General features: G+C 69.8%; 97 protein-coding genes, 2 pseudogenes and 1 riboswitch (2 of these 100 running past the window's edge). Of the genes and pseudogenes, 46 read left to right on the top strand and 53 right to left on the bottom strand.

The annotated features are described in order from the left end of the window. The 3 genes from OG700_RS29875 to OG700_RS29865 all read right to left on the bottom strand — a co-directional run. Positions 1-793, bottom strand: the 5' portion of a protein-coding gene (locus tag OG700_RS29875) for an NlpC/P60 family protein (protein ID WP_405618949.1). It extends 236 nt beyond the left edge of the window; the window shows 793 of its 1029 coding nt (coding positions 1-793); the start codon lies at positions 791-793; its stop codon lies beyond the left edge, outside the window. A gap of 354 nt (positions 794-1147) precedes the next feature. Next, positions 1148-2509: an NYN domain-containing protein gene (locus OG700_RS29870; RefSeq protein ID WP_405618947.1), complete on the bottom strand. Its 1362-nt coding sequence runs from the start codon at positions 2507-2509 to the stop codon at positions 1148-1150. 35 nt (positions 2510-2544) lie between these two features. Beyond that, positions 2545-2787, bottom strand: coding sequence for a hypothetical protein (locus tag OG700_RS29865; RefSeq protein WP_078077743.1), 243 nt, complete (start codon positions 2785-2787; stop codon positions 2545-2547). A gap of 174 nt (positions 2788-2961) precedes the next feature. Here OG700_RS29865 and OG700_RS29860 point away from each other — a divergent pair, with 174 nt between their 5' ends. Continuing rightward, a complete protein-coding gene (locus tag OG700_RS29860; protein ID WP_405618945.1) occupies positions 2962-3690 on the top strand; it encodes a rhomboid family intramembrane serine protease in 729 nt (242 codons plus the stop codon). After that, positions 3687-3968: an Lrp/AsnC family transcriptional regulator gene (locus OG700_RS29855; RefSeq protein WP_405618943.1), complete on the top strand. Its 282-nt coding sequence runs from the start codon at positions 3687-3689 to the stop codon at positions 3966-3968. The genes OG700_RS29860 and OG700_RS29855 overlap by 4 nt, the downstream gene beginning before the upstream one ends. Before the next feature lie 40 nt (positions 3969-4008). Here the strand turns inward: OG700_RS29855 and OG700_RS29850 are convergent, their stop codons facing one another. From OG700_RS29850 to OG700_RS29825, 6 genes are all read right to left on the bottom strand, one after another. Then, positions 4009-5379, bottom strand: a complete 1371-nt coding sequence (locus OG700_RS29850; RefSeq protein ID WP_405618941.1) for an aminotransferase class V-fold PLP-dependent enzyme — start codon at positions 5377-5379, stop codon at positions 4009-4011. Positions 5380-5634: 255 nt separating this feature from the next. Then, positions 5635-5752, bottom strand: a riboswitch (SAM riboswitch). A 120-nt stretch (positions 5753-5872) separates the two neighbouring features. Further along, positions 5873-6940: an anthranilate phosphoribosyltransferase gene (trpD, locus tag OG700_RS29845; protein WP_405618939.1), complete on the bottom strand. Its 1068-nt coding sequence runs from the start codon at positions 6938-6940 to the stop codon at positions 5873-5875. Positions 6941-7157: 217 nt separating this feature from the next. Next, positions 7158-8786, bottom strand: a complete 1629-nt coding sequence (locus OG700_RS29840; protein ID WP_405618937.1) for a cytochrome bc complex cytochrome b subunit — start codon at positions 8784-8786, stop codon at positions 7158-7160. Further along, complete coding sequence (locus OG700_RS29835; RefSeq protein WP_405618935.1) at positions 8783-9838, bottom strand: Rieske 2Fe-2S domain-containing protein; 1056 nt, start codon at positions 9836-9838, stop codon at positions 8783-8785. The genes OG700_RS29840 and OG700_RS29835 overlap by 4 nt, the downstream gene beginning before the upstream one ends. Then, entirely contained in the window at positions 9835-10644 is an 810-nt protein-coding gene (locus OG700_RS29830) for a c-type cytochrome (RefSeq protein WP_405618933.1), read from the bottom strand. The genes OG700_RS29835 and OG700_RS29830 overlap by 4 nt, the downstream gene beginning before the upstream one ends. A 75-nt stretch (positions 10645-10719) precedes the next feature. Further along, positions 10720-11340: a heme-copper oxidase subunit III gene (locus OG700_RS29825; protein WP_405618931.1), complete on the bottom strand. Its 621-nt coding sequence runs from the start codon at positions 11338-11340 to the stop codon at positions 10720-10722. Between the two features lie 182 nt (positions 11341-11522). Here OG700_RS29825 and OG700_RS29820 point away from each other — a divergent pair, with 182 nt between their 5' ends. Then, positions 11523-11924, top strand: a complete 402-nt coding sequence (locus OG700_RS29820; RefSeq protein WP_405618929.1) for a hypothetical protein — start codon at positions 11523-11525, stop codon at positions 11922-11924. A gap of 36 nt (positions 11925-11960) precedes the next feature. Here OG700_RS29820 and OG700_RS29815 read toward each other — a convergent pair whose 3' ends face one another. From OG700_RS29815 to coxB, 4 genes are all read right to left on the bottom strand, one after another. Then, entirely contained in the window at positions 11961-13214 is a 1254-nt protein-coding gene (locus OG700_RS29815) for an Ig-like domain-containing protein (protein WP_405618927.1), read from the bottom strand. A 137-nt stretch (positions 13215-13351) separates the two neighbouring features. Beyond that, positions 13352-13750, bottom strand: a complete 399-nt coding sequence (locus tag OG700_RS29810) for a cytochrome c oxidase subunit 4 (RefSeq protein ID WP_405618925.1) — start codon at positions 13748-13750, stop codon at positions 13352-13354. Continuing rightward, positions 13747-15486 carry a cytochrome c oxidase subunit I gene (ctaD, locus tag OG700_RS29805; protein WP_405618923.1) on the bottom strand — a complete coding sequence of 580 codons (1740 nt, stop codon included), beginning with the start codon at positions 15484-15486 and terminating at the stop codon, positions 13747-13749. Before ctaD ends, OG700_RS29810 begins: the two co-directional genes overlap by 4 nt. Beyond that, positions 15483-16445 (bottom strand): cytochrome c oxidase subunit II, encoded by a 963-nt coding sequence (gene coxB, locus OG700_RS29800; protein ID WP_405618921.1) that lies wholly within the window; start codon positions 16443-16445, stop codon positions 15483-15485. Before coxB ends, ctaD begins: the two co-directional genes overlap by 4 nt. Positions 16446-16723: 278 nt before the next feature. Between coxB and OG700_RS29795 the strand changes: the two genes are divergently transcribed. Continuing rightward, entirely contained in the window at positions 16724-18118 is a 1395-nt protein-coding gene (locus tag OG700_RS29795; RefSeq protein ID WP_405618919.1) for a cysteine desulfurase/sulfurtransferase TusA family protein, read from the top strand. A gap of 81 nt (positions 18119-18199) precedes the next feature. Here the strand turns inward: OG700_RS29795 and OG700_RS29790 are convergent, their stop codons facing one another. Continuing rightward, a complete protein-coding gene (locus OG700_RS29790) occupies positions 18200-19174 on the bottom strand; it encodes a carbohydrate kinase family protein (protein ID WP_405618917.1) in 975 nt (324 codons plus the stop codon). Between the two features lie 132 nt (positions 19175-19306). Here OG700_RS29790 and OG700_RS29785 point away from each other — a divergent pair, with 132 nt between their 5' ends. Both OG700_RS29785 and OG700_RS29780 read left to right on the top strand, forming a co-directional pair. Continuing rightward, entirely contained in the window at positions 19307-19519 is a 213-nt protein-coding gene (locus OG700_RS29785; protein ID WP_405618915.1) for a hypothetical protein, read from the top strand. Positions 19520-19596: 77 nt separating this feature from the next. Continuing rightward, a complete protein-coding gene (locus OG700_RS29780) occupies positions 19597-21093 on the top strand; it encodes a hypothetical protein (protein WP_405618913.1) in 1497 nt (498 codons plus the stop codon). A gap of 126 nt (positions 21094-21219) precedes the next feature. Here OG700_RS29780 and OG700_RS29775 read toward each other — a convergent pair whose 3' ends face one another. Then, entirely contained in the window at positions 21220-21576 is a 357-nt protein-coding gene (locus OG700_RS29775) for an iron-sulfur cluster assembly accessory protein (protein WP_078077727.1), read from the bottom strand. A gap of 312 nt (positions 21577-21888) precedes the next feature. Here OG700_RS29775 and nadA point away from each other — a divergent pair, with 312 nt between their 5' ends. Further along, positions 21889-23076, top strand: coding sequence for a quinolinate synthase NadA (gene nadA / locus OG700_RS29770; RefSeq protein WP_405618911.1), 1188 nt, complete (start codon positions 21889-21891; stop codon positions 23074-23076). 75 nt (positions 23077-23151) lie between these two features. On the opposite strand, the gene OG700_RS29765 is transcribed toward nadA, so the two are convergent. From OG700_RS29765 to OG700_RS29745, 5 genes are all read right to left on the bottom strand, one after another. Then, positions 23152-26334, bottom strand: a complete 3183-nt coding sequence (locus tag OG700_RS29765; protein ID WP_405618909.1) for an efflux RND transporter permease subunit — start codon at positions 26332-26334, stop codon at positions 23152-23154. Between the two features lie 145 nt (positions 26335-26479). Further along, positions 26480-27166: a response regulator gene (locus OG700_RS29760; protein WP_405618907.1), complete on the bottom strand. Its 687-nt coding sequence runs from the start codon at positions 27164-27166 to the stop codon at positions 26480-26482. Next, a complete protein-coding gene (locus OG700_RS29755; RefSeq protein WP_405618905.1) occupies positions 27163-28398 on the bottom strand; it encodes a sensor histidine kinase in 1236 nt (411 codons plus the stop codon). Before OG700_RS29755 ends, OG700_RS29760 begins: the two co-directional genes overlap by 4 nt. Before the next feature lie 100 nt (positions 28399-28498). Continuing rightward, on the bottom strand, positions 28499-28780 hold the full coding sequence (locus tag OG700_RS29750; protein ID WP_405618903.1) for a hypothetical protein: 282 nt from the start codon (positions 28778-28780) through the stop codon (positions 28499-28501). A gap of 9 nt (positions 28781-28789) precedes the next feature. Beyond that, positions 28790-29575 carry a PspA/IM30 family protein gene (locus tag OG700_RS29745; protein WP_405618901.1) on the bottom strand — a complete coding sequence of 262 codons (786 nt, stop codon included), beginning with the start codon at positions 29573-29575 and terminating at the stop codon, positions 28790-28792. A gap of 284 nt (positions 29576-29859) precedes the next feature. Here OG700_RS29745 and OG700_RS29740 point away from each other — a divergent pair, with 284 nt between their 5' ends. From OG700_RS29740 to OG700_RS29730, 3 genes are all read left to right on the top strand, one after another. Continuing rightward, positions 29860-30456, top strand: coding sequence for a DUF3043 domain-containing protein (locus OG700_RS29740; RefSeq protein ID WP_405618899.1), 597 nt, complete (start codon positions 29860-29862; stop codon positions 30454-30456). A gap of 59 nt (positions 30457-30515) precedes the next feature. After that, on the top strand, positions 30516-31250 hold the full coding sequence (locus OG700_RS29735) for a class I SAM-dependent methyltransferase (protein ID WP_405622071.1): 735 nt from the start codon (positions 30516-30518) through the stop codon (positions 31248-31250). Positions 31251-31424: 174 nt separating this feature from the next. Next, a complete protein-coding gene (locus tag OG700_RS29730; RefSeq protein WP_405622068.1) occupies positions 31425-33218 on the top strand; it encodes an ABC transporter ATP-binding protein in 1794 nt (597 codons plus the stop codon). A gap of 63 nt (positions 33219-33281) precedes the next feature. Here OG700_RS29730 and OG700_RS29725 read toward each other — a convergent pair whose 3' ends face one another. Continuing rightward, complete coding sequence (locus tag OG700_RS29725; protein WP_405618897.1) at positions 33282-33509, bottom strand: hypothetical protein; 228 nt, start codon at positions 33507-33509, stop codon at positions 33282-33284. Positions 33510-33602: 93 nt separating this feature from the next. Between OG700_RS29725 and OG700_RS29720 the strand changes: the two genes are divergently transcribed. The 3 genes and pseudogenes from OG700_RS29720 to OG700_RS29710 form a co-directional block, all read left to right on the top strand. Next, positions 33603-34871 (top strand): bifunctional adenosylcobinamide kinase/adenosylcobinamide-phosphate guanylyltransferase, encoded by a 1269-nt coding sequence (locus OG700_RS29720; protein WP_405618895.1) that lies wholly within the window; start codon positions 33603-33605, stop codon positions 34869-34871. Positions 34872-34920: 49 nt separating this feature from the next. Beyond that, on the top strand, positions 34921-36030 hold the full coding sequence (gene cobT, locus OG700_RS29715) for a nicotinate-nucleotide--dimethylbenzimidazole phosphoribosyltransferase (RefSeq protein ID WP_405618893.1): 1110 nt from the start codon (positions 34921-34923) through the stop codon (positions 36028-36030). A 216-nt stretch (positions 36031-36246) separates the two neighbouring features. Then, positions 36247-36981: pseudogene (locus OG700_RS29710) on the top strand (hypothetical protein); the annotation flags it as partial. On the opposite strand, the gene OG700_RS29705 reads toward OG700_RS29710, so the two are convergent. Beyond that, positions 36915-37688: a hypothetical protein gene (locus OG700_RS29705; RefSeq protein ID WP_405618891.1), complete on the bottom strand. Its 774-nt coding sequence runs from the start codon at positions 37686-37688 to the stop codon at positions 36915-36917. The pseudogene OG700_RS29710 and the gene OG700_RS29705 sit on opposite strands and share 67 nt — an antisense overlap. Positions 37689-37786: 98 nt before the next feature. On the opposite strand from OG700_RS29705, the gene OG700_RS29700 reads away from it, so the two are divergent. From OG700_RS29700 to OG700_RS29665, 8 genes are all read left to right on the top strand, one after another. Continuing rightward, on the top strand, positions 37787-38584 hold the full coding sequence (locus OG700_RS29700) for an adenosylcobinamide-GDP ribazoletransferase (protein ID WP_405618890.1): 798 nt from the start codon (positions 37787-37789) through the stop codon (positions 38582-38584). Positions 38585-38788: 204 nt separating this feature from the next. Further along, positions 38789-40336, top strand: a complete 1548-nt coding sequence (locus OG700_RS29695) for a leucyl aminopeptidase (RefSeq protein ID WP_405618889.1) — start codon at positions 38789-38791, stop codon at positions 40334-40336. 407 nt (positions 40337-40743) lie between these two features. Next, positions 40744-42132: a dihydrolipoyl dehydrogenase gene (lpdA, locus tag OG700_RS29690; protein WP_405618887.1), complete on the top strand. Its 1389-nt coding sequence runs from the start codon at positions 40744-40746 to the stop codon at positions 42130-42132. Positions 42133-42228: 96 nt separating this feature from the next. Further along, entirely contained in the window at positions 42229-44040 is a 1812-nt protein-coding gene (gene sucB / locus OG700_RS29685) for a 2-oxoglutarate dehydrogenase, E2 component, dihydrolipoamide succinyltransferase (RefSeq protein ID WP_405618885.1), read from the top strand. Between the two features lie 206 nt (positions 44041-44246). Then, on the top strand, positions 44247-44870 hold the full coding sequence (locus tag OG700_RS29680; protein ID WP_405618883.1) for a GntR family transcriptional regulator: 624 nt from the start codon (positions 44247-44249) through the stop codon (positions 44868-44870). 231 nt (positions 44871-45101) lie between these two features. Then, entirely contained in the window at positions 45102-47792 is a 2691-nt protein-coding gene (gene aceE / locus OG700_RS29675; protein ID WP_405618881.1) for a pyruvate dehydrogenase (acetyl-transferring), homodimeric type, read from the top strand. Between the two features lie 134 nt (positions 47793-47926). Beyond that, positions 47927-48745, top strand: a complete 819-nt coding sequence (locus OG700_RS29670) for a MerR family transcriptional regulator (protein ID WP_405618879.1) — start codon at positions 47927-47929, stop codon at positions 48743-48745. A gap of 43 nt (positions 48746-48788) precedes the next feature. Beyond that, entirely contained in the window at positions 48789-49754 is a 966-nt protein-coding gene (locus OG700_RS29665; RefSeq protein ID WP_405618877.1) for a helix-turn-helix transcriptional regulator, read from the top strand. On the opposite strand, the gene OG700_RS29660 is transcribed toward OG700_RS29665, so the two are convergent. Further along, positions 49745-50671 (bottom strand): SDR family oxidoreductase, encoded by a 927-nt coding sequence (locus OG700_RS29660; RefSeq protein WP_405618875.1) that lies wholly within the window; start codon positions 50669-50671, stop codon positions 49745-49747. The two genes, OG700_RS29665 and OG700_RS29660, sit on opposite strands and share 10 nt — an antisense overlap. 126 nt (positions 50672-50797) lie before the next feature. Here OG700_RS29660 and OG700_RS29655 point away from each other — a divergent pair, with 126 nt between their 5' ends. Continuing rightward, complete coding sequence (locus OG700_RS29655) at positions 50798-51322, top strand: DUF4240 domain-containing protein (RefSeq protein WP_405618873.1); 525 nt, start codon at positions 50798-50800, stop codon at positions 51320-51322. Positions 51323-51366: 44 nt separating this feature from the next. On the opposite strand, the gene OG700_RS29650 is transcribed toward OG700_RS29655, so the two are convergent. Beyond that, complete coding sequence (locus tag OG700_RS29650) at positions 51367-51861, bottom strand: GNAT family N-acetyltransferase (protein WP_405618871.1); 495 nt, start codon at positions 51859-51861, stop codon at positions 51367-51369. Between the two features lie 44 nt (positions 51862-51905). On the opposite strand from OG700_RS29650, the gene OG700_RS29645 reads away from it, so the two are divergent. Both OG700_RS29645 and OG700_RS29640 read left to right on the top strand, forming a co-directional pair. After that, complete coding sequence (locus OG700_RS29645; protein ID WP_405618869.1) at positions 51906-52799, top strand: TIGR01777 family oxidoreductase; 894 nt, start codon at positions 51906-51908, stop codon at positions 52797-52799. Between the two features lie 261 nt (positions 52800-53060). Then, positions 53061-54575, top strand: a complete 1515-nt coding sequence (locus tag OG700_RS29640) for an FAD-dependent oxidoreductase (protein ID WP_405618867.1) — start codon at positions 53061-53063, stop codon at positions 54573-54575. Between the two features lie 44 nt (positions 54576-54619). On the opposite strand, the gene OG700_RS29635 is transcribed toward OG700_RS29640, so the two are convergent. Then, positions 54620-56239: a regulator gene (locus OG700_RS29635; RefSeq protein WP_405618865.1), complete on the bottom strand. Its 1620-nt coding sequence runs from the start codon at positions 56237-56239 to the stop codon at positions 54620-54622. 301 nt (positions 56240-56540) lie between these two features. Here OG700_RS29635 and lipB point away from each other — a divergent pair, with 301 nt between their 5' ends. The 4 genes from lipB (at position 56541) to OG700_RS29615 (ending at position 59783) form a co-directional block, all read left to right on the top strand. Continuing rightward, positions 56541-57410, top strand: a complete 870-nt coding sequence (lipB, locus tag OG700_RS29630; protein ID WP_405618863.1) for a lipoyl(octanoyl) transferase LipB — start codon at positions 56541-56543, stop codon at positions 57408-57410. 183 nt (positions 57411-57593) lie between these two features. Then, complete coding sequence (gene lipA, locus OG700_RS29625) at positions 57594-58559, top strand: lipoyl synthase (protein WP_405618861.1); 966 nt, start codon at positions 57594-57596, stop codon at positions 58557-58559. Between the two features lie 272 nt (positions 58560-58831). Further along, positions 58832-59074 (top strand): hypothetical protein, encoded by a 243-nt coding sequence (locus tag OG700_RS29620; RefSeq protein WP_405618859.1) that lies wholly within the window; start codon positions 58832-58834, stop codon positions 59072-59074. Between the two features lie 10 nt (positions 59075-59084). Then, on the top strand, positions 59085-59783 hold the full coding sequence (locus OG700_RS29615; RefSeq protein ID WP_405618857.1) for a DUF4191 domain-containing protein: 699 nt from the start codon (positions 59085-59087) through the stop codon (positions 59781-59783). Positions 59784-59879: 96 nt separating this feature from the next. On the opposite strand, the gene OG700_RS29610 is transcribed toward OG700_RS29615, so the two are convergent. Continuing rightward, on the bottom strand, positions 59880-60344 hold the full coding sequence (locus OG700_RS29610) for an RDD family protein (protein WP_405618855.1): 465 nt from the start codon (positions 60342-60344) through the stop codon (positions 59880-59882). Between the two features lie 252 nt (positions 60345-60596). On the opposite strand from OG700_RS29610, the gene glnA reads away from it, so the two are divergent. Both glnA and OG700_RS29600 read left to right on the top strand, forming a co-directional pair. Then, positions 60597-62006 carry a type I glutamate--ammonia ligase gene (gene glnA, locus OG700_RS29605; RefSeq protein ID WP_405618853.1) on the top strand — a complete coding sequence of 470 codons (1410 nt, stop codon included), beginning with the start codon at positions 60597-60599 and terminating at the stop codon, positions 62004-62006. A gap of 580 nt (positions 62007-62586) precedes the next feature. Next, complete coding sequence (locus OG700_RS29600; protein ID WP_405618851.1) at positions 62587-63132, top strand: hypothetical protein; 546 nt, start codon at positions 62587-62589, stop codon at positions 63130-63132. Between the two features lie 269 nt (positions 63133-63401). Here the strand turns inward: OG700_RS29600 and OG700_RS29595 are convergent. Together OG700_RS29595 and OG700_RS29590 are read right to left on the bottom strand one after the other, a co-directional pair. After that, positions 63402-64822 (bottom strand): annotated as a pseudogene (locus tag OG700_RS29595) (IS1380 family transposase). A 612-nt stretch (positions 64823-65434) separates the two neighbouring features. Then, positions 65435-65899 carry a hypothetical protein gene (locus tag OG700_RS29590; RefSeq protein ID WP_405618849.1) on the bottom strand — a complete coding sequence of 155 codons (465 nt, stop codon included), beginning with the start codon at positions 65897-65899 and terminating at the stop codon, positions 65435-65437. 515 nt (positions 65900-66414) lie between these two features. On the opposite strand from OG700_RS29590, the gene OG700_RS29585 reads away from it, so the two are divergent. Both OG700_RS29585 and OG700_RS29580 read left to right on the top strand, forming a co-directional pair. After that, positions 66415-69630, top strand: coding sequence for a hypothetical protein (locus OG700_RS29585; protein ID WP_405618847.1), 3216 nt, complete (start codon positions 66415-66417; stop codon positions 69628-69630). Positions 69631-70030: 400 nt separating this feature from the next. Further along, entirely contained in the window at positions 70031-71452 is a 1422-nt protein-coding gene (locus OG700_RS29580; protein WP_405608350.1) for an IS1380 family transposase, read from the top strand. A 152-nt stretch (positions 71453-71604) separates the two neighbouring features. Here OG700_RS29580 and OG700_RS29575 read toward each other — a convergent pair whose 3' ends face one another. The 8 genes from OG700_RS29575 to OG700_RS29540 form a co-directional block, all read right to left on the bottom strand. Continuing rightward, positions 71605-72213, bottom strand: coding sequence for an AAA family ATPase (locus OG700_RS29575; protein WP_405618845.1), 609 nt, complete (start codon positions 72211-72213; stop codon positions 71605-71607). Further along, complete coding sequence (locus tag OG700_RS29570; RefSeq protein WP_405618843.1) at positions 72210-72812, bottom strand: exonuclease domain-containing protein; 603 nt, start codon at positions 72810-72812, stop codon at positions 72210-72212. Before OG700_RS29570 ends, OG700_RS29575 begins: the two co-directional genes overlap by 4 nt. Continuing rightward, positions 72809-73987: a radical SAM protein gene (locus OG700_RS29565; protein ID WP_405618841.1), complete on the bottom strand. Its 1179-nt coding sequence runs from the start codon at positions 73985-73987 to the stop codon at positions 72809-72811. Before OG700_RS29565 ends, OG700_RS29570 begins: the two co-directional genes overlap by 4 nt. Continuing rightward, positions 73984-74595, bottom strand: coding sequence for a nucleoside-diphosphate kinase (locus tag OG700_RS29560; RefSeq protein ID WP_405618839.1), 612 nt, complete (start codon positions 74593-74595; stop codon positions 73984-73986). The genes OG700_RS29565 and OG700_RS29560 overlap by 4 nt, the downstream gene beginning before the upstream one ends. After that, positions 74592-75614 (bottom strand): thymidylate synthase, encoded by a 1023-nt coding sequence (locus OG700_RS29555; RefSeq protein WP_405618837.1) that lies wholly within the window; start codon positions 75612-75614, stop codon positions 74592-74594. Before OG700_RS29555 ends, OG700_RS29560 begins: the two co-directional genes overlap by 4 nt. Positions 75615-75650: 36 nt before the next feature. After that, a complete protein-coding gene (locus OG700_RS29550) occupies positions 75651-76055 on the bottom strand; it encodes a hypothetical protein (protein ID WP_405618835.1) in 405 nt (134 codons plus the stop codon). A 258-nt stretch (positions 76056-76313) separates the two neighbouring features. Beyond that, positions 76314-76730 carry a DUF6415 family natural product biosynthesis protein gene (locus OG700_RS29545; RefSeq protein ID WP_405618833.1) on the bottom strand — a complete coding sequence of 139 codons (417 nt, stop codon included), beginning with the start codon at positions 76728-76730 and terminating at the stop codon, positions 76314-76316. 14 nt (positions 76731-76744) lie between these two features. Beyond that, positions 76745-77107: an ATP-binding protein gene (locus OG700_RS29540; RefSeq protein ID WP_405618831.1), complete on the bottom strand. Its 363-nt coding sequence runs from the start codon at positions 77105-77107 to the stop codon at positions 76745-76747. Between the two features lie 371 nt (positions 77108-77478). On the opposite strand from OG700_RS29540, the gene OG700_RS29535 reads away from it, so the two are divergent. Then, a complete protein-coding gene (locus OG700_RS29535) occupies positions 77479-78816 on the top strand; it encodes a tetratricopeptide repeat protein (protein ID WP_405618829.1) in 1338 nt (445 codons plus the stop codon). Between the two features lie 401 nt (positions 78817-79217). Here OG700_RS29535 and OG700_RS29530 read toward each other — a convergent pair whose 3' ends face one another. From OG700_RS29530 to OG700_RS29515, 4 genes are all read right to left on the bottom strand, one after another. Continuing rightward, positions 79218-80903, bottom strand: a complete 1686-nt coding sequence (locus tag OG700_RS29530; protein ID WP_405618827.1) for a relaxase/mobilization nuclease domain-containing protein — start codon at positions 80901-80903, stop codon at positions 79218-79220. Positions 80904-80907: 4 nt separating this feature from the next. Then, complete coding sequence (locus OG700_RS29525; protein ID WP_405618825.1) at positions 80908-81309, bottom strand: plasmid mobilization protein; 402 nt, start codon at positions 81307-81309, stop codon at positions 80908-80910. Between the two features lie 398 nt (positions 81310-81707). After that, on the bottom strand, positions 81708-82988 hold the full coding sequence (locus OG700_RS29520) for a DUF3631 domain-containing protein (RefSeq protein WP_405622066.1): 1281 nt from the start codon (positions 82986-82988) through the stop codon (positions 81708-81710). A 567-nt stretch (positions 82989-83555) separates the two neighbouring features. After that, the gene (locus tag OG700_RS29515; RefSeq protein ID WP_399295645.1) at positions 83556-83780 is read right to left on the bottom strand and encodes a helix-turn-helix transcriptional regulator; all 225 of its coding nucleotides are present in this window, start codon (positions 83778-83780) and stop codon (positions 83556-83558) included. Between the two features lie 721 nt (positions 83781-84501). On the opposite strand from OG700_RS29515, the gene OG700_RS29510 reads away from it, so the two are divergent. The 4 genes from OG700_RS29510 (at position 84502) to OG700_RS29495 (ending at position 90122) form a co-directional block, all read left to right on the top strand. Next, on the top strand, positions 84502-85779 hold the full coding sequence (locus tag OG700_RS29510) for a tyrosine-type recombinase/integrase (protein WP_405618823.1): 1278 nt from the start codon (positions 84502-84504) through the stop codon (positions 85777-85779). A 124-nt stretch (positions 85780-85903) separates the two neighbouring features. Further along, the gene (locus OG700_RS29505) at positions 85904-86269 is read left to right on the top strand and encodes a hypothetical protein (RefSeq protein ID WP_405618821.1); all 366 of its coding nucleotides are present in this window, start codon (positions 85904-85906) and stop codon (positions 86267-86269) included. A 2-nt stretch (positions 86270-86271) separates the two neighbouring features. Beyond that, a complete protein-coding gene (locus tag OG700_RS29500; RefSeq protein ID WP_405622064.1) occupies positions 86272-87423 on the top strand; it encodes a caspase domain-containing protein in 1152 nt (383 codons plus the stop codon). A 1532-nt stretch (positions 87424-88955) separates the two neighbouring features. After that, positions 88956-90122 carry an IS701 family transposase gene (locus tag OG700_RS29495; protein WP_405621376.1) on the top strand — a complete coding sequence of 389 codons (1167 nt, stop codon included), beginning with the start codon at positions 88956-88958 and terminating at the stop codon, positions 90120-90122. Positions 90123-91123: 1001 nt separating this feature from the next. Here the strand turns inward: OG700_RS29495 and OG700_RS29490 are convergent. The 6 genes from OG700_RS29490 to OG700_RS29465 all read right to left on the bottom strand — a co-directional run bounded on the left by OG700_RS29490 (position 91124) and on the right by OG700_RS29465 (position 96863). Further along, positions 91124-91813, bottom strand: coding sequence for a M24 family metallopeptidase (locus OG700_RS29490; protein WP_405618819.1), 690 nt, complete (start codon positions 91811-91813; stop codon positions 91124-91126). Positions 91814-91859: 46 nt separating this feature from the next. After that, on the bottom strand, positions 91860-92663 hold the full coding sequence (locus tag OG700_RS29485; RefSeq protein ID WP_405618817.1) for an ABC transporter ATP-binding protein: 804 nt from the start codon (positions 92661-92663) through the stop codon (positions 91860-91862). Then, a complete protein-coding gene (locus OG700_RS29480) occupies positions 92660-93724 on the bottom strand; it encodes a FecCD family ABC transporter permease (protein WP_405618815.1) in 1065 nt (354 codons plus the stop codon). The genes OG700_RS29485 and OG700_RS29480 overlap by 4 nt, the downstream gene beginning before the upstream one ends. Then, positions 93721-94656: a FecCD family ABC transporter permease gene (locus OG700_RS29475; protein WP_405622062.1), complete on the bottom strand. Its 936-nt coding sequence runs from the start codon at positions 94654-94656 to the stop codon at positions 93721-93723. Before OG700_RS29475 ends, OG700_RS29480 begins: the two co-directional genes overlap by 4 nt. Before the next feature lie 203 nt (positions 94657-94859). Continuing rightward, a complete protein-coding gene (locus OG700_RS29470; RefSeq protein WP_405618813.1) occupies positions 94860-95891 on the bottom strand; it encodes an iron-siderophore ABC transporter substrate-binding protein in 1032 nt (343 codons plus the stop codon). A 198-nt stretch (positions 95892-96089) separates the two neighbouring features. Continuing rightward, on the bottom strand, positions 96090-96863 hold the full coding sequence (locus OG700_RS29465; RefSeq protein ID WP_405618811.1) for an AraC family transcriptional regulator: 774 nt from the start codon (positions 96861-96863) through the stop codon (positions 96090-96092). A gap of 324 nt (positions 96864-97187) precedes the next feature. Between OG700_RS29465 and OG700_RS29460 the strand changes: the two genes are divergently transcribed. Then, complete coding sequence (locus OG700_RS29460) at positions 97188-98435, top strand: serine hydrolase domain-containing protein (protein ID WP_405618809.1); 1248 nt, start codon at positions 97188-97190, stop codon at positions 98433-98435. A 104-nt stretch (positions 98436-98539) separates the two neighbouring features. Continuing rightward, positions 98540-99880, top strand: coding sequence for a hypothetical protein (locus tag OG700_RS29455; RefSeq protein ID WP_405618807.1), 1341 nt, complete (start codon positions 98540-98542; stop codon positions 99878-99880). Here OG700_RS29455 and OG700_RS29450 read toward each other — a convergent pair. The 4 genes from OG700_RS29450 to OG700_RS29435 form a co-directional block, all read right to left on the bottom strand. Further along, the gene (locus OG700_RS29450; RefSeq protein WP_405618805.1) at positions 99842-100195 is read right to left on the bottom strand and encodes a hypothetical protein; all 354 of its coding nucleotides are present in this window, start codon (positions 100193-100195) and stop codon (positions 99842-99844) included. The genes OG700_RS29455 and OG700_RS29450 overlap by 39 nt on opposite strands. A 749-nt stretch (positions 100196-100944) precedes the next feature. Then, entirely contained in the window at positions 100945-102021 is a 1077-nt protein-coding gene (locus OG700_RS29445) for a hypothetical protein (RefSeq protein ID WP_405618803.1), read from the bottom strand. Then, entirely contained in the window at positions 102015-102431 is a 417-nt protein-coding gene (locus tag OG700_RS29440) for a ThuA domain-containing protein (RefSeq protein ID WP_405618802.1), read from the bottom strand. Before OG700_RS29440 ends, OG700_RS29445 begins: the two co-directional genes overlap by 7 nt. Positions 102432-102731: 300 nt before the next feature. Next, positions 102732-103553 (bottom strand): hypothetical protein, encoded by an 822-nt coding sequence (locus OG700_RS29435; RefSeq protein WP_405618800.1) that lies wholly within the window; start codon positions 103551-103553, stop codon positions 102732-102734. A 48-nt stretch (positions 103554-103601) separates the two neighbouring features. Here OG700_RS29435 and OG700_RS29430 point away from each other — a divergent pair, with 48 nt between their 5' ends. Genes OG700_RS29430 through OG700_RS29420 form a run of 3 tightly spaced genes read left to right on the top strand, consistent with a single transcriptional unit; the run spans position 103602 to position 107660 of the window. After that, positions 103602-105041 carry a CoA transferase gene (locus tag OG700_RS29430; protein ID WP_405618798.1) on the top strand — a complete coding sequence of 480 codons (1440 nt, stop codon included), beginning with the start codon at positions 103602-103604 and terminating at the stop codon, positions 105039-105041. 55 nt (positions 105042-105096) lie between these two features. Then, the gene (locus OG700_RS29425; protein WP_405618796.1) at positions 105097-107031 is read left to right on the top strand and encodes an SMI1/KNR4 family protein; all 1935 of its coding nucleotides are present in this window, start codon (positions 105097-105099) and stop codon (positions 107029-107031) included. After that, complete coding sequence (locus tag OG700_RS29420) at positions 107028-107660, top strand: GNAT family N-acetyltransferase (protein WP_405618794.1); 633 nt, start codon at positions 107028-107030, stop codon at positions 107658-107660. The genes OG700_RS29425 and OG700_RS29420 overlap by 4 nt, the downstream gene beginning before the upstream one ends. Here the strand turns inward: OG700_RS29420 and OG700_RS29415 are convergent. Both OG700_RS29415 and OG700_RS29410 read right to left on the bottom strand, forming a co-directional pair. After that, positions 107638-108561, bottom strand: coding sequence for an AEC family transporter (locus OG700_RS29415; RefSeq protein ID WP_405618792.1), 924 nt, complete (start codon positions 108559-108561; stop codon positions 107638-107640). The two genes, OG700_RS29420 and OG700_RS29415, sit on opposite strands and share 23 nt — an antisense overlap. Before the next feature lie 298 nt (positions 108562-108859). Beyond that, positions 108860-109147: a hypothetical protein gene (locus tag OG700_RS29410; RefSeq protein ID WP_405618790.1), complete on the bottom strand. Its 288-nt coding sequence runs from the start codon at positions 109145-109147 to the stop codon at positions 108860-108862. Between the two features lie 296 nt (positions 109148-109443). On the opposite strand from OG700_RS29410, the gene OG700_RS29405 reads away from it, so the two are divergent. Continuing rightward, positions 109444-110598, top strand: coding sequence for an epoxide hydrolase family protein (locus OG700_RS29405; RefSeq protein WP_405618788.1), 1155 nt, complete (start codon positions 109444-109446; stop codon positions 110596-110598). Positions 110599-110747: 149 nt separating this feature from the next. Here OG700_RS29405 and OG700_RS29400 read toward each other — a convergent pair whose 3' ends face one another. Then, complete coding sequence (locus OG700_RS29400; RefSeq protein WP_405618786.1) at positions 110748-111671, bottom strand: Gfo/Idh/MocA family protein; 924 nt, start codon at positions 111669-111671, stop codon at positions 110748-110750. Between the two features lie 239 nt (positions 111672-111910). Between OG700_RS29400 and OG700_RS29395 the strand changes: the two genes are divergently transcribed. The 3 genes in view from OG700_RS29395 to OG700_RS29385 are tightly spaced (at most 51 nt apart) and all read left to right on the top strand, a layout consistent with a single transcriptional unit that may run on beyond the window. Beyond that, positions 111911-113395, top strand: coding sequence for a hypothetical protein (locus tag OG700_RS29395; RefSeq protein WP_405618784.1), 1485 nt, complete (start codon positions 111911-111913; stop codon positions 113393-113395). Continuing rightward, a complete protein-coding gene (locus OG700_RS29390) occupies positions 113392-114528 on the top strand; it encodes an ARPP-2 domain-containing protein (RefSeq protein WP_405618782.1) in 1137 nt (378 codons plus the stop codon). Before OG700_RS29395 ends, OG700_RS29390 begins: the two co-directional genes overlap by 4 nt. A gap of 51 nt (positions 114529-114579) precedes the next feature. Beyond that, a protein-coding gene (locus OG700_RS29385; RefSeq protein ID WP_405618780.1) for a DUF6891 domain-containing protein crosses the window boundary here: on the top strand, positions 114580-115343 show its 5' portion. It continues 169 nt past the right edge of the window; 764 of the gene's 933 nt are visible here — the first part of the coding sequence; the start codon lies at positions 114580-114582; its stop codon lies off the right edge, out of view.

The following is a 115343-nucleotide window of genomic DNA, read 5'->3' as shown; positions in this document are numbered from 1 at the left end:
AGGCCCATTGGGTCAGCCCGGAGCAGTCGTAGGAGTTGGGGCCCTCGGCGCCGGAGATGTACGGCTTGCCCAGCTGGGTCTTGGCGGCGGCCAGCGCGGCGGCGGCCATTCCCGAAGAGGCCGCCTCGTTGCCGAGGTTGGCGCGCTCGTTGCCACGGGCCGCGCGCTCCTCGTCCTCGGCCGATATCTGCGCGCGCTCCTCGGCGGTCAGCGTGTTGAGGAGCTTGTTCGCCGCGTTGAGCTTGGTCTGGACGTCCTTCTTCTTCTTCGCCAGTTCCGTGCGCGTGTCGGCGAGGTCCTTCAGCTTGAGGGTCGCCTCCTTGCGCTGCTGCGCGAGGGTCCGCTGCTTGGCCTGGATCTTCTCCAGCGCGCCGACCTGCTTGGCGCCCATCTGGTCGAGCGTGGACGCCTTGTCCAGATAGTCGTCCGGGTCGGAGGAGAGAAAGAGCTGGAGCGCCGGGTCGATGCCACCGGAGCGGTACTGGGCGCTGGCCATCGAACCGAGGCCGCTACGCAGCTCGTTGAGCTCGTCCTGGCCGCGGGCGACCTTGTCCTGGATCGCCTCGACCTGCTTTTCGAGCTTCTCTTCCTTTTCGAGGGCACCACTGTGCTTCTCGGTCGAGGCCTCGGCCTCGTGGTAGAGCTTGTCGACCTTTTCCTTGACGTCTTCCTTGGTCGGCTTGGGATCGGCCTGCGCGGCCTGGGACGTCAGGGCGACAGCCGCAGCCGCTGTCGCGGTGAGCACGGTCACGCGGGCGCGGCTCGGCTGCTTGGGACGACGGTGGGACGCCACGAAGGCGAGCTCCTTCTTCCTCAGAGCCGCCTACCGGGTGTGGGGAGCGAATCCCCGGCTCCATGAGTCAGCTTTCCCGGCGGGCCGGGAATCCGGGACTACCGGACTGAACTACACGAATTCGGCGGTTCCTTCGCCGCCACCCCGGATGGGTGATCAACCGCGCGAAGGTTCGAGGCCTGACCCTAGTGACCTTCTTGTGATCAGTTCAAATCCTGAAGGGAAAAAATTTCGCCGCGCAGTGGTTTCTTCACATACTTCACACGGAAAGTGACGAACAATTGACGCTGCGACGTGACATCGGGTGACCAAATGCCGCATTGGCCACAGGAGTTACTAGTGCCGCGATCGACACTAGACGCGCGAAAGCCGCTTCAGCAGCAAGGCGGACGCGACAGGTCTCGCACCGGCCCGCGCCACCCCGTCGGCGACCTCACGGTCGGTGGAGACGACCACCACCGGACGCCCCGGCGGCTCCGCCCTGACGAGCTGCCGGATCAACTCGTCCGCCGTCACACCCGGCTTGGAGAACAGCACCCGGACCCCGCGCGGCGGCGCGAGCAGTACGGGAGCGGCCAGTTCGGCCCCGTCGAAGACACAGGTCATCTCGGCGCCCGACTGCGCCGCGAGCATCGCGAGCCCGCCGAGCAGCCGCAGCCGCTGCTTCTCCAACGGCATCGTCGGATAGCCGGTCTTGGTGACGTTGTAGCCGTCCACGACCAGATGCGCCTGGGGCAGCGCGAGCAACTGGTCCAGCAGCGCGGGATCCATGTCGGACAGCGCGCGGGCCGCGATGTCCTTGGGCGACATCCGGCCGGGCTCCACGGCGTCGACCAGATCGGCGGGGTGCGCGGCGGCCGGCGGCAGCGCCAGCTCCCGCCGCAGCCCCTGCGCCGACTCCAGGACGGTGTCCAGCAGCAGCCGCAGCCGCATGTCCCCCACCGAGCGCCCCTCGCGGGCGGCCCGGCGGCCGGCCTCCACCGCCGACTCCGCCTCCGTGAGGCGGGCCTTGAGGCGCCGGGTCTCACTCTCCGCCGCGGACACCTGGGCCGCGGCCTCCGCGCGTGCCGTCTCGACCTCGGCGGCCGTACGACGCAGGGCGGCCTCGCCGCGCTTCACATCGCTCAGGGCGCCGCGCAGCTTGCGGTGCGCGGACTCGGCCTCCCTGCGGGCGGCGTCCAGTTCCGTACGGAGCCGATCCGTCTCGGCCTTGGTCGAGGCGCGGGCCTGGGTCAGCTCCTCGCGCAGCCGCTCCAGCTCGCGGCGGTTCTCCTCCTCGACACGCTCTGCGTCGGCGCGCTGGACCTCCTCGCCCGCGGCGGCCACCAGCTTCACCCAGCCGACGGGGCGCAGGACGTAGGCGGCGGCGGCCACGTCGACGGGGTCGGCGGCCGGCGGCGGCGCCCCCGACTCCACGGCGGCGGCCAGTTCGGGGTCCGCCTGGGCGAACCGCTCCCCGATCCGCTGCCGGAACACCGGGTCGCTCTCCAGGGCCGCGGCCATCGCGTTGCCCGCGAACCGGGCGCGTCGGCTCGGCGTGAAGCGCGCGTACTGTCGTAGCTGGGCGGGCAGTTCGGTGACGGTCAGACCGCCGAAGGCGTCCGAGACCAGCGCCACGACCCGGCGCCGGACTCCCTCGGGCAGCGGCCGGTCGAGCGCCTCGGCGTCGCCGCCGGCCGCACCGGCCGGCTCAGCGCCGCTTGCGGGCTGCTCCACGATCCGTCACCCCACTACCCTTTCGGGCGGCTCCCTCAGGAACCGGCGCCCGGCCTGTCAACCAGTTCGATCTGATCCACCGCGTTGCACCAGCGGCAGCGGACGGACTCGATGGTCTCACTGACCACGTCGCGCTCCTCGACCTTCGACTCCCCGGCCAGGTCCAGATGGACGTACTCCACCACCTTGGAGGAGCGCGTCACGTCGAACCGGGTGAGATTGCCGCACAGCGTGCAGCGCCACCGGGTGGCATCGGTCGGCAAGGGAACCGTCGTCATCGTGCCGTCCTCTTTCGTCGAGCCCTGCTGTGGTGAGGTCGAGCCTGCCGCACCGTCGCCCCGGTGCGGCGCCGAACCGGGAAAGTGCGCGCCGTAACCCTACGGCCTCCCGCGTATCCCATGTCGCGGCGAGGCGGTCTGCGCCTGTCTGTCCATGTACGGGATGATCCGTGGATGTTCAATTGGCGCACGGCGGCCGGAGCTCCGGTCGTGACCTACGGTCTGATCGGCCTGTGCGCTCTGGCCTTCCTGACCGGTCCGCTGTCGGGGTTCAACCCCGCGTACGGGACGGGCGACACCCTGCTCGCCGCGCAGAGCGCGTACTTCGAACGCTGGGGGGTGATCCCCGACGAACTGATGAGCGGCGACTCCCACGCGCTCCTCACCCCTCTCACGGCGCTCTTCGTCCACGGCAGCTGGCTCCATCTGCTGGGCAACCTGCTCTTCCTCTACGTCTTCGGGGCGATGACCGAGGAGCGGATGGGACGGGTGCGGTTCACGCTCTTCTATCTCGTCTGCGGCTATCTCGCCCTGCTCGCCTACGCGGCGGCGAACGCGGACTCCGACCAGACCCTGGTGGGTGCGTCGGGCGCGATCTCCGGCGTGCTCGGCGCCTTCCTCTGTCTCTTTCCCCGCGCACGCGTCACCAGCCTCTTCCCGTTCCTCTTCTTCCTGCCGCTGCGCTTCCCCGCCTGGATCGTCCTGATCTTCTGGTTCGCCCTCCAGTGGCTGGCGGCCCGCGACGCCGAACCGGGCCCCGGCGTCGCGTATCTGGCGCATCTGGTGGGCTTCGCCCTCGGCTTCGCCACCGCGTGGGGGCTCTTCCGCCGTAGGGCGTTCACCGGGAGGGGCACTAGAGTGAAGTCCCGTTCCGCGGCCACCGAGGGAGAACGTCAACCGTGATCACCGCGATCGTGCTCATCAAGACCAGCGTCGACCGGATCCCCGAGATCGCCGAGTCGATCGCGGCGCTGGAGAGCGTCAGCGAGGTCTTCTCCGTCACCGGCACCTACGACCTGATCGCCATGGTCCGCGTCGCCAAGCACGACGATCTGGCGGACGTCATCCCCGGCAGCATCAGCAAGATCCAGGGCGTCGAGGCCACGGACACGCACGTGGCGTTCCGCACGTACTCCCAGCACGACCTGGAAGCCGCTTTCGCGATCGGCCTCGACGCGTAGGGCCTCTCGTTTGGATCTTGCCGGGCTCGCGGTCCCCGGATCAGCCGCGGTCCGGGACGCAACGGCCGTCCTCGGTGCGGTAGTTCCAGCGAGCGCCGTCCCGGACCAGTTCCCGCACCGCGCCGGTGAACCGCTCCACGTGCTCGTCCGGCGTGCCCGCCCCGAAGCTGACCCGGATCGCGTTGAGCGACCTCTCACCGGGGCCGGCGTCCGGCGCGCCGCACTCCCCCGGGTCCCCGGCGTCGCCGCCCAGCAGGGTCCGGACGAGCGGATGGGCACAGAAGAGGCCGTCCCGTACGCCGATGCCGTACTCCGCCGAGAGCGCGGCGGCGAAGTGCGAGCTGTTCCAGCCGTCGACGACGAAGGAGATCACGCCCACCCGGGGCGCCTCGTCGCCGAAGAGCGACAGCACCCGCACCCCGGGCACCTCGGCGAGACCCGCGCGCACCCGCGCCACCAGCTCCCGCTCACGCGCGACGAGCCGGTCGAACCCCGCCTCGGTCAGCGCCTCGCAGGCCGAGGCGATCGCGTACACACCGATGACGTTCGGGGATCCGGCCTCGTGCCGGGCCGCGGTCGTGTGCCACTCGACGTCCACACCACCGTCGGCGCGGCGCGCCACCTTGCGGCTGGCGCCACCACCGGCGAGGTACGGCTCCGCCTCCCGCAGCCAGTCGGCGCGGCCCGCGAGCACCCCGGAGCCGAACGGCGCGTACAGCTTGTGCCCGGAGAAGGCCACCCAGTCCACGTCCAGCTCCGCGATGTCCACGGGGTGGTGCGGGGCGAGCTGCGCGGCGTCCAGGACGACGCGCGCACCGTGGGCGTGCGCGGCGGCGGCCAGTTCGCGTACGGGCCACAGCTCCCCGGTGACATTCGAGGCGCCGGTGACGCACACCAGCGCGGGGCCGCCCTTCGGGTCGCGTCCCGCCAGGGCGCGCTCCAGGGTGGCGACGGCATCGGCGGGTGTGCGCGGCGCGTCGAGGTAGCTGACGCGGGCGTCGCGCCAGGGCAGCAGCGACGCGTGGTGCTCGGTCTCGAAGACGAACACCTCGCAGCCGGCGGGCAGCGCGGCGGCCAGCAGGTTGAGCGAGTCGGTGGTGGACCGGGTGAAGACGACCTGGTCGTCCGCGCGGCAGCCGAGGAAGCGGGCGACGGTGCGGCGGCTGTTCTCGAAGAGGTCGGTGGAGAGCTGCGAGAGGTAACCGGCGCCGCGGTGGACGCTGCCGTAGTACGGGGCGTAGGCGGCGACGTCGTCCCAGACACGGCGCAGGGCGGGGGCGCTGGCCGCGTAGTCGAGCGCGGCGTAGGTGACTTCGCCGCCGGTGACGAGGGGGACGGTGACATCGCTTCCGAGCACGGGCAGCGGCTGGTCGGTGCTGGTGCGGGTGAGGGCGTCGGTGGGTGCGGACATGGTGGTATCTCCCGGCAGGACGAGGCGGAAACGGCATCAGGACCCGGCAGGCGGACGCGTCGTCGTGACGGCGGATGCCGTGACGACGCGGAACGGACCGCGGGGGTGGCGCTCACTGAAGAGGGCTCGGGACCGTGTTCCCGGTGCGAGACGCGCCGGGGGCGGGCCGAAGGCCCTATCGCATTCGCTTGCTCACGAGACTGCTCCCTTGAGGACCAGGACCCCAGGGATGACGACATCCGAACGATGTCCAGGGGTCCGCGCTTGCCGCAGACCTCGCTGCCTGCGGCCTGGTCTTCACCCGGGGCACCCCGCCACGGACGGAGGGTTGCCGGACAGCGGGCCGGGGCCGTAGTCGCTGTCACTCATGACCTGGGGTGAGATTACCCCACGGCCGGGGCGGCGGCCCAGACGGCGTCCGCGATACGGGACACCGCGCGCCCGCCCGGCAGCCGGTTCGCCCTCAATCGCCGGGCGGGCTCGAAAAAGCGCGCTACTTGTTGCTCGCCGCCACCCAGCGCTCCAGCGTCCGCTTCGCCGCGCCCGAGTCGACCGCCTTCGCCGCCCGCGCGAACCCCGCCGCGAGCTGGTCGTTCAGTGTGCCGTCGGCGGGCTCCAGCGCCACCAGCGCCGCCGCCGCGTTCAGCAGGACCGCGTCCCGTACGGGGCCGGTCTCACCTGCCAGCAGACGGCGCGCGACGTCCGCGTTGTACGAGGCGTCCGCCCCGCGCAGCGCCTCGACCGGGACCAACTCCAGGCCGATGTCCCTGGGGTCGAAGCCCTGCTCGGTGACCCGGCCGTCGCGAACCACCCATACGTGTGAGGTCGCCGTCGTGGTCAGCTCGTCCAGGCCGTCGTCACCGCGGAAGACGAGCGAGGAGTTGCCCCGCTCCGCGAGCACCCCGGCCACGATCGGCGCCATCCGGATGTCCGCCACCCCGACCGCCTGGGCGCGGACCCGCGCCGGGTTGGTGAGCGGTCCCAGGATGTTGAACGTGGTCTGCGCGCCCAACTCCTTGCGGGCCTTGGCCGCGTGGCGCAGGGCCGGGTGGAACTTCACCGCGAAGCAGAAGGTGATGCCCGCCTCCTCGGCGACCTCCACGACCCGCTGCGGCGTCAGCTCCAGATTGACGCCGAGCTTCTCCAGTACGTCGGAGGCGCCGCTCGCGGACGAGGCCGCGCGGCTGCCGTGCTTGACGACCTTGCCACCCGCCCCGGCCACCACGATCGCCGCCATCGTGGAGATGTTGACGGTCTTGGCGAGGTCGCCGCCGGTGCCGACGACATCGACCGCGGCGCCGGGCACCTCGATGGTGTTGGCGTGCTCGTACATGGCGCGCACGAGGCCCGAGACCTCGTCCACGGTCTCGCCCTTGGCGCGCAGCGCGACGGCGAAGCCCGCGATCTGCGCGTCGGTGGCCTCGCCGCTCATGATGCGGTTCATGGCCCAGGCGGTGTCACCGGCGTCGAGATCCTGGCCGCGCAGCAGCGGGTTCAGTACACCCGGCCAGGAACGCGCCGCCAGGGTGTCGCCTCCGGCCGGTGCAACAGCGCTGCTCATGCTCGCTCCTGGGGTCTGTGGACGGGTGCACGGCCGTGTGGCCCGTGCTGCCAGGCGTCAGCCTATCGGCGCCGCCGGCGTTCCAAGACCCGCTGCCCGAACTGCGGACAGCGCGGTCGCCCGAGCCACGTGCCGTACGTCCGCCGTACGTACGAAGGCCCCGGCCCGGTCCCTCGAAGGGGACCGGGCCGGGGCCCTGACGCGTACGGAGCTTCGATCAGTGGTGGCCGTGGCCGCTCGTGATCTCCGTGTACTCCTCGGCCGTCGGCTTGGGGATCTGGTTCCCCTCGCCGTAGTAGCCCTTGCTCAGCTTGACCCGCAGCTTCTCCGCCGGCGAGGTCTTGCGCTCGACACCGTTCTCGTCGACCGTCGGCCCGATCTCGGCCGGCCGGTACTGCTCGTGAGCGGTGAGCGTGTGCAGGTCTCCCTGGTCGAGCGGCTGGTGGACCTCCACGAACTCACCGTGCGGCAGCCGCTTGATGATGCCGGACTCGCGTCCGTGCAGCACCTTCTCGGCGTCGCGGCGCTGAAGTCCCAGACAGATCCGCTTGGTGACCACGAACGCGATGACCGGTCCGACGAAGAACGCGATCCTGATGAACCAGGTGATCGTGTTGATCGACAGATGGAAGTGGGTGGCCCAGATGTCGTTCCCGCCGCCGATGAGCAGGATGAAGTACAGGGTCAGCCAGGCCACACCGAAGCCGGTCCGGGTCGGCACGTTGCGCGGCCGGTCCAGGATGTGGTGCTCGCGCTTGTCGCCGGTGACCCAGGACTCGATGAACGGGTAGACCGCGAGGGCCACCAGAACCAACGGGAAGATCATCAGCGGGATGAACACGCCCAGCACGAGCGTATGGCCCCAGAGGTTGATCTCCCAGCCAGGCATCACCCGGATCAGGCCCTCGGAGAAGCCCAGATACCAGTCCGGCTGTGCTCCGGTGGAGACCATGTCCGGGCGGTACGGGCCGATGGCCCACACCGGGTTGATCGTGGCGATCGCCGAGATGATCGTGATGACACCGAAGACCAGGAAGAAGAACCCGCCGGCCTTGGCCATGTAGATCGGCATGAACGGCGCGCCGACCACGTTCTTGTTGGTCTTGCCGGGACCCGCGAACTGCGTGTGCTTGTGGTAGAAGACCAGGATCAGGTGCGCCACCACGAGCCCGAGCATGATGCCCGGCAGAAGCAGGATGTGGATGGAGTAGAACCGCGCCACGATGTCGTGGCCGGGGAACTCCCCGCCGAACAGGAACATCGAGATGTACGTGCCCACGATCGGTGTGGACAGGATCGCGCCCTGCGCGAAGCGAACACCGGTGCCCGACAACAGGTCGTCCGGCAGCGAGTAACCGGTGAGTCCGGTGAACAGTGCCAGCACGAACAGCAGGAACCCGAACAGCCAGTTGATCTCACGCGGCTTGCGGAAGGCGCCCGTGAAGAAGACACGCATCATGTGCACGAACATCGCGGCCACGAAGATCAGCGCGGCCCAGTGGTGGATCTGCCGGATCAGCAGACCACCGCGGACGTCGAAGCTGATGTCCAGCGTCGAGGCGTACGCCTCGGTCATCCGGACACCCTGCATCGGTACGTAAACGCCGTCGTACACGACCTCGTTCATGCTCGGGTGGAAGAACAGCGTCAGATACACACCCGTGAGGATGATGACGACGAAGCTCCACAGGGCGACCTCGCCCAGCATGAACGACCAGTGGTCCGGGAAGACCTTGCGCAGCATGCCCTTGGCCGCGCCGTAGATCCCGAGACGGCCGTCCGCCCAGTCGGCGACCCGCTCGCCCGCGGGTGCCTGGCGGTTCTTTTCGTCAGACGACTTGCTCATCCGCGCTCCCAGAAGGACGGACCGACGGGCTCGTCGAAATCGCCGAGCGCGTAGAGGTAACCCTCACCGTTCACAGCGATCCGCAGTTGCGGAAGCGCGTGACCGGCCGGGCCGAAGATGACGCGGGCGCCGTCGGAAAGGTCGAAGGTGGACTGGTGGCACGGGCAGAGCACGTGGTGCGTCTGCTGCTCATACAAGCTGATGGGACAGCCGACATGGGTGCAGATCTTGGAGTACGCGACGATGCCCTCGTGCGACCACTCAAGCTCGCGCTTGTCCTTGATGTCCTCGGGCTGGATACGAACGATCATGAGAGCCGCCTTGGCGATCTCATTGTTGAAGTTGGGGTTGTGATCGTCCAGCCCTTCGGGCTGGGCGAAGGTCAGCGACCCCACCGTCACGTCCTCGGGACGCAGCGGCTCGCTCGTGTTCTGGTTGATGAGCATCAGGCCCTTCTTCCAGAACGTCTTGCGGAGCTTGTCCTCCGGCAGCGGGCCGAGGTCACGCAGCAGGACGACACCGGAGAGCGGCACCATGGCCAGCGCGCCGAACATCGTGTTGCGGATCAGCTTGCGCCTCCCGAAGCCGGACTCCGCCGAGCCGACCAGAAAGTCCTTCTTCGCCTGCGCGGCCACCTCGGGGGTGGCCTCGATCGCGTGGCGCTCCTGGACGATCTCCTCGTCGCTCATCAGCGTGCGGGCCCAGTGGACCGCTCCCGCGCCGATGGCGAAGAGGGCGACTCCGAGGGTGATCCCCAGCGAGAAGTTGAGCGCGCTCACATGGCCGAACGGCCAGATGTACACGATCTTGTCGACGGGGAAGGCGACGAACGACGCGATGAAGGCGACCGTGGCCAGCATCGACAGCGTGAAGAGGGAGGCCACCGCGCGCTCGGAGCGCTTGGCCGCCCGCTCGTCGATGTCCTGGATACGCGGCCGGTGGGCCGGCATTCCGGGGTCGGCGAAGGGATCCTCCGCACGCTCCACCTCGCCGCCGTGCGCGGACTCCTGCTCGGTTGGCAGGATCTCGTCTGAATTCCGGTTGCTACTCATGACTTCTTGGCCTTAGCGGTGTGCGCCGCGGTCCAGACGGCAACTGCGATCAGTGCGCCCAGACCGATGATCCAGGAGAACAGGCCCTCACTGACAGGCCCGATGCCACCGAGCTTGAGACCGCCGGGGTTCGCCGACTCGTCGCCGTTCACGGCGTCGAGGTACGCGATGATGTCCCGCTTCTCCTGCTCGGGCATCGTCGAGTCGGGGAACGAGGGCATGTTCTGCGGACCGGTCAGCATCGCCTCGTACAGGTGCTTGGGAGATACCCCCTCAAGCCCCGGGGCATACTTCCCGTTCGTCAACGCGCCTCCCTCACCACCGAAGTTGTGGCACTGGGCGCAGTTGTTGCGGAACAGGTCACCGCCGTTGGCGGAGTCCGCGCCGTCCGGGTTGTACTGCTTGGACGTCGGGACCGCGGGGCCGGGGCCGAGCGAGGCGATGTACGCCGCGAGTTGGTCGGTCTGCTTCTGGTCGTAGATGACCTTCTTCTTCGGTACCTGCGGGCCGGGCTGCTGCGCCGGCATCCGGCCGGTGCTGACCTGGAAGTCCACTGCGGCGGCGCCGACGCCGGTCAGCAGCGGGCCGTCGGACGTACCCTGACCGCCGACGCCGTGGCAGCTCGCGCAGCCCACGGCGTACAGCTTCTTGCCCTCGTCGATGGCGAGGGACTGGGAGGTTTCGTCTGCCTGTGCCTTGCCCGCGGGCGCGAACGCGGCGTACAGCCCCCCGGTGGCCGCCAGCGCGAGGAGTAGGACGACGACAGCAGCCAGCGGATGGCGTCGTCGTGCGGAGAGCTTTTTCACGGATTACCCCGGTGTCAGGATCTTCTGCGTCGGTGCTTGCTGGACTGTGCGCGAACGCGTCGGGCGCGTGGCCCGCTACTTGATCAGGTAGATCGTGGCGAAGAGGCCGATCCAGACGACATCGACGAAGTGCCAGTAATAGGACACGACGATGGCCGCGGTCGCCTGCTCGTGGGTGAACTTCCTGGCCGCGTACGTTCTGCCGAGAACCAGCAGGAAGGCGATGAGACCGCCTGTCACGTGCAGACCATGGAAGCCGGTGGTCAGGTAGAACGCGGAGCCGTACGCGTCGGACGAGAGCGAGAGGCCCTCGTGCTTGACGAGCTCCGTGTACTCGAAGATCTGACCACCGATGAAGACCGCACCCATCACGAACGTGATCACGAACCACGAGCGGAGCTTCTTCACGTCGCCCCGCTCGGCGGCGAAGACGCCGAGCTGGCAGGTGAGTGAGGAGAGCACCAGGATCGTGGTGTTCACCGCGGAGAACGGGACATTCAGCGTATCGGCCTTCTCCGACCAGAACGCATCCCCTGTCACCGACCGCAGGGTGAAGTACATCGCGAAGAGGGCCGCGAAGAACATCAGCTCGGAACTCAACCAGATGATCGTTCCGACACTGGTGAGGTTCGGCCGATTGACCGTCGGGTGCGCGTGCCCGGTTTCTACTGTCGTTGCTGTCGCCACGACCGACATTATGTCGGTCGCTTATCCCGCCCTCACTCCCGGGGGTGCCATTCGGAGTGTCAGCCACTTCGGACGGGATCGCGGCGGGGACCGAACGGCCCATCGTGGAAGGGCCGGGACCCGTGCTGACATGGTGTCCGACGGAGTAGCATCCGCGCAGCGGGTCTCACGACGGACGTCACGGAGGAACAATGCAGCCGACCGCCACGGTCCTGGTCTACAGCGACAACGCGAACACCCGCGAGCAGGTGCGGACGGCCGCGGGGCGCAGGCCGGCCGCCGATCTGCCGCCGGTCGAGTATCTGGAGTGCGCGACGATGCACGCCGTGCTGAAGGCGCTCGACAAGGGCGGCGTCGACGCCTGCGTCTTCGACGGCGAGGCCACCCCCATCGGCGGCATGGGCCTGAGCCGGCAGATCAAGGACGAGATCTTCAACTCCCCGCCCGTGCTGCTGCTGATGGGCCGCCCGCAGGACGCCTGGCTGGCCACCTGGAGCCGCGCGGAGACCGCGGTGACGCTGCCGGTGGACCCGGTCGGCTTCCCCGACGCGCTGGCCGCGCTGCTGCGCAGCAGGCTCGCCGTGGAGGCCTGACGGCTCCGTCAGGCCGCCTGTCTTGGGGCCGACCGTTCACACCTGTGGGCGCAGCCGGGCGGCGTCCACCGGGCCGCTGCCTTCCTTGGTCCCGGCGAGCAGGGCGCTGCCCTGACGCCACTTCTCCCAGTCCAGGTTCCAGTCGCCGAAGCCGTTGCCGAACGGATCCATGTCCTCGCCACCGCTGTTGACGACCTTGACGATGTCGCCCTGGCGGACGGTGTCGAAGAACCACTCGGCGTTCCCGGTGGACATGCCGACACAGCCGTGGCTGACGTTCGCCGCCCCCTGTGAGCCGACGGACCACGGGGCGGCGTGCACGTACTCACCGCTCCAGGTGACGCGCGTCGCCCAGTAGACGGGCAGGTCGTACGACTCGCTGCTGCCGGCCGCGATGCCGACGCTGGTGCCGCGCATCCGGACGAACTGCTGCTTCTCCAGCACGACCTTGATGCCGTTGCGGGTCGAGAAGCCGGGCTTGCCGGTGGTGACCGGGATCGTGTTGATGACCTCGCCGTTGCGCAGGACCGTCATGTGGTGCGAGCCGGCGTCGGCGATTGCTTCGAGGCGGTCGCCGGTGGTGATTCGCAGGGGCTTCGCCGGGCCGCCGTACAGCTTGTCGCCGACCTTTATGCCGTCGAGGGTGCTGCTGACGTCGACGGTCGCGTTGACGGGCCAGTACTCCTTGGGCCGGAAGTGCAGCGTCTTGTCGTCGACCCAGTACCAGGTGCCCTGCACGGCGGGGCTGGAGCGGACCTTGAGGCCCCGTTCGACGACGGCTCTGGCCTCCTTGGCCTTCACGGGCGAGCTGAGTTCCGCGGTGATGGGCTGCCCGACCCCGTACTTGCCCGCCTGCGGGCCGAACTTGACGTTCAGGTTCCGCTGCACCGAGGACGTCTCGAACGTGAGCGTACGGCTGCCCGGAGCCCCGTCCTCGTCCTCCGTGGCGACCTTGACGGTGTAGCGGGCGCCGCCGGCCAGCGGGGCGGTGGAGTGCCAGCGGCCCCCGTCGGCGGCCAGCTCGCCCGCGAGGAAGTGCCCGGAGGCGTCCGTGACGGTCACGTCGGTGATCCGTCCCTCGCCGCCCTTGGCGACGACTTCCAGCGGCTTGTCGGGGTCGGCCTTGGCGTCGCCCTTGGGCGCGTTGAGGGAGACCTGGTCGGCTGCGTCGTAGGGCTTGCCGGACAGCGGGTGGCTGTCCGGATCGCCACAGCCGGTCGCTACCGCCCCGAGGGACAGGACCAGCAGGGTGCAGCCGAGAACGGTGCGAAAGCGCGGCGTGTGGTTCATAAGCACACGCTATGAAGAATGTCCGGTTACGGCGCGCTGTGTGACTGCAAACGAGGGGCCCGGATCCTCCTCAGGGGTGAGGAGGATCCGGGCCCCTTGTCTGTCGTACGGGCTGCCGCCGCCGTACCGGCCACCGGCTACTGGTTCTGGTTCTCACCGCTGTAGTACTCGAAGACCCAGCCCCACAGACCGATCAGGAGGATCGGGAGGGAGAAGAACAGCAGCCACCAGCCGATGGCGACGGAGAGGAACGCGAACGCTCCGCCGATGGCCAGCGAGAGCGGCTGCCAGCTGTGCGGGGAGAAGAACCCCACCTCGCCGGCCTCGTCCGCGACGTCGGCCTGCTTGTTGTCCTGGGCCATCGCGTCGACCCGCCGGGCCGTGAAGGCCAGGTAGAAGCCGATCATGAGGCTCAGGCCGAACGCCAGGAAGAGCGCGGTGGTACCGACCGGCTCCTTCGACCACACGCCGTACACACCGGCGACAACGAGGATGAAGAGGCTCAGCCAGAGGAACATCCAGCCTTGGACCTTCACTTGCCGACCTCCTTGCCACCGACGAGAGCGGCGTCCTTCTGTCCGTCGTTCTCAAGGTGTTCGAGCGCCGCGATCTCCGGGTGGTGCAGGTCGAACGCCGGGGATTCGGAGCGGATCCGCGGCAGGGTGAGGAAGTTGTGCCGGGGCGGCGGGCACGATGTCGCCCATTCGAGTGACCGGCCGTAGCCCCATGGGTCGTCCACCTCGATCTTCTTCCCGTACTTGGCGGTCTTCCAGACGTTGTAGAAGAACGGCAGGACCGACATGCCGAGCAGGAACGAGCTGATCGTGGAGATGGTGTTCAGCGCGGTGAATCCGTCGGCGGCCAGGTAGTCCGCGTAGCGACGCGGCATGCCTTCCGCACCGAGCCAGTGCTGGACCAGGAACGTGCCGTGGAAGCCGACGAACAGGGTCCAGAAGGTGATCTTCCCGAGCCGTTCGTCGAGCATCTTGCCGGTCATCTTCGGCCACCAGAAGTGGAAGCCGGCGAACATCGCGAACACCACCGTGCCGAAGACGACGTAATGGAAGTGCGCGACGACGAAGTACGAGTCGGAGACATGGAAGTCCATCGGCGGCGACGCCAGGATCACACCCGTCAGACCACCGAAGGTGAAGGTGACCAGGAAGCCGATGGTCCAGAGCATCGGTGTCTCGAAGGACAGCGAGCCTTTCCACATCGTGCCGATCCAGTTGAAGAACTTCACCCCCGTTGGCACCGCGATGAGGAACGTCATGAACGAGAAGAACGGCAATAGCACGCCGCCCGTCACATACATGTGGTGCGCCCACACCGTCACCGACAGACCGGCGATGGCGATCGTCGCGCCGACCAGACCGATGTAGCCGAACATCGGTTTGCGGCTGAAGACCGGGATGATCTCGGAGACGATGCCGAAGAACGGCAGGGCGATGATGTACACCTCCGGATGCCCGAAGAACCAGAACAGGTGTTGCCACAGCAACGCGCCGCCGTTGGCGGCGTCGAAGATGTGCGCACCGAATTTCCGGTCGGCCTCCAGCGCGAAGAGCGCGGCGGCCAGGACGGGGAAGGCGAGCAGGACCAGCACACCGGTCAGCAGCACGTTCCAGCAGAAGATCGGCATCCGGAACATCGTCATGCCAGGGGCGCGCATGCAGATGATCGTGGTGATGAAGTTGACCGAGCCGAGGATCGTACCGAAGCCGGAGAAGGCCAGACCCATGATCCACAGGTCGGCGCCGACACCCGGTGAACGGACGGCGTCCGACAGCGGGGAGTACGCGAACCAGCCGAAGTCCGCGGCGCCCTGCGGCGTGATGAAGCCGGCCACCGCGATGAGCGAGCCGAACAGGTAGAGCCAGTAGGCGAACATGTTCAGCCGCGGGAACGCCACATCCGGCGCGCCGATCTGGAGCGGCATGATCCAGTTCGCGAAACCGGCGAACAGCGGCGTCGCGAACATCAGCAGCATGATCGTGCCGTGCATCGTGAACGCCTGGTTGAACTGCTCGTTCGACATGACCTGCGTGCCGGGACGCGCCAGCTCGGCGCGCATGAACAGCGCGAGCACACCACCGATGCAGAAGAAGACGAACGACGTGATCAGGTAGAGCGTGCCGATCGTCTTGTGGTCCGTGGTGGTCAGCCACTTGACGACGACGGAGCCGGGCCGCTTGCGCCGTACCGGCAGCTCGTTCTCGTACGAGTCGTCAGCTGCTGCGGCGGCACCCTTGGGTTCGTTGAGGATGCTCACAGTTGTTTCTTCTCCGCATTCCTGGCCGGGTCCGTCAGCTCGATGCCCGACGGGATGTAGCCGGTCTGCCCCTTGTCGGCCAGCTCCTTCAAGTGCTGCTGGTAGCGCTCCGGGGAGACGACCTTGACGTTGAAGAGCATCCGGGAGTGGTCCACGCCGCACAGTTCGGCGCACTTGCCCATGAAGGTGCCCTCCTTGTTGGGAGTCACCTCGAAGGCGTTGGTGTGACCCGGGATGACGTCCTGCTTCATCAGGAACGGCACGACCCAGAAGGAGTGGATGACGTCACGCGAGGTCAGGATGAACCGGACCTTCTCCCCCTTGGGCAGCCACAGGGTCGGACCCGGATTGCCGTTCTGGGGATTGCGCGTGCCCGGGATTCCGGCGTCGTAGACGCCTTCGGAGCCGGCGGGGAAGTCGTCCTTGAACTTGTTGGGAATGTCGGTGAGTTCCTTGGGAATCTCAGCGCCGGTGGAGGAGTCGCCGTCCACGTCCTCCACGTAGTTGAAGCCCCAGCTCCACTGGTAGCCGACCACGTTCACGGTGTGGGTGGGCTTGTCCTCAAGAGACAGGAGCTTCGACTCGTCACGCGCGGTGAAGTAGAAGAGCACCGAGACGATGATGAGCGGAACGACCGTGTACAGGGCCTCGATGGGCATGTTGTAACGGGTCTGTGGAGGTACCTCCACCTTGGTGCGGCTGCGCCGGTGGAAGATGACGCTCCACACGATCAGCCCCCACACCAGGATGCCCGTGATGAGCGCTGCCGCCCACGAGCCCTGCCACAGGGAGAGGATTCTGGGCGCCTCTTCCGTCACCGGTGTGGGCATTCCGAGGCGGGGGAAATCCTTGTACGTGCAACCGGAGGCGGTCGCGAGGATCAGGCCCGCAGTCAGCACCTGCGGCAGCTTCCGCCGCATCGGGCGCCGCGACGAGCGGTCGGAGCCGTTGGGACTCACGTAGCGCCTTCCCGAGAGTCTCGCCCGCACAGCCGGCTGCGGCCGTCACGGTCGGTCGCCGGCCCGGCGCGGGCAGGGGTTTGGATGTTTATGCGGACCAAACCCTACTGGACGCAATTTGGGGTCGCGCATGGAGGGTGCCCAACGCGCCGTCCGGCACCCCGAAGGGGTGGAATGCCTGGCTCCGGGGCACTTCTGACGCCTCCTCCAGACGCCGCCGGCGGACCGGCCGACCGGGACGCGTTCGTCGGTGGCGACCCTTGGCCTAGCGTGGCGGCGTGGCCTACTTCGACTCCGCGTCCTCCGCCCCGCTGCACCCCGTCGCACACCAGGCCCTGCAAGCCGCCCTGGACGAGGGCTGGGCCGATCCGGCCAGGCTGTACCGGGAGGGGCGGCGGGCCAGGCTGCTGCTGGACGCGGCGCGCGAGGCCGCCGCGGAGGCGGTGGGCTGCCGCCCCGACGAACTGGTCTTCACTCCTTCGGGGACGTATGCGGTGCACTCCGCGATGGCGGGAGCGCTCGCGGGGCGTCGGCGTGTCGGCGCCCATGTGGTGGTCTCGGCGGTCGAACACTCGTCGGTGCTCCATGCCGCCCACACGCGGGGCACCGACGGCGCCGAGGCGGCCGTGACGGAGGTTCCGGTGGACCGTACGGGTGCGGTGTCCCCGGGGACGTACACGGCGGCCCTGCGCGCCGACACGGCGCTCGCCTGCCTCCAGTCGGCCAACCACGAGGTCGGCACGGCGCAGCCGGTCGCGGCCGTCGCCGAGGCGTGCCGGGCGGCCGGGGTGCCGCTGCTGGTGGACGCCGCGCAGTCGCTGGGGTGGGGGCCGGTGGACGGGGCGTGGTCGCTGCTGACCGCGAGCGCGCACAAATGGGGCGGACCCGCCGGGGTGGGGCTGCTCGCCGTGCGCAAGGGGGTGCGTTTCGCGCCTCAAGGCCCGGTGGACGAGCGGGAGTCGGGGCGTGTGCCCGGTTTCGAGAACCTGCCGGCGATCGTCGCCGCCGCCGCGTCGCTGCGGGCGGTGCGGGCCGAGGCGGAGCAGGAGGCGGCCAGGCTGCGGGTGCTGGTGGACCGGATCCGGGCGCGGGTGCCCGAGCTGGTGCCCGACGTCGAGGTGGTGGGCGATCCGGTGCGCGGGCTCCCGCATCTCGTCACCTTCTCCTGTCTCTATGTCGACGGGGAGACTCTGCTGCACGAGCTGGACCGGGCGGACTTCTCCGTGTCGTCGGGGTCGTCCTGCACGAGCGGCACACTGACGCCGAGCCATGTGCTGCGGGCGATGGGCGTGCTCTCGGAGGGCAATGTCCGCGTCTCGCTGCCGTCCGGTACGGCCGAGGCGGAGGTGGACCGGTTCCTGGAGGTGCTGCCGGGGGTGGTCGCGGGCGTACGGGAGCGGCTGGGCGCGCCGGTCGCGCGTGCGGAGTCCGCCGGGGTCGCCGACGCTCCCCCGGTCGTCGTGGACGCGCTCGGCAGGCGCTGCCCGATCCCGGTCATCGAGCTGGCCAAGGTGTTCGGCGACGTACCGGTGGGCGGGACCGTCACGGTTCTGTCGGACGACGCGGCCGCGCGGCTGGACATCCCGGCGTGGTGCGAGATGCGCGGGCAGGAGTATCTGGGCGAGCGCCCGGCGGACCACGGTGTCGCGTATGTGGTCCGCCGGGTGTCGTGACCTCGGACGGCCGGGCCGGCGCGCGTCGGCGGGTTGCGCGCGGGCGACGGCGCGCGGCGCCGCCACCGTCCGGTCCGGGCCTCAGCGCAGGTGCGTACGGACCTCGGTGGCCGCCTCGTCGCCGTACGCCTTGGTGAAGCGGTCCATGAAGTTGTTCCGGCGCAGCGTGTACTCCTGGGTGCCGAGCGTCTCGATGACCAGGGTCGCGATCATGCAGCCGACCTGTGCGGCCCGCTCCAGGCCCACGCCCCACGCCAGACCGGACAGGAAGCCGGCCCGGAAGGCGTCACCGACGCCGGTCGGGTCGACCTTGGCCGTCTCCTCCGCGCAGCCGACCTCGATCGGGTCGTCGCCGACGCGCTCGATGCGGACGCCGCGCGAGCCGAGCGTGGTGACGCGGTGGCCGACGCGGGCCAGGATCTCGGCGTCGGTCCAGCCGGTCTTGGACTCGATGAGCCCCTTCTCGTACTCGTTGGAGAACAGATACGTGGCGCCGTCGAGCAGCAGTCTGATCTCGTCGCCCTCCATCCGGGCGATCTGCTGCGAGAAGTCCGCGGCGAACGGGATGGACCTGGTGCGGCACTCCTCGGTGTGCCGGAGCATCGCCTCGGGGTCGTCGGCGCCGATGAGGACCAGGTCGAGGCCGCCGACCCGGTCGGCCACCGACTTCAGTTCGATCTGGCGGGCCTCGCTCATGGCGCCGGTGTAGAAGGAGCCGATCTGGTTGTGGTCGGCGTCCGTCGTACAGACGAAGCGCGCGGTGTGCAGCACCTCGGAGACCCGGACGGAGGCGGTGTCGACGCCGTGGCGGTCGAGCCAGGCGCGGTACTCGTCGAAGTCGGGGCCGACGGCGCCGACCAGGATCGGCGCGGTGCCGAGCTGGCCCATGCCGAAGCAGATGTTGGCGCCGACACCGCCCCTGCGCACGTCGAGGTTGTCGACGAGGAAGGAAAGCGAGACCGTGTGCAGCTGGTCCCCGACCAACTGGTCGGCGAAGCGACCGGGGAAGGTCATGAGGTGGTCAGTGGCGATGGAGCCGGTGACTGCGATTCTCACGGCGTGACTACTCCTGTGGAGGAGGGCGGATTGACAGCTCACGCTATCGGGTCGGCGCCGGGGGCTTCGAAACGGCAGAACTACCCGATAGTAGGGCTTTTGTCTCGGCCGGTCCGTGCTTACGGTGCGTACATGAGGAACCACACCGCCCCACGCGAGCGCCCCGTACGTGAGTCCGACACCGGCCTGGCCGAGCTGCGCGGCGACTGCGCGCGGATGGCGCCGCACTGGGTGCGGCCGGCCACCGCCGCTCCCGCACCCGTCCCTCCCTCGTTGATCCATGGCGTCACGGTTCCGCCGGCATCCGCCCGGCTGATCGACGGCATGTCCGAATACGGCGACTGATTGGAACCGGGCCGCCCGGTCGGCCGTCTCACCTGAGTCCTCGCCCCGGCGGGGCGATCCGGCCGAAGGAGCAGACGGTGACCCGTACGGAACGACCCCAGAACAGTGACGTCGAGCGCGCCGGGCGGCGGCGTTCCCCGTTCGCCGTCGTGTCGGTGGCGGCGGCCGTCCTGCTCGCCGGTGGCGGCGGCGCCTACTTCGCCACGGCCTCGTCGGACGGCGGCGGTGGCGGCGGTGACAAGAAGGCTTCCGCGCACGGCGCGGGGGACCTCGATCCGCCGCCGCTGGCACTCGGCGCGGGGGCGGACGCGGGGGCGGGTTCGGATCCCGGCCTCGGCGTCGCGCCCGGTGAGCCGAGCCCGTACGGAGTCGAGTACCGCGCCTCGGGCACGCTGCCCGAGGGGCCCGATTCGGCCTCCGTGCACCTCCCCGAGGGATCCGTCGCGGCGGCCGACGTGGCGCGGCTCGCCGAGGCCCTGGGGGTGGCGGGCGCACCGGAACTCTCCGGTACGGCCTGGAAGGTCGGTGCCCGGAAGGACGGTTCGGGCCCGCTGCTCAGTGTCGACAAGCAGGCGCCCGGCAGTTGGACGTTCGGCCGCTTCGGGCCCGCGCCCGGCGGTGACAACTGCCTGAAGGGCAAGGAGTGTCCGAGCGGCGGCGGGGGCGGGAGCAATCCCGTCGTGCCGGGGAACGGGGCGGGCCCGGTGGGCGAGCAGGCCGCGAAGAAGGCCGCCGCGCCCGTGCTGAAGGCGCTCGGCCAGGCGGACGCCGCCCTCGACGCGGGCCAGCTGATGGGCGCCGTACGGGTGGTGAATGCCGCCCCGGTGATCGGCGGGCTGCCGACGTACGGCTGGTCGACCGGCATCCAGATCGGCGCGGACGGTCAAGTGGTTGGCGGGAGCGGGAAGTTGAAGGCGCCCGCGAAGGGGGCCGAGTATCCGGTGATGGGCGCCGCCGAGGCGCTGAAGCTGCTGAACGAGGCGTCGGGCGCACCGGGCACGGGCGGGATCGGCGGCTGCGCGTCCGCGGTGCCGCACAAGGACGGGCAGGAGCTCGCCTCCTCGTGCGACGCGCAGGCGGAGCCCGCGCGGGCGGACGTGGGCAAGGCGGTCTTCGGACTCGCGGCGCGGCAGGTGGACGGGCGGGCCGCGCTCGTACCGTCGTGGTGGTTCGAGCTGGCGGGCACCGGGACCGGGCCGATGTCGTTCGTCACCCGGACGGCGGTGCTTCCCGAGCATCTGGCTCCGAGCGGCGGAAGCGGAGACGGCAGGGACGGCGGGGACGGCGGAGACCGTCCGGACGGCGGCACGCAAGGCTCGCCGATCGAGACGTACAGCGCCGACGGGAGCACGTTGAGCGTGCGCTTCACGGGCGGCGTGTGCGGCGAGTACACGGTGCGGGCGGACGAGAGCGGGTCCACGGTGAAGGTGGAGGTGGTCGACTCGGCCCCGCCGGGCGGTATGTGTATCGCGATGGCCAAGGACTTCACCGAGAAGGTGACGCTGGACCGGCCGCTCGGGGACCGGAAGGTCATGGACGCGGTCACGGGCGATGCCGTGCCGCGGCGGAGGTAGCGGGACGGACACGACAAGGCGGCGGCCCCTGGTCGGGGGCCGCCGCCTTGTCGCTGTTCATTGCTGTTCGTTACGGGGCGTACGACTCGTCACGCCGGACCGCCATCAACGACCGGCGACCGGCGATCAGTTGAAGGAGTCGCCGCAGGCGCAGGAACCGGAGGCGTTGGGGTTGTCGATCGTGAAGCCCTGCTTCTCGATCGTGTCGACGAAGTCGATGGAGGCGCCACCCAGATACGGGGCACTCATCCGGTCGGTGACGACCTTGACGCCGTCGAAGTCCTTCACGACGTCGCCGTCCAGCGAGCGCTCGTCGAAGAACAGCTGGTAACGGAGACCGGAACAGCCGCCGGGCTGAACCGCGACGCGCAGCGCGAGGTCATCCCTGCCTTCCTGGTCGAGCAGGGCCTTGACCTTGCCCGCGGCGGCGTCGGACAGGAGGATGCCGTCGCTCACGGTGGTGGTCTCGTCCGATACGGACATCTGCTTCTCTCCCGGGGTGGGGCCTCCCCGCCGGAGGCAGGGGAAGTGCGGACTCATTGCCGACAGCTACAACCGTCACGGCCGCGGAATCATTCCGGGCCCGCCGCTCGCCTCGTCTGCCGTCGTACTTCTGTCGTGCGTCGTTGTTCGCTCTTCATGCTCGCACACCCGGCTCCGGAGCGGCACGGGTCGTGTTCCCGGGAATGCGTCACATCGACGCTATCGGCATCGTCAAAGTGACGTGAAGCGGTTATGATAGATAACGTCAATTAGACGAAAAGGCTCCTCCGCAGAGAAGAAAGGGTGCGTGACGTGACCACGGCCCAAGCCCGCCAGGATCTCGCTGTCCAGCCGACGCCCCTCGCACTGCTCCTGCTCGGCCGCGAGGCCGACACCCGCAGCGAGCGCGGCGTGGAGTGCCCCGGTGACCTGCCGTCGCCGTCCGACCCGGATCTGGTCGCACGCGCCCGCGCGGCGAAGGAGAAGCTCGGGGAGAAGGTCTTCATCCTCGGCCACCACTACCAGCGCGACGAGGTCATCCAGTTCGCCGACGTGACCGGGGACTCGTTCAAGCTCGCCAAGGACGCCGCCGCGCGCCCCGAGGCCGAGTACATCGTCTTCTGCGGTGTGCACTTCATGGCCGAGTCGGCGGACATCCTGACGGCCGACGACCAGAAGGTCGTCCTGCCCGACCTGGCCGCGGGCTGCTCCATGGCGGACATGGCGACGGCCGAGCAGGTCGCCGAGTGCTGGGACGTGCTGACCGAGGCCGGCATAGCCGAGCGGGTCGTGCCCGTCTCGTACATGAACTCGTCCGCCGACATCAAGGCGTTCACCGGCAAGCACGGCGGCACCATCTGCACCTCGTCCAACGCCGAACGCGCCCTCAACTGGGCCTTCGAGCAGGGCGAGAAGGTGCTCTTCCTCCCCGACCAGCACCTGGGGCGCAACACGGCCGTGCGGGACCTGGGGCTGTCACTGGAGGACTGCGTCCTCTACAACCCGCACAAGCCGAACGGCGGTCTGACGGCCGAGGAGCTGCGGAACGCGAAGATGATCCTGTGGCGCGGGCACTGCTCCGTGCACGGCCGTTTCTCGCTGGACTCGGTGAACGACGTCCGCGAGCGGGTCCCCGGGGTGAACGTCCTGGTCCACCCGGAGTGCAAGCACGAGGTGGTCTCCGCGGCCGACCACGTGGGCTCGACCGAGTACATCATCAAGATGCTTGAGGAGGCCCCGCCCGGTTCGAAGTGGGCGATCGGCACGGAGCTGAATCTGGTGCAGCGGCTGGCGAACCGATTCGCCGCCGACGACAAGGAGATCGTCTTCCTCGACAAGACGGTGTGCTTCTGCTCGACGATGAACCGCATCGACCTGCCGCACCTGGTCTGGGCGCTCGAATCGCTCGCCGAGGGCAAGGAGATCAACCGGATCCAGGTCGAGAAGGAGACGGCGGACTTCGCCCACCTGGCGCTGGAGCGGATGCTGGCGCTGCCGTAGTCGTCGCTGAAGCACTGGTAAGGGGCGCCCGCCAATGGCGGGCGCCCCTTACTCACTTACCGCTCCGGACCTCGGTCAGACGTTGACCGGCTCCGGCGACGGCGCGTCGGAGCGCGGCGGCGTCTCGTCGCCGCCGTCCCCGCCGTCCGACTTCGCCGCCCGCTTCGCCGCCTTCTTCTTGGCGCGGCGCTCCTTGCGGAGTTCGACCATCGTGTACAGCGTCGGCACCAGCAGCAGCGTCAGCAGCGTCGACGTCAGCAGACCGCCGATCACCACCACGGCCAGCGGCTGACCGATGAACCCGCCCTCGCCGGTGATCCCCATCGCCATCGGAAGCAGCGCGAAGATCGTGGCCAGCGCGGTCATCAGGATCGGCCGCAGCCGGTGCCTGCCGCCCTCGACGACGGCCTCGACGACGCCGAGACCCTGCGCCCTGTACTGGTTGATCAGGTCGATCAGCACGATCGCGTTGGTCACCACGATGCCGATCAGCATCAGCATGCCGATCATCGCCGGCACACCCAGCGGCGTACCGGTGGCGAGCAGCAGACCGATCGCGCCGGTCGCCGCGAACGGGATGGAGACCAGCAGGATCAGCGGCTGGACCAGCGACCTGAACGTGCCGACCAGCAGCATGAAGACGATCGCGACGGCCGCCAGCATGGCGAGCCCCAGCTGGAGGAACGCCTCGTCCTGGTCCTCGGCGACACCGCCGATGGTGGCGGTCGCCCCCTCCGGCAGGTCGAGCGCGCCGATCTTCGACTGGAGCGTGGTGCCGACCGCGCCGGTGTTGTCACCGACGGGCTTGGCCGAGATCGTCGCGGCCCTGGAGCCGTCGATCCGGGTCATCGACAGCGGTCCCGGCGCGAGCTCCACGTCGGCGATCTGACCGAGCTTCACGCCGCCGAGCGGCAGCGCCTTCAGCTCGGCGATCGTCTTGGCCGGCTTCGCGGACGTGACGTACACGTCGCGCTCGGTGTCCCCGAGGATCGCCTTGCCCGAGGGCGTACCGCGGACGGCCTGGCCGACGGCCATACCGAGCGTGGCGTCGTTGAACCCGGCGTCGGCGGCCTTGGCGTTGGCCTTGACCGAGATACGCGGGATGCTCTGCGCCAGGTCGCTCTGCACGTCGGTGACGTCGTCGATGCCGGCGACCTCGTCCCGTACCCGCTCGGCCGCCTTCGCCAGGGTCTTCGCGTCGGACGCCTTGACGACGACGCTCAGATCCTGGCTGCCGAAGCCGTCGCCGGCCGCGACGGTGGTGTCACCGATGCCGTCGAGCTTGCCCAGCGCCTCGTCGATGGCGTCGCTGGTCTTCTCGTACGTCCCCGAGTCCTTCAGGGTCACCTGGTAGGAGGCCTGGTTGGCACCCGTACCGCCGCCGAACGCCGCCATGAAGCCGGAGGAGCCGACGGTGACCTGGTAGTCCTTGATCTCGTCGAAGCCGTCGAGGGTCTTCTCGACCTTCTTCGCCGCCGCGTCGGCCGCCTCCAGGCTGGTACCCGGCGCCAACTCCTGCTTGACGGTGAGCACTTCCTGCTCACCCTGGTCGAAGAAGTTGGTCTTGAGCAGCGGTGCCATGGCGAACGTGCCGAGCAGGACGACGAACGCGAGGACGACGCTGGTGATCCGGCGCCGCGTCGCGAAGCCCAGGATCTTGACGTACAGCCCCTGCATCCGGTTGGTGGACTCCTTCTCCTCCGCGATCCGGCGGGCCTCGGCGGGGTCCATCCCGCGTACGGCCTTCGGGGCGCGCAGGAACCAGTACGAGAGCACCGGGACGACCGTGAGCGAGACGAGCAGCGACGCCAGCAGGGCCGCCGTGATCGTCAGCGAGAACGAGCCGAACAGCTCGCCCACCATGCCGCCCACGAGGCCGATCGGCAGGAACACCGCGACCGTGGTGAGCGTGGAGGCGGTGATCGCGCCCGCGACCTCCTTGACCGCCGAGGTGATCGCGAACTCGCGCTCCTCGCCGTAGCCGAGGTGCCGCTTGATGTTCTCCAGGACCACGATCGAGTCGTCGACGACGCGTCCGATCGCGATGGTGAGCGCGCCGAGCGTCAGCATGTTGAGCGACAGGTCGCGGGTCCACAGCACGATCAGCGCCAGGACGACGGAGAGCGGGATGGAGACCGCCGTGACCAGGGTCGAGCGGATCGAGGCCAGGAACACCAGGATGACCAGAACCGCGAAGACCAGACCGAGCGCGCCCTCGGTCGTCAGGCCGGAGATCGACTTGGAGACGGCCGGGCCCTGGTCGCTGACCACGGTCAGGTCGGCGCCCTCGCCGAGATCCTTGCGGAGGTCGGGCAGCTTGTCCTTGACGGCGTCGGAGATCGCGACGGCGCTGCCGTCGTTGTCCATGGTGGCCATCACGGCGAGGCTGGGCTCGCCGTTCGTCCGGGTCAGGGACGTCGCCTCGGACGGCTCCTGCTCGACGGTGGCGATGTCGCCCAGGCGTACGGGGTCGGAGCCCTGCCCCGCGCCGTCCTGCCCGGCCGCGCCCGCCTGCGGGCCGCCGACCCGCAGGTCCTCGATCTGCTTCAGGCCGGTGAAGCCACCGCCGACCTGCACGGTGCGGCTCTTGCCGTCCTCGGAGAACGCTCCCGCCGGGACGGTCGCGCCGCCGGCCTTCAGCGCCTCCGAGAGCGCCATGGTGTTGAGGCCCGCGGCCGCGAGCTTCTTCTCGTCGGGGGTGACGGAGACCTGGAGTTCCCTGACTCCGTCGATGGAGACCTGGCCGACGCCGTCGATGTCCTCCAGCGCCGGGACGACCGTGCGCTCCAGCCGGTCGGCGAGCGCCTGCTGGTCGTCGCCCGAGGAGGCGGCGAGGACGACGGTCGGGATGTCGTCCGTCGAACCGGCCACGACCTGGGGGTCGACGTCCTCGGGGAGCTGGGCACGGGCCCGGTTCACGGCCTGCTGGATGTCGGCGACCAGCTGCTTCGAGCCATCACCGCCGAAGTCGAAACTGGCCATGATCACGGCGTTGCCCTCGCTCGCCGTGGAGGTGACACCGGTGATTCCGTCGACGGCCTCGATGGAGGCCTCGATCGGCTCGACGACCTGCTTCTCGACCACGTCGGGCGAAGCGCCCTGGTAGGGGGCGAGAACCGAGACCATCGGAAGTTCGATGGAGGGCAGCAGCTGCTGCTTGAGCTGGGGAATGGCGATCGCCCCGAAGACGAGCGCGACGATCGATATCAGCCCTATCAGGGCCCGTTGCGCGAGGCTGAATCTGGACAGCCAGGACATGGGGTCTCTCTTCTGTGGTGTACGCGTGCAGAAGGGCGCAGGGGCCCCTCTATACGATCTGCCATCCGGGAGAGCCGAACGGTCGACCCCAGGTCGATTTCCTTAACCGCCGCATACCGCGCCTGGAGTACGCAGCGGTGTGCCTCTAGTCCACCCGTGGACGTACCAGACCCGATTCGTATGCGATTACCACCAATTGCGCCCGGTCCCGCGCGCCCAGCTTCGCCATGGCCCGGTTCACATGGGTCTTGACGGTGAGCGGACTGACCACCAGACGCTCCGCGATCTCGTCGTTGGAGTGGCCCCCGGCGACCAGGACCAGGACTTCGCGCTCGCGCACCGTCAGGGCGGCGAGCCGCTTGGAGTACGCCGCCGAGTCGGGCCGCTCGCCCGCGCTGCCGCCCTGCGCCAGGAAGGTGGCGATGAGCCCCTTCGTCGCGACGGGCGACAGCAGGGCCTCACCGGCGGCGGCGATCCGGATGGCGTTGAGGAGTTCTTCGGGCTCGGCCCCCTTGCCGAGGAAGCCGGAGGCACCGGCCCGCAGCGACTGCACCACGTACTCGTCCACCTCGAAGGTCGTCAGCATGACCACCCTGACCCCGTCCAGCTCCGGATCGGCGCTGATCATGCGGGTGGCGGCAAGCCCGTCCGTACCGGGCATCCGGATGTCCATCAGGACGACGTCGGCCTTCTCGGAGCGGGCCAGCGCCACGGCCTCGGCCCCGTCCGCGGCCTCCCCGACGACCTCCATGTCGGGCTCCGAGTCCACCAGCACACGGAACGCGCTGCGCAGCAGTGTCTGGTCGTCCGCGAGCAGCACCCTGATCGTCATGTGGTCTCCCCCGTCCGCGCCGTACGTGCCTTGACCGGCAGTATCGCCTGCGTACGGAAGCCGCCCCCGTACCGGGGGCCCGCGGTGAGGGTGCCGCCGAGGGCGGTGACGCGCTCGCGCATCCCCAGGAGGCCGTGGCCGCTGCCGTCGGCGGGCTCGCCGGTGCCCGTGCCGTTGTCCAGGACGGTGACCTCGATGGTCGGGCCGACCCGTACGACGCTCACCTCGGCCTTCGCGCCGGGGCCCGCGTGCTTGCGCACATTGGTCAGCGCCTCCTGGACGATGCGGTACGCCGCGAGGTCGACGGCGGCGGGCAGGCGGCTGTCCGCGTCGCCGCGGGCCACTTCCACGGGGAGGCCCGCGTGCCTGAAGGTGCCGACGAGTTCGTCGAGGAGCGCGAGGCCGGGGGCCGGTTCGGTGGGGGCCGCCGGGTCGCCGGACTGGCGGAGCAGGCCGACCGTGGCGCGCAGTTCGCTCAGCGCGGAGCGGCTGGCCTCGCGTACATGCGCCAGCGCCTCCTTGGCCTGGTCGGGGCGCTTGTCCATGATGTGCGAAGCGACGCCCGCCTGGACGTTGACCAGCGCGATGTGGTGCGCGACGACGTCGTGCAGATCGCGGGCGATCCGCAGCCGCTCCTCGGCGACCCGGCGGCGCGCCTCCTCCTCGCGGGTGCGTTCCGCGCGTTCGGCGCGTTCCCGTATGGCGTCGATGAAGGCGCGGCGGCTGCGTACGGCGTCGCCGGCGGCCGCGGCCATGCCGGTCCAGGCGAAGATGCCGAGATTCTCCTGGGTGTACCAGGGGGTGGGTCCGGAGAGCATCGCGACGACCGTCAGCGTGGCCATGGTCGCGAGACCGACGCGCCAGGTGGTCGGACGGTCGGTGCGCGAGGCGACGGTGTAGAGGGCGATGACGGTGCTCATCGCGACCGGCGAGACCGCGTCGCTGGCCAGCAGCTCCGCGACGCCCACCGCGCCGGTGACGCCGAGTACGGGCAGGGGGTCGCGGCGCCGGAAGACGAGCGCGCCCGCCCCGAGGACCATCAGGGCCACGCTGCGCAGCCCGGGGGCCTCCTGGCCGAACTCGGGCAGCGCGTCGTGGCGCGAGGGCGGATCGGCGAACGCGCCGGCCACCATGCACACCAGCACGGCCGCGGCCAGCCCCGCGTCGAAGGCGAGCGGATGGGCCCGCAGCCAGCTTCTTACGCGGTCGAAGCCGGTTCCGAGTGGGGTCACAAGCGGAACGGTACGCCCGGTGGCACGGCACGATGCCCCGTGCGGTGAGGCACGGGGCATCAGGAGTGCGGGAGCGCGCGGTGCCGGGACGGCCGGAGGATCAGACGGAAGGGAACAGACCGTCGTCGCTGAGCAGTGCGCGTACCTCTTCGAGTGTGGCGCCCGGGGCGGGCAGAATCAGGCTCGACGGCTCCAGGGAGTCGTCGGGCACCGGCTCGCCCAGCTCGCGCACCTTGTCGAGAAGCGCGTGGAAGGTCCGGTGGAAGCCGTCCCCGTCACCGGCGTCGATCTCCGCGAGGAGTTCGTCGTCGAGCTTGTCCAGTTCGGCCAGGTGACTGTCCGCGAGCTTCACCTGGCCCTCCCCCATGATCCGTACGATCATGACGCGCCCTTAGCTCTTGTCGAATTTGTTCGGAGTCTGCGAGGACTGCGCGCCGTCCTGACGGTCGGCCGCACCACCCTCGATGGCCTGCTGCGACGACGAACCGCCCGACAGCTCGGCCTTCATCCGCTGAAGCTCCAGCTCTACATCCGTACCACCGGAGATCCGGTCCAGCTCGGCGGCGATGTCGTCCTTCGCCAGCCCCGAGTGGTCGTCCAGGGCACCGGAGGCCAGCAACTCGTCGATCGCGCCGGCCCGCGCCTGGAGCTGCGCGGTCTTGTCCTCGGCACGCTGGATGGCCATGCCGACGTCGCCCATCTCCTCGGAGATGCCCGAGAAGGCCTCCCCGATCCGGGTCTGCGCCTGCGCCGCCGTGTAGGTGGCCTTGATGGTCTCCTTCTTCGTACGGAAGGCGTCGACCTTGGCCTGAAGACGCTGGGCCGCGAGAGTGAGCTTCTCCTCCTCGCCCTGCAGCGTCGTGTGCTGCGTCTGAAGATCGCTGACCTGCTGCTGGAGCGCGGCACGCCGGGACAGCGCCTCACGCGCCAGATCCTCGCGGCCGAGCGCCAGCGCCTTGCGGCCCTGGTCCTCCAGCTTGGTGGACTGGCCCTGGAGCTGATTCAGCTGCAATTCCAGCCGCTTGCGCGACGTGGCCACATCGGCGACGCCGCGGCGCACCTTCTGAAGCAGCTCAAGCTGCTTCTGGTACGAGTAATCGAGGGTTTCGCGCGGATCCTCAGCCCTGTCCAGGGCCTTGTTGGCCTTCGCGCGGAAGATCATCCCCATACGTTTCATCACACCGCTCATGGGCTTCGCGCGCCCCCTTCTGACGGACACCGGATCCAGCACTCCTACAGAACCCACAGTACGGGTCCTGCCTCTATTACCGCACTGTTCGGGCTCGGATGAGCTCATCCCCAAGGACGACTGACCCCGGCGCCGATCCGGCGCAGGGAGTAGGTGATCTCCGGGGACAGTGGGAGCTAAGTCCCCTCTGTACCGGTACAGACGCCCTCCGTTGCCGGATCGTTCCCCTCGGGGGTAGGGCACCGGAGTCCCACCCCGTACCCTTGGGCTTTGTGTTCCGTAGCCGCTCCAAGGACGAGAAGGCCCCCACCGGCAAGGTGACGGCGGACCTCTCCACGCAGACCCGTGACCCGCAGGCCCCGAAGGGCCGCCCGACCCCCAAGCGCAGTGAGGCCCAGACCCAGCGTCGCCGTGCCTCGACGACGCCCACCGACCGCAAGTCGGCGATGAAGAAGCAGCGCGAGGCGCGCCGTGTCGATCTGGCGAAGCAGCGCGAGGCGCTGGCCAGTGGTGACGAGCGCTATCTGCCGGCCCGTGACAAGGGTCCGGTGCGCCGATTCGTCCGCGACTACGTGGACGCGCGGTTCTGCATGGCCGAGTTCTTCCTGCCGCTCGCCGTGATCATCCTCGTACTGAGCATGGTCCGCGTCGGTCAGCTCCAGAACATCGCCCTGCTGCTCTGGCTCGGCATCATCGTGCTGATCGTCGTCGACTCCGTCGGCATCTGGATCCGGCTGAAGAAGCAGCTCGCCGAGCGCTTCCCGAACGAACCCAAGCGCGGCGCCGTGGCCTACGCGCTGATGCGTACGCTCCAGATGCGCCGGCTGCGGCTGCCCAAGCCGCAGGTCAAGCGCGGGGACCGGCCCTGAGCACTGGGGCATCCGGCTCCGCGGGGGGCTCGGCCGGTCGGCCCGCCGAGCTCGGCGGGCTGCGGAGCGTCGTCCGCCAGGAGCTGGTCTCCCGGCAGCTCGACGAACAGCTGACCTCGCGCTATCCGGTCGGACAGCGGCTGCGGGTGCTGGACGTCGGCATGGGCCTGGGCATCCAAGCCCTGCGGCTGGCGCGCGCCGGACACACGGTGACGGGGCTGGAGTCGGACCCCGCGATGATGGCCTCGGCGCGCGAGTCGCTGGCGGCCGAGCCCGCCGGGATCCGGGAGCGGGTCAGGCTGGTCGAGGGCGACGGTCTCCAGACCGGGGTGCACTTCCTGCCGGGCGGTTTCGACGTGGTGCTCTGCCACGGCGTGCTGATGTACGTCGAGGAGCCGGACGCCATGCTCGCGGGGCTGGCCAGGATGCTGGCACCCGGCGGGCTGCTCTCGCTCCTCGTACGGAACGCGGACGCGCTCGCCCTGCGGCCGGGAATCGCCGGGGACTGGGCGGGGGCGCTGGACGCCTTCGACTCCCCCTCGTACACGAACAGGCACGGCCTGACGGTCCGCGCGGACCGGCTGTCCGCGCTGACGGCGACGCTCGCGGGGATCGCCGCGCCGCTGCACACCTGGTACGGGGTGCGCGTCTTCTCGGACAACATGTCCCACGACGCCCAGCCGCTCCCGGCGGCCGAGCTGGAGCGGCTGCTGGCCGCGGAGGACCGGGCCGGGCGCACGGAGCCGTACCGAAGGGTCGCGGCGCTGCTGCACCTGTGCGGGGTGCGCGGGTGACCGCGGAACCGGGCGGGGGCAGTCAGGTGTACGGGTCCGCGGCGCGTCCGTACTGATGTGAGCACCACGGGGACGACCGGGACGGTCCGGAACACAGACAGCGGCGCCACCGGCGGCGACACGAGCGCGGACACCGGCGGCGACAGCAACGACACCGGTGACGGCAATCGGGCGATCGGCGGCGCGGAGAAGACTCCGAAACTGTCCGCCGGGGAGACCTGGCGGGCCCTGTACGCGCACTTCCGGCCGCACCGGTGGGTCGTCGCCCTCGGCGCGCTCCTCACCCTCGTCGGCGCCGCCACGGGGCTGGCGCAGCCACTCGCGGCCAAGGCTCTGGTGGACCGGCTCGGTGAGGACGGTTCGATCACCGGGATCCTGCTGCTGCTCACCGGTCTGGTGGTGCTCGGCACGGCCATCGAGTCGGTCGGCGCCTACATCCTGGAGCGGACCGCCGAGTCCGTCGTCCTCGCCGCCCGACGCGGCCTCATAGGGAGGCTGCTGCGGCTGCGGCTGCCGGAGGTCGAGCGGACCCAGCCGGGCGATCTGATGTCCCGCGTCACCTCGGACACCACGCTGCTGCGCGCCGTGACCACCCAGTCGATCGTGTCGGCCGCGACCGGCGGGCTCACGTTCATCGCGACGATCGTGCTGATGGGGTTCATGGACCCGGTGCTGCTCGGGGTCACGCTCGGCGTGATCGTGCTGATCGGCAGCGCCTTCGCGCTCGTCCTGCCCAAGATCGCGCAGGCCACCCAGCGCTCGCAGGAGGCGGTCGGGCGGATCTCCACCGTCCTGGAACGCGCCTTCGGCGCCTTCCGCACCCTGAAGGCGTCGGGCGCCGAGGAGCGGGAGGCCGCGGTCGTCGAGGACGCCGCACGGGACGCCTGGAGGCACGGCGTCAGGTCCGCGAAGTGGCAGGCGCTCGCCTCGTCGTCGATCGGCCTGGCCATCCAGATCTCGTTCCTGGCCGTGCTCGGGATCGGCGGGGCGCGGGTCGCGTCGGGCGCGATCTCGATCTCGACGCTCATCGCGTTCCTGCTGTTCCTCTTCTACCTGATCGACCCGGTGTCACGGCTGGTCGACGCGGCGTCGCAGTACCAGGTCGGTACGGCGGCCATCGCGCGGATCATCGAGGCGGAGCGGCTGGAGACGGAGCAGGTCGGTCCCCCCGGGGCCGACTCTTCCGCCGATCCTTCCAAGGAGGCGTCGGCGGGCGGCCGTTCGGCCCCTGCCTCCGTGGTCTTCGAGGACGTCACCTTCCGCTACCGCGACGGGCTTCCGCTCGTCCATCACGGCGTCTCCTTCGAGGTGCCCGGCGCCGGGATGACGGCCTTCGTCGGCCCCTCCGGCGCGGGCAAGACGACCGTGTTCGGGCTGATCGAGCGGTTCTACGACGCGACGGGCGGCCGGATCCTGGTCGACGGCCGGGACGTGCGCGACTGGCCGCTGGGCGAGCTGCGCGCGTCGATCGGTTACGTCGAGCAGGACGCGCCCGTGCTGGCGGGCACGCTCCGGGAGAATCTGGTCTTCGCCGCGCCCGACGCCACCGACGAGCGGATCAGGGACGTCCTCCTGCGGACGAGGCTGGAACGGCTCGTGGAGCAGTTGCCCGACGGGCTCGAAACGCTGGTCGGCCACCGCGGGTCCAAGCTGTCCGGCGGTGAGCGGCAGCGGGTGGCGATCGCCCGCGCCCTGCTGCGCGGGCCCCGGCTGCTGCTCCTGGACGAAGCGACGTCCCAGCTGGACGCGGTCAACGAGATGGCGCTGCGGGACGTGGTCGCGGAGGTGGCCAGGGAGGTGACGGTGCTGGTGGTGGCGCACCGGCTGTCGACGGTCACGCTGGCGGACCGGATCGTGGTGATGGACGCGGGGAAGGTGCGGGCGGTCGGCACGCACGAGGAGCTGGTCAGGGACGATCCGCTGTACGGGGAGCTGGCGGCGACGCAGTTCCTGGCGTCGGCCCGCTGAGCCCGGGGCCGTCCCCGCTCGTCCCCGGGCGCCGGCCGCCCGAGGACAAGCGGGGACCCGCTGTCAGGCCTCGTCGGGCGGGGTCTGCGGATCGGCCTGAAGGCTCATCGGTCCGTAGATCTTGCTGCCGTCGTCGAAGAGCGTCACCTGGTCGGCGCCGCCCTCCAGCAGGGCCTTCCAGGCCTCACCGATCCAGGACTCGGCGTCGCCCTGGGTGGTGAACTCCTCCGGTTCCACGGCCGGCTGGACCTCCGTCCCGTCGGCCTTCTCGAACAGCCACGTCCACGCCATGTCCGCCTCCCGGGGCCCGCCACAATGATCCGTTTGCTGCCCGCAGCGTAGCCGGGCGCGCACCCGGAGCGGTGACGCGGGAGGATCATCCGCGTGGAACTCACTCTGCTCGGCACCGGCGCCCCCGACGGACTCCCCCGCCCCCACTGCCCGTGCGCCGCGTGCGCCACCGCCCGCGGCCCCCTCGCGCGGGCGGCGACCGCGCTGCTCGTGGACGGCGCGGTCCTGCTCGACCTCACCCCGGGTGCGGCGCTCGCCGCCGCGCGGGCCGGGCACTCGCTGACCGGCGTACGGCAGGTGCTGCTCACCCATCCGCACGACGGTCCGGCCGTCGAGCTGCCCGCCGGGCTGCCGACCGCCGGACGGGTCGCGGACGGCCGGGTGCTGACGCTGATCAGCGGGCACCGGGTACAGGCCGTGCCGATGGACTCGCCCGGCACCGGGTACGAGGTGACGGCCCCCGGCGGCGAGCGGCTGCTGTATCTCCCGCCGGGCGGCGCCCCGGCGGGGCTCCCTACGGGCAACGGCGACCTCCCCGGCGGGGGCGGGACGGGCCGGGGCGGCGCGCGCTCCGCGCGGGACGCCGCGCCCGCCCCGTACGACATGCTCGTCGCCGATGTGACCGGCCGCCCCGACGCCCTGGCCCGGCTGCGCGCCGCCGGCGCGGTGGGCCCGACGACCGATGTCGTCGCCGTCCACATCGGCCACGAGGTGCCGCCGGGCGCCGAGTTGGACCGCAGGCTGGCGGCGGCGGGCGCGCGGGCCGTGCCGGACGGGACGACGCTGACGGTCGGCGAGTACCACGCCGTACCCGATCTGCCGCGCCGCACGCTGGTGACGGGCGGCGCGCGCTCCGGCAAGTCCTTCGAGGCCGAGCGGCGGCTGGCCGCGTTCCCCGGCGTGCTGTACGTCGCGACGGGCGGCGCCCGGGACGGCGACCCGGAGTGGCGGGCCAGGGTCGCGGCGCACCGCGACCGCCGGCCGGGGTCCTGGCGGACCGCCGAGACCTGCGACCTGGTGCCGCTGCTCGCCGGTGAGGGCCGCCCGCCGGTGCTCGTCGACTGCCTGTCGCTGTGGCTGACGGACGCGATGGACCGGGTGGGTGCCTGGGACGACGCGGCGTGGGGCGCGGGCGGTGAGGAGGCGCTGCGGGAGCGGACGGGCGAACTGGTCGGCGCCGTGCGCTCGGCACGCCGCACGGTGGTCCTGGTGACCAACGAGGCGGGTTCGGGCGTGGTGCCCGCGACGGCGTCGGGCAGGCGTTTCCGGGACGAGTTGGGGCGGCTGAACGCGGCCGTGGCCGCCGAGTGCGAACACGTCCTGCTGGTCGTCGCCGGGCAGCCGCTCACCCTGCGCGGCTGACGGCGGGCGGGCCGGTACGAGGAGCGGGGCTGCCGGTACTGTTCGGCGAATGAGCTCGCTGAATCTCGACGACTTCTCCGATCTGATCGAGCGCCCCGACGGCGGTCTGCGGCGTGACGCCGAGGAACGCCGCGAGCGGCTGGCCGTCCCGCCCGGCGCGCTGGGCCGGCTCGACGAACTGGCCGAGTGGCTGTCCGCCGCCCAGGCGACCGTGCCCGTCAAGGCCATCGAGCAGCCGCGCGTGGTGCTCTTCGCCGGTGACCACGGTGTCGCCTCGCTGAACGTCTCGGCGCGCCCGGCGGGCAGTGCGCATCTGCTGGTCCGCGCGGTGCTGGAGGGCGAGAGCCCGGTGGCCGTGCTGGCGCGCCGCGCGGGGGTGCCCGTACGGATCATCGACGCCGGTCTCGACTGCGATCCGGAGCTGCTTCCTACGGAGGTGGTGCGCCACCGGGTGCGGCGCGGCAGCGGGCGTATCGACGTCGAGGACGCGCTGACGATCGAGGAGGCCGAGCGGGCCGTACGGCTCGGGATGGCGATCGCCGACGAGGAGGCGGACTCCGGCACGGATCTGGTCGTCCTCGGCGATCTGAGTGTCGGCGGTACGACTCCGGCCGCCGCCCTGATCGCGGCGCTGTGCGGTACGGACGCCTCCGTGGTCACGGGGCGCGGCGGCGCGGGGATCGACGACCTGGCGTGGATGCGCAAGTGCGCGGCGATCAGGGACGCGCTGCGCAGGGCGCGGTCGGTGCTCGGTGACCAGTTGGAGCTGCTGGCGACGGTGGGCGGCGCGGATCTGGCGGCGACGACCGGCTTCCTGTTGCAGAGCGCGGTGCGGCGGATGCCGGTGGTCCTGGACGGCGTGGTCTCGGCGGCGTGCGCGCTGGTGGGCCAGCGGGCGGCGTTCCGGGCGCCGGACTGGTGGCTCGCGGGCCAGGTGAGCGGGGAGCCGGCGCAGGGCAAGGCGCTGGACCGGATGGCGATCGATCCGCTGCTCGACCACGGGGTGATCGTGGGCGAGGGGACGGGGGCGCTGCTGGCGCTGCCGATGGTCCAGGCCGCGGCGGCGCTGGCTGCCGAACTGCCCGAGCGGCCCGAGGTGTTGGAGACACCGGAGACCGCCGAGGCGGCGGGCGCCGGCCTCGACGAGGACATCACGTAGGGCGGCGCCCGCGAGCCAGGGCCACGGGTCGCCCACCTGCTGCCGCACGGCGGGCATCCGCGCGGCGCCCGTGAGCCACGGTCACGGTCACGGGACAACGGCGCGGCCCCCGGTGGCGACCGGGCCGGGCCTCGGAGCCGTAAATCCGAGAACCGCCGACCGCACGCCGCATGCCAGCCGAACAAGCCCGACATAAGACTCATATGATCCCGCTTCATGGGAGAAGCGGGATCAATCCGGTCGAGTGTGGTCCGGGCCGCCCGCCGTGAGTGGGGTGTGCCGCTGCGGACCGTGCGGACGGCACTGGCGCGGCGGAGCTGGCGGGCGATCCCCATGACGCTGGCGGCGGTCTTCCTGACGGCCCTGCTCCAGATCGCGCAGAACCAGTCGTGGGGCCTGCGCCCGGTCCTCGACCTCGGTGGGGTGCGGGCGCAGGACCCGCTGTGGCTCGCCCTCCTACGGACGCCGTTGTCGCTGTTCGTCCCGGCGCTCGATCTGCCCGTGTGGGGCGCGCTGGCGCAGATCCTGGTGGCCTTCGGGATCGCGGAGATCTGCGTGGGCAGATGGCGCACGCTGCTGATCGCGTACGCCTCGACGCTGGTGGGGACGGCGTACGCGCGCATCGCCGTCGCCCTCGGCCCGGACGGGGCCGCCGGCCCGCTAGGGCTCCCCCACTCGAACGCCTCGGTGATCGACACCGGCCCGTCCGCGGCGGTGGTGGGGCTGGCGATCTACGTCTGCTGGCACTACCGGGCGTGGTTCACGGCGGCGGTGGTGGTCCTGACGCTGGTCCTGGAGGTCGTGTTCAAGGACAACCTGGCGGGCCGTGAGCATCTGGCGGCCATCCTGCTGGTCGTGGCGGTGTGCGCACTTGAGGACGCGACTCAGCGCGGCGGCGCGGGTGTCGCGTCCCGCCTCGGTTCGCCGTCCGGGGCGCCGCCGATCCAGTCCTGTACGCGGCGGCGCGGCCCCGACCAGCGGCGGTCGCGGTGGTACGCGCGCAGCGTCATCCGGGCGCGCGCCCGGTGGCGGCGGCGGTAGAACCGGCGGGCCCAGAACGAGCCCGGCCGCGCCAGTCTGAGCGCGCCGACGATCGCCACCGGGGGCACCAGCGCGCCCACGAGCGCCATCCACAGCTTCCCCTTGAAGAGCGTGATCAGCACGAAGACGAAGCTCAGGCCGAGACTCAGCAACAGCGAGGCCCGGTCCTGCCGTTCCTCCGGCGACAGCGAGTCGACGCCGAGCGGCGAGAAGCCGCTCAGTACGAGGAGCGCCAGCGCGGCGGCGAGAACCACGACCTCCACGCTCCGCCGGCCCTGTTCGGTCCAGTACACGTCGTCCAGGTGCAGGATCAGCGCGAACTCGTCCAGGACCAGACCGGCGCCCATCCCGAAGATCACCGCGCACACGGCCGCCCCGACGCCGTGCCTGCCGCTGCCGACCGCGCCGAAGCCGCCGATCACCATGAGCACGACGCCGGGCACCACGTGGTGGATGTGCATCCCGCCGGGCCGGACGTTGCGGAACGGCCCCTTTCCCGCCCGGATCAGCCGGGTGATCATCCGCGTGATCATGAAGGTCAGTACGAAGGAGACCAGCGCGAGCAGCATGGGGACCTTGCCCGGCTCGACGAAGTTCTGGTGGAACCAGGAACCCATGCCACCGCCTCCGTTTTGTGGCTTTTGCAGATGTATGGGCAACCTACCGTCTGGGCGCCCGCCCACTCGCCGACCCCGTCCCGGCTACTCTTCGCGCGATGAACGCCCCCCGTTCGACACACCCGGCGGCCGACGGCATCCGGTTCGCCTTCGGCACGCTCACCGCGCTCCCGGTCCACGTCACCCACTGGGACCGCGCCGCCGCCCGTGCCGGGATGCTGGCGGCGCCGCTGGCCGGCCTCGTCGTCGGCCTGTGCGCCGCCGCCGTGGGCGGACTGCTGCTCCTGGCGGGTTCGGGCGCGCTGCTCGCCGCCGTGGCCACCACCGCCGTCCCGGCCGTACTCACCCGGGGCCTGCATCTCGACGGACTCGCGGACACGGCCGACGGCCTCGGCAGCGCGAAACCGGCCAAGGACGCGCTGCTGATCATGAAGCGGTCGGACATCGGCCCGTTCGGTGTGATCACCCTGCTGCTCGTCCTGCTGACGCAGGTGGCCGCGCTGGCGGAGCTGTACGACGAGGGCTGGGCCCACGGCGCCGTCGCCGCCGCCGTCGCGGCCGTCACCGCGCGGCTCGCGCTCACGCTGGCCGCGCGTACGGACGTGCCGCCCGCGCGGCCCGAGGGTCTGGGCGCCGCCGTCGCGGGCTCGGTGCCCACGCGGTCGGCGGCGCTGGCCGCGCTCCTGGTGACGGCGGTCTGCGCGGCGGCCTGCGGCGGCCTGTTCGGCGGGTACGGCGCCCTGCACCACGCCCTGGCCCTGGCGGCCGGTCTCGGCGCCGCGCAGTTGCTGCTCGCCCACTGCGTGCGCCGCTTCGGCGGTGTCACCGGGGACGTGTTCGGCGGCCTCGCCGAGACGGCGGCCACCGCGGCCCTGGTCGTCCTGACCCTGGGCTGACGGCGGGCTGTTGGCGGGCTGACGGCGGGTGTGCCTGGGCCCGGTTCCGGCCGAGCACGACCGCCGCCGTGAGGGGCGGTGAGCACCGCGCGTAGGCTCGTTCCAGGTGCTCCGCAGGCGGAATTACGATGCGGTGGGCACGGCCGGGCCTGCGAAAGACCGGCTTCCGCCGAAGAACTTCTATGGAAGCGAGATTTCACCACCGTGACTGCTCTCACTCTCAGCACAGCCGGCGCGGCGACGTTGCGCGCCGACGCGATCGTCGTCGGCGTCGCCAAGGGAGCCAAGGGCCCGGCCCTCGCGCCGGGCGCCGAGGCCGTGGACAAGGCGTACGACGGCAAGCTCGCCTCCGTCCTGGAGTCCCTCGGCGCCACGGGTGCCGAGGGCGAGGCGACCAAGCTCCCCGCGCCGTCCGGCCTCAAGGTCCCGATCGTCATCGCGGTCGGCCTCGGCACCGCCCCGCAGAAGGACGAGGCGTACGGCGCCGAGACCCTCCGCCGCGCCGCCGGTGTCGCCGCCCGTACCCTCTCCGGCGCCAAGAAGGCCGCGTTCGCGCTGCCCGTGGAGGCGGCCGAGGACATCGAGGCCGTCGCGGAGGGCGCGCTGCTCGGCGCGTACGCCTTCACCGCGTACCGCGGCACGGAGAAGTCCGCCGACGCGGCCGGCAAGGGCGGCAAGGACGACGGCGCGAAGCAGCCGCTCGGCGAGATCACGCTGCTCGGCGCGAAGCCGCGCGACAAGGCGTACAAGGCCGCGGTCGAGCGCGCGATCTCGCTGACCGAGGAGATCAACCGCGCCCGCGACCTGATCAACACCCCGCCGAACGACCTCTACCCGGAGACCTTCGCCGCCGTCGCCACGGCCGCCGGCAAGGAGCACGGCGTCAAGGTCCAGGTCACCGACGAGAAGGCGCTCGTCAAGGGCGGCTACGGCGGTCTCGTCGGCGTCGGCCAGGGAGCGGAGCACGGCCCGCGCCTCGTACGCCTGGAGTACACGCACGCCAAGGCCAAGAAGACGATCGCCCTGGTCGGCAAGGGCATCACCTACGACTCGGGCGGCATCTCGCTCAAGCCGCCGGGCCACAACGAGACGATGAAGTGCGACATGAGCGGCGCCGCCGCCGTCCTCGCCGCCGTCGTGTCGGCGGCCAGGCTCGGGCTCCAGGTCAATGTGACCGGCTGGCTCGCGCTCGCCGAGAACATGCCGTCCGGCACCGCGACGCGCCCCGGCGACGTCCTGCGCATGTACAGCGGCAAGACCGTCGAGGTGCTGAACACCGACGCCGAGGGCCGGCTCGTCCTCGCGGACGCGATCACCCGGGCCTGCGAGGAGAAGCCCGACGCGATCGTGGACGTGGCCACGCTGACCGGCGCCATGGTCGTGGCGCTGGGCAACCGGACGTTCGGCATCATGTCGAACGACGAGGCGTTCCGTACCTCCCTGCACGAGATCGCCGAGGAGGTCGGCGAGGCGTCCTGGCCGATGCCGCTGCCGACCGAGCTGCGCAAGGGCATGGACTCCCCCACCGCCGACATCGCGAACATGGGTGAGCGCATGGGCGGCGGCCTGGTCGCCGGACTGTTCCTCCAGGAGTTCGTGGGCGAGGGCATCACCTGGGCGCACCTGGACATCGCCGGCCCGGCCTTCCACGAAGGCGCGCCGTACGGCTACACGCCCAAGGGCGGCACGGGCTCGTCGGTCCGCACGCTGGTCAAGCTCGCCGAGCGCACCGCCGCGGGCGACCTGGGCTGACCGCGCGGTCGGCGCCCCCAGGGGCCGCCGGCCGCCGTGGGGAATGTGTGGCCCGCTCGGTGGGTTCCGGTTGAGTACCGGGGCCCGCGGGGCGGGCCGTTCCGCCCCCGGCGAAAGCGCCGGGCGCGCCCGGCATTTTCGCCGCCCACCCCGTACGACGTATGTACGGCGCGCGTACGGGCATCCGTACGAGCGTCCGTACGACACCGTACGAGCCAGTAACCCCCTGATCGCGGCCGACCGGCCGCCTCAGACCCCGGCCCCGCGTCCCGCCGCCCACCGACAAGTGCGAAGATGGGTTCTCGGCAGGACAGGGCCCCCACCACAGGGCCGACGAAAAAGCGGCCGAACACCAGCCGCCGCCCGGTCATCGACCGCGCCCGGCGCACATGCATGGAGGACGTGACGTGGCGAACGACGCCAGCACCGTTTTCGACCTAGTGATCCTCGGCGGCGGTAGCGGCGGTTACGCCGCGGCGCTGCGCGGAGCGCAGCTGGGCCTGGACGTCGCCCTGATCGAGAAGAACAAGCTCGGCGGCACCTGCCTGCACAACGGCTGCATCCCCACGAAGGCCCTGCTGCACGCCGGCGAGATCGCCGACCAGGCGCGCGAGTCGGAGCAGTTCGGGGTCAAGACCACCTTCGAAGGCATCGACATCGCGGGGGTCCACAAGTACAAGGACGAGGTCGTCTCCGGTCTCTACAAGGGACTTCAGGGCCTGGTCGCCTCCCGCAAGGTGACCTATATCGAGGGTGCGGGGCGGCTCTCCTCCCCGACCTCCGTCGACGTCGACGGGCGCCGCGTGCAGGGCCGCCATGTGCTGCTCGCCACCGGCTCCGTACCGAAGTCGCTGCCCGGCCTGGAGATCGACGGTCAGCGGATCATCTCCTCGGACCACGCGCTGACGCTGGACCGCGTCCCCAAGACGGCGATCGTCCTGGGCGGCGGCGTCATCGGCGTCGAGTTCGCCTCGGCGTGGAAGTCCTTCGGTACGGACGTGACCGTCATCGAGGGTCTCAAGCACCTCGTGCCGGTCGAGGACGAGAACAGCTCCAAGCTCCTGGAGCGGGCCTTCCGCAAGCGCGGTATCAAGTTCAACCTCGGCACCTTCTTCGACAAGGCCGAATACACGCAGGACGGTGTGCGCGTCACGCTGGCCGACGGCAAGACCTTCGACGCGGAGGTGCTGCTGGTCGCGATCGGCCGCGGCCCCGTCTCGCAGGGCCTCGGCTACGAGGAGCAGGGCGTCGCGATGGACCGCGGCTTCGTGCTCGTGGACGAGTACATGCGGACGAACGTGGAGACGATCTCGGCCGTCGGTGACCTCGTCCCGACGCTCCAGCTCGCGCACGTCGGCTTCGCCGAGGGCATCCTCGTGGCGGAGCGGCTGGCGGGCCTGAAGACCGTCCCCGTCGACTACGACGGCGTGCCCCGGGTGACGTACTGCCACCCCGAGGTCGCCTCCGTCGGTATCACCGAGGCCAAGGCCAAGGAGATCTACGGTGCGGACAAGGTCGTCGCCCTGAAGTACAACCTCGCGGGCAACGGCAAGAGCAAGATCCTGAAGACCGCGGGCGAGATCAAGCTCGTCCAGGTCAAGGACGGCGCCGTGGTCGGCGTCCACATGGTCGGTGACCGGATGGGCGAGCAGGTCGGCGAAGCTCAGCTGATCTACAACTGGGAGGCTCTGCCGGCCGAGGTCGCGCAGCTCATCCACGCGCACCCGACGCAGAACGAAGCCCTCGGCGAGGCCCACCTGGCTCTGGCCGGCAAGCCCCTCCACGCCCACGACTGATGCGCCGGTCCGGGCACGACGACCACTACCGCACCTCCCCTCGCTCGGCGCTCCGCGCAAGCTGGGGAGATCCCACCGTTAGGAGCAGCTGAAACCATGGCGGTTTCCGTAACCCTGCCGGCGCTCGGCGAGAGCGTCACCGAGGGCACTGTCACCCGCTGGCTGAAGGCCGAGGGCGAGCGCGTCGAGGCCGACGAGCCGTTGCTGGAGGTCTCCACCGACAAGGTCGACACCGAGATCCCGGCGCCCGCCGCGGGGGTACTGGCGTCGATCAAGGTCGCCGAGGACGAGACGGTCGAGATCGGCGCCGAGCTGGCCGTGATCGACGACGGTTCGGGCGGCGCGGCCGCCGCCGAGGCGCCGCAGCAGGCCGCGGCTCCGGCCGAGGCCGCGCCGGAGCCCACGCCGGCTCCCGCTCCCGCCCAGGAGGCCCCTGCGGCGCCGGCCGCCGAGACCGAGGCTCCGGCGCCCGCGCCGGCCGCCGCGGCACCGGCCGGCGGCTCCGCCGAGGGCACGGACGTCACCCTCCCGGCGCTCGGCGAGAGCGTCACCGAGGGCACCGTCACCCGCTGGCTCAAGGAGGTCGGCGACGCGGTCGAGGCCGACGAGCCGCTGCTGGAGGTCTCGACGGACAAGGTCGACACGGAGATTCCCGCCCCGGTCGCCGGTGTGCTGCTGGAGATCGTGGTCGGCGAGGACGAGACGGCGGAGATCGGCGCGAAGCTGGCCGTGATCGGCGCCGAAGGTGCCGCTCCGGCGGCTGCCCCGGCACCGGCCCCGGCCGCGCCGAAGCAGGAGGCTCCGAAGCAGGAGGCTCCCGCACCGGCTCCCGCCGCCGCTCCCGCACCGGCCCCGCAGGCACCGCCCGCCCCGGCGCCCGTTCCCGCCGCCGCACCGGCCCCGGCGGCTCCCGCCGCCCCGGCTCCCGCGGTGGCCGTCGCACCCGCGCCCCCCGCCGCCGGTTCCGGCGACGACGGCGCGTACGTGACTCCGCTCGTGCGCAAGCTCGCCGCGGAGAACGGCGTCGACCTGGCCTCGGTCAAGGGCACCGGCGTCGGTGGCCGCATCCGTAAGCAGGACGTCGTCGCCGCCGCGGAGGCCGCCAAGGCCGCCGCGCAGGCTCCGGCACCCACCGCCGCCCCGGCACCCGCCGCGTCGAAGGCCCCCAAGCTGGAGGTCTCCCCGCTGCGTGGCCAGACGGTCAAGATGCCGCGTATGCGCAAGGTCATCGGCGACAACCTGATGAAGGCGCTGCACGGCCAGGCCCAGTTGACGTCGGTCATCGAGGTCGACATCACGAAGCTGATGAAGCTGCGCGCGCAGGCCAAGGACTCCTTCGCCGCCCGTGAGGGCGTGAAGCTGTCCCCGATGCCGTTCTTCGTCAAGGCCGCGGCCCAGGCGCTGAAGGCGAACCCGGCGGTCAACGCCCGTATCAACGAGGCCGAAGGCACCATCACGTACTACGACTCGGAGGACATCGGCATCGCCGTCGACTCCGAGAAGGGTCTGATGACGCCGGTCATCAAGGGCGCGGGCGATCTCAACCTGGCCGGTATCGCCAAGAAGACCGCCGAGCTGGCGGGCAAGGTCCGCGGCAGCAAGATCACACCGGACGAGCTGTCCGGCGCGACCTTCGCCATCAGCAACACCGGCTCGCGCGGCGCCCTGTTCGACACGATCATCGTGCCCCCGAACCAGGTCGCCATCCTGGGCATCGGAGCGACGGTCCGCCGCCCGGTGGTCATCAACCACCCGGACCTCGGCGAGACGATCGCGATCCGCGACATGGTCCACGTCGTGCTCTCCTACGACCACCGCCTGGTGGACGGCGCGGACGCCGCCCGCTATCTGACGGCGGTCAAGGGGATCCTGGAAGCGGGCGAGTTCGAGGTCGAACTCGGTCTGTAGTCCTCCCCTGGACCACGCTGTACGGCACGACGGCGCCCCCGCCCGGAGAGATCCGGCCCGGGGGCGCCTTCGCGTGCCCAACGGCCGTCGTACGCGCGCCGGCCGGAGGGCTCGGGGCAAAAGTCTCGTCCTCCCTCAGTCATGACCCCCTGGCCGCCCCGCCGGGAGAGGTAACCTCGGCCACGGCCACCCGAAGGAGCCCCGTCATGACCCCGCCCGTCGTCCACTCGCTGCGCGAGCAGATCCGCGAGCACATCGTGGAGGGCATCGTCAGCGGACGCTGGAAGCCGGGTGAGCGGATCGTCGAGCGGGGTATCGCGACCGAGCTGGCCGTCAGCCAGACGCCCGTACGCGAGGCGCTGCGCGAACTGGAGTCGCTGCGGCTGATCGAGTCAGCGCCCAACAAGGGTGTACGGGTACGGAATCTGACCGCCGCCGACCTGGAGGAGAGTTACCCGGTGCGGGCCGGTCTGGAGCAGATCGCCGCCGAGCTGGCCGCCGAGCGGCTGGCCGCCGACACCTCCGCCCTGGAGCCGCACGTGACGGCGCTGTACGAGGCCGACCGGCGGGCCGACGGGACGGCGCAGGTGCGGCACACCGTCGACTTCCACCGCGAGCTGGTGCGCGCCGCCCGGAACAGCGTGCTGCTGCACACCTGGGAGGGGCTCGGCATCGAGGTGTTCACGGCGCTGTCCATCCGGTGGCTCGGCACGGTCCAGAAGTCGTACGCGGAGGAGCACCAGGAACTGGTGGAGGCGTTCCGCCGCCGGGATCCCCGTATCGGCGCACTGGTGAAGGAGCACGTGCTCGGATGTGCACCGCGCGCCTGATCGGCCACCCGATTCATACCGTTTCGCGGCGTCACCGCGTGCCCCTCCCACCGGCACTGGATGCCAATTTCTTCAGATCATGAAATTTTGCCGTCAACTCTTTGATCGATCATCGATCAGCGACTTACAGTCGACAGCGGGGCTGCACCCAGCCCATCGCCCTGTCCTGCCAGACACGGCTTCTCTCCACTTTTTCTCCACCCCCTCCTGTGTGACCGGAAGGCGGCGACCATGCCCGACCCCGTAGGCAAGCTTCCGAGCGAGCTCGACCAGCTCCCGGACCGCGACGCCGAGGAAACCGCCGAGTGGGCGGCCTCACTCGACGCCGTCACCGAGCACGCGGGCCCGCACCGTGCGGCGTACCTGATGCGGCGCACCCTCCAGCACGCCGAGCGCACCGGAGTCCCGGTGCCCGCTCTGCTGGAAACGGACTACCTGAACACCATCCCGACCGCCGCCGAGCCCGTCTTCGACGGCGACGAGGCGATGGAGAGCCGGATCGCCGGCTGGAACCGCTGGAACGCGGCCGCGATGGTCACCCGTGGCTCGCGCCTGGGCGTCGGCGGCCATATCGCCACCTTCGCCTCGGCCGCCTGGCTCTACGAGACGGGCTTCAACCACTTCTTCCGCGGCAAGGACTCCAAGGAGTCCCCCGGCTCCGGCGACCAGCTCTACATACAGGGCCACGCCTCCCCCGGCGTCTACGCCCGCGCGTTCCTCGACGGACGGCTCACCGAGCGGCAGCTCGACCACTTCCGCCAGGAGGCGGGCGGCCAGGGCCTTCCCTCGTACCCGCATCCGCGGCGGCTGCCCTGGCTGTGGGAGTTCCCCACCGTCTCCATGGGTCTCGGCCCGCTCTCCGCGATCTACCAGGCGCGCTTCAACCGCTATCTGACGAACCGCGGGATCAAGGACACCTCCGCCTCCCACGTATGGGCGTTCCTCGGCGACGGCGAGATGGACGAGCCCGAGTCGACGGCGGCACTGGCCCTCGCGGCCCGCGAAGGGCTCGACAACCTCACCTTCGTCATCAACTGCAACCTCCAGCGCCTCGACGGCCCCGTCCGCGCGAACTTCAAGATCGTGCAGGAGCTGGAGTCCCAGTTCCGCGGCGCGGGCTGGAACGTCGTCAAGTCGCTGTGGGGCTCCGCCTGGGACGAGCTGTTCGCGCTCGACACCACGGGCGCCCTCGTAAGGAGGCTGCGTGCCGTACCGGACGCGCAGTTCCAGACGTACGCGACCCGCGACGTCGCGTACATCCGTGAGCACTTCTTCGGCGCCGAGCCCGCGCTCGCCGAGCTGGCGAAGCTGCTGACCGACGCGAAGATCGCCGAGTGTTTCCACACCTCGCGCGGCGGCCACGAGGCCCGCAAGGTGTACGCGGCCTACCGCGCCGCGCTCGCCCACAAGGGCGCGCCGACCGTGGTCCTCGCCCAGACGGTGAAGGGCTACACGCTCGGCACCGGCTTCGAGTCGCGCAACGCCAACCACCAGATGAAGAAGCTCTCCGGCGACCAGTTCCGCACCATGCGGGACCTGCTCGAACTTCCCATCCCCGACTCGAAGTTGACCGACGAGTTGGTGCCGTACGGCCACCCCGGCGCCGACTCCCCCGAAGTCCGCTACCTACAGGAGCGGCGTGCGGAACTCGGCGGGCCCGCCCCGGCCCGCCGAGTGCATGCCGTCGCCCTGCCGGAGCCCTCCGAGAAGGCGTTCACTGCCGTCTACAAGGGTTCCGGCAAGCAGTCCGTCGCCACGACCATGGCGTTCGTGCGGCTCGTGAAGGACCTGATGCGGGACAAGGAGACCGGCAGGCGCTGGGTCCCGATCGTCCCGGACGAGGCGCGTACGTTCGGCATGGAGGCGCTGTTCCCGTCCGCCGGGATCTACTCGCCGCTGGGCCAGACGTACGACCCGGTCGACCGCGACCAGATCATGTACTACAAGGAGGCCAAGGACGGCCAGATCCTCAACGAGGGGATCACCGAGGCCGGTTCGATGGCCGACTTCATCGCCGCCGCGACGTCGTACGCGACGCACGGCGAGACGATGATCCCGTTCTACATCTTCTACTCGATGTTCGGCTGGCAGCGCACGGGCGACCAGATGTGGCAGCTCGCCGACCAGCTCGGCAAGGGCTTCATCGTCGGCGCGACGGCCGGCCGTACGACCCTGACGGGCGAGGGCCTCCAGCACGCGGACGGCCATTCGCACCTGCTCGCGGCGACGAACCCGGCCTCGCTCAACTACGACCCGGCGTTCGCGTACGAGATCGCGGTCATCGTCAAGGACGGCCTGCGGCGGATGTACGGCCAGGCAGCCCCCGGCGAGGACTCGGACGTCTTCTACTACCTCACGGTCTACAACGAGCCGAAGCCGCAGCCCGCCATGCCCGAAGGCGTGGAGGAGGGCATCGTCAAGGGCCTGTACCGCTTCAAGGAGGGCGTGCCCGCCAAGGCGGACGCGCCGAGGCTCCAGCTGCTCGCCTCCGGCACGGCCATCCACTGGGTCCTTGAGGCCCAGGAACTGCTCGCGGCCGAGTGGGGGGTCACGGCCGACGTCTGGTCGGCGACGTCCTGGGGCGAGCTGCGCAGGGACGCCCTGGAGGCCGACGAGGCGCTGCTGCGCGGCGAGCAGCGCACGCCGTACGTGACCCGCGCCCTGGACGGGGCGCCGGGACCGGTGCTGGCCGTCAGCGACTGGATGCGTCAGGTGCCCGACCAGATCAGCCAGTGGGTCGAGCAGGACTACTCCTCGCTCGGGACGGACGGCTTCGGGCTCTCCGACACGCGTGAGGCCGCCCGTAGGCACTTCGGCGTCGACGCCCGATCGATCACGGTCGCGGCGCTGGCGCAGCTCGCGCGGCGCGGCGAGGTGCCCGCGTCGGCGGTGAAGGAGGCGCGCGAGCGCTACGGCCTCTGAACGACACGCCCTCCGTAGGAAGGGGCCCTCGCCGGGGGCCCCTTCCTACGGAGGCTCGCGCCGGTGCGCCATGCTTGACCCTGACACCCATGCTTGACCCTGACACCGTGTGAACTCGTGCAGTAGGGGACGTCATGTTCACCATCGGAGACTTTGCCAGGCACGGCCGCGTATCGGCCCGCATGCTGCGCCACTACGACGCGATCGGGCTGCTGCGTCCCGCCCACACCGACCCGTTCAGCGGCTACCGCTACTACACGGCGGCCCAGCTCGCCCGGCTCAACCGGGTCGTCGCCCTCAAGGATCTCGGCTTCACACTGCAGCAGGTGCGGGAGATCCTGGAGGACCGGGTGAGCACGGACGAGCTGCGCGGGATGCTCACGCTGCGGCGGGCCGAGCTGGAGGCGGCGATGGCGGCATCTGCCGCCCGGCTTGGCCAGGTCGAGGCGAGGCTCCGGTCGATCGAGAGCGAGGGGCGCATGCCCACCGAAGACGTCGTCGTCAAGAACATCCCCGCGGTACGGCTCGCCGAACTGACCGCCACCGCCGAGAGTTACGCCCCCGAGCACATCGGCCCCGTCATCGGCCCTCTGTACGAGGAACTGTTCCGGCGCCTGGAGGCGGCGGGCGTGGTGCCGACGGGCCCCGGTGTCTCCCGCTACGAGGACGCCCCCGAGGGGAACGGTGCCATCGTGGTGCGCGCGGGGGTAACGGTCTCCGGCGGACCGGCGCCCGGCCAGGACTTCGCGGTCGTGGACCTGCCCGCCGTCGAACGGGCCGCGACGATCATGCACCGGGGGCCGATGGCGGCGATCGTGCCGACGGCCCAGCTCCTGGGCCGCTGGATGGACGCCGGCGGTCACCGCTCCGCGGGGTACGCACGCGAGGTCAACCTCGAATGCCCGGCGGACAAGGACAAGTGGGTGACGGAACTCCAGGAGCCCCTGGCCTAGCGGGGCCGCCCCGGCCCCGGCGGCGTGCGTGGACAATGGATCCATGCGCGCTGCCCGGCTGATCAAGATGGTGCTGCTCCTCCAGGCGCGGCCCGCCATGACCGGCGCCGAGCTGGCGCGGGAGCTGGAGGTGTCCGAGCGCACCGTCACGCGCGACGCCCTCGCCCTCTCCGAGGCCGGGGTGCCCGTCTACGCGGACCGCGGGCGTTCGGGCGGCTACCGGCTCGTCGGCGGCTACCGCACCCGCCTCACGGGCCTGGCACGCGGCGAGGCGGAGGCCCTGTTCCTGTCCGGGCTGCCGAACGCGCTCCGTGAGATGGGGCTTCAGGACGAGGCGTCCGCCGCCCGGCTGAAGGTGTCGGCGGCGCTGCTCCCCTCCCTGAGGGGAGCGTCGGACTCGGCGGCGCAGCGTTTCCACCTGGACGCGCCCGGCTGGTACAAGGAGCCCCAGACTCCGGAGCTGCTGCCGGCCGTCGCCGAGGCCGTCTGGGACGACCGCACCGTCGTCGCCCGCTACCGGCGCCAGGACGCCGAGGTGGAGCGGGAGTTGGCACCGTACGGACTCGTGCTCAAGGCGGGTGTCTGGTACCTCTGCGCCCGTGTCGACGCGTCCTTCCGGGTCTACCGGATCGACCGCTTCACGGAGGTCACGCTCACCGGCAAGCGCTTCGAACGCGACGAGTCGTTCGACCTGCCCGCGTTCTGGGACGAGCGGGCGGCGGAGTTCACCCGGTCGATCCTCCGTACGGAGATGGTGCTCCGGCTCTCCCCGGAGGGCCTGCGCCTGCTGCCGTACCGGACCGACCAGGCCTCGGCCCGGGAGGCGGCGGACGCGGCCGGTCCGCCGGACGACGACGGCTGGACGACGCTCACGCTTCCGGTCGAGTCGGCGGACGTGGCGTTCTCCCAGCTCTTCGCCCTCGGGCCGGAGCTGGAGGTGCTGGAGCCGGCGGAGCTGCGGTCCCGCTTCGCCGACTCCGCCGACCGCACCGCGCGTCTCTACCGGTAGCCGTCCATGGGGACCTGGGTGCCGGGCGCCGCCGCCTCGGCCGCCATGTACGCCCACAGGTCCGGCCGGCTGCCGTCCGCGTCCGTGACGCCGTACTCCTTCGCCAACCGCCCGCTGGACAGCGCCTGCCCCGCCCAGCGCTCCCGCTCCGGGTCGGCGACGAGCGCCGCGACCCCCCGGCCCAGATAGACGGGCGTCTCGGAGAGCGCGAAGTGCCGGTGGATCTTGATGCCGTCCCGCCAGTTCTCCTCGGTGATGCCGAAGCCGTCGAGCATTTCCTCGGATCGCAGGAAGCCGGGGGTGACGGCGACCGCCGTGCCGCCCACGCTCTTCAGCTCCTCGGCCAGCAGGTAGGCCATCCGGATCGGGGCGTTCTTGGCGAGGTCGTAGTAGAAGTTCTCGCGCGGCGTCCTGTTCGACTCGGCGGTGCCGTCGGTGACCTCGATGACCAGCCCGCCCGGCCGCCGTACCAGCAGCGGCAGCGCGACGGCGCTGGTGATCAGATGGGTCCTCACCCCCAGATCGAGCATCCGCAGCCCGCGTTCGAGATCCAGCTCCCACACCGGTGTGTCGAAGTCGAGGAACTTGTTCCCGCCCCACACGTCGTTGACCAGCACATCCAGTTGGCCCCGCTCCCGGTCGATCCGCTCCACCAGCGCCCGTACCCGCTCGATCTCCAGATGGTCGGTCGGTACGGCGACGCCCTCGCCGCCCGCGCGGGTGACCAGCTCGGCGGTCTCCTCGATGGTCTCGGTGGGCCGCCCGACCTCGCTGACCTTCTCGCGCGTGGTGCGCCCCGTCACGTACACCGTCGCCCCGGCGGCGCCCAGCTCCACGGCGATCGCCCGGCCCGCGCCGCGGGTGGCCCCCGCCACCAGTGCGATCTTTCCGGTCAGCGGCTTGCTGTCGTCGGTCATCGGCCGACTCCTTCTCTCTCGGTGTCACGGTGACCGTTCCACGGAAAGGAGACATCTTCTGTCCGGCTTCCACCCGACGACTGCGCCCCGCGTGCGCCGCCCGGCGCCAAGCACGATGCTGTACCCGTGACCGACGAGACGGAGTTCTGGGAGATCATCGACGCCACGCGCGAGGCCGCCGGCGGTGACTCCGACGAGCACGCCGATCTCCTCGTGGAGCGGCTGCTCCAGCTGGACCCCGACTCGGTCCTGGACTTCGCCCGGCACTTCGAGAACCGCTACAACCGCGCCTACCAGTGGGATCTGTGGGCAGCCGCCGCGATTCTGCTCGGCGGCGCGAGCGACGACGCGTTCGACTACTTCCGCTGCTGGCTGATCGGCCAGGGCCGGGAGGTCTTCGAGGGCGCCGTGCACGAACCGGACAGCCTCGCCGGGCTGATCGGCGAGTTCGACGAGGAGATCGACGGCGACGGCGAGGAGCTGGGGTACGCGGCCGACGAGGCGTACGAACAGCTCACCGGCTCGGTGGCGCCCGATCTGGGGGTCGCCCCGCAGGCCCCGGAGCCCGAGGGCACGCCCGTCGACTTCGAGGACTCACAGGCGCTCGCCGACCGGCTCCCCCGCCTCTGGGAGCGGTTCGGGATCGACTGACCGCCCCGCCCCGCCCCGCTCGCCCCGTCCCGCTCGCCCCGCCCTCAGGCGTCCAGCGAACGGCCCATGAGCACGTCGTCGACGTAACTCCGGTCCAGGAAGAACTCCCCCGGCAGCACGCCCTCCACCACGAAGCCCTCCGCCTCGTAGAGCGCCCGCGCCGGCTTGTTGTGCCCGAGCACGCGCAGCGTCATACGCACCGCACCCTCGGCGCGCGCCCGCTCCATCGCCGCCCGCAGCAACAGCCGCGCCACACCCCGGCCGCGCGCCCACTCGTGCACGGCGAGGCCCTGGATCTGCCGGACGTGCGCGTTGCAGGCCAGCGGGGTGGGCGGCACCATCCGCAGATAGCCGGCGATCCGGCCGTCCAGCTCGGCGACGAGATAGTCCGCGGGCAGGTGGCGCGTGTCGAAGAACGGCTCGAACGGCGGCTCCTGCCTGGGCGTCACCGCGTGCAGAAACGACCAGGTGTCGTGGTCGAGGCGGCTCAGGACGTCGTCGTCCGAAGGAAGAGCGGCACGTATGTGGGGTCCCGGCATGGCGCCAACTGTCCCACAGGGGCGCCTGGCGGCAGGATGGATTCATGAGGATCGCGATCACCGGCTCCAACGGGCTCATCGGCACGGCGCTCACGCGCTCCCTGCGAGCGGACGGGCACGAGGTGGTCCGCCTGGTCCGGCATCCCTCCCGGGCGGGCGACGAGGTCCAGTGGGACCCGTCCCGGCAGTACGTCGACGTGAGCGGGCTGTACGGCTGCGAGGCCGTCGTCCACCTCGCGGGCGCGGGGGTCGCGGACCACCGGTGGACCGACGCGTACAAGAAGGAGATCAGGGACAGCCGCGTCCTCGGTACGGCGGCGATCGCCGAGGCCGTCGCGTCCCTCGACACCCCGCCGAAGGTCCTGGTGTGCGGGTCGGCCATCGGCTACTACGGCGACACCGGCGACCGCCCGGTGGACGAGTCGGCGCCACCGGGCGAGGGGTTCCTGCCCTCCGTGTGCGTCGAGTGGGAGGACGCGGCGGCTGCCGCGTCGGACGCGGGCGTACGGACGGTGTTCGCCCGCACCGGGCTCGTGGTGGCCCACGAGGGCGGCGCGTGGGGGCGGCTGTTCCCCGTCTTCCGGGCGGGGTTGGGCGGTCGGCTGGGCGACGGGCGGCAGTACTGGAGCTTCATCTCCCTGCACGACCATGTCGCGGCGCTGCGGTACCTGATCGACACGGAGTCCCTGTCCGGCCCGGTGAACCTCACCGCCCCCGAGCCGGTGACGAACCGTGAGGTCACGGCGGCGATGGGGCGAGTACTGCACCGGCCGACGGTCTTCGCGGTGCCGTCCGTGGCCCTGAAGGTGGTGCTGGGTGAGTTCTCGGAGGATGTACTGGGCAGCCAACGGGTGCTGCCGGGGCGGCTGTTGGAGTCGGGGTTCACGTTCGCGTTCCCGGGGATCGACGAATCGATTGCTTCGGCGTCGCGGGTGTAGCGGGGTCTGCGGGTTGCCGGGTCCGGGCCTTGTGGGCTGGTGTTCGTTTTTGGTCTCCGGGTCGTCGGGTCCAACGAGCGTTGCACGCGGCGTAAATCACGCCGTCCGGACACACCCACCCGCAGGCCCTCACCCTGACCGGCAGCCGACAACCGCGACCAACAAGCCCGTCCGGCGCTTGCGGACAACGACCACCGGGCGGAACCGGCAAACGCACCCCCGCAACCGCCGGACGGCAACGCGTGCGCCCCACACGCATCCATGCCCCCGCCACTGCGCGACTGCGAACATCCGGTTCCCTTCCTAGTCTCGACCCGCACTCGGGTATTCCCCGAGCGGGTCGGGGCAGGAGCCCAGGACCGCAGCCGCGCCGACCTCGGGGAGGGGCACGTGCTCAGTACTGAACATCACGCGGACGTCGTCATCATTGGCGCCGGAATCGCCGGCCTGTCGGCAGCTCATCAGCTGACCCGCGCCGGCGTAACAGTCACCGTCCTGGAAGCCGCCCCTTACATCGGCGGCAGGATGGCCACCGAGCATCTCGACGGCTTCCGGCTCGACCGCATGGGCCAGTTGCTCAACACCTCGTACCCGGAACTGCTCCGCACCCCGGCGCTCCGAGACGCCTCCTTACGGACGTTCTCGCCGGGCGTGCTCGTCCACAGCGAGGGCCGGTGGCACCGCGCGGGTGTCACCGTCACCGCGGGGAGCGCACGGGGCGCACTCACCGCCGCACGCGCCCTGGCAAGCGCCCCGCGTTCCAGGGCGCGGACCCGCGTCCCCGGGGCCAGGGCCGTCACACGGCCGGGCTCCCGGCCCCCGCTGGGCAACGCGCTCGACCAGGCCCGTCTCCACGCGGCCTTCGGCCGCCTCGCGACCACCCCGGTGAACCGGCTGCTGGCCCGCCCCGAACGCCCCGCCCTCGCCGCGCTGTCGGCGCGTGGCCTGCCCGCGCGGACCGTCGACGGCTTCGTACGCCCGCTGCTGTCCGCGCTGTTGTGCGATCCGGATCTGACCACGTCGAGCCGCTGCGCCGACCTGGCGCTGCGCAGCTTCGCCCGCGGTCGGCTGTGCGTCCCCGAAGGGGGCGCCACCGCCCTGCCGGAGCTGCTGGCGGCCACGCTGCCGCCCGGCACGGTGCGGACGGGTGTGTGCGTGACGAACGCGTCGATCAGCTCCGTCGGTACGAAGGAGCACGGCGAGATCACCTGCCGCTCGCTGCTCGTGGCGACGGGCGCCCGCGCCGCCGCCGAGTTGCTGCCGGGCCTGCGGGTGCCGGACTTCCACCCCGTGACGGTCCTCCACCACGCGGCTCCCACACCCCCGTTGACCGACCCCGCTCTGCTCCTGGACGGGGACCGGCGCGGCGGCCCCGTGGCGCACACGGCGGTCATGAGCGCGGTCGACCCGTCGCGCGCCCCGGCCGGCCGGACGCTCATCTCCTCGACGGTGCTCGGGCTCCGTACGCCGCCTCCCGGGGCGGAACTCGACGGCGCGGTCCGCGCGCATCTCGCCACGCTGTACGGCGTGTCGACCACCGACTGGGAGCTGCTGGCCGTCCAGCACGACCCGGAGGCGGTCCCGGCGATGCCGCCGCCGCACGATCTGCGCCGTCAGGTGCGGCTGTTGTCGGGTCTGTACGTGTGCGGCGACCACCGCGACACGAGCACCGTCCAGGGCGCGCTCTCGTCGGGCCGCAGGGCCGCGTACGCGATCCTGGACGACCTGGGCGTACGACCGGGCCACGGGCCCGTACAGATCCCGACGGCGGCGTAGGGGCGCGCCCAGGGCGTCCCGTACGGCCGCGCGGCCCGGCCCGGTCAGCCGAACGCCGCGATCCGGTCGCGGTACTTGCGTACGGCCGCCGCGTCCCGGTACGGCTCCAGGCGCCGCTCGAAGTCCCGTACGTAGTCCACCGCGCGGGCCGACCGGATCTCCGTCGCCTGCTGCGCCGCCTCCGCTCCCAGCGCGCACGCCTGGTCCAGTTCGCCGAGTCCCAGGCGGGAGGAGGCGACCACCACCCGGCAGAAGAGCCGGCTGCGCGCGAACGCGGGTGACCGTAACCGCAGTGAGCGCTCCGCGTGCTGGACGGCCGCGCGGTACTGCTGGAGGTCCCGGTAGCTGTGCCCGAACTCGTCGGCGAGCTGCCCTTCGTCGAAGGTGCGTGCCCAGTGCGGCACTTCGTCGCCGGGCCGGGCCGACTCCAGGGCGCGCTCGGCCCGTACGAGCGAGGCGGTGCAGGCCCGTGCCTCGCCGAGCACGCCGTGCCCGCGCGCCTCGACGGAGTGCAGCAGCGCCTGCACCACGGGCGGCGCGGCGGAGCCGACGCCCTGTTGGGCGACGCGGGCGAGCTGGACCGCCTCGCGGCCGTGCCCGAGGTAGACGGCCTGGCGGCTCATGGTGATCAGGACGAAGGAGCCGTACGCCCGGTCGCCCGCCGCCTGGGACAGCCGCAGCGCCTGGACGAAGTAGCGCTGCGCGAGCCCGTGCGCGGCGATGTCGTACGAGGTCCAGCCGGCCAGCCTGGTCAGGTCGGCCGCGGCGGCGAACAGCCGCCGCCCGGTGGTCTCGCCGTAGACGCCGCGGAGCATCGGCTCGCACTCGTGCTCCAGGTACCGGACGAGCGCCTGCCGCGCGTGGCCGCCGCCGTACGCCTGGTCGAGGGTGCGGAACAGCTCGCTGACGGAGCGCAGGGCCGCGACGTCCCCGCCACCGACCCGCTGGCCCGCGACGCGGTCGGTCTGCCGGCGGGCCGGCGGGACGCCGGCGGGCACGGCCGCCTGGCGGGGCACCGTGGCGCGGCCCTGGGCGGGTACCCGGACGCCCGCGCCGCCCCCCGTACGGCTCGCGCCACCGCTTCCGTAGGAGGGTGTGCCGTACGACGCCGTGCCCGGCGACGTGCCCGGCCCCGTGGCGGCGAGTTGGTGGCCGGCCGGCTGTCCCGGCATCCGCGCCGGTTCGGCGGCCACCGGCGCGGCCGGCCCGTCGTGCCCGACCCGTTCGTCGGCGCGGCCGATCAGCCAGTCCCGGCTCGGCACGACGAGCCCCGCCGGGGTGAACGCGATCTTGCGCAGCTCCGCGTGGCTCCCCGAGTCCTTGCGCCAGAGTCCGCCGACGATGTCGACGGCTTCCTCGGGGGTCGCCGCGAACTCCAGCCCGGCGTACACGGGCGCGCAGGCGTCCAGCCCCAGGTCCTGCGCGGAGAGCCGTCGGCCGAGTCTGCGGGTGAAGACCTCGGCGATCAGTGCGGGCGTGGTGCCGCGTGGCTGCTGGCCGCGCAGCCAGCGGGTCACGGACGTCTTGTCGTACCGCAGGTCGAGGCCGTGTTCGAGCCCGAGCTGGTCCACCCGGCGGGCGAGACCTGCGTTGGAGAAACCGGCTTCTGCGATGAGCGCGGCGAGCTGGCGGTTGGGGATGCGCTGCGGAGGTCGTTCCGACATCAGCTGTACGGTCTCCTGCCTTCCGGGCCCCGGGAGCAGCCCTCATGGAACGGCGTGAATTTAGCGGTCGGAGCTGCCCGCGCCGTCACGTTCGTCCCACATTCATCCGATCGTGTGAGGATTGCGGGCTTGGCTGACGGGACGCGCGTACGGGCGCGGCAAGGCCCTGAGAGCCCTTCGGGCCTGCCGGACCGCCGCGCGGGACGCGGCCGTACAGTGGCTGAGGCGCGATATGTGCACCGTGCCCGGCTGTCGTGGGACACCCCCCTGATCCCGGGCACATAGCGAGGGAGGCAATGCCGTGAGTGAGCTGCGGTTCGTCCATCTGGGGTTCGGCGGCGACGCCGTCGAGTACCGGGAGGCGTGGCAGAGGCAGCGCGACGTCCACGCGGCCCGCTTCGCGGACGAGATCCCCGACACCTGCCTGCTGCTCGAACATCAGCCCGTCTACACGGCGGGGCGGCGTACGCAGGACAGTGAGCGCCCCCTGGACGGCACTCCGGTGGTGGACGTCGACCGGGGCGGCAAGATCACCTGGCACGGCCCGGGCCAGCTCGTCGGCTATCCGATCCTGAAGCTGCCGCGTCCCGTTGACGTGGTGGCGCACGTACGCCGTCTTGAGGAGGCGCTGATCCGTACGGCGACCGAATTCGGCGTGGCGACGACGCGTGTCGAGGGCCGCAGCGGCGTATGGGTGCTCGGCGATCCGGTGGAGGAGCGTCCGTCCCCGGGCGGCGCGGGCGGTCTGTCGCTGGACTTCGATCCCCGGGTGAACGACGGGGAGTTCGACCCCCGGCTGAACGGCCCCGAGTACGCGCCGTCCAACGCGGGCCAGCGCCGCGAGGACCGCAAGCTCGCCCAGATCGGCATCCGCGTCGCCAAGGGCGTGACGATGCACGGCTTCTCGGTGAACGTGAACCCGGACAACACCTGGTTCGACCGGATCGTGCCGTGCGGGATCCGGGACGCGGGCGTGACGTCGCTCTCGTACGAACTGGGTCACGACCTCACGGTCGCCGAGGTGCTTCCCGTGGTGGAGCGTCATCTGCGGGACGTACTGGAGCAGGCGGAGCCGAAACCCCGCGAGGCCGACGCCCAGGCCGAGGCCGGAGCCGAAGCTGGGGCCGGAGCCGGAGCCGAAGCCAGGGCCGTCGCGCCGGCGCGCGCCTGACCGACCCCGACGGCCGGGCTCCCCGGCCGTCACCGCCGCGGCCGGCGGGGAATGCCCTGCGCCGGCCACCGGTTGGCCCAATGCCATGCGACGCCATGGCCACGCAGTACCAAGCAATCAACGGGCGTACTCTGGTGTTCGCCGAAGATTCGAATGCCGCGCCAGCAGAGAGAGGTGCCGGACGTGTCCGCTGTCGCACCCGACGGACGCAAGATGCTGCGCCTGGAGGTCCGGAACAGCCAGACCCCCATCGAGCGCAAGCCCGAGTGGATCAAGACCCGGGCGAAGATGGGGCCCGAGTACACCGCCATGCAGAAGCTCGTGAAGAGCGAGGGTCTGCACACCGTGTGCCAGGAGGCCGGCTGTCCCAACATCTACGAGTGCTGGGAGGACCGCGAGGCGACCTTCCTCATCGGCGGCGACCAGTGCACGAGGCGTTGCGACTTCTGCCAGATCGACACGGGCAAGCCCGAGGCGCTGGATCGCGACGAGCCGCGCCGGGTCGGCGAGTCCGTCGTCACGATGGACCTGAACTACGCCACGATCACCGGCGTCGCCCGCGACGACCTTGAGGACGGCGGCGCCTGGCTGTACGCGGAGACCGTGCGCCAGATCCACGCGCAGACGGCCGAGCGCCAGGCGGGCCGTACGAAGGTCGAACTCCTCATCCCCGACTTCAACGCGGAGCCCGCCGCGCTCGCGGAGGTCTTCTCCTCGCGCCCGCAGGTGCTCGCGCACAACGTCGAGACGGTGCCCAGGATCTTCAAGCGGATCCGTCCCGGCTTCCGTTACGAGCGCTCCCTCGACGTCATCACGCGGGCCCGCGAGGCCGGTCTGGTCACGAAGTCCAATCTGATCCTCGGCATGGGCGAGACCCGCGAGGAGATCAGCGACGCGCTGCGCGATCTGCACGACGCGGGCTGCGAACTGATCACGATCACGCAGTATCTGCGCCCCTCCGCGCGCCACCACCCCGTCGAACGCTGGGTGAAGCCGCACGAGTTCGTGGAGCTGAAGGACGAAGCCGACGCGATCGGCTACTCCGGTGTGATGTCGGGGCCGCTGGTCCGGTCCTCGTACCGCGCGGGGCGGCTGTTCCAGCAGGCGATGGAGCGCCGCGGCGCTCAGACGGTCCGCCAGCCGGTGTGAATCCGGCGGCTTGTGCCCGCGCGTTCAGCGCGCCCACTGTGTGAATCCGAGCACAAGCGACTACTTAGCAGTAACGGCCGCACCGCCGCGGCCCGTACGCTCCCCGCAGGTCGGGGCGGCGTCCGGGCCGCGGCGCCGTTCGGTGCCCCGGCTCCGGGCATTCACGGCCGTTTGACCGCTTGGTCACGCACTGGTAACACCGGTGGGTAACCCTCGTCAGTACGCACCCGCCTCCTCTCCACCCGCACTCGTTCCTAGGGGGAACAGCCACCATGCAGGCCGCGCCGGTACGACCCGTCACCGAGGTGATGGCGGCAGCCACCCGCCCCACCGCCCTGCCCTCCGTCTCCCACGCCCTGCGCGCGATGGAGTCGCTCCTCCTCGGCGGCGGCCAGCGCACGGCCCGCAGGAACGCCTGGACGGCCGTCCTGGCGGACCGCCGCAGGGCACAGGACCGGGTCGAGGCGCAGCACGTACTGGAGGCCGTGTCGGGCCGCGCTTCCCGAGCCACGTAAACTTCGGCTCATGGCGAGGAAGGAAAAGGCAGACACTGCTGCGGAAACTGGGCGACTGAAGCAGATCGCTCTTACCTACAAGATGACCCGACGGGCCGACAAGAAGGTCGGTCTCGTCGTCGCGGGTGTGGGAATCGTCACCTTCGGTGTCTTCCTCGCGATCGGCTTTCTGGTCGGTCACCCCATTTATCTGGGCATTCTGGGCTTCATTCTGGCCTTCCTCGCGATGGCGATCGTCTTCGGACGCCGCGCCGAGCGTGCTGCCTTCGGGCAGATGGAGGGCCAGCCGGGAGCGGCGGCGGCCGTACTGGAGAACGTGGGCCGCGGCTGGTCCACAACCCCGGCGGTCGCGATGAACCGCAGCCAGGACGTGATCCACCGCGCGGTCGGCAAGGCCGGCATCGTGCTGGTGGCGGAGGGCAATCCGAACCGGCTGAAGAGCCTGCTGGCGGCCGAGAAGAAGAAGATGGCGCGCATCGTCCTCGATGTGCCGGTGCACGACATCATCGTCGGCGACGGCGAGGGCCAGGTGCCGCTGAAGAAGGTCCGTACGACGATGCTCAAGCTGCCTCGGGTGCTCTCCGGCCCGCAGGTGACGGCGGCCAACGACCGGTTGCGGGCGATGGGCGACCTGATGAGCAACATGCCGCTGCCGAAGGGCCCCATGCCGAAGGGCATGCGGATGCCGCGGGGCGGAAAGATGCGCTGACCGGTCTTCTCCGGTCTTCGGACACATGTGAGGGCGGCGTGGAACGCGAGTTCCACGCCGCCCTCTCCTACGCGTGCCCGCGCTTGCGGACACGGCCTAGATGCGTACCTGTACGGCGCGGGCGAGCCGGTCGTGCAGCCCACGACCGTCGCGGTCCCAGATGAGGGCGGGTACGGCGAGACACAGCAGCACGCTGCGGGCCAGGGCCCATCCGAAGCCGAGCCGGCCGCGGCTCTCGGAGACGACCCGCAGGCCGAAGACGCGCTTGCCGACGGTGGAGCCGACCGTCCCGACGGTGAGGATGTTCATGAGGAGGAGCACGCCGAGCGCGTAGTTGCTCGCCGACTGCGGGGTGTCGGCGAGGAGCCCGTACGCGATCAGCATGCACAGCGCCCAGTCGAGGAAGAGCGCGCCGAAACGCCGCCCGAGCGGGGCGGCGGAACCGGGGCCTTCCTTCGGCAGACCCAGGCCCTCGCCCCGGTATCCGAAGTCCGCGCCCATGTCCTCGGCCGCGGCGCGCGGTCCGGAGAGCCATGATCCGATTGCTTGCCTGTTGTCCACCCGACCACGGTACTGCGCGGGTGTACGCGTGCGGGGTCCAGGGGTGGCCACCGCGGCCGGTCGATTCCGGCCGCGGTGGCCTGTCTGTGGAACGGCACACACCCAGCCCGGTTAACTTCGGCGAAACAAACGGGTCATGCCTGAGAAATCCCGCATACCTATGGTCGGGTCCTGCGTGTGCCACCGCACTGGCCACACGACCAGTAGCGATAAACCCCCGCCCCTCGCCGGGACGGGAGGAGGAGGAGCTGGATGTTCCAGAACGCCGACGAGGCCAAGAAGTTCATCGCGGACGAGGACGTGAAATTCGTAGACGTCCGCTTCTGCGACCTGCCTGGCGTGATGCAGCACTTCACGATCCCGGCGAAGGCGTTCAACCCGGATGACGAACTGGCCTTCGACGGCTCGTCGATCCGCGGTTTCCAGGCCATCCACGAGTCGGACATGGCGCTTCGCGCCGACCTGTCGACCGCCCGGGTGGACCCCTTCCGTCGGGACAAGACGGTGAACATCAACTTCTTCATCCACGACCCGATCACGGGTGAGCAGTACAGCCGCGACCCGCGCAACATCGCCAAGAAGGCCGAGGCCTACCTCGCCTCCACCGGCATCGCGGACACCGCGTACTTCGGCCCGGAGGCCGAGTTCTACGTCTTCGACAGCGTGCGCTTCAACACGACGTCGAACGAGAGCTTCTACCACATCGACTCCGAGGCCGGCGCCTGGAACACCGGCTCGACCCAGGACAACCGCGGCTACAAGGTCCGTTACAAGGGCGGCTACTTCCCGGCCCCGCCGGTCGACCACTTCGCCGACCTGCGCGCCGAGATCTCCCTGGAGCTGGAGGCCGTCGGCCTTGAGGTCGAGCGCCAGCACCACGAGGTCGGCACCGCCGGCCAGGCCGAGATCAACTACAAGTTCAACACGCTGCTGGCCGCGGCCGACGACCTGATGCTCTTCAAGTACATCGTGAAGAACGTCGCCTGGCGCAACAACAAGACCGCGACCTTCATGCCCAAGCCGATCTTCGGCGACAACGGCTCCGGCATGCACGTCCACCAGTCCCTGTGGGCCGGGGGCGACCCGCTCTTCTACGACGAGCAGGGTTACGCGGGCCTGTCGGACACCGCCCGCTACTACATCGGCGGCATCCTCAAGCACGCGCCGTCGCTGCTGGCGTTCACGAACCCGACGGTCAACTCGTACCACCGCCTGGTCCCCGGCTTCGAGGCCCCGGTCAACCTGGTCTACTCGCAGCGCAACCGCTCGGCCGCGATGCGCATCCCGATCACGGGCTCCAACCCGAAGGCCAAGCGCGTCGAATTCCGCGCCCCGGACCCGTCGTCCAACCCGTACCTGGCCTTCTCTGCGCTGCTCCTCGCGGGCCTCGACGGCATCAAGAACAAGATCGAGCCGGCGGAGCCGATCGACAAGGACCTCTACGAACTGGCCCCGGAGGAGCACGCGGGCGTGGCCCAGGTCCCGACCTCGCTCCCGGCGGTACTGGACGCCCTTGAGGCCGACAACGAGTACCTCCAGGCGGGCGGCGTGTTCACGCCGGACCTGATCGACACGTGGATCGACTACAAGCGCACCAACGAAATCGCCCCGATCCAACTGCGCCCGCACCCGCACGAGTTCGAGCTGTACTTCGACCTCTAAACCGCGGGGTCCGGCCACTTGGGCGGATGGCTCACGAACAGGCGCTGACCTGCGAGAACACTTCTCACCAGTTCTCACAGTGACCGCTCGCTTTCCACCCCCTTGTGCACCGAGTGTGCACCACCGGACCGATTCCCTGACGCGACGTCAGAACCACTGCGAGGGCCGCTACCCCACTGCCGGGGTAGCGGCCCTCGTCGGCTTGTTCGGTCGCTGTGTGCGGCGGCAGGTATCCGAGAGCCGCCCTTTAGCCGCAACTGCAACCACGCAAGAGGCTGCTCTCAGTCGCGGCGCTCGGCTTCGCGTCGTCGCCGCGTCCTGAGCATGCGACGAGAGTGCGGGTGAGGATGGCCGCCGTGATTGCGACACGCACACGCATCTGTCCCCCCAAAGATGTTCTACAGAGGCATGACCGTAGCGGCCCTACTTCGACCGATGCGACGAGGTCGTTCCGTCGGTGACGCAGTTGCGGACCAAGAGGTGCCGTATGGATGGTGGGGTCCTGCGGCAGGTTGGAGTGCCGAACACCCTTTGTCCGTACACTTGAAGCCGGCGCGGGGCCAGAACGAGCGGGAGAACCATGTTCAAGATCCCCGATCGCGTCGCAGACCTTTTCGGTGACCACGCCATCCGTATCGAGGTGTGGCGAGCGCTCACCGCAGCCGGACAAACCCAGGGCTACGAGGAGAAGTATCTGGAGGACGGCCCATTCGGTGAGGTCGTCCTCATCACCTACGGGCGGTTGAAAAACTTCGACATGGCAGCTCTGCCGGACGATCAACGCGAGTTGGTGGCCGGAGCGAAGGCGCTGTCACACCGTCTCGCCACCGCCGGGCATGCCATCGATCTGGCGTCCACAGCTGACCAGCGCGCCAACGAGGACTGGCCCCAGCTCCTCGCCTTCGTACAGCAGAAGTGTGCAGCCCGAATGGGGCTTCCCGGCCACGAGGGATGGGAGCGCTGCTTCACGTACATCGTTGGTCGAGCAGAGGCGTTCGTTCAGCCGACCCGATCAGCTGAAGACCGCGACGCCGGGTATGCCGTCCTCCGTCACTTCGCTTCGTTCTTCCGCCGTGACGCAGGCTTCGAGCAAGGGTGGCTCATCGAGGTACCTGACATCGGCTGACGGTTCTGGAATCCAGCGAAGCGCCAGGGCCGCGTCTGCGTCTCGCTCTCATCCGAGTGCGGGACGCAGTGCTGTCAGTCCACTCAAGAAATTGTTCAGCGGGCGCAGGGGAACGGTCCCCATCGGGGCTAGCCTCGCCGTTTCAGTTGGGGTTGCTGGGCGGCTGAGCGAGGTTGTTTGAGGCTGGGTCGGCCGGTGGGCATGGTGAGGGCCCGACGCGGGGTCGGGTTCTCCGAGGTCCTTGGGTTGAGGTGGGCGGGGGTGGTGGGTCAGCCGGCGGGGCGGGGTAGTGCGGCCAGTCGGTGGAATGCGGCCGTGAGCTCGTGTCGCCAGGGCCAGGTCGCCGATATCCGGAGGCGGAGGCGGCGGCTGCCCCGGGTGATTCTGGCGGCGACGTGCAGGAGCCGGTATCGGAGTTTCTTGGGTTCGGCCGTGGCGAGTTCGCCGTCCAGGAGGAGGGTGCGGGTCCAGGCAAGGAGGTCGATCGCCGCGAGGCTGAGTTCGAGCCAGGCGGCGTTGACGCCGAAGCGGCGGGAGGGAAGCGGCCGAAGCCGGTGGTCTTGCCGCACCGGATGTGGTCTTCGACGGTGGCGTGCTGGCGGTGGCGGACCTCCAGGAACTGGGCGGAGCCGGAGGTGAACGGGGTGTCGGTGAGAAAGACCTGGTGCCGCATGCCTTCGTCCTGGTCGAAGAGTGAGAGCTGGGCTCCGGGGTGGGGATGTTCGCGGCGGACGATGATGCGGGTGCCGTCCGGGTAGCCGGCAAGGTCGGTCATGCCGGTCAGTTCGGCGACCTCGGCGGACTCGCGGAGGGTGCCGTCCTGGTCCAGGGCGGGGTGCCAGACCTGCTCGGGCAGGGCCCGGATCGCGCGGCGGACTGGTTCGGTGACCGCGTATCCGACTGAGAAGAAGGTGCGGATTCCGCGTGTTCGCAGGTCTCGGATGTGGCTGAGGAACGCTTTCGCGGATCCGGCGCTGTCGGTGCGGATCAGGATGTCGGTGCCGTGCCGGTGGGCGTCGGGGATCTGCGCGAGAGCGTCGTCCAGAACCGCGATGTGATCCGCGGCCGTGTTGGCTCCGGAGTTTCCGGGCCGGAGGCGCCCGGACATGGCCTCGCCGGTGTTGGCCAGGAAACACAGCAGGGGGTGGAAGCCGAAGCCGCCTTTGTAGGTGGGTGCGGCCTGGACCTTCTCCGAGTGGCAGGTGATCAGCGTGGCGTCGATGTCCAGGACCAGTCCGGGCACTTCCCGCCCGCCGGCTTTCGCCGCCGGTATGCCGCAGCGGGTCTCGGATGCCTGGAGCCAGGCCACTTCCCGAGCCTGAGCCCGGGCTGAGCGCAGGCGGCCCAGTACGCGTTCATCGACGGCGGCCAGCACCCGCCAGGCAGTCGGTGTCGAGGCGATGGGGCCGAACACCTCGCGCTGGTCGCGCAGGACGGCCAGATCCGTGATGGTCTCGCCGCCGGCAGCCACCATCACCGCGAGGTCGGTCGCGATCCGGCCCGGGTCATGACCAGTACCGCGTGGCCGGAGCGGTCCGAGCGCGGTGGAGTACGCGCTGGTCAGTCCGGTGACATCGGCGAGATCAGCCAGCAGCCGTGCCCCGGCATGACCGATCACCCCCGCCCCGTCAGCAGAGACATGAAGCCTGGGACGCGAACCGATACCCTGCACGCAGAAAGTGCCTTCCACCTGGACCGACAGAACCCCTCGACAAGGTTCATCGTCCCAGCTCGGAAGGCACTTTCGCGTTCACGGCCAGCAACTGGTCGCACGCCAACTGAAACGGCGAGGCTAGTGCATCACGTTCCCTTAGGCGCCCTCGTGGCATTGCGAAGCACAGTCGCCTGCCTGGGAAGCGACGAACGGGGCGGGGCCCAATCCGGAACAGCCGGACTCGCGCGGCCCGCTGGTGGCCATGAACTCGCTCTCGCGCCCGTCGGGCATGCGGAGAATTCCAGGCGCGCGTCAAAGAGGTCGACGTCTGACGACTCGTCGGCCCGTGTGACGCTGCCGGCCCAAGTGCTGTCCCGGTCAGACTCGCGGTTGTCCGAGCGGCTGGGGTCGTAGCGAAGCACAAGGGAGACCGTGACAGGCGCTTCGCAGCCGTCAGGGAAGGTGACGACTGCGGGGCCGGTGTAGCGCGGGCGCCCATCGTCAGGGTGGAATCGGGGACGTGTAGACATGGCGCGAGACTAACGCGAAGGCGCACCCAACTGCTCTGCGAGAAAGCCCAGTTGACAGTGAACACTCTCGAAAATATGCCAATACCGTGGCAGTCGAGGGCTCTGCGGTGCCGCCCGCCTAAGACAAGGTGACGCCGAACTCAGATAGCAGTTCACGCGTACTGAGTACGTCGATGCCCCACTCGCGCGACCGGCCCGTGAGCCGTCTTTCGTTGGTTACGAGCGCGCACTTCTCATATCGGGCAGTCGAGGCGATCAAGGCATCGCGCGTATGCTTGATGTTTCCTGACCTGAGTGCGTCCATGAGGTCCTCGTCCGCATCGCTTCCGACCCGACAGAAGTTGACCCGCGAGAAGTCCACGGCCGCAGATCCCGTAGGGACCAATCGGCCAAGGTCCGCCATGAGCAGGACAAGCCAAGATCGACGCTCCTGGTCGGGGATCGCCGTGAGTTCGTCCATCGTGACATGGGTGTAGAGCACTTCTAGGTCACCCGCCGTCACCGCCGTCTTGAGCGCTTCAAAGGCGCCAACACTCTCAGCTATCTGGTCGATGGCGTTGGAGTCGAAGACCACTCGTCGCATGACCAGAAGCCTACGACGCTAGTGGACCGAGATCGGCCCCACTCGCACCCCGCCGCCTGGCTCTTGGCACAGCACCACACCACGCTGCTGTCTGGCCTCGCAGGTGAGCGCCGTCCAGATCATGGCTGGCGTGGAGACCTGTATCTGATCGGACCCCCAAATAGCTCGTCAGGCTGGCACCTTCGCCGGTGTCGCATCCACGTCAGCTCCGTGCCGCGCCGACCACACGAACGAAATCCCAACCCAAAGATCGACTCGCTCGCCATCTGGAAGCCTCTCCCCCGCCAGCCCCTCACCCCAAACGAGGACCAGCACAGAAAGGAGAACCATGGCAGCACCCACGAAGCCGAAGCCCGTCCTTGACAACTGCAATCACACACCGAAGGGCGTCATTGCGGACAATGAGGCCCTTCGGTACACCGTGTCCGCTGAAGCGCCAGCGGGAGTAATAGGAGCCCTCGAACTTCTCAGCAGAGGGCCACCAGCACGGTCGCCTGAGACACTGAATTGTGACGATGAGCGAGGATTCCGAAAGTTCACTGCTCGACTTGCCACCGGACGTAGCCGATGGGGTTGTAGCTGAGCTGTCTGACCGGGGAAAGAAGGCCGTGGCGGCACTGCGGACCGCGGCTGTTCTGATCGCGCAAGCGGTTCATGATGAGACTGGACTAAGGCTGGCGGAGAGCGCCGCGTATAACCTGCGCGAGGCACTGGATGCGGTGGTGACCGGACGTACTCCCGCCCCCGGCGGATTGCCCTTGGTCGTTGAGGCGTGGGACCAGTTTGAACGCGAGCAGGCTCAGCCCGGCAACGACGACGTTGCCTCGCTGGAGACGTTCGGCATGGTGATGCGGAGCACGACAAAAAAGCAGGATCGCAACTCCTACCACGAGGCCAAACTGCTCGGCTACCTTCGTGACAAGTCGGGTGTCGAACCTCTCTTCGGCGGCCTCGATCCGATCGGCGAGTACAAGCGTCTCCGCAGGACAGCGAGTCAGGGACTGCATCAAGAGACGGCGCTGGACTCTGTTGCCGATCTCTACGAGCGGACGCTGGCATGGTTCGTCCGCATGTTCTCGCCCCCGGACACCGTCGTGCTAGCGCTTCGGGAGTTGGCCGCAGAAACATGGCGGAGTCCTGACCAGATCGATCGTTTGCGGGAGTTGGCGTCGAACCCGCACCACCTCAGAGTGTTCTTCACGCATCTGGTTGATTCGGCGTGGCTGGTTCCCTTGTACAGGGCCGGTGTGGTGCCGCCGCCTGACGGTAAGGAGTCATGGCCGGTGGTCGGCCTGCTACATGGGCTCGGTCGCACGACACCTTCAGTGGTTGCCGAGTTGGCGCAGCTACTACTGGCTGACTGCAAGCAACTGCCAGGCAGTCAACGGTTGGAGGCCCGGTTCAAGCTGCTTACCCTGGCTGTGCAACTTGGACCTGCCGGCCACAGGATCGTCGGCGACGTCGCCACGGCGCACCCGGACAACACATCCGTACGATCGCTCGCGGCCAGCGCGGTCAGACGGGCCGAACCTGCAGACCGGGTCGTCGAGCGCGTTGCCAACGTCGTGCTCAACGGAGATCCAGGGGACCGCGACAGTTACTACTACCGGTTGCTGCTAGACCAGTTGATATCCGGAATGACCCCGAACAACGCTGAGAGGCGAGTCCGGATGGTCGCGGCCAAGCTGCGGCACGCCGCCCAGAAGCCCTCCGCCGTCTGGTTCATTCCGGACATCGCCAGGTTGAGCTCGAACCTCGGCGAAGACGATCGTCACCTCCTGGTCGTAATCTCTCACTACCTCGCGCGGATCGTGGTTCGTGCACACGCTCTCGGTGTGCCGAGCCGGCGGCTGCTCGATTCGCTCGCCGAAATCTCCGGCGAGATCGGGGAACGCCTCACGTGCCGCGTTCTGGCGCTGGCCAATGACATCCCGGTCAAGGAAAAGATCGACCACGTAACGCGGCGCTTGGCGTCACAGACGGCCACCGGTGACGACCAAGACCTTGTCGCCGCAGTGCTTGCCTCAAACCCTGAGTACGCCCAGCTCGCTCTGTGGACCGATGCGCTCGGATCGCCTTCGGACCCGCCCGACGACCCCGCCTTGCTGCCAGCAGACTGGGCCAAAGCCTGGCGATGGTCGGCGATCCTGCCTGGGTGCCTGCTCACGCGGTGGCAGGTACCGATTGCATCGGTTTCTGCCCGGCACGGTGAGATCGGTCCGGAAGCATTCAGCCAAAGGATTCCCGTCTTTCAAGCAAAGTGGGGACAATCAGCTTACGAAAGCGCTGACTTGACGGCTCTGTCCGTGCTCGATGCGGCCCGCCTGGTCGCCGGATGGCGTCCAGATAACAACAGCGACCTACGGATGAATGGCGCCCGCGAGCTCGCCCGCGTCCTCCAGAGCGTCGTCGCTGCGGATCCTCATGCGTGGACAGCAGATGCGGTCACCGTGGTCGAGACACTGCGCGAACCCGTCTACGTCCTGCACTACCTTCGCGGTCTCACCGAAAGGGCGGCCGACATCCTTCCCCGAAGCGTGGAGATCATCACCGCAGCCTGCCTCGCAACGTCCGAGAGATGGACCCCGACAGTCCTCGGCAACGACGATTTCGACTTCGAACCGGACTGGCATCGTGTCGACTCGGCCACTGTCGACCTGATTTCCGCGCTGGCCGATCATGGTGCACTCTTCGCCGAGCACCTTGACACCGTGTGGTCGTTGGCGCTGGCCGCCCTCGATTCGCTGCCGCGTACCGGCGACTCCGCCATGGACGACCCTCTCCACAGAGCAATCAACACTGCCAGCGGACGAGGGCTGCAGGCAGTGCTCTCCCTCGCCCACTGGGAACACCGCAATGCCGCAGCAGTCCGGCCACAGTTCCTCGACACCCTTGACCATCTCCTCGACGTCACTGGCCCGGTCGGCATGGAGCACCGGGCGATCCTGGCATCGCAGCGTCCGCGTCTGGAACTCATCGCCCAAGACTGGCTCAATCGAAGGACCGACGCATTGTTCCGCGACCACGGATTTGGACCGGCCGCTGTGGACGTCACGCTCAAATACGCTCGCTACACCACACCGTGGTTGCATCGGACGTTGCGCGACGACATCATCGTTGCTGCACTGCGGGGCGCCGAAAATGCGGTCGCGAGCCTGCTCACGGGGATGCTGGAAGGCCAGCGAGGCTATGACATTGACACGATCATTACAGCGCTGCGCGAGGAACCCGGTGTCCTGAGCAAGGCCGCCGAAGACATGGCATTCCTGGTGCAGGACAGCCCCACCGACGCACCTCAGATGGCCCTGGCGGTCCAGTTCTGGCAGGCCCTCCTTGACGCTCGTCGCGATGTCGTACCCGTCGAAGTGCTTCGATGCACCGGGCGTTGGGCCTTCGTCACCGGCCTCCCCGACAGGACCTGGTCGTCGCTCACCGCCCAGACCCTCATCACCACTGAGGGCGTAATCGACTACGCCATCGAGGTCGCCGACCGCTGTGAAACCGTCCCAATTCCAGGGGCCAGCACCAGAATCCTCCTGCTGCTTCAGGGGCGCGGCGAACTGTGGGAACAGCACCACATCGGCCGCGTGGCACTCAACGCCTTGCGTACCCTGAGCGTCGGCCGCCCCGATGAAAACTTCTCAGCACTGCGGACACGGCTGATTGAACTTGGATATGACGAAGCCGCCGATCTGAATCCCGTCGTTGCGCAGCGCCCGTCGGCCCAGTAGGGCTATTCTAGGAGCCTTTTAGATTCTCCATCTGCTGTCCGGCATGGAGCGAATCGAGCCGGTAAAAGGGCGGTCGGGTGAGGACTGCATTTGATCTAAAGCCTCGTAGCCCCAGGTGAAATGGAAGGCTCGGGCCTCGCTACCGGGTAATGCCGTGGGTGTGATCGGCTTGGCGGAGCACGCTGAGGGCCCGGTTGCGGTCGCCGGGGTCGCCCCCGGTGCCGGGCCCGGTCAGACGCATGGTGCCGAGTCCGAGGCGGGAGACCGTCTTCCCGGCGATGGTGATGGTGCCTGCTAGCCTCGCCGTTTCAGTTGGCGTGCGACCAGTTGCTGGCCGTGAACGCGAAAGTGCCTTCCGAGCTGGGACGATGAACCTTGTCGAGGGGTTCTGTCGGTCCAGGTGGAAGGCACTTTCTGCGTGCAGGGTATCGGTTCGCGTCCCAGGCTTCATGTCTCTGCTGACGGGGCGGGGGTGATCGGTCATGCCGGGGCACGGCTGCTGGCTGATCTCGCCGATGTCACCGGACTGACCAGCGCGTACTCCACCGCGCTCGGACCGCTCCGGCCACGCGGTACTGGTCATGACCCGGGCCGGATCGCTACCGACCTCGCGGTGATGGTGGCTGCCGGCGGCGAGACCATCACGGATCTGGCCGTCCTGCGCGACCAGCGCGAGGTGTTCGGCCCCATCGCCTCGACACCGACTGCCTGGCGGGTGCTGGCCGCCGTCGATGAACGCGTACTGGGCCGCCTGCGCTCAGCCCGGGCTCAGGCTCGGGAAGTGGCCTGGCTCCAGGCATCCGAGACCCGCTGCGGCATACCGGCGGCGAAAGCCGGCGGGCGGGAAGTGCCCGGACTGGTCCTGGACATCGACGCCACGCTGATCACCTGCCACTCGGAGAAGGTCCAGGCCGCACCCACCTACAAAGGCGGCTTCGGCTTCCACCCCCTGCTGTGTTTCCTGGCCAACACCGGCGAGGCCATGTCCGGGCGCCTCCGGCCCGGAAACTCCGGAGCCAACACGGCCGCGGATCACATCGCGGTTCTGGACGACGCTCTCGCGCAGATCCCCGACGCCCACCGGCACGGCACCGACATCCTGATCCGCACCGACAGCGCCGGATCCGCGAAAGCGTTCCTCAGCCACATCCGAGACCTGCGAACACGCGGAATCCGCACCTTCTTCTCAGTCGGATACGCGGTCACCGAACCAGTCCGCCGCGCGATCCGGGCCCTGCCCGAGCAGGTCTGGCACCCCGCCCTGGACCAGGACGGCACCCTCCGCGAGTCCGCCGAGGTCGCCGAACTGACCGGCATGACCGACCTTGCCGGCTACCCGGACGGCACCCGCATCATCGTCCGCCGCGAACATCCCCACCCCGGAGCCCAGCTCTCACTCTTCGACCAGGACGAAGGCATGCGGCACCAGGTCTTTCTCACCGACACCCCGTTCACCTCCGGCTCCGCCCAGTTCCTGGAGGTCCGCCACCGCCAGCACGCCACCGTCGAAGACCACATCCGGTGCGGCAAGACCACCGGCTTCGGCCGCTTCCCCTCCCGCCGCTTCGGCGTCAACGCCGCCTGGCTCGAACTCAGCCTCGCGGCGATCGACCTCCTTGCCTGGACCCGCACCCTCCTCCTGGACGGCGAACTCGCCACGGCCGAACCCAAGAAACTCCGATACCGGCTCCTGCACGTCGCCGCCAGAATCACCCGGGGCAGCCGCCGCCTCCGCCTCCGGATATCGGCGACCTGGCCCTGGCGACACGAGCTCACGGCCGCATTCCACCGACTGGCCGCACTACCCCGCCCCGCCGGCTGACCCACCACCCCCGCCCACCTCAACCCAAGGACCTCGGAGAACCCGACCCCGCGTCGGGCCCTCACCATGCCCACCGGCCGACCCAGCCTCAAACAACCTCGCTCAGCCGCCCAGCAACCCCAACTGAAACGGCGAGGCTAGCGGCGTGCCTCTCATGGCGTGGCCTGGTTGAGGCAGAGCTGGAGCGCGTCTTCGACGGCACGGGCTTGGCTGTTGGGGTCGCTGGTGACGCGTTGATGTGGGATGTCATGCGCGGTGAGGAACGTGTGGGTGTGGTGGTCGACCAGCGACCGGTAGCGGAGGTCGTAGTCGTTTTCGCTTTCGACGGGTAGTGCCGGGTCGAGGACTGTGGCGAGGAGCAGGTGGTACTTCGACGCTTGGGTGGAGGCGAGGAGGCGTAGTCGTTCTCGTTCCAGAGGGTTGGGGGATTCCTGTCGCCATTCCTCGGCGGCGTGGAAGTAGGCGAGCGCGTCCCAGGCTGCGCGGTCGGCGAGGACGACTTGGATCGGTTCGGAATTGGGGTGGGCGGTTACGGCGATTTCGTCGGCGATGCCTTGGGTGATGATCCACTCGGTGGAGGCGGCGGTGTGATGCTGCATCTTGGGCAGGCTGGCAAGTGCGGCTCGTTTTCCGAGTTGGCCGGTGCGGGCTACGGGGATTCCGTGGGCGCGTAGTTCCATCTCGATGCGTTTGAGGAGGGTGGTCTTGCCGGTGGAGTGGGTGCCCATGACGCCGATGCGGATGGGCTGAGGGGTGGTCACCACAGGGTGGGGTCCTTTTCTGGTTCGGGGGCTCCGGGCAGGCCGGGCGGCACGGCCGCAGCGACGAGCTGGTCCCAGGTGTCGTAGTGGTCGGCCATGAGGATCAGGAGCTGGGCGGTGGCGTAGGCGTCGTATGTGGCGCGGTGGCGGTGTGCCGGGGCCGCGGTCAGGTCCGGGCGGAGGTGTTCGATCAGGGCGTCGAGGGTGTACTTGGGCAGGCCGGGGTGGGTGGCTTTGGCCAGGCGGAGGGTGTCGAGGACTCCGGCCGGCCGCCACGTCGGAAGGTGCGCGGACAGCACCCGGTGGTCCACATGTGCGTTGTGCGCGCAGATCCACGAGGTGCCCATGAGCGTGTGGACCTGGTCGGCGATCTCCTCCCAGCCGGGCTCATCTTCCAGGCGCTCGTTCGTCAGACCGTGGACGCGGGCGGCGAACGGGGTCACTGGGTGCCGGGGCTTCGTCAGCCACGCACCCGCCGTGCCGGTGTCGGGCCGTCCCTCGCGTACGGGGAGTGCGGCGACTTCGACGAGGTCGGGCGGGTTGGCGCCGTTGCCTTCGACGTCGACCACGAGCAGCGGGGGCCAGGAGGAGAAGTTCATGCGGGGGTGGGTCCGTTCTCCGCCGTCCAGCCGATGGGGGCCCGGCCGTGTTGGCGGCGGTGATGGGGCTTGGTGCGGTCGTGGCACTGGTAGCCGAAGCCGTGCTGGAGGAAGTAGCGCGGCGGCTCGTCCAGTCCCTCCACGACGATGGCACGGTCGTTGACCTCCACCACACCGGTCGCACCGAGTGCTCGGGCTTCGGCCGTGACGGTGACCGGATCCGGCTTGACCCACGCGGCCCGGCACCGTGCGATCTGGTCCTCGGGGCAGATGTCGCACAACTCCCGGACACCGAAGTGACCGTTGTAGTCGGCCTCTCCGTGCGCGTACGCGACCCCGCAGCTCGTCTTTCGGAACAACGCCCCCCACGTGCCGTCCTGTTGGAAGGCATCGAGAATCCGCTGCTCGGCGACCTCCGGCATGATCTTCCGCCGCGCCGTCTCGTCGTAGGGCATCGGCAGCCCGTGCGCCTTGTAGTAGGAGGCGATCTCCTCGCGGAAGAACAGTCCGGTGAAGACCGTCGCGTGCGCGTGCCGGGACAACTCCCGTGCCCGTTCGATGTCGGCCGTGGAGTCGTTGAGGCCGGGCACGATCGGACGCCAGTACAGGACGGTGCGGTAGCGCTCGGCGTGCTCGTACAGGGTGCGCAGGCTGCGCGCGGCAATGGTCGAGTCGACGGGCTCGATCGCGGGGTTGGCGATGTTGGAGTGCGTGACGAGGACGGTCAGGCGCAGGTGGGTGAAGCTGTTGAGGATCGCGCAGTCCTCGGGCGTCACCCGCCACCGGGTGATGATCAGGACGTGGTTGGTCAGGCCCTGCTCGTCCAGGGCCCGCAGCACGTTGAACACGTGCGGCTTGACGATGGGGAGCATGGGGTCCGTCGCCCGGTTCAGGAGCTGGACGGGCGTCTTGTGTGCCCGGAAGTACGGGTGCCCGACGAGGCGGGCGACGGCCTCCTCGTCGCTCATGAGGCGCCGGGGGGTCTTCATGTCGAAGTTGTCGAAGAGGTGCCGGACGCAGTATCCGCACTCCAGCGGGCAGCCGACGATCCAGTTCAGCGACAACCCGGACTTGCGGTACTCGATCACATCGGCGAGTCCCGGCTTGAGTCCGCCGATCTTCTCGGTGGACAGGATGGGCAGAGCACGGCGTAACGGGGCAACGGAATTGTTCATGCGGATCTCCAGTCGGGGGTGTGGCGAAGCGGGTGCTCGGCTGCCGCACGCTGGTGCGGCAGGTGCTGCTGCGGTGGGGTGAGCAGCCTGCGGCGGCGGGCGCCGTACCAGGTGCCGAAGTCCCGGCGCGCCGAATCGGGATCGTCCGAGGTGTGCACGAGGTTGTTCACCAGCCGGCCGCCGGCGAGCGCCGCCTCCAGGCTGTCGCGGCCGAGGTCCCCGCGGATGGTGCCCCTGGCGGCCTGCGTGGGGTCGAAGTGACCGAGCAGGTCCCGCACCCTGCCGTGGATACCGGCATCACCGTGGGCGAGGGCGACGGTCACCGGCTTGTCCGCGTACAGGACATCGAGCGCTGCGGGGATGTCGCGGCCGGTGAACCAGTCGGCGTCCACCAGCAGGTCCCAGTAGTGCACGTGGGCCTGCCACGCCCTCGCGGTCAGGTCGAGCCTGCCGAGGACACTGACGCCGCAGGCGGCGATCCGCTCAAGGACCCGGTCCGTGAGGCCGGTCTCGGCGCAGTCCGGCTTGCAGAGGATCACCGTCCACCGGTCCCAGTCGACGCCGTCGACCACACCGCCGCTCCACGACGGCTTCCCGGGCGTCGTCATGACCGCGCTCCCGTATCGGGCATGCGCTTGGGCCAGCGGTGACCCACCAGCCAGCGAAAACCGGGGTCGAGGGCGCCCAGAACGCTCTCCTCGACCGGGTCCGCCGGGCAGCGGCGAATCTGGCGGTGCACCTCGAACAGCAGCAGCACCTGCTGCCAGTACGGGTCGAAGCCGAGCAACGCGATCTCCTGCGGTTGCAGGCTGCCCCGGCCGGTGCGCAGTCTCTCCTCGTGCACGAGCAGGTCGGAGATGGTTGAGAAGGACGTGCCGGCAGGCATCCGCGGGAACGGGAACCGCGGCTTCGACGTGGCCAATTCGGCCTCGGCAAGGACCCGCCTGATGCGCGGGACGTCGCGCTCGCCGACATGCGCCGAGCCGATGTGATGGGTGTAGGTGCCCAGTTCGAGACCGAGCTGTACGGCGGCGAACTCCTGGATCATCGTGAAGGAGAACGTGTCGGACAGCAGCCCACGGTCGCAGTCGTTGGCCCGCATGTAGCAGACCATGTGGACCCGGCCCTCGCGTACAAGGAGGTGCAGGGCGACCACACAGGACATGTCGGGGTTGTCGACCACGGCCAGCTCATCGGCCGTGAAGATCGGCAGCAGGCCCCGCTTGCTGTCCTGCTCCGTACGCAGCAGCTCCAGGACCCGGTCGAACGTTGATGTGCCGCCGGGCGTGGGCGGGTTGAACATACGCGCCCCGTACGCGGAGCCGCCCATCGTCCGACCGTCACGCGAGAACTGCCGCACATGCGGCGCGTAGTACGCCAGCATCTCCAGATCGTTGCGACCGGCGAGGTACCACAGGGCCTCGGCGAAGTGCCAGACCGGATTGACCTTCCGCTCGGCCAGATACGGAAGACGCGCACGCGGATCGGCGATCTGGAAACTGAGACCGACGCGCTCACGGGCGACGTTCCCACGCGGCGCATTCCGGTACTCGAACCGATCCACCAGATGACCGAGCACATCCAGATACGCGCGTTCAAAGTCCACATAGACAGGTGGAGTTAACACGGCTTCCTCCTTCAGCGGGTACGGCGGCCGGGGTGGTCATGCTCGCGATCGGAGAGCGGCCAGGAGACCTCGCGCGGCCTGTGCGTCGATGGGGCTGAGTGCCAGGGAGGCGTCGCTGTCGCAGCGGACACAGTCGTGGTGGAAGTACAGATCGAGGAAGCCGCCGCCGGTCACTGCTGCGAAGGCCGCGCCGAGACGGCGCATGACCTGCCGCACCTCGGACCATTCCTCCAGGTTCCGTTCGGTCGTTTGCGCCGGTGCAGCCAGAAGACGGGCGAGCCGGTCGGCGGTGGGGACGGTGACCTCGCCCAGCTCCACCTTGTCCAGGGCTACAGACAGACTGGGGACGTCGAGTCCGTGCTGACGGAATGCGGCGCGGAGAGCCTCGGTGGTCTCCTGGACGAGGGGCATGCTGTCTGCGTCAGCGATCGTGGTGCGCATGGTGGAGTCTCCGGGAAGTACGTGAGCGGGCTTCGAATGCCCTGAGCGGAGTGGCGGGCCAACCGGCCCAGAAAAAATGGCAGTTGCGCTGCCGTTCAGGTCGAGGCGGGGCCCGTTGGCGCCCGCCGTAGCCCGGTCGGTCCTGGTTCTTGGCTGCCTTGTCGGCGGCCCTGCCCTCCGCGTGGTTTCCATCAGAGTCGGCAAGCGACCTTGAGCGGGGCGGACCGGTGCGTGGGCCAGGGCCAGCAGAGGCGGCCGTCACGCGACCTCCTTCACGATGTTGGTTTCCACCAGCCGTTCCAACAGGTCGTTCACAACCCCGGCCATCCGCCGCAGCTGCCCGAGCGCCTGGCGGGAGTCGTCTGGCAGGGCCTCGGAGCGCAGCGTGTGCGCACGCCGAAGAAGAGGGCACACCTCGGCGTCCCCGTCCCCGGCGGACTTGGCGATAGCCACGAGCCGCAGGAGATCGCCACGCAAGCGTTCGGCGATCTCTCCGAACTCGCTCTCACGAGGGTCCTGTTCGGCCAGGACGTCACCGACGTCGTCCACGATCGCTTCCAACGGCTTCACCTGACGAAGCAGGCTGGCGATGCGGGCGAGACCCTCGGAATCGAGGGGTGGAGACCACCGTTCGACCGGGGGCGCTGTGGGCCGGACGGTCTCGGCAAGGACCATCGACGAGGAGTGCATCAGCCGCTCCCGGCGGTGAACGTGCACCAGGTGCAGGTGCCTTTGCGGCCCCAGTCACGGGCGAAGAAAGAGACGAGCTGCATACCGCGTCCACCCTCGTCATCCGGACCCGCCTCCCGCATCTCCGGCCCGCCGGAGGAGCGGTCGTCGACCTCGATCAGCACCTCACCGGCGTGGTCACAACTGATCTGGAAAAAGACCGAGTTGGCGGTGCCGTGGACGATGGCGTTGGTCACGATCTCGCTGACCAGCAGCTGCACCGTCCCGACCACATCTCGATCCCTGACGCCGGCCCTCCCCAGCACGGCGGCCGTCACCCGACGCGCAGCCTCCACCCGCCTCGGATCAGCATCGAACGACATCGCAGCGTGGGCACTTCTCATCGACCGTCTCCAAGTCGCCGTCTCGCCACCCACCGGAATCGTGTCGAGGCGGGCCGGTAAACGCGGAGCGAGCAGAGCGGGAGCGCGCTGTGCGGGAGGCGTCGGGTGCACGGGAATTCCCTCCGAGATCGTGTAACAGCGGGCCCGACCTGGACGGGGCTTCGCGTTCTGCGTGCCGCCAGTCCGCTTCGTCGCGCTGCAAGCAGCAGTCCGGCGCTGTCATGTATGGCCATGCGGGCCTGGTGTTCCTGCACGCACTACGCAACCGGACGAACACGCACAGCGGTACCGTGTGCGCAGCGCGGCAAATTGAAAGCGTTGAAAGTTCGCGGAACGCGGGGAGCTACGCCATGGCCAAGCGCGAGCAAAACGGGTGCCTGAGTCGCCTGCTCAACGAGTCGGCGTGGAGCCACAGCCAGTTCGCGACTGCCGTCAACAAGGTCGGTACCGAGCACGGCCGACCGTTGAAATACGACGCTTCAGCGGTGAGCCACTGGCTGGACGGGACGGTCCCGAGGAAGGAAGTCCGTCCGCTCATCCTGGAGGCCCTCGCGCGCAGGCTCGGCCGCCCGATCACTCACGTAGACGCGGGGCTTCCCTCACCGCTGGATGGCCAGTTCGCTCCCGGAGCTACCGTTGAAGGGTTGCTCAACCTGGGGAGGCAAGACATGGACCCGTCCCGCCGCGGTGTCATGGGCTCGGCTCTGTTCTCCGTCGCGCTCACCATCCCGAACTGGCCAGAGGTCGTAGGCCGGATGGAAGCCGTGCAGGCCGGCCGATCCCGCCGCATCGGATTCGCCGAAGTCGATGCAGTGATCGCCATGACGGAGAAGGTCTCCGAGCTGGACGACATGTTCGGCGGACGCCATGCACGGCCGATGGCTGCCGCGTTCCTGGTCAATACGGTCGGGCCCCATCTTCGGGCTGACGGCACCACTGAAGTACGCAAGGCCATGCTGTCGGCGGCCTCCGACCTCCTCTATCTCACGGGATACATGGCCGTGGACGAGGGCCTCCACGGCCTGGCACAGCGCTACTACGTCAAAGCCCTGGAACTCGCGGGTGCAGCCGAGGACCATCTCACGTACTGCACCACCCTGCGCGGGATGAGCCTTCAGGCGGTGGACCTCAACCACCACGCCCCGGCCCTTCGCCTGGCGAACGCAGCAGCAGCCGCCTCGCCCGCCGCCGGCCCGCGCATGCGGGCATTCCTCGCCGGACAGCAGGCCCACGCCTACGCCGCCTCGGGCGACCGCCGGAACGCCCTTCAGCTCATAAAGGAAGCGGAAGTCGCGATGGAGAAGGCTGAATCACGAACTGCGGCGTTCGGCAGCTACGACCCGTCGTCCCTTGCGTACCACGTCGCACAGGTTCAATACGGCCTTGGAGACGTGGCCGGCTCGGTCAAGAACCTTGAGGAATCGTCGCAGCTCCGCCATGACGTGTACCGCAGGACCCGCGTCCGCTACGACGCCATGCTCGCGGAACGACAACTGGAACTAGGGCACTTGGAGGCCGCATGTGCTACCTGGGGCCGCGTCCTTGACGACTACCCGTTGGTCCAGTCGGGGCGCGCCGACGAACGCGTCGTGCAGATGAAAGCACTACTGCGTCCCCACCTGCGCAACCGCCTGGCACAAGCCCTGTACGAGCGGGCGCGAGCGGTGAACGTCCCGGCCGCCGCGTAATCGACCATCCGCGTCCGCCGGCCTGAATCTGGTTCTGGACGCCGTCATCGTGCACGGCTGGCTTCGGGACGTTGACCTGCCCAGTGCGAGAGCGGTTGACCCGATGTTCACCACGGGCCTGAGCCTCGGTGAGGGGCCGCCGCTCATCCAGGATGGTGACCCACGTGTCCTGACCCTGGCGGCCGATGAGACGGGTCTGGCCGGGTGGCAGGCGTGGCCCGAACCCACCCTTGGCGCACCGTACTTGTGGGTCGCGTCCTTTTCCGCCTCGCACCGGCAAGCTAGCGGTCGGCAGTTCCGCTTCGGCCTGACGAGTGAAGCCTGGTCCCCCCAAAAGAATGGGAGGGAGCCGGGCTTCGCACATTCCTCTCGCACGCTGCGCACGAGCTGCTCGGTCGGGGTTATCGGCGTTGTGGTGGCTGGGGTGGTGTGGCTGTGTGAGGGGGTGTTGTTGGGGGTGGTGTGGTGGTGCGGGTTTTGGCTGCTTGTGCGTGTGGGCTGGGGGTGTGGCGTTGGCTGAGGCGGCGGATGCGCCAGGTGAGTGTGCGGGTGGGGTTGCGGGCGTCGTTGAGGGTGCGCTGGTTGAGGGCCTGGTCGAGGAGGGTGGTGGCGTCGTGGCCGGCTGTTTCGGCTTCGGCGAGGACGGTGGTGAGGGCGTCGAAGGCGGGGTCGGTGAGGATGCGTTCGGCGTGCTCGGGTGCTGTCTGCCTCAGGTACTGGGCGTACCGGTTCTTGGTGCTGGATCCGGGGGAACGGGCGGCGAGGTGGGCAAGGGCGGGTTCGGCGATGTGGCCGTAGGCGGCCTGGAGGTGGACGAGGGTCTGTTCGGCTGCCGCTTCCTGCTGGGCGGGCTGGTGGGTGCGGTGCCAGTGGACCGCGAAGGCGACGGCGGTGAGGGCTGCGTCCAGGAGCATCGCGAGACCGGTTCCGTCCCGGTCCGGGGTGGGGTCGTGCCAGATTCTCTGGATGCTGTGGCGCAGGGCGCGGGCGCTGGTGTGGTCGGCTGTGATGCGGGAGCGGGTGGCGCGTTCGAAGGCGGCTGCGGCCCGTTCGAGTTCCGCCCGTGCCACAGGTGGTGCGGTGACCGGGAACAGGTCGAGTGTCGCGCCGAGGGCGACGAGCTGCCCCTGGGCCACGGTCTCGTTGTGGTGGGTGAGGCGGTGGGGGATGAGTTCGGTGGCCGCGGTGGCCTGGTGCCAGGGGTCGGCCGGGCGGGCGGCGACCGGTTCGGGGGTGGTGTCGTGGAGGCGGTGGCGGATCTTGGGGAGGGAGAGGTCGGGGGCGAGGGTGGATCCGGCGTACCAGACGGGCTGGCCGTGGCGGTTGGTGTCGCCGGGCAGGGCGATGCTGTAGCCGGTGATGTCGCCGGACGGTTCGGTCTTGGGCCGCACCATGACGCCGGTGGCCGCGAGGAGGGTGAAGAACTCGCTGTCGCTGGAGGCGGCGGCGACCGCGCGGCGTGTGCGGGTGCGCAGGATTTCGCGGGGTGTGACGCTCTGGCCCTGGCGTCGGGCTTTGAAGTGTTCCTTGCTGGTGGGGCGTTTGGCGGCGGTGCCGTCGCCGGGTTTCAACCGGCGGAGTTTGTAGTCGGTTTCGATCTGGCGGGCTTCGCGCTGGACGGCGCGGATGTCGTGGTCGCGTCGGGGGCGGCGGCCGTCCTGGCGTACGAGGGTGGCGGCGATGTGGATGTGGTCGTCCGCGTGGCGTACCGCCACCCACCGGCACGCTTCACCGTCCCCCTGTGGGGCGATGCCGGCGGCGGCGACGATCCGCCGGGCGATGTCCGCCCACTGGGCGTCGGTCAGGATCGGGTCTTCGGGTGCGGCGCGGACGGGGCAGTGCCACACGGTGTACCTGGGCGCCTTGTCGCCCAGCATCCTCACAGGCTGGTCGAGCTGCGCGGCGAGCTGGGCCTCCACTTCCTTCGGATGACGGTGGGGGCTGCGTCCGGGGTCGGGCGCGAAGTCGTTCCAGGACGCGACCAGGTGCGGGTCGGTGTGCTCGTTGGCCCGGCCCTTGCCGAAGAGGTAGCCGATCGTGCGGCGCGTGGCATGCGGACCCGCACCGAGAATGACCTTCGGTATCAACGGCTCACCGCCCGTCGGTGACCCGGGCGACGGCCGTGTCCACCTCGTCGATCGATGCCTCGATGCGCTCCAGCAGCCTTTGGACACTGGCGGGGTCGGGCCACGCACGGTCCTGGTTGAGGTGCCATACGAGCTGGTTGAGGTTGCCGCCCACCTTGCCGAGCTGCCCGTTGGCGGCCATCAGCGCCTTGACCATCGACCGGTAGTCGGCCACCGCCGCGGCCGGGTCCTCGGCGCGGGCGGCGGCAAGGGAGCACTCGGCGACATAGCCGCCCACCGTCATGCGGCTCAGGCCGGCGGCGCTCTCGACGAGGTCGAACTCGTCGTCGTTGTAACGGGGGTGGACGCGGCGCTCGCGCAGCTGCTCGTCGCGCAGTCGACGACGCGGCACGGGCTTCTGCGGCACGCTCGGCAACGGGGCGGTGGCTTCTCCCTCGGTCGGCACCCCCGGGCCGGCCGACTCCGGTGCCCCCCAGGCGCCGGACACCTCCGCCCCCCTCGGGGCGGAGACCGGGTAAGGACTCCTTACCCGACAACTTGCTCCCCGCGAAACCGAGTTGGCGTCTGCCTCGACTGGCTGGTGGGCGGGGGCGTTGTCAGCGGGGTTCTGGTGCATGGTGGTGCTCCGGTTGTAGGTGGGGGAGGGCTCGTCACGTCCGTCGCATCCGTCCCGTGGCTGGTCGGAGCAGGTACGGGCAGGCGTGCAGGTACGGCTTGATCCGTTGCGGCGGGGAAGTCCGTCCCTGTACTGACCTGTGTTGGGACGGATGCGACGGACTGATACGGCCCCAGGTGGGTGTGTGGTCAGCGGGCGCGTGTCGGGGCGGCGGTGCCGCCGAGTGGACCGACGGGCAGTGCCCCGGCCGGAGGGGCTGGTGGCTTGCCCTGGACTGGGCGGGTCGGCCCTGCTTCGCGCCGGGGTGCGGGTGTCGGCGTGGGTCGGGCGGGCTCGGGGCAGTAGCGGGCCCAGGCGTCGAGGAACTGGTTGCGGGCGTATGCCTTGGCCTGGCGGCCGTTCTCGAAGCGGTAGTTGGCCGGGCCGATGTCGAAGTCCCTCAGTAGTGCAGCGAGGTGGTAGGCGTTGAGGCCCTTGGTGCCGTAGTCCGGCCAGGGAGATTCGGCGTCCGTCAGGAGGGCGGCGAGCAAGTCGTGTGTCCGCAGGGCCTCTTTGTTGCCTTCCTGTTCGAAGATGCGGCGGATGTCGCGCAGCAGCCGTGTCTTCAGGGTGGTGTATTCGTCATGGACGGCTTGGTGCCGGGTCATGGCCAGGCAGGCGGCGCGGGCGCTGGCGGGCCAGTGGCCGCCGGCCAGGTCGGCGACGATCATCAGCGGCTCCCAGGTGTCCGCTGCCCGGTCCTCGACCGGCATCGTCGGCACCAGAGCGGCGGCCGTGCCGCGCAGCGGGGTCAGCCATGCGGTCAGCCGGTCGCGAAGGGCGTTCAGTTCGGGGACGGAGTACCGCGATCGGAAGGGGGTGATCCGCTCGCCGGGCTTGCGCTTCTGCATCCGCAGCACGACCGCCCGGTCCATGATCGTGTCGGGCAGGTCGCCGATCCCGGCCAGTGCTGCCATCGCGAAGGTGGGAAACGCGGTCGGCTTGTGCTCCGGTCCGGAGATCCGCCAGGCGGGCCGGTTGCGCTGGTGCCCGGCGTTCAGCAGACCGCGCAGATCCTCCTTCTCACCGGCCTTGGGACCGAAAATCGTGTCCGCCTCGTCCACCAAGAGCGTCGGCGGGTTCTTGCCGATCACGCGGAAGACCACGGCCGGCGAGGTGTTGACCGTCATCATCGGCTGATGGACGGTCTCGTGGAGCACGTCCAGGACGCGGGATTTGCCGCATCCCTTGGTCGGGCCCACCACCGCCAACCGCGGCGCGTGCTGCAGGGAGGGCTGAATGTGGGAAGCCGCCACCCACAAGGTGACCGCGGTCAGCGCCTCCTCGCTCGGCAACACGACGTACCGGCCGACCGCCGCACGCAACTCATCCAGCAGCTCCGCTCCCTCGCCATCGGTTCGGTATCCATGGTCGGCTGGTCCCAAAGCGCCTTGGGGACCGGTCCCCTGATCTGGTCCGGAGGGAACGATTGGACCGGTCCCGTCCTGCGATCCCGCATCGCGGGGACCGGAACTCACAGTCTCGTAACGGGACCGCTCGGCGGCTTGGGGACCGGTCCCCAAGCCGCCGACCTGTACAGCTTCCGCAGTTGCAGGTACGGGGTCGATAGCGTGAGATGACTGGGGACCGTGCTCCTCTTGGGGACCGGTCGCCACGTCGTGTGGGGACCGGTCCCCACCTTTCGGAGAAAAGTGAGCGTCCCCGCCGTGGGGACTGTCTGCTGTCTCAATGCGGGGACCGGTCCCGGTCCCCTGGTGGGGAGACCGTGGTCCGGCACGGTTCCCATCGGGCGGGACCACTGCCTGTCCGGGAATCGTCACTGGCGGCCAGTTGGCTTTGTGTCTTGGTTCCGCGTTGGCCGGTGAATCCGAAGCGCCTGGGGACGTAGAGTCCTCCATAGACATTCCTCTCTGCTGAGGGGCGGGACGGCTTAGGTCCCGCCCCTCACCAGTTGGTTCGTTCAGGGGTGGGCGATGCTTGGGAGGTCTTCAGCTCTCGACGTTGGCTCGCCGAGAGCCGTGTTGTTTCCCTTGGAGTCAGACCGTGAGGTCATATCCGGTCTGCTGATCGAGCCAGGCGTCGACCTCACGCCAGCGGTATCGCAGGTGTCGGCCGACCTTGTGGACCCTCGGGCCGATGCCCCGGTACTTCCACTGATAGAGGGTCTTGACCGGCACCCCGAGGTACACGGCGATCTCATCGGTCGTGGCGAGCGGCCCGCGATCAACGGTTGTGGCGGGGCGAGGGAATCTGTTGGACAAGGGCACTCCATATCGGTTGCGGATCGACGATCGTGAGCAACTAAGCCGCAGGGGTCTGGCTCTGCTCACAGGCGTCGCTCGGATTCTTCGACCGACCTGAAAGGCGGGCTGGCCGGAGAGGGCATAACCGTAAGGGCGAATCGCCGGTTGACCAAAAAGCTCAACCAACTGTTCGCCCCTCTCCCGGAACATCCCTTCGGGATCCAATGATCCTTCGCGGGAAACCGGCAGGCCAGGAGCATCCGACTGCGGCAAATCACCCAAAGCCGCCATAACGACAGGGGAAGATACCACGAACTTTCCAATTCCCTGAGACGCCATTCCTCGCCGACCAGAACCCCCAGCCAGTTCTGTAGAGTTTATGAACCAACTCTTGCCACGCTCACCAATTTCGAGTTACAACTACCCGTCATGGTTGCTTACCCAATCGAAATCGGATCATCAGGCGCCGGCCCGGCCGGCGATATCGCGGCCACTCCGTCGGCATGGCGCTCCGCTCAGCGGCAGCTCACGGAGCGTTGCACTTCCCTGTTTCTCGTGATGAAGAACGTCGTCCGGAGCCAGACCCAACGCGGTCATTGCCGATGCGGCTCGGAAACCCCGGTCGCCGACTCCCCCTCCCCCGCCGCATTCCCAGGCGCTCGACACCCCAAGCGGACGGAACACGGCGGCACCTCCCGCTTTGCCAGCCGGGCTGGCAGCCGTATACAGGTGGCCCTTCTTGGCTGAGCCGTACGACCGCTGGCACAAGAAGCGTCCCCAGCCCGGTGAGAAGAAGTGCAAGACCCACGGCAAGGTGCCTTCCAGCGAGCACGAGCGCGGAAAACGCTGGTTGTCCCGGTGGCGTGATCCGGAAGGAAAGCAGCAGAGCGAGAGCTTCGACCGGTTCGATGACGCCCGCCAGTACCTCACCAAGATGCTGGGCGGCGTCGACGACGGAACATACGTCGACCCGAGAAAGGGCGAGGCCCAGCTCAAGGCAGTGGCCGAGCAGTGGCTGGAGAACCAGACCTTCGACAACCCTCGGACCTACGCCCAGTACGAATCCCGCGTCCGCAACCACATCATCGAGCCGCTGGGCCCGCTAAAGCTGCGCCAGATCAAGGCGTCCACGGTACAGAACTGGATCAAGCGCCGACTGCAAGTGCTCGACGAGACGACGGTCGGCCTGGTTTTCACGCACCTCTCGTCGATCCTGGCCACGGCCGTGGACGACGACCTGATCGCCAAGAATCCTTGCGAGACGGGGTCGGTGAAACGGGTGAAGCCCCGGCGGTCGAAGAAGGCGGCGAAGGACGTACCCCTGTCGTGGGAGCAGACGGATGCTCTTCGGCCGCATCTGCCCGAGCGCTACCAGGCCACGGTCGACTGCGGCCGAGGTCTGGGCATGCGGCAGGGCGAGATCTTCGGGTTCAGCCCCGAGGACGTCAACTGGCTGCAGAAGGACAAAGTCGTCCACATCCGCCGCCAGATCGCCCACGACCGCGGCACTCTGGTTTTTGCCCCACCGAAGGGCGGCACGGAGGACGACCCCAAGGACCGCTTCGTGCCGGTCGGCGATGCTCTGGCCGCACTGCTCACCGAGCACATGCGCAAGCACCCACCAGTAGAGGTCACCCTCCCGTGGATGGCCAAGGACGGTGAGCCGGTGGCGGTGCGCCTGGTGTTCACCACACGGGAGCACAAGCCACTGAACAAGAACTACTTCAACTACCTTTGGAAGGGTGGCCTGGAGGCAATAGGCGCGATAAAAGCCCTCAACGACAAGCCTGTTGGCAAGGGCCGCAAGTGGGGAGAGTGCCGCGACAAGATGATGCACGCCCTGCGACACCTCTTCGCCTCCGAGGCGATCAACGAAGGCGTGGACGTCTACACCCTGGCCGACCTCCTCGGTCACGAGGACCCTGCATTTACTCTCCGCCGGTACGTCCACCGCGTAACGGGAGCGGTTGAGAAGGCCCGCAAGGCGATCGGCCGACGATATCGAGCCGCCGCATAGACCCTTCTGCGCCTCGTCCCGCTTCTCCGCAGAGAGGTTGAGCGAAGACATCCCCTCCGCGTCCGACCGTGCCCGACCATGGTTGAGACCGCCACCGCCCGGAACGCGACAGTAGGGGGATCACATGCGCGTTGAGGTTCGTGTCGAGCCAGCAGACGACGAACTCCGTTCTTTGCTCACTTGGCTCCGCCGAGACCCCGACATCCGGCGTACTGCCAGCGTCGAAATGTGCGAGCAACCGCCGCGCGAGGGCGAAATGGGGGCAGTCTCCGACATCCTGCAGTTGGTCACGGAGAACGGATGGAGCGCTGCGAACTTCGCTCTCACGCTTGCCGCTTGGAAGCAGACACGTCCACGAGCCTCGCGCGTGACGGTCCGCCACGAGGATTTCGTTGACGCCTTGACCGACTGCACTGACGAGGAGATCGAACGAATCACACGGCTACTCCAAGAGAGTCGGCGAAACGGCGGGGAGGGCTCGGCAGGTTGAGCGTGTTCCCAGATCCCGGCGCTTCGAGGGCGGTGCTGATCGGAACGAGCACATACGACTTCCTCGAAGATCTACCGGCCGTCTCCAACAACCTCAGCTCCATGGCAGAGGTGCTCACGGGGCCCACATCCTGGAGTCTTGGCAGAGACGACTGCATCGTGCTTTCCAACCCGCCCAGCGCGACAGCGGCCATGGACTCCCTGCGCGACGCCAGCGCCGCAGCCAGGGACACGCTGCTCGTGTACTACGCGGGGCATGGCCTGGTCACGCCAGAAGGCGAGCTCTATCTCGGGCTGCCTCAATCCAAACAGCAATGGGTCGAAACAGGGATTCCGTACGGATGGCTCCGTGGCGCACTGCTGGAGGGGCGAGCGGAGCGAACGGTCGTCATTCTCGACTGCTGCTACGGCGGACTTGCTCTGGGAACGATGGGGCCGTCGGAGTTGGCTGCCCAAGCCGATGTCGAAGGGACCTACTTGCTGGCCGCGGCCTCGGAGAACCGTCAGGCGCTCGCCCCACCCGGGGAACCTCACACCGCTTTCACCGGCGAGCTGCTCGCCATCCTCACCGCCGGTATCGCAGGAGGCCCCGAGCGGCTGGAGCTCGACTCTGTCTTTCGCGAGCTGCGAAGGTCACTTTCGGCAAAGGGTCGCCCCGTTCCCCAGGGACGGGAGCGCAACAGCAACGGCCGGCTCGCGCTGGGCTGGAATCCCGCCTTCAGCCGACCTCCTGTGTCCAGCAGCCCTAGTGACGTGCATGCCGGCCAACGAACGTGGCCAGACCCTGCAGCCATCCGCACCGTCGAAGGGTTCTTCCACGCTCTGGGGCAGGTGCGCATCGCCAGCTCCCTCACGCATGCGGCCATCAGCCACCGCTCCGGCGGGCAGATCGCTCCCGGAACGGTCAGCAACCTCCTCAACCGCAAGGATTTACCCAGGACATGGCGGACAACGAGCGTCTATCTGACCGCCTGCGGAGTACCTGACGAGCAGCTGAATGACTGGCAGTTGTGCTGGGAACGGCTTCGATCTACTCCCCCGGTTGCAAGAGGATCTGAATCCGAGGAGCCACCTGGCCGGAGCCAGAACACCCGCACCACGATCCCTTGGGGACAAGCCTTCCGAAAACTAACGGGACGGCGATTCCGTGGCTGACTGAGCCGTGCGCTGAGGCTCGGGCGTCGTCTTGTCGCCGCCATCGCCGAAGAGAGTGTTCCAGGCAGCGATCACCAAGAGAACACCGACCACGACCACCCAGAGCGCCGGCATCTTGACCTTGCTGGATACGTTCGTCGGCCGCACATAGTGCGCCGCTCGGTAGTACCCCTTTCGCGGTTGTGCCACTGCCCTACCCCCGATTCGGCGCCTGAGTCCGTCAGCTGGAGTGTTACAGAAGAGCTGCGCCGGCGACCGGCGGATGGGGAACAGCGGCTGGATCTGGTCTGCGCGCGTCGCTCCACTGCTTCTTGCGACGGTTGCGGACGATGTGATCAGCCGCTGACGTCCGCTTACGGCTCGCCGATACGCGCGCCAGGTCCACTGGTCAAGCCGCATAGAGCGCCGCCTCGGACGATCGGATGAGTTAGTCCGATCTCTCTCAGAGAGGTGGGAGTCGAAGGGTCGCGCGTACCTCAGCTGTGAACTGCGCAACTGTGAGTTGATAGCGCTCGCCCGCGCAGGACGATGACGATGCGCGGCCACGGACACGAGGTAGACCGGGTCCGTGATCGAGTTCAAGAGCCTCTGAGTCAATCTGCAGCGCTCCGCCTTCCTTTGCTGGCCTGCACCGCGACGAACGGCCAGCAGGGAGGCGGCCGCCCCTCTCGCACGGAGGCGTTCCCGCTGACTCGACTCCAAGCTGTCCTACGTCGAGATAAGGTAGGCGTAGCTACCGGCCTGCGGAGGGCCGGACGTCAGCAGGAGTATGTGAGCCCGGCACTCACAGAAGCTGGGCAAGGGTGTGGAGCACCCACTCCGCGAGTTAGCCAAGTCGTGGTCTCACAAAGGTATGTGACCCTGATGCGCTGGCCGGGCAGCGGTGAGGTGAAGCATGCCCGCAAGTCAACGCACGGCAGCGGCACGTACTCGCGTGCTCTACACAGGCGAGAAGCTGACTGCAGCTCGCTCCGGGATTGCCCGCGACCAATCCTTGGGACTGGACACACATCATCCCGAGCAGTGTGCTTTCCAAGCGCTTCTGGCCCTCGGCTATCTCAACCACGAGGTTGACTACGACGGCCCAGCTGGTTGGCGCCTTTCCATCCTCTCTACGTACACCCTTACGGTCTCCCCCCGGTTTAGGCGGCTGGTGCTGATCACCGATGTGCCGGACAACGTGACCGGTCGCCTGGTCCGAGGCCGGTCAGGAGGCAGTGGGCTGCCTGGCCTGCGCATCGAGGAACACTGCGGTCAACGAAGTTACGTCTTGCGGCACTTGCCCACTGGTGCGCAGCTCGTAGTCACAGGCAATCGATCCGGGACACCTGTCGGTGCCCGAAGTAAGTTCTACATCGACGGCCTCACCACCGACACTCCGCTCACGTTCACCGAACAGGATCAGCTGGCTCGTGTGCCCAGCATGTCAGCGGAGGCCAGTCGCCTGGTGTCTGGTGTCTTCTGCCGGATCACTGCTAGTACTGCAACCGCGTTTGCAGTGACGACGTGACGTCGTGGTCGTTGTGCTTGTCATGGGTGGGGACCTCGAAATCGGTGACGTGCGGCGGTGGGCGGTGGGGCTGGAAGAGGTGCACGAGCGGTTTGTGCACCGTTTTCAGCGTTCGGAGCCCCGCGAGTCGGCGCTGGCTTACATGCGCGGGTTGGTGTCGTCGCTGGAGCGGAAGAACGCGTGGACGGTCGCTGAGCGCGCGGGGCATGACCGGCCGGACCGTTTGCAGAGGCTGCTCAATACGTGTGACTGGGATGCCGACGAAGTCCGCGACGATGTGCGGGAGTTCGTGATGGAACATCTCGGTGACCGGCAGGCGATCCTGGTCGTGGACGACACCGGGTTCTTGAAGAAGGGGGTCCGCTCGGCCGGTGTCCAGCGCCAGTACACGGGCACGGCGGGCCGGATCGAGAACAGCCAGGTCGGCACGTTCCTGGCCTACGCCACCGAGGTCGGCCACACGCTGATCGACCGGGAGCTGTACCTGCCCGCGTCCTGGACCGAGGACCGGGACCGCTGCCGCACCGCGGCGATCCCCGACGAGGTCACCTTCGCCACGAAGATCGAGCACGCCAAGGCCATGATCGAACGGACCCTCGCAGCCCGGGTGCCGTTCGCGTGGCTGACGGCCGACGAGGCATATGGGCAGGTCAAGGGGTTGCGCTACTGGCTGGAACAGCGTGGGGTGTTCCACGTGCTGGCCACCCGTCGGACCGACACTGTCGTAACCGCCTCCCGCATGGACCATGTCGTGGAGGAACTGGTGGCGGGCCTGCCCCGACAGGCATGGAAACGCCGCTCGTGCGGGTCGGGCGCCCACGGCGAGCGGGTCTACGACTGGGCCCGGGCACCGATCCGGCCCTGGCGTGAGGAGGGCGTCGAGCACTGGGTTCTGGCCCGTCGCAGCGTCACCGATCCCACCGGGATCGCCTACTACGTGTGCTTCGCACCCGAGGGCACCACCTTGAACACACTGCTGGTGGTGGCCGGCCGCCGGTGGACGATCGAGGAATGCTTCCAGACCGCGAAGAACGAGTGCGGCCTGGACCACTACCAGGTCCGCAAGTACCACGCCTGGTATCGGCACATCACGCTGGCCATGGCGGCCCACGCCTACCTGGCAACGGTCCGTGCGCAGGAGCTGAAAAAGGGGGCTCACGATCCGCTGACCAGTACCTTGTCCCACTGAGCCTGCCCGAAATCCGCCGCCTGACCGCCCACCTCACCGCACGCCTCCTGCCCTCACTCGCCCAGGTCCTGCACTGGTCCCACTGGCGGCGACGAGCACAGCACCGAGCACGCGTCAGCCACTACAAACGACGAGGCCACAGCCCGTGACTAAACCATCGTCACAGCAAACACGGTTGCAGTACTAGAGACCCCCACGGTAAGTGGGCAATCGGCAACTGGTTCTACGACCCGCTGCAACGCCCAGGCTGGCTCGACGGCGAATACCGGCCGGGATATCGCAGACTGCACGGCGCTGGTAACAGTTGGGAGCTGGAGTGGGAGTCGGATCCTTATCCGGATGATCTGGCAGCAGCACTAACTGACCCGGTCATCGGAGTCGCCGGGGCGAAGAAGAGGTCAGCGGCCGACAATCTGACCATTGCTCTCGGAAGCGCCACGCTGCGGCTGAACCGGCGACGGGCACTCGCGTCGTGATTGAGATCCTCTTGGCCGTGGGCACCGGTCTGCCTTGGTGGGCAGCGTGCCTGTTCGTCGGTTTCACCATCCTGGTCTGCTCGTGTCTCCGTGCCCTTCGGCTACTCATCCCTGACAAGTCCGGTGATCGACTGGCCTGGTGGATCGCTGTCCTGGAGCACCGCCGCCGAACTGCCGGAGCCGCCGCGCGGCGGGGCCGGGCTAACGGGAGATACCGCCAGCCAGACCCGCGAAAGACCGACGGGCATAGTGACTCCACCTGACGCTGTTCCAGTGCACCGGTTGTGCGCCACTCACCCTAGTGGCGAGGTATTTACGCAGGTCAGGGCGTTCATCGAGCTGTACTTCGACCTCTAAACCGCGGGGTCCGGCCACTTGGGCGGATGGCTCACGGACGCCGCGAGGGCCGTCACCCCAGTTCGGGGGTGGAGGCCCTCGTTGGTTCGCCCGGCGTCCGGATGCGGTAGCGGTAGCGGTAGCAGTAGCAGTGGCGGTAGCGGCGAGGTTGTGGGGAGTGTCGGTGGGTCAGGTGAGGTCGAGCAGTTGTTCGTGGAAGCCGCCGAAGCCGTGTGTGTGGTCCACGAGGTGGATCTCCAGGATCCAGTGGCAGTGGCGGCCGGCCTTGTCGGTGCGGCGGAGTGGGGTGCTGTTGCCCGGGGCGATGTAGGACTCCACGTCCGCGCCGTCGATGGTCTCGTGCGGGAACTCCCCCACCAGGTGGCCCGCGTGCCAGCCGCCCAGCTCCCAGCCGGCGTCGGCCGCGCGGCGCCCGACCTCGGCGTGCAGCTGTTTGCCGGTGACGTCGGGCGTGCTGTCGAAGAAGTGGCGGCCGGCCGCGAAGACTTCGGGCAGGCTGTCGCGCAGGCGTAGTTTGACCGGGTCGTCGCCGAGTACGAAGGTGCGCCCGAAGTCGGCCTCGTACTCCTCGAAGATCGGCCCGAAGTCGGCGAACACGATGTCGTCCTCGCCGATCAGCCGGTCCGGCGGGTTCTCCCGGTACGGGAACAGCGTGTGCGGTCCCGACCGTACGATCCGTTTGTGCCAGTGCCGTGTCGTGCCGAACATCTCGTTCGCCAGATCGCGGATCCGGTCACTGACCGCCCGCTCGCCCTCCCCCGGCGCGACCAGGCCGCGCGACTCGATCTCCGCGAACAGCTCGGCGGCCTTCGCCTGGGCATCCAACAACCGCGCGGCGCGCGTCGCTTCATCCGGCATACGGCTGACCGTAGGGCGCCCGGCAGACCATCAGCAACCCGCGTATTCAGGCGCGTACGTGGTGGCGGCCGATCGGGAGCATCAGGGGGCGGCCCGAGACGGGGTCCTCGATGACGCGGCTGTCGAGGCCGAACACCGTGTGGACCGTCTCGCGCGTCAGTACGTCGGCCGGGGAGCCGAACGCGTGGAGCCGGCCCGCCGCGAGGGCGATGAGGTGGTCGGCGTACCGGGCCGCGAGGTTGAGGTCGTGGAGGACCATGACGATGGTGGTGCCGCGTGTCTCGTTCAGGTCGGTGAGCAGGTCCAGAACCTCGATCTGGTGGCTCGCGTCGAGGAACGTGGTGGGCTCGTCGAGCAGGAGCAGATCGGTCTGCTGGGCGAGTGCCATCGCGATCCATACGCGCTGGCGCTGCCCACCTGACAGTTCGTCAACCGACCTGTCGGCCAGGGACGTTGTCCGCGTCGCCGCGAGGGCGGACGCCACCGCCTCGTCGTCCTGCTTCTTCCAGCGGGAGAACGCGCTCTGGTGCGGGTGGCGGCCTCGGCCGACGAGGTCCGCGACGGTGATGCCCTCGGGGGCGACCGGCGACTGCGGCAACAGCCCCAGCGTACGGGCGAGTTCCTTCGCGGGCAGGCGGTGCACCTCCTTGCCGTCCAGTACGACGCGGCCCTCGCGGGGTGCGAGCAGGCGGGACATCGAGCGCAACAGGGTTGACTTCCCGCAGGCGTTGGCGCCGACGATCGCCGTGATCCCGCCGGGCGGTACGGCCAGGTCGAGGGAGTCGATGACGGTGCGGTCGCCGTACCCAAGGGTGAGATGTTCGGCCGCGAGTGAATGGGTCGTGGTCATAGCGAGCCTCCCGCGCGGTTGGTGCGGATTATCAGGTGGATGAGGTAGGGGGCGCCGAGGACGCCGGTGACCACGCCGACCGGGTAGCGGGTGCCGAAGGCGTACTGGCCGCAGAGGTCGGCGACGAGCACCAGCAGGGCCCCGACCAGTCCGGCGGGCACCAGCAGGGACGTGCCGGCCCCCACGATCCGGGCCGCGATGGGACCGGAGAGGAACGCCACGAACGCGATGGGTCCGGCCGCCGCCGTCGCGAAGGCGATCAGCCCGACCGCGGCGACGATCACCGTGACGCGGGTGCGTTCGACTCGTACGCCGAGAGCGGCGGCCGTGTCGTCGCCGAGCCGCATCGCGGAGAGGTCGCGCGACCGCGCCAGGAGGACCGGCGTGAGCACGGCAACGGCGACCAGGGCGGGGACGGTCTGGTCCCACGTAGCGCCGTTGAGGCTGCCGGTCAGCCAGCGCATCGCCTCCTGGAGGTCCCACTCGGCGGCCTGGGACAGGACGTACGAGGTGACGCTTTCGAGCATCGCGGAGATCCCGATGCCGATCAGGATGAGCCGTGCGCCGACGACGCCGCCCCGGAACGCCAGGCCGTACACCAGGATCGCCACGGCGAGGGCGGCGGCGATGGCGAGGACCGACACCTGCGTCTCGCCCAGTGACAGCGTCACGATCGCGATCGCCGCGGCGGCGCTCGCACCGGAGCTGATGCCGATGATGTCGGGACTGGCGAGCGGGTTGCGGAGCATCGTCTGGAAGGTGACGCCGGCCAGACCGAAACTGAAGCCCGCCACCACGGCGAGGACGGCCCGTGGCAGTCGGAGGCGTCCGACCGTGAAGGAGGCTCCGGGCACCTGTTCGCCGAGGATCACCCGGACGACGTCGCCGGGCGGGTAGAACGTCCGGCCGGCCATCAGGGTCACGGCGAACGCGGCGACGACGAGAACGGCGAGCACCAGCGTGACGCGGCGTCGCCGGGACGCGCGCCGGACCCGGCCGCGGGCGACGTCACGGGCGAGGGTCTCGACGGACGGTGGCCGGGTGAGGACCGGGGCGGTCACAGGGCACGCACCTTCTGCCGGCGGACGATGTAGATGAAGAACGGGGCGCCGATCAGCGCCGTCACGATGCCCACGTCGATCTCCGCGGGGCGCGCCACGACCCGTCCGACCACGTCGGCGGCGGTGAGCAGCGCCGCGCCGAGCAGCACCGAGAACGGCAGCAGCCAGCGGTGGTCGACACCGACCAGCAGACGGCAGGTGTGCGGTACGACAAGGCCGACGAAGGCGATCGGCCCGGCGACGGCGGTGGCCGCGCCGCACAGGACGACGGCGCCGAGTGCCGCCACGGCGCGTGCGACGGCGACGCGTTCGCCGAGTCCGGCCGCGAGTTCGTCGCCCAGCGCGAGCGAGTTCAGCGCGCGTGCCGAGAACAGGCAGAGGGCGAAACCCACCGCGAGGAAGGGCAGGATCTGCCCGATGCGGTCGAAGGACGCGCCGCCCACGCCGCCGATCTGCCAGAGCCGGAAGCTGCCCGCGATGTCGTTGCGCGGCAGGACGACCGCGCTGACGAGCGAGGCGAACGCCGCCGACGTGGCGGCGCCGGCGAGCGCGAGCTTGAGGGGCGTGGCGCCTCCCCGGCCGAGCGTCCCGACCGTGTACACGAATCCGGCCGAGAGCGCGGCGCCCGCGATCGCGACCCAGATGTAGCCCGTCGGTGAGGTGAGCCCGAAGAAGGCGACGGCGGTGACGACGGCGAGCGAGGCGCCCATGTTGATCCCGAGGATGCCCGGGTCGCCCAGCGGGTTGCGGGTCGCGCCCTGCATCACGGCGCCGGCCAGGCCGAGCGCTCCGCCGATCACGGCGGCGAGGACGGTACGGGGGATCCGTTTGGTGGCCGCCGCCTGCTCCAGGGTGTCGTCCGCGCCGCCGAGCGCCGCCCAGACATCGGCCCAGGCGACGTCGCGTGAGCCGAAGGCGAGGGACGACACCATGATGGCGGCCAGCGCCAGGACGGCGACGAGGAGCCACAGCGCCCGCGTACTCGCCCGCGTACTCGCCGCCTGCCGCCGGGACGCGGGGGCGTCGGGCGGGGCGGAGGGTGAGGGTGAGGAGTGGGGCGGGGTGGAGGGTGAGGTGGGCGGGGCGGGTGCGTCGGGCGGGGCGGGTGGCCGGGCGGCCACCCCATCCGACGGCGTCACTTCGCCTTGTCCGCGGCCTTGGCGAGCGCCGCGACGTAGTCGTCCAGCACCCACGAGATCGACAGGGGTGTCGGGTTGGCGGCGGTCGCCAGTGGCTCGGCGCCCGGCAGCAGGTACGCCGAGCCGCGGTCGATGGCCGGGATCTTCGACAGCAGCGGATCCTTGCGGAACGACGCGAGCAGTTCGCCCGACTCGTCGCCGTACCCCGTGATGATGTCGACGTCGTCGAACACGTCGATCTGTTCGGCGCTCCGCGTCAGGGCGAACTTCTTCGTGCCCTCGGACGCCTTCGCGATGCTGCCCGGGGTTTTCAGGCCGAGATCCTCGAAGAACTGCGCACGCGTGTCGTGCGCCGTGTAGAAGCCGATCTCGCTCACGTCGTTGGGGTCGACATGGGTCATGAACATCGCCGACTTGCCCTTGAGCTGAGGGTACTTGGCGACGGTCTTGGCGATGTCCCCCTCAAGGTCCGTGATCAGCTTCTCGCCCTTGTCCGCGAGTCCGATCGCCTCGCTGTTCAGCCGGATGATCTCGCGCCACGGTGTCGCCCACGGGGCCTCCGGGTACGCCACCACGGGTGCGATCTCACTCAGCGTTTCGTAGTCCTGCTTGGTGAGCCCCGAGTACGCGGCCAGGATGACGTCCGGCTCGGTGTCGGCCACGGCCTCGAAGTCGATCCCGTCGGTCTCGTCGAACAGCACCGGCGTGTCCGCCTTGAGTTCGTCGAGCCGCTCGGCGGTCCAGGGCAGGACCCCGTCGCCGTTGTCGTCGCCGAAGGTCGCCGCGGCCATGCCGACCGGTACGACGCCGAGTGCCAACGGCACTTCGTCGTTGGCCCAGTTCACCGTGGCGACGCGCTTGGGCTCGGCGGGGATGGTGGTCTTCCCCAGGGCGTGCTCGACCGTCAGGGGGAACCCGCTCGAAGTGCTCTTCTCGCTCTTGCTCCCGGTGTCGGCAGGGCCGCCGCAGGCGACGAGACCCGACAGGGCGGCTGCCACGACGAGCGGGCGAAGACGGTGTGAAGACATGGGTCCGTACTCAGCTTTCGGAAGGTCGGGGGTGCGGTCCTCGCACGGCCGGGTCGCGGGACGCGGCACGGCAGGGGGCACCACACCGCCCGAACCAGTTAGGTAAGGCTTACCTTCATACTCTATGAGACGGCGCCACCGTGTCGCAATCAACCCTTTGAGACAGGGGCTGTAGTGATCGGGACACTCGCCGCGCGCTCAGCGCAGCCGGAAGGTGCCCGGAGTCAGCCCGGTCGTACGCCGAAAGGCCACGCCGAAAGCGCTCGCGGAGCGGTAGCCGACCTGCTCCGCGACGGTCTCGACGTCCCAGCCCCGCGCGAGCAGGGCGACCGCGTGCTGCGCGCGGACGGCCGCCACCCAGCGCGCGAAGCTCGTGCCCGTCTCGGTGTTGAACGCCCGGGTGATCGTGCGGGGGCTCACCCGGAGCGCGGACGCCCACTCCGTCAGCGTCCGGGGGTCGCCCGGATCCTCGCGCACCGCGTCGGCGATCGGACGCAGCAGGGCGGAGGTGGGCACATGCACGAGCAGTTCACGGGGTGACGGCGCGAGGACGTCGAGCACCAGCACCTCGGTCGCCGCCCGCGAACCGGCGGAGAGGCCCGGGTCACCGAGCCGTTCCAGCAACAGCCGCAGCAGTGGGGTGATCTCGACGGCGACCGGAGTGGGCGAGATCGAGGAGGTGGTGCGGAAACCGAAGAAGCTCGCGCGGAACCAGGTGCCCGCGACCGCCGAGCCGGAGTGCAGCGTGCCCGCTGGCATCCACAGGCCCAGCGCCGGGGTGACGGTCCAGACCCGGGTGCCGACCACCGCCGAGGACGCGCCGCGTCCGTTCCACAGCAGCTCGTGGAAGGGGTGGGAGTGCTCGTCCCAGACGGTGTCGTGAGCGACGACCTCGTCGTAACCCGCGATGACGAACGTCGCGTCCGTCCCGCCGGGAGCGAGCGCCGGCAGCGATCTGGTCTCCGTGCTCATGCGCGGGTTCCGCCCGCGCGGAATCCGCCCGCGCGGGAGTCCGTGGACCGGCTGACACATCGCATGCCGTCACCCTAAAGGACGAGGTGGGCGGCGCTTCGGCCCCCACCGCTCCCCCGCGTGCGCTGTACGCGAGCGGCCGGGGCGGGAGCATTCGGGACGCGAGCGGCCGGCCGGGGGGTACAGCAGGGGTACAGCAGGCTGTACCGAGCAATGACCGGCTGGCCCGATCGTGGTCCGCGAGACGATTTCCTACGTTGGTGGTCACACCGCACGCGGCGGTGTGACCACCAACTCCCAAGGGGCCGACGGAACATGAGGACCATGACGTATCGCGGGACCACCTCCCGCGCCGTAACCGCCACGCTCGTCACGGCGCTCGCCGGTCTGGGGCTCGCGGCGCCTGCGGCGAACGCGACGGACACGGCGAACGCGACGAACGCGACGAACGCGACGAACGCGATGAACGCGATGAACGCGACGGACACAGCCGGGCCGTCCGCCGCGTCGCGGCTCCAGCAGCAGGTGGACGCGGTCCACCGGACGGGCCCCGTGGGCGTTCTCGCCCGGTCGACCGGGCCGCGCGGCACCCAGTACGCCACCGCCGGGGTCGCCGACGCCGAGACCGGACGCACCGCGCGGCCCGGCGACCGGTTCCGGATCGCAAGCGCCACCAAGACGTACGTCTCGACGGTGGTGCTCCAACTCGTGGGCGAGGGGCGGCTTTCCCTGAACGACACGGTCGAGGAGTGGCTGCCGGGCGTGGTGTCGGGCAACGGCAACGACGGCGCCAAGATCACCGTGCGACAGTTGCTGAACCACACCAGCGGGCTGTTCAACTACACCGCCGACTTCCCCCCGTTGACCAGCGTGGCGGCCTACCAGGCCGACCGGTACACCACGTGGACGGACTCACAGCTCGTGGGCATCGCGATGCGCCACGCGCCGGACTTCGAGCCCGGCGCCAAGTGGTCGTACTCCAACACCAATTACACCCTCGCCGGGATGATCATCGAGAAGGTCACCGGGCACAGCTGGCAGCGCGAGGTGACCCAGCGGGTCATCCGGCCGCTGGGGCTGCGGCACACCGTCGCCCCGACCACGTCCCCGCGTATCCCCGGCTCCCACCTGAAGGGGTACTCCGCCTTCGGGGAGAGCGGGCCGGCCATCGACGTCACCGCGTTCAACCCCAGCGCGGCGGGCGCCGCCGGAGCCATGATCAGTACCACCGGCGACATGACCAGGTTCTACCAGGCGCTGCTGGGCGGCCGGCTGTTGAAGCCCGCCCAGCTGGCCGAGATGAAGACGACGGTACGGGCCGCGGAGCTGGACCCGGTCTGGCCAGGCGCCCGCTACGGACTGGGGTTGCTCGAAGCGCCGCTCACCTGCGGCGGGACCTACTACGGCCACGCCGGCGACCTCCCCGGCTACACCACCCGCGACGGCGTGAGCGCGGACGGCCGGCGCGTCGTCGTCCTGGAGTCGACGGGTGACGGGGCGAGCGACCTGAGTACGGAGCAAGCACAGAACGCCCTGATCGACGGGCAGTTGTGCGCGTCCGGCGCCGAATAGCCGTCCCGGCGACCGTCGGTGACGCCACCGGCGGCGGGTGAACAGCACACGCACGACACCCGCCCCCCGGGCCGGCCCCTCAGGCCGGCCCGTACGATCGGCGGATGCCGAAGCCGCCGTCCACCTCTGCGCGTCAGGTGCTGCGATGGGCGCGCCTGGTGGTCGCCGTGCTCGTCAGCGGGTGCGCGCTGGTCGGTGCGGTACGGCTGGTGGCGCCCGCCACCGGCGGGACGGACGGTGAGCCCCCGGGCGTACGCGGCCAACTGGCCTTCATACGCGAGTCGTTGGACAACGGCGCCGGGGACGAGGCCCAACAGCAGTTCCCTGAGGGGCACTTCTTTCTGCATGCGCTGTACGGGCTGACCTGGGTCGAGTTGGGGCTGCGGGAGCCCGCCGGTGAGTCGGGGGCCGAGCGGCGGGCCGAGGCGCTGCGGGAGGCGCGGTGGGCGCTCGGGCGGCTGGAATCGGCGGCCGGGCGTGCCGCGTTCAGTGCCGAACTGACCCCGTCGTACGGGGTGTTCTACCGGGGCTGGACCAACTGGCTGCGCGGCGGCGTGCTGTCGTTGCGGCCGGAAGGCGAGCGCGACACCGCACAGGTGCGGCGGTTCGCGGCGGACTCCGCGGCTCTCGGCGCGGCGTTCGACGACTCCGATTCGCCCTATCTGACGGCGTATCCGGGGCAGGCGTGGCCGGTGGACTCGACCGTGGCTGTGGCCTCGCTGCGGCTGCACGACACGCTGTTGCCCGCCCGGTTCACCGGCACCGTGGATCGGTGGCTCGACGGGGTACGGCAGCGTCTCGACCCCCGTACGAGACTGCTGCCGCACCGCGTCGCCCCCGACACCGGCGAACCCGTCGAGGTGGCCAGGGGCACCTCGCAGAGCATCATCCAGCGCTTCCTGGTCGAGATAGACCCGGCCTTCGCCGCCGAGCAGTATGTGCGTTTCCGTGACCGGTACGTGGTCACTCCGCTCGGTCTCGGTCCGACGACGCGGGAGTATCCCGAGGGAATGGACGGCCCGGCCGACGTCGACTCCGGGCCGCTGCCCCTCGGGGTGAGTCTGTCGGCGACGGTTGTCACACTCGGCGCGGCGCAGGTCCACGGCGACTCCTCGCTGGCCGAAGGGATCGCCAGCTACGGGGAGTTGCTGGGGCTGCCGGTCAGCACCCCATGGACCAAGCGCTACGCCTTCGGGCTGATCCCGATCGGTGACGCGTTCGTGGCGTGGTCGAAGACCGCCCGGCCGTGGGTCGCCGCGAGCCCGGCCACGGCCCCGCTCCCACCCCCGGCGCACCTGTCGTCGTGGTGGCGCGTGCCCCTGTTGTCGATCCTGCTGCTCGTCGGCACCGCGCCGTGGCTGCCCGCGCTGCTGCGCCGGCAACGACGGCGGGCGCGGCGCCTCGCGTCAGCGCTTGGCGAAGATCGGTTCCCAACGGCCCGGTGAGTAGTCCTTCGGCGTACGGACTCCGCTGAGCGAGACCACCTTGTCGCTGCCGATGGTGATCAGCACCAGACGGTTGTCGAACTCACCGCCGCCGGGCGCGATGTCCCAGGCGATCAGGCGCTTGTCGTCGGCCCAGACGAGAAGTTCCTGGCCCTTCAGCTTGGCCACGCGCTTGCCGGTCTCCGGGTCGAGGACCTGGGTCGCCGTCGTGCGCGCTCCGCCGGCGAAGGGGCCCGCGACGAGTACACCGTTCGGGGAGAGACCCGCCGGGGCCGGGACGAGGTCGAGGTACCTCTCCTTCGGCGGCGCGGGCACCTCCTTGCCGCGCAGGTCGCGGAAGATCCGGCCGGGATCTCGCGCCGTCGGCCTTCAGATTCACCGTCGCCTGGAAGACGTTGTCCAGATAGACGTCCACCGTCCCCGGTGCCCGTGAACGTGTACGACGCGACCGCGTCCACCGTGTTGCTGTGGTGCGTGTCGTCGTTGAAGTCGCCGTAGCCGCGGCTGGTCGTGAGATGCCAGTTGTTGTCGTACGTCAGCGCGGTGTTGTTCAGCATCGGGTCGGCCGTCGCGTTCGACCCCAGCGTGGAGCTGGTGCCGGCCAGGGACTTCAGGCCCTGGTTCGCGGTGCCGGTGAGCTGGGTCTGGGTCTGGGTGTGGGAGCTGAGCGGTTTGGCGGTCCGCTCGACGACGTACACCTCGTTCGCGCCGGTGTTGAAGGTGATCTCGGCGCTGCTGGAGGTCGTCACGACGGCGTTGTCGGACGTCCTGCGGACCCGGACCTCCTGCGTACCCCACGGATTGACGACGCGGGCGGCGTTGCCGAACTGGCTCCAGTCCGACGTATTTGACGGCCTGGACCGCGTCGTTGGCCCATACGTTCCCGTACGGGAACGGCCTGACGTTCCAGATGTTGATCGCCTTCTGCTGGTCGGGATAGCCGATTCCGGTGAGGTCGTAGGGCCAGATCAGCTCGGCCGCGACATTCTCGTTGTTGCGCGTCTGCGCGATCGGCGGCGTGTGCGGCAGATAGGTGTTCGCGTTCGTGTCGGAGGGATAAGCGATCAGGTTGTCCAGGATGTTCTGCCACTGCGGACGCAGCCCGGCGTCCAGGCCCAGTTGGGTGCTCGCCTTGATGGCGAGCGGGAACAGGGTGCGTACGGCGGCCAGGTCCGTGATCGCGTTGGGCACGTTCCAGTACGTCTCGTGGGAGTGGCACGACGCCACGTGGAGAGGTAGTAGACGTTCTCCATGTAGTCCGCTTCACGGGACCCGTTGGAGTACTGCACGAACGACTTCTGCCGGAACGCGTGCCACCAATTGAGGTAGCCGGTGTTCGTGCTGGTGTATCCGGCGGCCTTGACCTCCGCGAGCGCGCGCTTCGCCTCGGCGACCGAGTTGTGGCTCGGCGCGTTGAGGCGGCTGCTCGCGGTGAACCAGATGGTGTAGCTGGAGTCCGGCGTGATCGACAGCCGCACCTTGCGGCCGTCCACGACGCGTGCGGTGTAGGCGGCGCCCTCCACAGTGGCGCCGAGGGTGTAGCCGAAGTTCTGCGGGTCCGCCTGGCCGCGGCTGAGTCCGGCGCCGGTGGAGTCCGCGTAGGTGGACACCGTCCGCCAGGTGTTGATGTCGGGCACGTCACCGCTGTTGCCGAGGTTGGCGACGTCCCACAGGCTCAGGTCCAGCGTGATCGTGGAGACCCCGGAGCGGGTGTCCTCCACATGGATGCCCATGACCTCGGAGTTGGGCCGGCCCATCACCGTGACGGTGCGGTTGTTGTCGTACGTGGTGGTGAGGGTGCCGTCGTAGAGGGAGAGGCGCTGCTGGAAGGTGGAGTAGCCGCTGTCCATGGCCGGGGTGGTGGAGAGGTTGAGCAGTCCGGCGCCGAAGACGGTCTGCTGGGAGGTGTCCACGCCGGACACCTGCATGTTGAGGCCGTTGTCCTGCCAAGCCATCGCGCCCGTACGGCCGTTGCCGACGGTGAGGCCGCGCTTGGGCTCGGTGACCGGCCGGTTGTAGACGACGTCGTGCTTGGAGAGGTACTTCGCGTGGTCCACGTTCAGCGCGCCGGTCGAGGAGTTGAAGGCGGCGTCGGTGGGCGCGGCCACGGCCGGTGACACGCCCGACAGGCCGCTCAGCACGCAGACGAGGACGAGGAGCGCGCCCAGCAGGCGTGCGGCTCGTGCAGGTCGAGAACGACGCCGGAGCCGCCGCCGTTTGCGACGTACGACTCGAAGGCGGTCTGCTGCGCGGCTTTGAGGGCATCGGCGGCGGTGAACGCGCCCGCGTCCTCGGTGGCGGTGACGGTGAACCCGTGGGCGGCGCCGAGCCGTTGGGCGGCGGCGATGCCGGCCGGGATCGCCGAATGCCGGTATCCGGCGGTCTTGGAGAAGACCAGCACCTTGGTCAGGAACGCGGCGGGGGCGGGTGCCTGGGCGGGGGCGGTCCGGGTGGGGGCGGTCCGGCCGCCGGCGGGCGGGGACTGCGGTACGGCGACGAGCGACATGGCCGCCAGGACGAGCGCGATCAGGGCGCGGAACACAGGGCGCACTATCCGGTCCTCTCTCGGGGCGCCCGGGGGCGCTGGCTGAGGGAAGCGGTGATCAGTGATCTACGACTGGTGCACGACTGATCCACGACGAGGCGGCGGCGTCATCAGGCGTAGTGAACATCGGAGGTATAAGGGGGTCAAGGGTCGGCGTCGTACTGTCCGAAGATTAGTTTTCCTCCATGACAAAACACCCTCTTGACTTCTCCCCTGGCGAAGACAGCCCCCAACAGCGCGGCCGGGGCAGGGAATTGGCCACCCCAATTGATCGGATCTTCAAGCAGGGCCGGCGGTGCACCCAGGTCAGCTGGGGTCGAGAACGGGGCGTATGCCGAACTCGTCGCTCATGCCCTCGCCATCGGGGCCGTTGAGGAATTCGGCCATGCCGGGGTTGCGGTTGGCCGTCGCCAGGGGCAGCCACTCGACGAAGGAGCCGTATCCACCGCAGACCGCCTCGCCACCGTCCCCGCCGTAGACGGATCCAGGATCGGACGTCATCTCCGACTCGTAGACGTCACGGGCTATGCGCAGGCCGAAGGCGTTGGGCCGGCGCCGCTCGCCGGTCGGATCGTTGTGCTCCCCGTACGGGGAAAGGTCCAGCGGGCAGGCCGGACCCCAGCGGAACAGCGTCTGCGCACCCGCCCCGCAGGCGTGCTCCCACTCGTCGGGACCGGGCAGCCGCAGGCCCAGCCCCGCGAGGAAATCCGGGACGGATTCGGCCTCTTCGGGAAGCTCCAGCGGCTCCACCGCCATCAGCACGGTGGGCACAACGGCCGTACGCCTCGGTGTGAGGTGGCGCGCGAGATGGGCCACGAGGTCGTCGTCGAAGCCGAACCCACCGGCAAGGCTCTCGGTCCGGTAGGAGTCGACCTGCTCCGGCAGGGGCCGCCAGTCGGCCAGGTCGAAACCCACCGTCACCTCGCCGCCGGGTATCAGGGCGAACCGCTGTCCCTCGCGCTCGATCACCGCGTGGTGCAGAACTCCGCCCAGGTGGGGCGCGCCGTCGAACTCCACCAGCCGGCCGTCCACCAGCCGCGCGGCCTCGCGCGCACGGTGGTGCGCGGCGTCCCGGTCCAGGGCGCGCCAGCGGTCGAAAGTCAGGTCGGCGAGAGAGGCGAGAGACACGATGGGATTCTGGCACCTGCCACTGACACCCCCGAAGGGAGCACGCCCGTGACACAGGACATCGACGCGGCGACCGCGCACGCCTGGAGCGCTCTCGGAGGCGCCCCGGAGTGGGCGGGGAGGGTGACGTACGTATCGGCTCCTGGTGTGCTGCCGTCCCGGCTGCCCGTACGGCAGTTGGCGCGGGCGAGTGTGGGGGTGTGCTCCCTGGCCGCCGCCGAGTTGGCGGCGCTGCGGTCCGGGCGGGCGGTGCCTGCGGTCCGGGTGCACGAGGCGGCCGTGGGGGCGGCGTTCGTCAGCGAGCGCCACCTGCGGATCGACGGACGGGCCTGGTCACCGTTCGCCCCGCTCTCCTCGTTCTGGCGCGCGGCCGACGGCTGGGTGCGGACGCATGCCAACTATCCGCATCACCGGGCCCGGTTGCTGGCCGCGCTGGGGATCCCCGGCGGGGACGACGACGGGGACGGGGACGGGGACGAAGGTGGTGGTGCGCTGCGTGAGCGGCTGGCCGGGGAGCTGCGGTCGCGGCCCGCCCGGTGGATCCAGGAGACCGTGTTCGAGTCGGGCGGGCTCGCCGTGGCCGTGGCGGAGCCCGGCACGGACAGGTGGCCGTTGATCGAGAGTCGGCGGGTCGCCGGGAGCAGCCGGGCGGTCGGGGGGCGGCGGGTGGCGGGCGATGCCGGCGGCCGGCGCCGCCCGGCGGCGGATGCCGCGGCGCTGCCGGCGCACGGGGTACGGGTCCTCGATCTGACCCGGGTCATCGCGGGACCTGTGGCCACCCGCACGCTGGGGCTGCTGGGCGCCGACGTCCTGCGCGTCGACCCGCCCCCACTGCCCGAGGACCCGAAGGCGCACGCCGACACCGGCTTCGGCAAGCGCTCCACCCGGCTGGATCTGGGCGCCGCCGCCGATCGGGCGGCCTTCGAGGCGCTGCTCGACTCGGCCGACGTCGTGGTCCTCGGCTACCGCGCCGACTCGCTGGACCGGTACGGGCTCACTCCCGGCACCCTGCTGGAGCGGCACCCCGGACTGATCGTCGCGCGGCTCGACGCCTGGGGCTGGACGGGACCGTGGCGGGAGCGGCGTGGATTCGACTCGCTGGTGCAGGCGGCGAAGGGGATCTCCCTCATCGAACGGGGAGCGGACGGACGGCCCGGCGTACTGCCCGCGCAGGCCCTTGACCACAGCACCGGCTATCTCCTCGCCGCGGCGATCCTGCGCGCGCTCACCGAGCGCCGGGGCGACGGCGCGGGCCGGGAGCTGCGGCTCTCGCTCGCGGGGACCGCGTCGTGGCTGATGCACGACATCCGGCCGGAGCCCGCGGGTGACCCCGCGGAGGCGAACGAACCCGAGGTGTGGATGGCCGAGACACCCTCACCGTACGGCCGGCTCAGATATGTCCGGTCGCCGGTCAACTACGAGGGTGCGCCGGGTGATTGGGCCGGTCCGCCGTCGATGTGGGGCACCGATCCGGCGCGGTGGCTCTGACCCGGCCTGCCCCGCTCACGACCGATTGTCAGTGGTCGATGTCACTATGAGTCACATGGAGAACTTGGGGTGGGGAATTTTTCTGGAGCGGTGGAGCGCGGAGTGGGCAGCCGCGCCGAGCACGAGGGAGGAATTGGAGGAAGACGGGGACATAGACTTCGCGGCGGAGACGATCGAGGCGGGGCTCGGGTTTCCGCCCGCCGACGAGGAGCGGATCACGGCGCTGGAGCGGCGGCTCGGCGCGCGGCTTCCGCCGTCGTACCGCTCCTTTCTGGCGGTCTCCGACGGCTGGCGGCCCGCCGGTATCGCGGTCTATCTGATGGGCACGACCGAGGGCGTCCACTGGCACGGGGACCCGATGACGATGCGGGAGATGTACGAGAGCAATCTGACCGCCACGTCCCCGGCGCGGGAGGTCCTGATGGCCGGGATGTGGAGCAGAGCCCTTCAGCTGTCCCTCGACTCGGACATGACCGATGTCCTGCTCGACCCGGGCGATGTGAACGCCGAGGGGGAATGGGCGCTCTACGTCTACCGCGGCTATTCGGGCGAGTATCCGGACAGGTACGAGTCGTTCGGCGCGTTCATGCGGTCGGTGTACGCGGGGTTCCACCGTGACAACGGCGCGGATCCCGGTTTCGTCAATGACACGACACGCGCGCTCGACGCGTCCCTTGAGCGGGCGCGGGTGGCCTGTCTGGCCGGGGAGGACGTCGACCGTCAGTTGGAGGTGCTGGCCGAGGCGGTCGAGTACGGCAGACCGCGCGCCTCGAAGCTGCATGTCCAGCTGACGGCGCTGCTCGGCACGGGCGGGTACTTCAACGGACGCGGTCCGCTTGAAGACCCACTGGTCGGCAAGGAGTTCGTCCCCCTCGCGGCGGTTCAGCACATCCGCACCAACAGCACGGACGACAGAAGGTTCCTGACCCCGTTCGACGAGGGTGAACAGGAACAGGCCGTGGCGCTGCTGGCGCGGATCCGCGAGCGTACGTATGTGTACGAGCCACCCGGCCCGTTCGGCGAGGCGGTCGTCACCGCGCGTGAGCAGGCGCGTTGGGGTGACACGGACGGCGCGTGGCGCACGGTGGAGGCGGCGCTGGCCGACTGGGAGCCGTACGAGACCGATCATGTCGCCCCCATAGGGCTGCTCGCCGATCCGCTCCTGGGGCCGATCGTCACGCCGGAGCGCGGGCGGCGCATCCTGTCGACGCCCCGAGGCGCGGGGGCCGCCGGTCCCGGGGAGGAGTTGACGCAAGGGCGCCCTGCGGCCGTGCCGGACGGGCTCACGTGGCTGGCCGAGCCCACCCGACGTGACCACTCGTACCGCTTCCTGCTCGCCGAGGGCGTCTCACCGGCGGAGTTGGCCGAGCGACTGGGCGGCGAGACGCTGCTGCCTCCGCAGAACCTGGTGGAGGGCTACCCGTGGCACGGCATGGCGTCGAGAAGTCCGGACCGGCTCGGCTCCTGCGGTGCGGCGGGCGAAGAAGGGCGGGGGGCCGGCTGGAGCTTCGTGTTCAAGGACGGTACGGAGCCGTTCCCGTCGAGGCGGGTGAGTCCGATGGGCGAGCGGGCTTCGCGGGGTGGCGGGCGGTCGGTGCTGGTGTGGTGCGAGATGCACGGCAACGAGTCCGTGGCGTTCCCCGACACGTTCCACCTCTCCTACTGCGAGGACGGGCGGGAGCGCTACGGATTCACGGTGCAGGGCAAGGTGACGGAGCGGTCCGGGGATCTTCCGGACACACTCGATCCCGGGCTCTTCTTCCCCGAAACGGAGTCCGGCACAGGGCGGTTCGGGAACGAGAGCGAGGGTGAACAAAGGGCGCTGGCCGCCGTGGCGGAGATGTTCGGGCTCTCGCTGCCGCGCTTCGCGATCCAGCACGGGCGGCTGCACGCCGTCATGACCGCGCCATGGGTCGGGCCACCCGTTCCGGGCGAGCCCCAGCTCTCCTTCGTACGGCACCGGACCCCGGCACCGCGGACCGAGACATGACCCGGATCGAGGCGGAAGTCATCGGCACGGAGCGGCTGGTGCTGGTGCCGCAGCGGGTGGAGCACGCGCGGGAGATGGCGGGGGTGCTGTCCGATCCGGCGCTGCACACCTTCATCGGGGGCGAGCCGGCGACCGCCGACGAGTTGCGCTCGCGCTATGCGCGGATGGCCGCAGGGCCAGCCGATCCGGCTGTCTCCTGGTGCAACTGGGTCATCCGGCTCCGGGAGAGCGAAGAGAGCGCCGCGAAGGGGCAGTTGGTGGGGACGGTCCAGGCGACGATCAGCCCGGCCGACCCTGACGACCCCGCCGACCGGGCCGGACTGCCCACGTCTTCCGGCCCTTCCCGCCCTTCCCGCACTTCCGGTCCGGACGCCGGACCCGGGCCGTGGCTTGTCGCGGAGATCGCCTGGGTGGTGGGGGTGGCCCACCAGGGGCGGGGCATCGCGACCGAGGCGGCGCGCGGACTGGTCGGCCGGCTCGAACGGCGCTCGGTGCGCGACATCGCCGCCCATGTCCACCCCGACCACGCGGCGTCGAAGGCCGTCGCGCGGGCGGCGGGACTGGAGCCCACCGACGAGTGGCACGACGGCGAGGTGAGATGGCTGCTCAGACGAAAAGCCAGGCGATGAGTGACAGGGACACCATCGAGCAGAGCGTGGACAGGATGACGGTGTCCCTGGCGAGGTCGGTGTCCAGCCGGTACTCCGAGGCGAAGATGAAGGCGTTCTGCGCCGTCGGCAGTCCCGCGCAGACCACGACGGCGAACAGGGTGTGGCCGCTCAGCCCGAACAGCCAGTGGCCGACGGCGTAGGCGAGCAGCGGCTGGGCGGCGATCTTGAGGGCGACGAGCAGACCGCGTTCGGCGCGTGCGGAGGAGTCCAGCCGCACACGGGTGTTGAGTGACATGCCGAGTGCGAAGAGGGCGGCCGGGACGGCGGCGTCGCCGAGCAGTTGGAGCGGTGCGGTCAGCTCGGCCGGAAGGGGCCGGCCGAGCGCCGAGACGGCCACGCCGGCGAGCGAGGCCGCGATGATCGGGTTGCGGAAGGGCAGTTGGAGCATCCGTAGGGCGCGACCACGCGTCTCGCGCCGTACGTCCAGATCGATGAGGACGAGGACCACCGGCGCGATGAAGAGCATCTGGAAGAGGGCCACGGTGACGACGAAGGAGGTGTCGCCCAGGACGTGTACGGCCACCGGAATACCGAGGTTGGCGGAGTTGACGTATCCCGCCGCCATCGCGCCGATGGCCTGTTCGGCCTGGCCGCGCCGGAACACCCAGCGGCTGAGCAGCAGTCCGGCGGCGAAGACGACGACGAGGCTGAGGACGAAGACGAGGACGCCGACGTTCAGCAGGGCGGTCACCTCGGCTCCCGCCATCGCCAGGAACAGCAGGGCCGGCATGGCGAAGGTGAAGGCGAAGCGCCCGAGCACGTGCTGGGCCTGGCCACCGAGGACGTCGTAACGCGCGGCGCCCCAACCGAGGCCGGTGATCACCCAGATGGGAAGGAACCCGAAGAGGACGGCGTGCATGACCTTCGCCGCCCGCCTATCGCGTGCGTGTCGGTGGAGGCGGCGACTGCGTCGGTGACGGCTGTCGTACGGGTATGTGCCCGGCGTCGGGAGATGTCACCGGCCTCAGCATGCCGGACGCGGCGCGCGCCCGCGCACCCGCCCTGCCCCCACCCCCGTCCCCACCTCTGCCGGGCAACCCGCTGTGCGCGGACCGCACGTGGAAACCCCCGTACGGAACCGGTGCGTCCACCGGCCCCGTACGGGGTCTCGCTGTCTCGCCGCTCCCCGCCCGTCAGCCCGTCAGCCCGTCAGCCCGTCAACGCCCGTAGCGGATCAGGGCGCGCACCATGCGGCACGTCGTGTCGGACGGCGGATGGATGCCCATCAGCGCCGCCGTCGCACGTATCTTCCGGTTGTTCGCACTCGCCGGCTGATACACGCCCGAGTCGAGCAGGGCGATGGCGAGGCGCATGGCCTTGAGGCGACGGTTGTGGCTCTCGTACCACTCACGGGGCTGTCCCGCGGGCAGTGGTTTGCGCTGCACGGACCTGGCTGCTGGCTGTGTGATGTCGAAGAGCTTCGTCGTGATTGTGGCAACGGCCATCGGCGACCTCCCGGCACGGTGGTGGAACCCTCACGAACACTTACGATTCTACCGCCCCCCACTGACAATCGCCCCTGGCCAGAAGGTGTTTGAGGGGGCCGCGACCGCCCTTGCCGCGATACTCGGGGGACACGCGTCCGGCGGCTCGGGTAGGGTCTGGCGGACCACGTACTCGCGAGGAGGTGAGCCCGATGACCAGCACCCGAACTTTCCGGGCCCTCCTGGCCGTCGCGTCCGTCTGACCAGCGCGCCAGGAGACGTCCGTCCACGGACAGACTCACTGAGCGAAGGAAGACATGACAACCGAGCAGTTCCGGATCTCCGTATCCGACGACGTACTCCAAGACCTGCGTGACCGGCTGAACCGCACACGCTTCACCGCGGCGTCCGACAGCACCTTCTGGGCCGGCGGAACCGACCCCGGCCATCTGCGCGCACTCGTCGCCCACTGGGCGGACGGATTCGACTGGCGGCGGGCCGAGACCGCCCTCAACGCCTATCCGCACCGCATCGCCGAAGTCGCGGGACGGCCGGTGCACTTCGTCCACATCCGGGGCAGGCGGGCCGAGGGCGCGCCCGCCCCGCTCCCCCTGATCATGACGCACGGCTGGCCGAGCAGCTTCGTGGAGATGCTGGCGGCGGCCGAGCGGCTGGCCGACCCGGCCGCGTACGGCGGCGACCCTGCCGACGCCTTCGACGTGGTCGTCCCGTCGCTGCCCGGTTTCCTCTACTCGGCCCTGCCCGAGGGGCCGTTCACCCGCAGGGGGGTCGCCGAGATCTGGCACGAGCTGATGACCGGGACCCTCGGGTACGAGAGGTACGGCGCCTTCGGCGGTGACATCGGGGGCGGGGTCACGCAGTGGCTCGGCGCCCTGTACCCCGGCCATGTCGCGGGGATCCACCTCACCTCCGCCGTGATCACGTCCGACTTCGAGAACCGGCCGGCGACGCCCGAGGAACAGGCGTACCTGGACCACCTCGACGCCTTCGACGTCGGGGACCAGGGCTACAGCGAGATCATGTGGACCCGGCCCGACACGATCGCCGCGGCGCTCATGGACTCCCCCGCCGGGCTCCTCGCGTGGATCATCGACAAGTACCGGGACTGGAGCGACTGCGACGGCGATCTGGAGAGCCGCTGGAACAAGGACACGCTCCTGACGATCGCCACGCTGTACTGGGTGACCGGCAGCATCGGATCGTCCTTCCGGCAGTACTACGACTACCCGCTGAACAAGCCGGTGCCGACGATCCAGGTGCCTGCGGCCGTCACCCTGAGCCATGAACCGGCGCTGGCGGGGCTGCCTCGCAGCCTCGCCGAACGGCTCTGCGCCGACCTGCGGCACTGGAGCACGCCGGGGCGCGGCGGGCACTTCATGGCGCACGAGGAGCCGGAGCAGGTGGCGGGTGAACTGCGGGCGTTCTTCGGGCCGTTGAGGTCCGCGGGCTGACGAGAACGACGGAGACGGCAGACCAGCGGGGTGGGTGGGTGCGGGCCGGTCCGCACCCACCCGCCTCCCCCACGGCGCGAGGAGGTCCCGATCCCGCCGCCCCGATCCCGCCGCCCGTTCGCGTCGGGGCTGCCGGAACCACCCCCTCGTCACCGCGCCGTGATCTGTTCCTCCGCCTCCGCCAGGATCTCCGTCAGGCGCAGGCCGAACCGCGCGTCGCACGCGTGCGGTCGGCCCGTGCGCGCCGCCGTGAGCAGGGCGTCGATCGCGCTGCCGAAGATGTCCGCCGGGTCGCCCCAGCCCTCGGGCAGTACGGCCGTCCCGTGCTCGCCCCGCAGTTCGAGCCCCGCGCCCGCGCCCGCCGCCGGGGCGCTCAGGCTCAGTACCGCCGAACTCGTCACACCCGACGTGTGGGTGAGCACCAGATGGGTGAGGTCGGGCTCGGACCGTACGGCCGTCACGGCGGTCACGTCGCCCAGCACCGGCAGCAGCGCGGAGAGCGCGTGCGGGCCCACGTCCCACAGGCCGCCCTTCTCGCGGCGCCAGGGCGAGTCGGCGTACGGGCTCTTGTCGCCCGCCCCGTAGAGCGCCCCGAGCCAGTGGGCGCGTGCCGTGAACCAGCCACCCACCGAGGCCTGTTCCTCGACCCACGCCGCGGTCTCGGGGGCGAAACGGAGGGTGCAGAAGACCAGCGAGGCGACGCCCGCGAGTTCGGCGGCGTCGGCCACGGCTCGCGCCCCCGGCACGGTCGTCGCGACCGGCTTGTCCATCAGGAGGTGGCAGCCGGCCGCCGCCGCGCGGGCGGCGAGCGGCGCCTGGACGTCGGGCGGCAGCGCGAAGGCGACCGCGTCGCTCACGGCGAGCAGCGCGTCGAGCCCTTCCAGACCGCCCGCGCCGTCCCCCTCCCCCGCGTACGCCGTGGTGCCGTGGGCGGCGGCGAGCTCGGTGGCGGCTTCGGGGCGCCGCCCCCAGACACCGCTGAATTCGACGTCCGGGTGCGCCGTGATGGCGGGGGCGTGCGTGCGCCCGGCCCAGGGGCCGGTGCCGAGGAGTGCGATGCGTAGCTGGCTCATGTGGGTCAGTGTGCCGTCCGCGCCCCGGCCCGGCCCAGGGCGGGCCGGGAATTGGGTGGCGCCGTACCGCACCCCCGGTGCTACGTTTCGTGGGCCGGCCGCGGGCCTCCGGTGCGACTTCCGGGACTTGCCTGTACAGCAATAATTTCGCTGCTCGCGCCCCCATGCCCCGGCCGGCTTCCGCATGTACGGGGACACGGGAATTCGGGGACACGGGGATTCTGGGATTCGGGGACACCATGACGGAGATCTACTCCGACCTGATCGCGGCAGAGGACGTGCTGCTCTTCGTCAACGCCGCCGTCACGTCCACGGGCCAGCGCGAGTTCCGCTCCGACGCGTCCCGGCAACGGCTGTCGCTCGACTTCCTCCACGAGTACGTACGGGTCAACTACCGCACCGTGTACGCCGCTTCGCTCGCGCTCGACATCAACGACCACAACGCGGCGCGCGTCGTGGAGCAGTTGCTGCGTACGCCGGGCGAGGCCGCGGAGACCGGCCCGGACCAGAAGCGGACCGAGGGCCGGCTGATCGCCGCCCGGCTGGCGATGCTGCCGCCGCAGCGCGTCTACCGGCTGTTCCGCGCGCTGCGCGCCGCGAAGGTATCCAACCGCCGTACCCGCGCGATCCTGCGCGACTGGCTGGCGGACCGGCCGGACCTGGGCCACGACGCGGTGAAGTACCGCCACGGGCTGAAGACCGCGGCACGCCACTTCCATCTGCCGCTGACGACGGCCACGGGCACCGGCCCGGCCACCGGTGAGCTGGGCGACTTCCTCTTCGAGCCGGGCGTGCGCCCGCGCTACGAGCACGGCCTTCTCGACGCGTACCGCCGCGCGCACTACGAGCAGGGCGCGATCTACGAGCTGCCGTTCACCGTCGCCGAGGGTTTCGCGGCCAAGCACGGCGTCAGGCGAACGGCGTTCGTGGAGCGCATCGCGCCCCGGATGACCCGGCTGGAACGGCTGCGCACACAGCGCGAGTCGGGCGCGGACGCGGCGGGCGCCGCCGTGCGGACCGATCTGGCCGTCATGCCGCTGACCAGGCTCGCGCTGTACACCCTGTCGCTGACGATCGACGAGCGGGTGGGCCGGCGCGCGGAGCTGACGGGCGCGCTGCGCACGGCGGCGCGCCGGGCGGCGGGGCGGTACGCCGGGACGTGGGGGCGCGTCGCCGCCGTACTGGACGACAGCTACTCCTCGTCCGGCTCAGGCGAGAAGCGCCGCCGGCCGCTCGGTGTCGCGCTCGGCGGGCACTTCCTGCTGGAGGCGCTGGCCGCGCCGGGGGCGTACGGCGCGTACTGGACCTCGGGCCGTACGGACCCGCTGCTGGTACGTCCGTACGGACCCACGCCGCTGGGCACGCGTGTCGTCGACGCGCTGGAGTACGCCCCCGACCGGCTCGTCATCGTCTCGGACGGCTGGGACAACGCGCCGCCGGGGCTGGCGGGTGAGGTTCTGCGGGTGTGGCGGACACGTCTGGACCGGGAGCGGCGTACGGCGATCGTCCATCTGAATCCGGTCTACGACGCCGAGGTCTTCGACGTGCGGCGGCTGGCGGCGAGTGTGCCGACGGCGGGGATCCGGGACGCCGAGGATCTGCCGGCGCTGGTGGAGATCGCGCAGTTCGCCGAGGGCCGTACAGGACTGGCCGAGCTCCAGGCGTACCTGGACCGGCGGATCGAGAACTTTCTGCGCACGCACGAGGGAGGCGGGGGGCGGTGACCGGGCTGGACTTCACCGGGCTGACGGCCGGGCCGGCGCAGGTGTGGGGCGGTGTCCGGCTCGTGCCGCTGGTGCGTGAGGAGCCGATGCCGGGGCTGCGTCTGCACCGCGAGGTGTACGGCCGGTTCGGCGAGGTGCTGGTGTCTCCACGTACCTCGTACGTCTCGTACATCCCGCACGGTCTGGTCGCCGACTGGTCCGGCGAGCAATCGGCGGCGTACGGAACGCAGTTGGACACCGTCCAGCCCGTGGCCATGGCCGTCGACCGGCACCACCGCATGCTCAAGCGGCGCCCCTCGAAGAAGAACGGGAAGAACGGGAAAGCCGGGCAGCCGGGCGGTGCCGTCACGCGCTGCCGGTTCCTGCCGTCGCACCTGGCGATGGAGGGCTATCTGGCGCTGCATTTCGGCGGGCCGACGATCGCCTGGAAACAGTGGTCGGACGACGCGGTGCGGCAAGGACTGTCGCCCCGTTCCGAGGCCGCCTTCCTGGGGCTCGACGTGCCCGGACTCGCGGACGCGCTGCGGGTCTTCGAGATCCATCCGGGCCAGTGCGGGGTGATGGTGTACGTCGCCGACGCGCTCGCCGCCGCCTTCGTGGTGCCGCACCCCGACGACTACCGCGCCCTGCACCCGACGCTGCTCCAGGACATGTACGGGGAGTTGATCTACCAGTACGCCTACTTCGGCGGGTCCGTAACGGACTTCGACGCGCGCCTCGGCGACGGGCGGCACATCCGGACGCTCGCCGATCTGCGGGCCGCCGCTCGAAGGCGGGAGCGGGAGTGGCGCGAGTCGCACGACACGATCATGGCGCGTGAACTGCTCGGTAAGTCCTACGCGTTCGAGCGGGTCTACCGCATGGCGTCGTTCGACATGTACCGCTTCCTGCCGCCGTTCCGTATCGGCTCCGACGGGCAGCACATCGGTGAGCTGATCACCGATCACAAGGGGCGCACGGCGTACTTGAAGACGTTCCGGCTGACTTCGGCGCAGACCAGACGCGGCTATCTGCTGAACACCCTGGCCGACAACGGCTGGCATCCGCGGCGGGCGGCGGACCGGTTGGGAACGACACCCGAGGAAATCAGGCGCCGGATCCGCGCGGCGGGATTCGGATCGCGGCTGCGCTGACGTCACGCGACGCCGGTGGTGTTGTCAGTGGCGTGTGCCACAGTGCTCCCCATGCTGGCCATCAGGGTGAAGACAGAGAACTGGCAGGAATACGAGCGGATTTCGGCGGACCGGCTCGGAGAGCTGGTCGCCCGGCTCGGCGGTGTCAACGATCAGTTCCTGGCCGTGGACCGGATCCCCGAGCGGCCGAGCGTGTTCATGCAGGTGGCGCGTCACAGCGACGGGAGCTACACGCTGGAGCACCGCGACGGCTCCGACAGCGACGTGTTCGGCACGGACCTGCCGACGGACCTGCCGGACGCGGAGTCGGTGACCCGGATCATGGTGGCGTGGGCCCGCCAGGAGCCCGACTGGGACGCCGGGGTGGTGTGGAGTGCGCGGGGGCTGCTGAGCGAGGAGCCGGTGCCGGAGCTGGACGACAAGACGCGGGAGGAGATCGAGGAGTACGTACGCGGGCTGATCACGTGCGGCTACGACGGACTGGCGCAGCTCGCGGAGGCCGCCGAGGAGTGGCTGGTGGACGGGGACGAGCGGCCCGTCTCCGCCGCGCAGGCGCGGCGGATCGTGGACCGGCTGTGGCTGGAGCGTGTCGGGGAGCAGGCCCGCTGGGTGGGCGAGACCGACCCGGAGCGGATCACGGCGGTGTTCGCCGGGCTGGACGCGCGGGGCATCGTGGCCCGTGAGAACTTCACCTGCTGCCGCAACTGCGGGCTGGACGAGATCGGCGCCGAGCGCGAGGCCGGCGACACCAGGGAGGTGCGTGGCTTCGTCTTCTTCCACACGCAGAGCACCGAGCGGGTGGCGGCCGGGGGCGG

It is taken from the genome of Streptomyces sp. NBC_01508 (assembly GCF_045040315.1).
GTDB lineage: Bacteria > Actinomycetota > Actinomycetes > Streptomycetales > Streptomycetaceae > Streptomyces.
The sequence above is the reverse complement of the archived record's forward strand: the minus strand, read 5'-3'. Positions and strand labels throughout refer to the sequence as shown.

Bases quoted from the DNA above. Each gene is read 5' to 3' on its own strand.
- OG700_RS29865 (WP_078077743.1), bottom strand. From the start codon at position 2,787: ATGACGACGGTTCCCTTGCCGACCGATGCCACCCGGTGGCGCTGCACG.
- OG700_RS29860 (WP_405618945.1), top strand. From the start codon at position 2,962: ATGTTCAATTGGCGCACGGCGGCCGGAGCTCCGGTCGTGACCTACGGT.
- OG700_RS29850 (WP_405618941.1), bottom strand. From the start codon at position 5,379: ATGTCCGCACCCACCGACGCCCTCACCCGCACCAGCACCGACCAGCCG.
- trpD (WP_405618939.1), bottom strand. From the start codon at position 6,940: ATGAGCAGCGCTGTTGCACCGGCCGGAGGCGACACCCTGGCGGCGCGT.
- OG700_RS29840 (WP_405618937.1), bottom strand. From the start codon at position 8,786: ATGAGCAAGTCGTCTGACGAAAAGAACCGCCAGGCACCCGCGGGCGAG.
- OG700_RS29835 (WP_405618935.1), bottom strand. From the start codon at position 9,838: ATGAGTAGCAACCGGAATTCAGACGAGATCCTGCCAACCGAGCAGGAG.
- OG700_RS29825 (WP_405618931.1), bottom strand. From the start codon at position 11,340: ATGTCGGTCGTGGCGACAGCAACGACAGTAGAAACCGGGCACGCGCAC.
- OG700_RS29820 (WP_405618929.1), top strand. From the start codon at position 11,523: ATGCAGCCGACCGCCACGGTCCTGGTCTACAGCGACAACGCGAACACC.
- OG700_RS29815 (WP_405618927.1), bottom strand. From the start codon at position 13,214: ATGAACCACACGCCGCGCTTTCGCACCGTTCTCGGCTGCACCCTGCTG.
- OG700_RS29785 (WP_405618915.1), top strand. From the start codon at position 19,307: ATGAGGAACCACACCGCCCCACGCGAGCGCCCCGTACGTGAGTCCGAC.
- OG700_RS29775 (WP_078077727.1), bottom strand. From the start codon at position 21,576: ATGTCCGTATCGGACGAGACCACCACCGTGAGCGACGGCATCCTCCTG.
- OG700_RS29765 (WP_405618909.1), bottom strand. From the start codon at position 26,334: ATGTCCTGGCTGTCCAGATTCAGCCTCGCGCAACGGGCCCTGATAGGG.
- OG700_RS29760 (WP_405618907.1), bottom strand. From the start codon at position 27,166: ATGACGATCAGGGTGCTGCTCGCGGACGACCAGACACTGCTGCGCAGC.
- OG700_RS29750 (WP_405618903.1), bottom strand. From the start codon at position 28,780: ATGATCGTACGGATCATGGGGGAGGGCCAGGTGAAGCTCGCGGACAGT.
- OG700_RS29745 (WP_405618901.1), bottom strand. From the start codon at position 29,575: ATGAAACGTATGGGGATGATCTTCCGCGCGAAGGCCAACAAGGCCCTG.
- OG700_RS29725 (WP_405618897.1), bottom strand. From the start codon at position 33,509: ATGGCGTGGACGTGGCTGTTCGAGAAGGCCGACGGGACGGAGGTCCAG.
- cobT (WP_405618893.1), top strand. From the start codon at position 34,921: ATGAGCTCGCTGAATCTCGACGACTTCTCCGATCTGATCGAGCGCCCC.
- OG700_RS29705 (WP_405618891.1), bottom strand. From the start codon at position 37,688: ATGGGTTCCTGGTTCCACCAGAACTTCGTCGAGCCGGGCAAGGTCCCC.
- OG700_RS29700 (WP_405618890.1), top strand. From the start codon at position 37,787: ATGAACGCCCCCCGTTCGACACACCCGGCGGCCGACGGCATCCGGTTC.
- sucB (WP_405618885.1), top strand. From the start codon at position 42,229: ATGGCGGTTTCCGTAACCCTGCCGGCGCTCGGCGAGAGCGTCACCGAG.
- OG700_RS29680 (WP_405618883.1), top strand. From the start codon at position 44,247: ATGACCCCGCCCGTCGTCCACTCGCTGCGCGAGCAGATCCGCGAGCAC.
- aceE (WP_405618881.1), top strand. From the start codon at position 45,102: ATGCCCGACCCCGTAGGCAAGCTTCCGAGCGAGCTCGACCAGCTCCCG.
- OG700_RS29670 (WP_405618879.1), top strand. From the start codon at position 47,927: ATGTTCACCATCGGAGACTTTGCCAGGCACGGCCGCGTATCGGCCCGC.
- OG700_RS29665 (WP_405618877.1), top strand. From the start codon at position 48,789: ATGCGCGCTGCCCGGCTGATCAAGATGGTGCTGCTCCTCCAGGCGCGG.
- OG700_RS29660 (WP_405618875.1), bottom strand. From the start codon at position 50,671: ATGACCGACGACAGCAAGCCGCTGACCGGAAAGATCGCACTGGTGGCG.
- OG700_RS29650 (WP_405618871.1), bottom strand. From the start codon at position 51,861: ATGCCGGGACCCCACATACGTGCCGCTCTTCCTTCGGACGACGACGTC.
- OG700_RS29645 (WP_405618869.1), top strand. From the start codon at position 51,906: ATGAGGATCGCGATCACCGGCTCCAACGGGCTCATCGGCACGGCGCTC.
- OG700_RS29640 (WP_405618867.1), top strand. From the start codon at position 53,061: ATGCCCCCGCCACTGCGCGACTGCGAACATCCGGTTCCCTTCCTAGTC.
- OG700_RS29635 (WP_405618865.1), bottom strand. From the start codon at position 56,239: ATGTCGGAACGACCTCCGCAGCGCATCCCCAACCGCCAGCTCGCCGCG.
- OG700_RS29620 (WP_405618859.1), top strand. From the start codon at position 58,832: ATGCAGGCCGCGCCGGTACGACCCGTCACCGAGGTGATGGCGGCAGCC.
- OG700_RS29615 (WP_405618857.1), top strand. From the start codon at position 59,085: ATGGCGAGGAAGGAAAAGGCAGACACTGCTGCGGAAACTGGGCGACTG.
- glnA (WP_405618853.1), top strand. From the start codon at position 60,597: ATGTTCCAGAACGCCGACGAGGCCAAGAAGTTCATCGCGGACGAGGAC.
- OG700_RS29600 (WP_405618851.1), top strand. From the start codon at position 62,587: ATGTTCAAGATCCCCGATCGCGTCGCAGACCTTTTCGGTGACCACGCC.
- OG700_RS29590 (WP_405618849.1), bottom strand. From the start codon at position 65,899: ATGCGACGAGTGGTCTTCGACTCCAACGCCATCGACCAGATAGCTGAG.
- OG700_RS29585 (WP_405618847.1), top strand. From the start codon at position 66,415: ATGAGCGAGGATTCCGAAAGTTCACTGCTCGACTTGCCACCGGACGTA.
- OG700_RS29570 (WP_405618843.1), bottom strand. From the start codon at position 72,812: ATGAACTTCTCCTCCTGGCCCCCGCTGCTCGTGGTCGACGTCGAAGGC.
- OG700_RS29565 (WP_405618841.1), bottom strand. From the start codon at position 73,987: ATGAACAATTCCGTTGCCCCGTTACGCCGTGCTCTGCCCATCCTGTCC.
- OG700_RS29560 (WP_405618839.1), bottom strand. From the start codon at position 74,595: ATGACGACGCCCGGGAAGCCGTCGTGGAGCGGCGGTGTGGTCGACGGC.
- OG700_RS29550 (WP_405618835.1), bottom strand. From the start codon at position 76,055: ATGCGCACCACGATCGCTGACGCAGACAGCATGCCCCTCGTCCAGGAG.
- OG700_RS29545 (WP_405618833.1), bottom strand. From the start codon at position 76,730: ATGGTCCTTGCCGAGACCGTCCGGCCCACAGCGCCCCCGGTCGAACGG.
- OG700_RS29540 (WP_405618831.1), bottom strand. From the start codon at position 77,107: ATGTCGTTCGATGCTGATCCGAGGCGGGTGGAGGCTGCGCGTCGGGTG.
- OG700_RS29535 (WP_405618829.1), top strand. From the start codon at position 77,479: ATGGCCAAGCGCGAGCAAAACGGGTGCCTGAGTCGCCTGCTCAACGAG.
- OG700_RS29505 (WP_405618821.1), top strand. From the start codon at position 85,904: ATGCGCGTTGAGGTTCGTGTCGAGCCAGCAGACGACGAACTCCGTTCT.
- OG700_RS29495 (WP_405621376.1), top strand. From the start codon at position 88,956: ATGGGTGGGGACCTCGAAATCGGTGACGTGCGGCGGTGGGCGGTGGGG.
- OG700_RS29490 (WP_405618819.1), bottom strand. From the start codon at position 91,813: ATGCCGGATGAAGCGACGCGCGCCGCGCGGTTGTTGGATGCCCAGGCG.
- OG700_RS29485 (WP_405618817.1), bottom strand. From the start codon at position 92,663: ATGACCACGACCCATTCACTCGCGGCCGAACATCTCACCCTTGGGTAC.
- OG700_RS29475 (WP_405622062.1), bottom strand. From the start codon at position 94,656: ATGGTGTCGTCCCTCGCCTTCGGCTCACGCGACGTCGCCTGGGCCGAT.
- OG700_RS29470 (WP_405618813.1), bottom strand. From the start codon at position 95,891: ATGTCTTCACACCGTCTTCGCCCGCTCGTCGTGGCAGCCGCCCTGTCG.
- OG700_RS29465 (WP_405618811.1), bottom strand. From the start codon at position 96,863: ATGAGCACGGAGACCAGATCGCTGCCGGCGCTCGCTCCCGGCGGGACG.
- OG700_RS29460 (WP_405618809.1), top strand. From the start codon at position 97,188: ATGACGTATCGCGGGACCACCTCCCGCGCCGTAACCGCCACGCTCGTC.
- OG700_RS29455 (WP_405618807.1), top strand. From the start codon at position 98,540: ATGCCGAAGCCGCCGTCCACCTCTGCGCGTCAGGTGCTGCGATGGGCG.
- OG700_RS29425 (WP_405618796.1), top strand. From the start codon at position 105,097: ATGGAGAACTTGGGGTGGGGAATTTTTCTGGAGCGGTGGAGCGCGGAG.
- OG700_RS29420 (WP_405618794.1), top strand. From the start codon at position 107,028: ATGACCCGGATCGAGGCGGAAGTCATCGGCACGGAGCGGCTGGTGCTG.
- OG700_RS29415 (WP_405618792.1), bottom strand. From the start codon at position 108,561: ATGCACGCCGTCCTCTTCGGGTTCCTTCCCATCTGGGTGATCACCGGC.
- OG700_RS29410 (WP_405618790.1), bottom strand. From the start codon at position 109,147: ATGGCCGTTGCCACAATCACGACGAAGCTCTTCGACATCACACAGCCA.
- OG700_RS29405 (WP_405618788.1), top strand. From the start codon at position 109,444: ATGACAACCGAGCAGTTCCGGATCTCCGTATCCGACGACGTACTCCAA.
- OG700_RS29400 (WP_405618786.1), bottom strand. From the start codon at position 111,671: ATGAGCCAGCTACGCATCGCACTCCTCGGCACCGGCCCCTGGGCCGGG.
- OG700_RS29395 (WP_405618784.1), top strand. From the start codon at position 111,911: ATGACGGAGATCTACTCCGACCTGATCGCGGCAGAGGACGTGCTGCTC.